Source organism: bacterium Scap17 (assembly GCA_013376735.1).
Lineage (GTDB): Bacteria > Pseudomonadota > Gammaproteobacteria > Pseudomonadales > Halomonadaceae > Cobetia.
Genome location: VINJ01000001.1, coordinates 1,263,327 through 1,378,669 on the forward strand (window position 1 = coordinate 1,263,327; position 115,343 = coordinate 1,378,669).

The 115,343-nt window shown below is 62.9% G+C and carries 98 protein-coding genes and 6 pseudogenes (2 of these 104 cut by a window edge); 61 read left to right on the forward strand and 43 right to left on the reverse strand.

Annotated features, from left to right (window positions below; all coding sequences use genetic code 11):
- The 4 genes and pseudogenes from FLM52_05495 to FLM52_05510 all read right to left on the reverse strand — a co-directional run.
- Positions 1 to 433 carry the 5' portion of an IS30 family transposase gene (locus FLM52_05495; GenBank protein NVN55252.1) on the reverse strand. It extends 560 nt beyond the left edge of the window, so 433 of the gene's 993 nt are visible here — the first part of the coding sequence; its start codon is at positions 431 to 433; the stop codon falls past the left edge of the window.
- Between the two features lie 218 nt (positions 434 to 651).
- A pseudogene (locus FLM52_05500) lies at positions 652 to 935 on the reverse strand (transposase).
- Positions 936 to 951: 16 nt separating this feature from the next.
- Positions 952 to 2,031 carry an IS110 family transposase gene (locus FLM52_05505; protein ID NVN55253.1) on the reverse strand — a complete coding sequence of 360 codons (1,080 nt, stop codon included), beginning with the start codon at positions 2,029 to 2,031 and terminating at the stop codon, positions 952 to 954.
- A 294-nt stretch (positions 2,032 to 2,325) separates the two neighbouring features.
- A pseudogene (locus tag FLM52_05510) lies at positions 2,326 to 3,185 on the reverse strand (IS3 family transposase).
- Between the two features lie 68 nt (positions 3,186 to 3,253).
- Between FLM52_05510 and FLM52_05515 the strand changes: the two are divergent.
- Positions 3,254 to 3,781 carry a hypothetical protein gene (locus FLM52_05515; protein ID NVN55254.1) on the forward strand — a complete coding sequence of 176 codons (528 nt, stop codon included), beginning with the start codon at positions 3,254 to 3,256 and terminating at the stop codon, positions 3,779 to 3,781.
- Here the strand turns inward: FLM52_05515 and FLM52_05520 are convergent.
- A pseudogene (locus FLM52_05520) lies at positions 3,782 to 4,147 on the reverse strand (transposase). It lies immediately after the preceding gene.
- Positions 4,148 to 4,235: 88 nt separating this feature from the next.
- On the opposite strand from FLM52_05520, the gene FLM52_05525 reads away from it, so the two are divergent.
- Complete coding sequence (locus FLM52_05525) at positions 4,236 to 5,519, forward strand: IS110 family transposase (GenBank protein NVN55255.1); 1,284 nt, start codon at positions 4,236 to 4,238, stop codon at positions 5,517 to 5,519.
- 208 nt (positions 5,520 to 5,727) lie between these two features.
- On the opposite strand, the pseudogene FLM52_05530 reads toward FLM52_05525, so the two are convergent.
- From FLM52_05530 to FLM52_05585, 12 genes and pseudogenes are all read right to left on the reverse strand, one after another.
- Positions 5,728 to 6,354: pseudogene (locus FLM52_05530) on the reverse strand (transposase family protein).
- Positions 6,355 to 6,475: 121 nt separating this feature from the next.
- On the reverse strand, positions 6,476 to 8,794 hold the full coding sequence (locus FLM52_05535) for a heavy metal translocating P-type ATPase (protein NVN55256.1): 2,319 nt from the start codon (positions 8,792 to 8,794) through the stop codon (positions 6,476 to 6,478).
- Positions 8,791 to 10,155 (reverse strand): APC family permease, encoded by a 1,365-nt coding sequence (locus tag FLM52_05540; GenBank protein NVN55257.1) that lies wholly within the window; start codon positions 10,153 to 10,155, stop codon positions 8,791 to 8,793. The genes FLM52_05535 and FLM52_05540 overlap by 4 nt, the downstream gene beginning before the upstream one ends.
- Before the next feature lie 111 nt (positions 10,156 to 10,266).
- Entirely contained in the window at positions 10,267 to 10,752 is a 486-nt protein-coding gene (locus tag FLM52_05545) for a hypothetical protein (GenBank protein ID NVN55258.1), read from the reverse strand.
- A 36-nt stretch (positions 10,753 to 10,788) separates the two neighbouring features.
- On the reverse strand, positions 10,789 to 11,127 hold the full coding sequence (locus FLM52_05550; protein ID NVN55259.1) for a cation transporter: 339 nt from the start codon (positions 11,125 to 11,127) through the stop codon (positions 10,789 to 10,791).
- Between the two features lie 30 nt (positions 11,128 to 11,157).
- The gene (locus FLM52_05555; GenBank protein ID NVN55260.1) at positions 11,158 to 11,361 is read right to left on the reverse strand and encodes a DUF2933 domain-containing protein; all 204 of its coding nucleotides are present in this window, start codon (positions 11,359 to 11,361) and stop codon (positions 11,158 to 11,160) included.
- A gap of 45 nt (positions 11,362 to 11,406) precedes the next feature.
- The gene (locus FLM52_05560) at positions 11,407 to 12,228 is read right to left on the reverse strand and encodes a prolipoprotein diacylglyceryl transferase (GenBank protein ID NVN55261.1); all 822 of its coding nucleotides are present in this window, start codon (positions 12,226 to 12,228) and stop codon (positions 11,407 to 11,409) included.
- Positions 12,229 to 12,423: 195 nt separating this feature from the next.
- The gene (locus FLM52_05565; protein ID NVN55262.1) at positions 12,424 to 13,176 is read right to left on the reverse strand and encodes a copper resistance protein B; all 753 of its coding nucleotides are present in this window, start codon (positions 13,174 to 13,176) and stop codon (positions 12,424 to 12,426) included.
- A 27-nt stretch (positions 13,177 to 13,203) separates the two neighbouring features.
- A pseudogene (locus FLM52_05570) lies at positions 13,204 to 14,991 on the reverse strand (copper resistance system multicopper oxidase).
- A 71-nt stretch (positions 14,992 to 15,062) separates the two neighbouring features.
- On the reverse strand, positions 15,063 to 16,394 hold the full coding sequence (locus FLM52_05575) for a sensor histidine kinase (protein ID NVN55263.1): 1,332 nt from the start codon (positions 16,392 to 16,394) through the stop codon (positions 15,063 to 15,065).
- A complete protein-coding gene (locus FLM52_05580; protein ID NVN55264.1) occupies positions 16,375 to 17,040 on the reverse strand; it encodes a response regulator transcription factor in 666 nt (221 codons plus the stop codon). Before FLM52_05580 ends, FLM52_05575 begins: the two co-directional genes overlap by 20 nt.
- Before the next feature lie 8 nt (positions 17,041 to 17,048).
- Positions 17,049 to 17,549, reverse strand: coding sequence for a copper-binding protein (locus tag FLM52_05585; protein NVN55265.1), 501 nt, complete (start codon positions 17,547 to 17,549; stop codon positions 17,049 to 17,051).
- Positions 17,550 to 17,757: 208 nt separating this feature from the next.
- On the opposite strand from FLM52_05585, the gene FLM52_05590 reads away from it, so the two are divergent.
- From FLM52_05590 to FLM52_05600, 3 genes are all read left to right on the forward strand, one after another.
- Positions 17,758 to 18,060, forward strand: coding sequence for a hypothetical protein (locus FLM52_05590; GenBank protein ID NVN55266.1), 303 nt, complete (start codon positions 17,758 to 17,760; stop codon positions 18,058 to 18,060).
- A gap of 222 nt (positions 18,061 to 18,282) precedes the next feature.
- Positions 18,283 to 18,723 carry a hypothetical protein gene (locus FLM52_05595; GenBank protein NVN55267.1) on the forward strand — a complete coding sequence of 147 codons (441 nt, stop codon included), beginning with the start codon at positions 18,283 to 18,285 and terminating at the stop codon, positions 18,721 to 18,723.
- 417 nt (positions 18,724 to 19,140) lie between these two features.
- On the forward strand, positions 19,141 to 21,204 hold the full coding sequence (locus tag FLM52_05600) for a diguanylate cyclase (GenBank protein NVN55268.1): 2,064 nt from the start codon (positions 19,141 to 19,143) through the stop codon (positions 21,202 to 21,204).
- Positions 21,205 to 21,251: 47 nt separating this feature from the next.
- Here the strand turns inward: FLM52_05600 and FLM52_05605 are convergent.
- Both FLM52_05605 and FLM52_05610 read right to left on the reverse strand, forming a co-directional pair.
- A pseudogene (locus FLM52_05605) lies at positions 21,252 to 21,574 on the reverse strand (type II toxin-antitoxin system PemK/MazF family toxin).
- Positions 21,571 to 21,804 carry a DUF3018 family protein gene (locus tag FLM52_05610; protein ID NVN55269.1) on the reverse strand — a complete coding sequence of 78 codons (234 nt, stop codon included), beginning with the start codon at positions 21,802 to 21,804 and terminating at the stop codon, positions 21,571 to 21,573. The pseudogene FLM52_05605 and the gene FLM52_05610 overlap by 4 nt, the downstream one beginning before the upstream one ends.
- Before the next feature lie 179 nt (positions 21,805 to 21,983).
- Between FLM52_05610 and FLM52_05615 the strand changes: the two genes are divergently transcribed.
- Positions 21,984 to 22,571 (forward strand): recombinase family protein, encoded by a 588-nt coding sequence (locus tag FLM52_05615; GenBank protein NVN55270.1) that lies wholly within the window; start codon positions 21,984 to 21,986, stop codon positions 22,569 to 22,571.
- Positions 22,572 to 22,772: 201 nt separating this feature from the next.
- Here FLM52_05615 and FLM52_05620 read toward each other — a convergent pair whose 3' ends face one another.
- On the reverse strand, positions 22,773 to 24,755 hold the full coding sequence (locus FLM52_05620; protein NVN55271.1) for a diguanylate cyclase: 1,983 nt from the start codon (positions 24,753 to 24,755) through the stop codon (positions 22,773 to 22,775).
- Positions 24,756 to 25,042: 287 nt separating this feature from the next.
- Between FLM52_05620 and FLM52_05625 the strand changes: the two genes are divergently transcribed.
- On the forward strand, positions 25,043 to 27,598 hold the full coding sequence (locus FLM52_05625; GenBank protein ID NVN55272.1) for an EAL domain-containing protein: 2,556 nt from the start codon (positions 25,043 to 25,045) through the stop codon (positions 27,596 to 27,598).
- A gap of 406 nt (positions 27,599 to 28,004) precedes the next feature.
- The gene (locus FLM52_05630; GenBank protein NVN55273.1) at positions 28,005 to 29,258 is read left to right on the forward strand and encodes a hypothetical protein; all 1,254 of its coding nucleotides are present in this window, start codon (positions 28,005 to 28,007) and stop codon (positions 29,256 to 29,258) included.
- A gap of 39 nt (positions 29,259 to 29,297) precedes the next feature.
- On the opposite strand, the gene FLM52_05635 is transcribed toward FLM52_05630, so the two are convergent.
- Positions 29,298 to 29,549, reverse strand: a complete 252-nt coding sequence (locus tag FLM52_05635; protein ID NVN55274.1) for a hypothetical protein — start codon at positions 29,547 to 29,549, stop codon at positions 29,298 to 29,300.
- Between the two features lie 196 nt (positions 29,550 to 29,745).
- Between FLM52_05635 and FLM52_05640 the strand changes: the two genes are divergently transcribed.
- From FLM52_05640 to cysN, 6 genes are all read left to right on the forward strand, one after another.
- A complete protein-coding gene (locus FLM52_05640) occupies positions 29,746 to 30,429 on the forward strand; it encodes a hypothetical protein (protein ID NVN55275.1) in 684 nt (227 codons plus the stop codon).
- 355 nt (positions 30,430 to 30,784) lie between these two features.
- Complete coding sequence (locus FLM52_05645) at positions 30,785 to 31,423, forward strand: NUDIX domain-containing protein (GenBank protein ID NVN55276.1); 639 nt, start codon at positions 30,785 to 30,787, stop codon at positions 31,421 to 31,423.
- Between the two features lie 324 nt (positions 31,424 to 31,747).
- Positions 31,748 to 32,194 carry a DUF1249 domain-containing protein gene (locus FLM52_05650; GenBank protein NVN55277.1) on the forward strand — a complete coding sequence of 149 codons (447 nt, stop codon included), beginning with the start codon at positions 31,748 to 31,750 and terminating at the stop codon, positions 32,192 to 32,194.
- 119 nt (positions 32,195 to 32,313) lie between these two features.
- Positions 32,314 to 33,060 (forward strand): phosphodiesterase, encoded by a 747-nt coding sequence (locus FLM52_05655; protein NVN55278.1) that lies wholly within the window; start codon positions 32,314 to 32,316, stop codon positions 33,058 to 33,060.
- A gap of 314 nt (positions 33,061 to 33,374) precedes the next feature.
- On the forward strand, positions 33,375 to 34,286 hold the full coding sequence (gene cysD, locus FLM52_05660) for a sulfate adenylyltransferase subunit CysD (protein NVN55279.1): 912 nt from the start codon (positions 33,375 to 33,377) through the stop codon (positions 34,284 to 34,286).
- A 171-nt stretch (positions 34,287 to 34,457) separates the two neighbouring features.
- Positions 34,458 to 35,909 (forward strand): sulfate adenylyltransferase subunit CysN, encoded by a 1,452-nt coding sequence (cysN, locus tag FLM52_05665; GenBank protein NVN55280.1) that lies wholly within the window; start codon positions 34,458 to 34,460, stop codon positions 35,907 to 35,909.
- A 166-nt stretch (positions 35,910 to 36,075) separates the two neighbouring features.
- Here the strand turns inward: cysN and FLM52_05670 are convergent, their stop codons facing one another.
- Positions 36,076 to 37,293: a nitric oxide dioxygenase gene (locus FLM52_05670; GenBank protein NVN55281.1), complete on the reverse strand. Its 1,218-nt coding sequence runs from the start codon at positions 37,291 to 37,293 to the stop codon at positions 36,076 to 36,078.
- Positions 37,294 to 37,486: 193 nt separating this feature from the next.
- Here FLM52_05670 and norR point away from each other — a divergent pair, with 193 nt between their 5' ends.
- The gene (gene norR / locus FLM52_05675; GenBank protein NVN55282.1) at positions 37,487 to 39,259 is read left to right on the forward strand and encodes a nitric oxide reductase transcriptional regulator NorR; all 1,773 of its coding nucleotides are present in this window, start codon (positions 37,487 to 37,489) and stop codon (positions 39,257 to 39,259) included.
- A gap of 140 nt (positions 39,260 to 39,399) precedes the next feature.
- Here norR and cmoB read toward each other — a convergent pair whose 3' ends face one another.
- Both cmoB and cmoA read right to left on the reverse strand, forming a co-directional pair.
- Positions 39,400 to 40,428 carry a tRNA 5-methoxyuridine(34)/uridine 5-oxyacetic acid(34) synthase CmoB gene (cmoB, locus tag FLM52_05680; GenBank protein ID NVN55283.1) on the reverse strand — a complete coding sequence of 343 codons (1,029 nt, stop codon included), beginning with the start codon at positions 40,426 to 40,428 and terminating at the stop codon, positions 39,400 to 39,402.
- 31 nt (positions 40,429 to 40,459) lie between these two features.
- Positions 40,460 to 41,206 (reverse strand): carboxy-S-adenosyl-L-methionine synthase CmoA, encoded by a 747-nt coding sequence (gene cmoA / locus FLM52_05685; protein ID NVN55284.1) that lies wholly within the window; start codon positions 41,204 to 41,206, stop codon positions 40,460 to 40,462.
- 204 nt (positions 41,207 to 41,410) lie between these two features.
- On the opposite strand from cmoA, the gene FLM52_05690 reads away from it, so the two are divergent.
- From FLM52_05690 to FLM52_05715, 6 genes are all read left to right on the forward strand, one after another.
- A complete protein-coding gene (locus tag FLM52_05690; GenBank protein ID NVN55285.1) occupies positions 41,411 to 43,114 on the forward strand; it encodes a glucose-6-phosphate isomerase in 1,704 nt (567 codons plus the stop codon).
- A gap of 314 nt (positions 43,115 to 43,428) precedes the next feature.
- A complete protein-coding gene (locus FLM52_05695; GenBank protein ID NVN55286.1) occupies positions 43,429 to 44,145 on the forward strand; it encodes an alpha/beta fold hydrolase in 717 nt (238 codons plus the stop codon).
- A 238-nt stretch (positions 44,146 to 44,383) separates the two neighbouring features.
- Complete coding sequence (gene parE / locus FLM52_05700; GenBank protein NVN55287.1) at positions 44,384 to 46,264, forward strand: DNA topoisomerase IV subunit B; 1,881 nt, start codon at positions 44,384 to 44,386, stop codon at positions 46,262 to 46,264.
- A 143-nt stretch (positions 46,265 to 46,407) separates the two neighbouring features.
- Complete coding sequence (gene parC, locus FLM52_05705) at positions 46,408 to 48,684, forward strand: DNA topoisomerase IV subunit A (GenBank protein ID NVN55288.1); 2,277 nt, start codon at positions 46,408 to 46,410, stop codon at positions 48,682 to 48,684.
- A gap of 106 nt (positions 48,685 to 48,790) precedes the next feature.
- On the forward strand, positions 48,791 to 50,002 hold the full coding sequence (gene serB / locus FLM52_05710) for a phosphoserine phosphatase SerB (GenBank protein NVN55289.1): 1,212 nt from the start codon (positions 48,791 to 48,793) through the stop codon (positions 50,000 to 50,002).
- A 238-nt stretch (positions 50,003 to 50,240) separates the two neighbouring features.
- Positions 50,241 to 50,489: a TIGR02647 family protein gene (locus FLM52_05715; protein ID NVN55290.1), complete on the forward strand. Its 249-nt coding sequence runs from the start codon at positions 50,241 to 50,243 to the stop codon at positions 50,487 to 50,489.
- A 110-nt stretch (positions 50,490 to 50,599) separates the two neighbouring features.
- On the opposite strand, the gene FLM52_05720 is transcribed toward FLM52_05715, so the two are convergent.
- Positions 50,600 to 50,959 carry a 5-carboxymethyl-2-hydroxymuconate Delta-isomerase gene (locus FLM52_05720; protein NVN55291.1) on the reverse strand — a complete coding sequence of 120 codons (360 nt, stop codon included), beginning with the start codon at positions 50,957 to 50,959 and terminating at the stop codon, positions 50,600 to 50,602.
- Positions 50,960 to 51,084: 125 nt separating this feature from the next.
- A complete protein-coding gene (epmB, locus tag FLM52_05725; protein NVN55292.1) occupies positions 51,085 to 52,290 on the reverse strand; it encodes an EF-P beta-lysylation protein EpmB in 1,206 nt (401 codons plus the stop codon).
- Between the two features lie 91 nt (positions 52,291 to 52,381).
- On the opposite strand from epmB, the gene efp reads away from it, so the two are divergent.
- Both efp and genX read left to right on the forward strand, forming a co-directional pair.
- Positions 52,382 to 52,948, forward strand: coding sequence for an elongation factor P (gene efp / locus FLM52_05730; GenBank protein NVN55293.1), 567 nt, complete (start codon positions 52,382 to 52,384; stop codon positions 52,946 to 52,948).
- A 236-nt stretch (positions 52,949 to 53,184) separates the two neighbouring features.
- A complete protein-coding gene (gene genX / locus FLM52_05735; GenBank protein ID NVN55294.1) occupies positions 53,185 to 54,240 on the forward strand; it encodes an EF-P lysine aminoacylase GenX in 1,056 nt (351 codons plus the stop codon).
- 487 nt (positions 54,241 to 54,727) lie between these two features.
- Here the strand turns inward: genX and psd are convergent, their stop codons facing one another.
- Both psd and FLM52_05745 read right to left on the reverse strand, forming a co-directional pair.
- Positions 54,728 to 55,639: a phosphatidylserine decarboxylase gene (psd, locus tag FLM52_05740; protein ID NVN55295.1), complete on the reverse strand. Its 912-nt coding sequence runs from the start codon at positions 55,637 to 55,639 to the stop codon at positions 54,728 to 54,730.
- 252 nt (positions 55,640 to 55,891) lie between these two features.
- On the reverse strand, positions 55,892 to 56,755 hold the full coding sequence (locus tag FLM52_05745; GenBank protein ID NVN55296.1) for a sulfurtransferase: 864 nt from the start codon (positions 56,753 to 56,755) through the stop codon (positions 55,892 to 55,894).
- 572 nt (positions 56,756 to 57,327) lie between these two features.
- On the opposite strand from FLM52_05745, the gene FLM52_05750 reads away from it, so the two are divergent.
- Positions 57,328 to 58,662, forward strand: coding sequence for an NCS2 family permease (locus FLM52_05750; GenBank protein ID NVN55297.1), 1,335 nt, complete (start codon positions 57,328 to 57,330; stop codon positions 58,660 to 58,662).
- Positions 58,663 to 58,788: 126 nt separating this feature from the next.
- On the opposite strand, the gene rsgA is transcribed toward FLM52_05750, so the two are convergent.
- A complete protein-coding gene (gene rsgA / locus FLM52_05755; GenBank protein ID NVN55298.1) occupies positions 58,789 to 59,799 on the reverse strand; it encodes a small ribosomal subunit biogenesis GTPase RsgA in 1,011 nt (336 codons plus the stop codon).
- Positions 59,800 to 59,982: 183 nt separating this feature from the next.
- Between rsgA and FLM52_05760 the strand changes: the two genes are divergently transcribed.
- Positions 59,983 to 60,555, forward strand: coding sequence for an oligoribonuclease (locus FLM52_05760; protein NVN55299.1), 573 nt, complete (start codon positions 59,983 to 59,985; stop codon positions 60,553 to 60,555).
- Between the two features lie 45 nt (positions 60,556 to 60,600).
- Here the strand turns inward: FLM52_05760 and queG are convergent, their stop codons facing one another.
- Positions 60,601 to 61,746 (reverse strand): tRNA epoxyqueuosine(34) reductase QueG, encoded by a 1,146-nt coding sequence (queG, locus tag FLM52_05765; protein ID NVN55300.1) that lies wholly within the window; start codon positions 61,744 to 61,746, stop codon positions 60,601 to 60,603.
- Between the two features lie 120 nt (positions 61,747 to 61,866).
- Here queG and FLM52_05770 point away from each other — a divergent pair, with 120 nt between their 5' ends.
- The 19 genes from FLM52_05770 to FLM52_05860 all read left to right on the forward strand — a co-directional run bounded on the left by FLM52_05770 (position 61,867) and on the right by FLM52_05860 (position 85,159).
- Positions 61,867 to 63,783 (forward strand): NAD(P)H-hydrate dehydratase, encoded by a 1,917-nt coding sequence (locus FLM52_05770; protein NVN55301.1) that lies wholly within the window; start codon positions 61,867 to 61,869, stop codon positions 63,781 to 63,783.
- On the forward strand, positions 63,764 to 64,249 hold the full coding sequence (gene tsaE, locus FLM52_05775; protein NVN55302.1) for a tRNA (adenosine(37)-N6)-threonylcarbamoyltransferase complex ATPase subunit type 1 TsaE: 486 nt from the start codon (positions 63,764 to 63,766) through the stop codon (positions 64,247 to 64,249). Before FLM52_05770 ends, tsaE begins: the two co-directional genes overlap by 20 nt.
- A 121-nt stretch (positions 64,250 to 64,370) precedes the next feature.
- Positions 64,371 to 65,825: an AMIN domain-containing protein gene (locus FLM52_05780; protein NVN55303.1), complete on the forward strand. Its 1,455-nt coding sequence runs from the start codon at positions 64,371 to 64,373 to the stop codon at positions 65,823 to 65,825.
- Between the two features lie 163 nt (positions 65,826 to 65,988).
- The gene (mutL, locus tag FLM52_05785) at positions 65,989 to 68,295 is read left to right on the forward strand and encodes a DNA mismatch repair endonuclease MutL (protein NVN55304.1); all 2,307 of its coding nucleotides are present in this window, start codon (positions 65,989 to 65,991) and stop codon (positions 68,293 to 68,295) included.
- A 108-nt stretch (positions 68,296 to 68,403) separates the two neighbouring features.
- On the forward strand, positions 68,404 to 69,339 hold the full coding sequence (miaA, locus tag FLM52_05790; GenBank protein ID NVN55305.1) for a tRNA (adenosine(37)-N6)-dimethylallyltransferase MiaA: 936 nt from the start codon (positions 68,404 to 68,406) through the stop codon (positions 69,337 to 69,339).
- Between the two features lie 114 nt (positions 69,340 to 69,453).
- Positions 69,454 to 69,702 carry an RNA chaperone Hfq gene (gene hfq, locus FLM52_05795; GenBank protein ID NVN55306.1) on the forward strand — a complete coding sequence of 83 codons (249 nt, stop codon included), beginning with the start codon at positions 69,454 to 69,456 and terminating at the stop codon, positions 69,700 to 69,702.
- A 15-nt stretch (positions 69,703 to 69,717) separates the two neighbouring features.
- Entirely contained in the window at positions 69,718 to 71,088 is a 1,371-nt protein-coding gene (gene hflX / locus FLM52_05800; GenBank protein NVN55307.1) for a GTPase HflX, read from the forward strand.
- Positions 71,089 to 71,476: 388 nt separating this feature from the next.
- On the forward strand, positions 71,477 to 72,700 hold the full coding sequence (gene hflK / locus FLM52_05805; GenBank protein NVN55308.1) for an FtsH protease activity modulator HflK: 1,224 nt from the start codon (positions 71,477 to 71,479) through the stop codon (positions 72,698 to 72,700).
- Entirely contained in the window at positions 72,697 to 73,578 is an 882-nt protein-coding gene (gene hflC, locus FLM52_05810; protein NVN55309.1) for a protease modulator HflC, read from the forward strand. The genes hflK and hflC overlap by 4 nt, the downstream gene beginning before the upstream one ends.
- Positions 73,579 to 73,937: 359 nt before the next feature.
- Positions 73,938 to 75,122, forward strand: a complete 1,185-nt coding sequence (locus FLM52_05815) for an ATP phosphoribosyltransferase regulatory subunit (protein ID NVN55310.1) — start codon at positions 73,938 to 73,940, stop codon at positions 75,120 to 75,122.
- 174 nt (positions 75,123 to 75,296) lie between these two features.
- On the forward strand, positions 75,297 to 76,592 hold the full coding sequence (locus tag FLM52_05820) for an adenylosuccinate synthase (GenBank protein NVN55311.1): 1,296 nt from the start codon (positions 75,297 to 75,299) through the stop codon (positions 76,590 to 76,592).
- Positions 76,593 to 76,977: 385 nt separating this feature from the next.
- On the forward strand, positions 76,978 to 77,484 hold the full coding sequence (locus FLM52_05825; protein NVN55312.1) for an SUF system Fe-S cluster assembly regulator: 507 nt from the start codon (positions 76,978 to 76,980) through the stop codon (positions 77,482 to 77,484).
- A gap of 135 nt (positions 77,485 to 77,619) precedes the next feature.
- Positions 77,620 to 79,062 (forward strand): Fe-S cluster assembly protein SufB, encoded by a 1,443-nt coding sequence (gene sufB, locus FLM52_05830; protein ID NVN55313.1) that lies wholly within the window; start codon positions 77,620 to 77,622, stop codon positions 79,060 to 79,062.
- 75 nt (positions 79,063 to 79,137) lie between these two features.
- Complete coding sequence (gene sufC / locus FLM52_05835) at positions 79,138 to 79,887, forward strand: Fe-S cluster assembly ATPase SufC (GenBank protein ID NVN55314.1); 750 nt, start codon at positions 79,138 to 79,140, stop codon at positions 79,885 to 79,887.
- Positions 79,887 to 81,299, forward strand: a complete 1,413-nt coding sequence (gene sufD, locus FLM52_05840) for a Fe-S cluster assembly protein SufD (protein NVN55315.1) — start codon at positions 79,887 to 79,889, stop codon at positions 81,297 to 81,299. The genes sufC and sufD overlap by 1 nt, the downstream gene beginning before the upstream one ends.
- Positions 81,296 to 82,540 (forward strand): cysteine desulfurase, encoded by a 1,245-nt coding sequence (locus FLM52_05845; protein NVN55316.1) that lies wholly within the window; start codon positions 81,296 to 81,298, stop codon positions 82,538 to 82,540. The genes sufD and FLM52_05845 overlap by 4 nt, the downstream gene beginning before the upstream one ends.
- A 165-nt stretch (positions 82,541 to 82,705) precedes the next feature.
- A complete protein-coding gene (gene sufT, locus FLM52_05850) occupies positions 82,706 to 83,281 on the forward strand; it encodes a putative Fe-S cluster assembly protein SufT (GenBank protein NVN55317.1) in 576 nt (191 codons plus the stop codon).
- A 70-nt stretch (positions 83,282 to 83,351) separates the two neighbouring features.
- Complete coding sequence (locus FLM52_05855) at positions 83,352 to 84,110, forward strand: YceI family protein (protein NVN55318.1); 759 nt, start codon at positions 83,352 to 83,354, stop codon at positions 84,108 to 84,110.
- Positions 84,111 to 84,247: 137 nt separating this feature from the next.
- On the forward strand, positions 84,248 to 85,159 hold the full coding sequence (locus FLM52_05860) for a sanA-like protein (protein NVN55319.1): 912 nt from the start codon (positions 84,248 to 84,250) through the stop codon (positions 85,157 to 85,159).
- 105 nt (positions 85,160 to 85,264) lie between these two features.
- Here the strand turns inward: FLM52_05860 and FLM52_05865 are convergent, their stop codons facing one another.
- The 4 genes from FLM52_05865 to FLM52_05880 all read right to left on the reverse strand — a co-directional run bounded on the left by FLM52_05865 (position 85,265) and on the right by FLM52_05880 (position 89,253).
- A complete protein-coding gene (locus FLM52_05865; protein NVN55320.1) occupies positions 85,265 to 85,723 on the reverse strand; it encodes a hypothetical protein in 459 nt (152 codons plus the stop codon).
- 286 nt (positions 85,724 to 86,009) lie between these two features.
- Positions 86,010 to 86,918, reverse strand: a complete 909-nt coding sequence (gene rimK, locus FLM52_05870) for a 30S ribosomal protein S6--L-glutamate ligase (GenBank protein ID NVN55321.1) — start codon at positions 86,916 to 86,918, stop codon at positions 86,010 to 86,012.
- A gap of 198 nt (positions 86,919 to 87,116) precedes the next feature.
- Positions 87,117 to 87,626: an ATP-dependent zinc protease gene (locus FLM52_05875; GenBank protein NVN55322.1), complete on the reverse strand. Its 510-nt coding sequence runs from the start codon at positions 87,624 to 87,626 to the stop codon at positions 87,117 to 87,119.
- 502 nt (positions 87,627 to 88,128) lie between these two features.
- Positions 88,129 to 89,253, reverse strand: a complete 1,125-nt coding sequence (locus FLM52_05880; GenBank protein NVN55323.1) for a DUF3549 family protein — start codon at positions 89,251 to 89,253, stop codon at positions 88,129 to 88,131.
- A gap of 224 nt (positions 89,254 to 89,477) precedes the next feature.
- Between FLM52_05880 and FLM52_05885 the strand changes: the two genes are divergently transcribed.
- The 4 genes from FLM52_05885 to FLM52_05900 all read left to right on the forward strand — a co-directional run bounded on the left by FLM52_05885 (position 89,478) and on the right by FLM52_05900 (position 92,343).
- Complete coding sequence (locus tag FLM52_05885) at positions 89,478 to 89,657, forward strand: hypothetical protein (GenBank protein ID NVN55324.1); 180 nt, start codon at positions 89,478 to 89,480, stop codon at positions 89,655 to 89,657.
- A gap of 309 nt (positions 89,658 to 89,966) precedes the next feature.
- Entirely contained in the window at positions 89,967 to 90,761 is a 795-nt protein-coding gene (locus tag FLM52_05890; protein NVN55325.1) for an amino acid ABC transporter substrate-binding protein, read from the forward strand.
- Between the two features lie 146 nt (positions 90,762 to 90,907).
- Positions 90,908 to 91,582, forward strand: coding sequence for an amino acid ABC transporter permease (locus tag FLM52_05895; protein NVN55326.1), 675 nt, complete (start codon positions 90,908 to 90,910; stop codon positions 91,580 to 91,582).
- Complete coding sequence (locus FLM52_05900; GenBank protein NVN55327.1) at positions 91,579 to 92,343, forward strand: amino acid ABC transporter ATP-binding protein; 765 nt, start codon at positions 91,579 to 91,581, stop codon at positions 92,341 to 92,343. Before FLM52_05895 ends, FLM52_05900 begins: the two co-directional genes overlap by 4 nt.
- A 206-nt stretch (positions 92,344 to 92,549) precedes the next feature.
- Here FLM52_05900 and FLM52_05905 read toward each other — a convergent pair whose 3' ends face one another.
- Positions 92,550 to 92,852, reverse strand: a complete 303-nt coding sequence (locus FLM52_05905) for a competence protein ComFB (GenBank protein NVN55328.1) — start codon at positions 92,850 to 92,852, stop codon at positions 92,550 to 92,552.
- A 164-nt stretch (positions 92,853 to 93,016) separates the two neighbouring features.
- Positions 93,017 to 95,005, reverse strand: a complete 1,989-nt coding sequence (locus tag FLM52_05910; GenBank protein ID NVN55329.1) for a sodium:proton antiporter — start codon at positions 95,003 to 95,005, stop codon at positions 93,017 to 93,019.
- Positions 95,006 to 95,080: 75 nt separating this feature from the next.
- Between FLM52_05910 and FLM52_05915 the strand changes: the two genes are divergently transcribed.
- The gene (locus FLM52_05915) at positions 95,081 to 95,446 is read left to right on the forward strand and encodes a YqcC family protein (GenBank protein ID NVN55330.1); all 366 of its coding nucleotides are present in this window, start codon (positions 95,081 to 95,083) and stop codon (positions 95,444 to 95,446) included.
- A 115-nt stretch (positions 95,447 to 95,561) separates the two neighbouring features.
- Complete coding sequence (locus tag FLM52_05920) at positions 95,562 to 96,062, forward strand: gamma-glutamylcyclotransferase (GenBank protein ID NVN55331.1); 501 nt, start codon at positions 95,562 to 95,564, stop codon at positions 96,060 to 96,062.
- A gap of 103 nt (positions 96,063 to 96,165) precedes the next feature.
- Here the strand turns inward: FLM52_05920 and brnQ are convergent, their stop codons facing one another.
- Together brnQ and FLM52_05930 are read right to left on the reverse strand one after the other, a co-directional pair.
- The gene (gene brnQ / locus FLM52_05925; GenBank protein NVN55332.1) at positions 96,166 to 97,461 is read right to left on the reverse strand and encodes a branched-chain amino acid transport system II carrier protein; all 1,296 of its coding nucleotides are present in this window, start codon (positions 97,459 to 97,461) and stop codon (positions 96,166 to 96,168) included.
- Positions 97,462 to 97,775: 314 nt separating this feature from the next.
- Positions 97,776 to 99,059 carry a DUF1853 family protein gene (locus tag FLM52_05930; GenBank protein ID NVN55333.1) on the reverse strand — a complete coding sequence of 428 codons (1,284 nt, stop codon included), beginning with the start codon at positions 99,057 to 99,059 and terminating at the stop codon, positions 97,776 to 97,778.
- 1,284 nt (positions 99,060 to 100,343) lie between these two features.
- Between FLM52_05930 and FLM52_05935 the strand changes: the two genes are divergently transcribed.
- The 7 genes from FLM52_05935 to FLM52_05965 all read left to right on the forward strand — a co-directional run bounded on the left by FLM52_05935 (position 100,344) and on the right by FLM52_05965 (position 105,007).
- On the forward strand, positions 100,344 to 100,685 hold the full coding sequence (locus FLM52_05935; protein ID NVN55334.1) for a hypothetical protein: 342 nt from the start codon (positions 100,344 to 100,346) through the stop codon (positions 100,683 to 100,685).
- Positions 100,686 to 100,770: 85 nt separating this feature from the next.
- A complete protein-coding gene (locus FLM52_05940) occupies positions 100,771 to 101,103 on the forward strand; it encodes a hypothetical protein (protein NVN55335.1) in 333 nt (110 codons plus the stop codon).
- A gap of 90 nt (positions 101,104 to 101,193) precedes the next feature.
- Positions 101,194 to 101,526, forward strand: a complete 333-nt coding sequence (locus tag FLM52_05945; GenBank protein ID NVN55336.1) for a hypothetical protein — start codon at positions 101,194 to 101,196, stop codon at positions 101,524 to 101,526.
- Between the two features lie 124 nt (positions 101,527 to 101,650).
- Positions 101,651 to 101,983: a hypothetical protein gene (locus FLM52_05950; protein ID NVN55337.1), complete on the forward strand. Its 333-nt coding sequence runs from the start codon at positions 101,651 to 101,653 to the stop codon at positions 101,981 to 101,983.
- Between the two features lie 514 nt (positions 101,984 to 102,497).
- Positions 102,498 to 102,764, forward strand: a complete 267-nt coding sequence (locus FLM52_05955; protein NVN55338.1) for a hypothetical protein — start codon at positions 102,498 to 102,500, stop codon at positions 102,762 to 102,764.
- A gap of 586 nt (positions 102,765 to 103,350) precedes the next feature.
- The gene (locus FLM52_05960) at positions 103,351 to 104,112 is read left to right on the forward strand and encodes a haloacid dehalogenase type II (GenBank protein NVN55339.1); all 762 of its coding nucleotides are present in this window, start codon (positions 103,351 to 103,353) and stop codon (positions 104,110 to 104,112) included.
- Between the two features lie 211 nt (positions 104,113 to 104,323).
- The gene (locus tag FLM52_05965) at positions 104,324 to 105,007 is read left to right on the forward strand and encodes a carboxylesterase (protein NVN55340.1); all 684 of its coding nucleotides are present in this window, start codon (positions 104,324 to 104,326) and stop codon (positions 105,005 to 105,007) included.
- Positions 105,008 to 105,146: 139 nt separating this feature from the next.
- Here the strand turns inward: FLM52_05965 and FLM52_05970 are convergent, their stop codons facing one another.
- On the reverse strand, positions 105,147 to 105,713 hold the full coding sequence (locus FLM52_05970) for a hypothetical protein (protein ID NVN55341.1): 567 nt from the start codon (positions 105,711 to 105,713) through the stop codon (positions 105,147 to 105,149).
- On the opposite strand from FLM52_05970, the gene FLM52_05975 reads away from it, so the two are divergent.
- Complete coding sequence (locus tag FLM52_05975) at positions 105,712 to 106,587, forward strand: DMT family transporter (GenBank protein ID NVN55342.1); 876 nt, start codon at positions 105,712 to 105,714, stop codon at positions 106,585 to 106,587. The genes FLM52_05970 and FLM52_05975 overlap by 2 nt on opposite strands.
- A gap of 39 nt (positions 106,588 to 106,626) precedes the next feature.
- On the opposite strand, the gene FLM52_05980 is transcribed toward FLM52_05975, so the two are convergent.
- A complete protein-coding gene (locus FLM52_05980) occupies positions 106,627 to 108,333 on the reverse strand; it encodes a PLP-dependent aminotransferase family protein (protein ID NVN55343.1) in 1,707 nt (568 codons plus the stop codon).
- A gap of 114 nt (positions 108,334 to 108,447) precedes the next feature.
- On the opposite strand from FLM52_05980, the gene FLM52_05985 reads away from it, so the two are divergent.
- Positions 108,448 to 109,485 (forward strand): DMT family transporter, encoded by a 1,038-nt coding sequence (locus FLM52_05985; GenBank protein ID NVN55344.1) that lies wholly within the window; start codon positions 108,448 to 108,450, stop codon positions 109,483 to 109,485.
- 131 nt (positions 109,486 to 109,616) lie between these two features.
- Here the strand turns inward: FLM52_05985 and FLM52_05990 are convergent, their stop codons facing one another.
- The 3 genes from FLM52_05990 to FLM52_06000 all read right to left on the reverse strand — a co-directional run bounded on the left by FLM52_05990 (position 109,617) and on the right by FLM52_06000 (position 112,536).
- Positions 109,617 to 110,237, reverse strand: a complete 621-nt coding sequence (locus FLM52_05990; GenBank protein NVN55345.1) for an outer membrane beta-barrel protein — start codon at positions 110,235 to 110,237, stop codon at positions 109,617 to 109,619.
- 481 nt (positions 110,238 to 110,718) lie between these two features.
- Positions 110,719 to 111,312, reverse strand: a complete 594-nt coding sequence (locus tag FLM52_05995; GenBank protein ID NVN55346.1) for an outer membrane beta-barrel protein — start codon at positions 111,310 to 111,312, stop codon at positions 110,719 to 110,721.
- Between the two features lie 360 nt (positions 111,313 to 111,672).
- Entirely contained in the window at positions 111,673 to 112,536 is an 864-nt protein-coding gene (locus tag FLM52_06000; GenBank protein ID NVN55347.1) for a lipopolysaccharide kinase, read from the reverse strand.
- Positions 112,537 to 113,120: 584 nt separating this feature from the next.
- On the opposite strand from FLM52_06000, the gene FLM52_06005 reads away from it, so the two are divergent.
- Both FLM52_06005 and cydB read left to right on the forward strand, forming a co-directional pair.
- Complete coding sequence (locus FLM52_06005; protein ID NVN55348.1) at positions 113,121 to 114,737, forward strand: cytochrome bd-I ubiquinol oxidase subunit CydA; 1,617 nt, start codon at positions 113,121 to 113,123, stop codon at positions 114,735 to 114,737.
- A 3-nt stretch (positions 114,738 to 114,740) separates the two neighbouring features.
- Positions 114,741 to 115,343, forward strand: partial view of a cytochrome d ubiquinol oxidase subunit II gene (gene cydB, locus FLM52_06010; GenBank protein NVN55349.1) — the 5' portion only. Its footprint extends 534 nt past the window's final position; the window shows 603 of its 1,137 coding nt (coding positions 1-603); its start codon is at positions 114,741 to 114,743; its stop codon lies off the right edge, out of view.

The following is a 115,343-nucleotide window of genomic DNA, read 5'->3' on the forward strand; positions in this document are numbered from 1 at the left end:
CGCTCTTGGCGTGCGTGCGGTGCTTATTGCGGCGTTTAGGCTGACGGAGATGCCGCCAAAGGTCACCACCCCGTGCCTTGTCGTCCCAGATCAAGGAGTAGATCCATTGATGACTGACACTAACGCCAGCCAAGGGCGCCATGAAGCCACTGATTTGCTGTGGGCTCCACTCCTCACGTAGCCGACCGGCAACGGCGGCCATCATGCCTGGAAGGCGCTTTGTCCACTTGTTAGCAGTGCGGCGCCGATGATCACTGAGTATCTGAGCCTGCTCGGGATCATAGCCATTAGCGGTGGCGTTACGGCGAATTTCACGGCTGATCGTGCTGCTGTGGAGGTTCAGCTCCCTGCCGATCTGGCGCTGGCTCATGCCCAAGTCATAACGGGCGTGGATCTGATATCGTTGGGTCTGGGTCAGCTGTCGGTATTCCATACTCTGCTTCACTTTGGTCGGTGAGCCGAGAAGGGTACCGGCGCTGGCCCTCCTGCCTCTACCGTGCGGTCCAAAGTGCTGCGGTTATTCTATGAATCCAGGGAATACTGACACCTATGACTTCCACTACGACTCCGACCTCATCGGCGGCTCGCTGATGGTCCGCGAAAGCCGCATCGTGGCGGAGTGTTCTGGTCAAGTCGTAGCGGACACTTTTATTAAGCTGCTTCCGCGATTTTCTCGATCTCCCTCGGCGCGTGGTAGCCAAGGGTCGAGTGGAGCCGGCAGCTGTTGTACTCCATCTCGATATAGGTCACGACGTCGCGCCTCGCTGACAGGCGGGTCCAGTACCGTTGCCCCTCCAGCCATTCGCTTTTAGAGAGCCGAAGAAGCGCTCCATGATCGCATTGTCCCAACAGTTCCCCTTGCGGCTCATGGAGGTCAGGAACCCGTGCTTAACCAGTCGTTCACGATACGCACGGGAGGCGTACTGGCTGCCGCGGACGCCCTTCTAAGTGTCAAGTAGCGATTTGCGTCTGATTGATCTCGCGGTAACGGTGGCGCAGCACGTAGTACAGCTCTCGGGCGATGTAGCGTTTCAGACAGCGAATAGCTTCCAGCTTGGAGTGCCCCTCCGTCACTCGCCGGGAGACATACGCCTGGGTTGTCGCATCCAGGCGCAGCCGCCCGATGACGATGATATGCAGAGCACTATTGGCGGCTCTGTCGCCGCCCCGATTAAGGCGGTGGCGCTGTGTCTTGCCTGAAGAAGCGGGTATCGGGCTAACACCACATAGCGCCGCAAAACTGGCTTCTGAACCAATACGATCCGGATTGTCGCCCGCCGTGATCAACAACTGTGCAGCTGATTCATAGCCTACCGCCGTTCGCGACACCAGCTCTGGTGCCAGCTCATCGACGATGGCCTTGATCATGACATTCAGATCGGCCACCTCGTCATGCAGCTCCAGGTAGCGCCGGGCAAGAGATTTCAAAGCGATGCGGTAGGCCACTGTGACGTCCCGATAGCCACTTAAGTCGGGGCGCCATGCGGCCAACGTCCGAATCAACTGCATCCGCGTCATATTCCTCAACTGATCGCGCAGCTCCTCTGGCGCGGAGATCACCTGGGTCTGGATCATCTGAAGCGCCACACGGCGAGCTGCCACGGCGGTCTTCCGGCAGACCTTCAGCACACGCAAGGCCTCGATCATGCCATCACGGGTCTTTGGGGTGACCGTACGAATGCCCGCGTAAGCCGCATGGGCAGCGTTCTCCGCATCGATGGTATCGTTTTTGCCCCGTTTGCGACGCACGGTCTTGTCGGGCGTGGTGACCTCCAGGGTAGCGATGCCGGTGCGCTGCAAGTAACGCAGCAGACCAGCCCCATAGGTCCCGGTGCACTCGATGCCTACTCGGCTCACTTCACCGAAGCCACGCATCCAGGCGAGCATGGCCTTGTAGCCATGCCGGGTGGTCGGAAAGCTGGCGGTACCAAGCACGCGATCGTGTTTATCCACGACAGCGGCCATATGCAGATCCTTGTGGGTGTCGACGCCACCGACAATGTCAGGGCGATCACGGTGATGCTGAGTCATGACGTCTCTCCAGGCTATCAGGTCAAGGTGGCTTCACCGAGTGCGATAGCCTGGACACGACAGTAACGAGACAGGCGTCAGGCCCTTCTTGAGTCACATGCATCGACGAGGTGAGCCCTCGCCGTCAGGTATTCCCGGATCACCGACAGGTCCGTGGAAAGACACACTACCCGGGTCGATCAGAGTGGGAGTCAGGAGATCCGAGAACCCTTACGGCACCGGGTCTTTCAGCATAGGTCGATCGCTGTGTGAGTCAGGTCAACCCCGGAACACCTGGCATCTCCCAGTATTACTATCCGAGTGGTGGAGCACGCCTCGGGGAGGTCGCCGGCGGCCAATTGCCATCTCCAGGGCGTCCAGGGTGAGTGATGTCTTCATGTGGTCGGCCATGGCCCAGCCGATGACCTGTCGGTCGTAGAGGTCCAGCACGGCCGCCAGGTACAACCAGCCTTCCAGGGTCCAGATGGCGGTGATGTCGGCCACCCACGCCTGATTGGGCTCAGGCACCGTGAACTGCCGCTTGAGCAGGTTGGGAGCCACTGGCAGCCCGTGGTCACTGTCCGTCGTATGCCGGTAGCGGCGACGCTGTCGGCAGGCAACACCGGCTTCCTGCATCAGGCTACGCGCCTGATAACGACCGACCGTATGACCTCTGCGACGGAGTTCCTTGGCCATTCGCCGGCTCCCATAGCTACCACGTTTCTGATCGTGGATGTCCTTGACCTCCCGGTGCAGGCACTGGCGCTGCTCATCGGGTTCACGCTGACGCCAGGCATAGAAGCCACTGCGGCTGACGTCCATGACACGGCACAGCACCGCCACTGGGAAGTAGGCCTTCTCCGACTCGATGAACTGGTATCTCAGCTCGACTCTCTCGCGAAGAAGGCCGTGGCCTTTTTTAAAACCTCCTTTTCAATCCGCAACTTACGAACTTCTTCGCGAAGTTTCATGATCTCGGCATCCCGCTCATCTGCCTGGTCGTCAGTCACACCATCCTCCCGGTCACGTTGCTGGCGACACCAGCGATCCAGCAGGCTGCGATCGATATCCAGCCGCCTGGCAGCCTCGGAGATGGCATAACCCTCTCCTCGCACCATGTTGACCGCCTCAGCCTTGAATTCGTCGGAGTACCGACGTCGCGTTTTCTTGGTCATGAACACCTCCAATGCCTCCAGTATGAGGCTTACCGGGGTGTCCGCTCCAATTAGACCAGTTCAGGGAAATGCTTATCTGGGAGATATCTGGCTTACAGGGTTTGGATGCGGGCACCAACGAGCAAGACATTTACTTCCACCACCCGAGCCTGAAGTTGCCGGTCAGAGGGACTGGTGAAGGTCGAGGAGGCTCTGGAGCACAAGGTGCCGACGACATAGAGGTGGATACGGAGCAGGAACCGGATGAGGCCAAAGACAGGCAATCGATAGAACTACCGGTGGAGGATATCGTCTTCTCTAACTCCGCTACTACGAAGCTTGCTTACAATGGCAAAAAGGCTGGCATTCTAGGGCAGGAAGATCAGGGTGAACTAGAAGGCTACAATAACCCCAAGGTTTTGGGCATCGGCGATGACGTCATCGGTGGCAGCATCGCTCCGGGGGAATATCAGCAACTCGAAGCGGAAGAGAGGCAGTACTCAAACACGTTTTGTGATGCTCAAACAGATCATAAGACAGATAGCCGGGGAATCAGATGGAAAGCTGAGTCTTCTGGAGCTAAAAGTACAGCCGTTACCTCAGCTTCCGCGTTGTAGCTACCTGTCGGGTCCCGTGTGATTGACTACCCGCTTGGTAAATAACTCAGGACGCTTGGTCTGCCATTCCTTCATCATCGCAATCGGTGATTGATGGTGCAGCGCCTTCTGCGGGATGTGGTGATTGTACAGCCAGGTGTAGCGTTTGAGCGTCTGCTCCAGGTCCTCGCCTGAGGTATAGCGCCGAGTCGCCAGCACATCGCTGATACGGCCGTTGAAGCGCTCCACCATGCCGTTTGTCTGCGGTCTTCCCGGCTTGATCAGACGGTGCTCGATACCAAGGGCCTGGCACTCTTGGTCAAACGGGTGATTCCCGCTGGGCTTGCGCTCCCCCGCCCGCGTGAAGCGATCGGTGAATGACTTGCCGTAGTACCTACGGAAAAACCTGGTTAGCGGCAGCCATCGTGGCCTAAGAGATCCTTGTGTGACCCACATCATCACAAGGAGACCGACGATGGCTGCCTCCACTCAGCTTATGCCAGACACCGTGTGTGTCGCGATCGATATTGCCAAGCGTTACCACGATGTACTGGTTCGCTGGCCCGATGGTCGTGAAAGGGTGCATAAAATGCCCAATACACGCGCTGGGCACGACGACCTGATTCGATTCTTACAGCAGCAGGAAGCCCCTGTACTCGCCGTTATGGAGCCTACAGCGGACTTTCATCGGCCTCTTGCCTACCGGCTGGCTCATGCAGGAATACCGGTGCATCTCGCCTCATCCTTGGCGGGCGCTCGGGTTCGAGAGGCCTTGTATACCTCCTGGGACAAGCATGATCGAAAAGATGCGCGTGTTCTGATGTATCTGCTGACCCAAGGCATGACGCACCCTTTCCACGATCCCCTTCGTGAAGGGTACTTCGACCTCCAGGAGATCTCGAATACCTATCAGCAGATCGTTCGAGCCCGAACACGCTGCCAGCATAGCCTGGTCAATCACTACTTGGCGCTCTACTTCCCGGAGATGGAACGCTACCTCAGTGCGTCCCGAGCCCACTGGTTCTGTCATTTCCTGCTGGCGTTTCCCACACCAGCCAGTATCACCGAGTTGACCCGCGAGGCGTTTGTCGAAGCCGCCTGGGAGAGCGTGGGGCGAAAGGTAGCCAAGCAGCAGTTTCTCGAAGGCATCTACGAAGCAGCTCAGACCAGCATGGGCCTGCCGGTCGTGCCAGACTCTCCCGCGGTGCAGACTTTCCAGCTTCAGGTGAAGCAGTACCTCTCACTGACAGAGCAACGTCAGGCCTTGGAGGCGATGGCAACGACATGCATGAGAGATAACAAGGACTTCGCTCGCCTTCAGACCATTCCGGGCGTGGGGCCAATCATTGCCTTGATGATTCTGGCGGAGAGCGGGGATCTGCGGCGTTTCTCGCACCATCGCCAATACTTGAAGTTTTGTGGTTTCAACCTCGCCGCGTCACAGAGCGGTAACACGTGCAGCCGCTATCGATTGGCCAAGCGGGGTAATGCCCGGCTGCGCTATGCCTACTGGCTCGCAGCCACGGTTGCCGTGCGGATGCGAGACAACAGCTTTCGCACCAAATTTGATCGCTACATCGGAAAAGACCCGACCGATGGCGATCTTAAGAGGAAAGCGCTAACGGCCGTGGCGGTCAAGCTGGCACGGGTGGCACATTCCTTGATCAAGCATGGAGCCGACTATCGCGGCTATCATGAGTATTGCATTCTTGGCGGCGGGACTTCTTTACAAAGCCGTAGGGCCGCAAGGACCTCGTAGATAATGGTTGAGCCCGCCCGCCAGGATGTTATGAGCCTCTGTTAAGCCTAGTCGAGCCGACCTCCATGGTTCGGACTCCTGTCACTATGGTAAGCCGCTGAATCCGGATATGGCGGGCTGCCAGGAATGATTTTCCTTGCTGATGTCTGAGCTATGCTGACATCGGCAGGGATCTTTTTGTCCACGATGCCACTTCAACCGCAGGTAGCCCGTTGTCGGTCAGTACCGTCTGGACCTGGAAGGGAGCCTTCTCCTCCACCCGCTTCATGAACGCCCGCGCATCCTTCGCGGACTGGCTGCGTCTCACCTCCAGATGGACCCAGCGCGTGGCGCGATCGATGGCGACGTACAGGTAGCGTTTTTGCTCCTCATCGGGCATCCGGGGCAGGTGCTTGATGTCGATGTGCACGTAGCCCGGCTCATAATCTTTGAAGGGCTTGTGCCGGGGTTTCTCATCGTCGCCCGCGTCCCGTCTAGACAGCTCTGCCAGTGTCGGCACCTCGCGCCGCTTGAGCATGCGATGCAGACCAGAACGCGACAAGCCAGGATTGAGGAACTCACGCGCCACGACGAGCAGATCATCCAGGCCGAGGCGCAGGAATTCGCGCGCCGCGATCAGCACCTCTTCCTGTTCGGAAGTGAGCGTGGCCAGCAGGTTGTGACGCGTGTGCGGTCGGTCCTGGACATCGTCACGGTACCGCCAGCGCCGGATGGTCGAGACGGCGACGCCGTACTGGCGTGCTAGCTCGCTGTCGCTGATGCTGGAAGGCGCTGCCTGGATCTCGGCCCGGATCTTCGGAGTGGTGGTCGCCTGTTTATGTAGCTTGATGTCCATATCCTTGCTCCCGGATGAACTCGTGAAGAAGCTCCTTGGCGGCCAGCAAAGGATAACTTCTATAGCTCATCTGATCATCCGGGACCCTACAAGTAGATGACTCTGCACCTCTCTCGCTTAGTCAGTCAGCGGACTTCAGCTTCACAAGCCTCAGCCGCAGCGCATTGGCGATCACGCTCACCGAGGAGAGCGACATCGCCGCGGCGGCGATGATCGGTGACAGCAGCAGGCCGGTGAAGGGGTAGAGGATGCCGGCGGCGATCGGTACCCCCGCGGCGTTGTAGACGAAGGCGAAGAAGAGGTTCTGGCGGATGTTGCGCATGGTGGCTCGCGACAACCGGTGCGCCTCGACGATCCCGGTCAAATCCCCGCGCAGCAGGGTCACGCCGGCGCTCTCGATGGCCACGTCGGTGCCGGTGCCCATGGCGATGCCCACGTCGGCGGTGGCCAGGGCAGGGGCGTCGTTGACGCCGTCGCCGGCCATCACCACCACGCGACCCTCGTCACGCAGGTGCTGCACCACGCGCCCCTTGTCTTCGGGGAGCACCTCGGCTTCCACCTCGTCGATGCCCAGGCGGCGCGCCACCGCCTCGGCGGAGGTGCGGTTGTCGCCGGTGAGCATGACCACCCGAATGCCGTCGGCCTGAAGGGCCCGGATGGCCGCCTCGGTGGTCTCCTTGACCGGGTCGGCGATGGCCAGCAGGCCCGCCAGGCGGCCGTCCACCGCGGCGAAGATCACCGTGGCGCCGTCGCCACGCAGCCGTTCGGCCTCGTCTTCCTGCTCGGCCAGGGCCACGCTCTCGCTCTCCATCAGCAGGCGGTTGCCCAGGGCGACGCGACGGCCGTCGACGTTGCCCACCACGCCCTTGCCATTGGGCGAATCGAACTCCGTGGCCTCCGTCGGCTCGACGCCATCCTCCTTGGCCCGCTCGACGATTGCCTGGGCCAGGGGGTGTTCGCTGCCGCGCTCCACCCCCGCGGCCAGCCGCAGCAGCTCCTGCTTATCGAAGCCCTCGGCCGGGCGCAGTTCGGTGACCCGCGGCTTGCCTTCGGTGAGGGTGCCGGTCTTGTCGACCACCACGGTGTCGACCTTCTCCAGGCGCTCCAGCGCCTCGGCGTCGCGGATCAGTACCCCCGCCTGGGCCCCTCGACCCACGCCGACCATGATCGACATGGGAGTGGCCAGCCCCAGGGCACAGGGGCAGGCGATGATCAGCACGCTGACCGCGGCGATCAGCCCGAAGGCCATGGGCGGTGCCGGCCCCCACAGCGACCAGGCGATGAAGGCCACCACCGCGACCAGGATCACCGCCGGCACGAAGACGCCGGCGACCCTGTCGGCCAGCCCCTGGATGGGCGCCCGGCTGCGCTGGGCGCTGGCCACCATCTGCACGATCTGCGACAGCATGGTGTCGCGGCCCACCTTGTCGGCGCGCATGATGAACGAGCCCTGGCCGTTGATGCTGCCACCGATCACGCCGTCGCCGGCCTCCTTGCGCACCGCCAGTGGCTCGCCGGTGACCATCGACTCGTCGATGTTGGAGCGCCCCTCCAAGACCTCGCCGTCCAGCGGCACCTTGTCGCCGGGGCGCACGCGCAGGCGATCACCCACCTGGACCTTGTCCAGCGAGATCTCCTCCTCCTGGCCGTCGTCGTCGATGCGGCGTGCGGTGGCCGGCGCCAGGTCGAGCAGGGCGCGGATCGCCCCGGAGGTCTTCTCCCGGGCACGCAGCTCCAGCACCTGTCCGAGCAGCACCAGCACCACGATCACCGCCGCCGCCTCGAAGTAGACCGCCACCGAGCCATCGGCCTGGCGGAAGGTCGCGGGGAAGATGCCCGGCACGATCGTCGCCAGCAGGCTGTAGATCAGCGCCGCCCCGGTGCCGATGGCGATCAGGGTGAACATGTTGAGGCTGCGCCGCACGATGGAACGCCAGCCGCGCACGAAGAAGGGCGCGCCTGCCCAGATCACCACGGGGGTGGCCAGCAGCAGCTGGATCCAGTTCGAGACCTGGGGGGCGATCAGGTGGTCGAGGCCGAACACATGGCCACCCATCTCCAGTACCAGCACCGGCAGCGCCAGGACCAGCCCGATCCAGAAGCGCCGGGTCATGTCCTTGAGTTCCTCGGAAGGCCCACTATCGGCGGTGACCGTCTCGGGCTCCAGGGCCATGCCGCAGATCGGGCAGTCCCCCGGCCCCTCCTGGCGGATCTCGGGGTGCATCGGGCAGGTGTAGATCGTGCCGGGCGGCGCTGGCTCGGCCGGTGTGTCGTCGCACTGCAGGTAGGCGTCAGGGTCCCGCTTGAACTTCTGCTGGCACCTGGCTGAGCAGAAGTACCAGGTCTTTCCAGCGTGTGAGGCGCGGTGGTCGGTATGGTGAGGATCGACCGTCATCCCGCAGACGGGGTCCGTGACCTCATGGGTGTGGTCCTGTGTCATGCTCCATCCTCCCTGCTGTGGCTGCCACTCGCGTCATGCGAATGAGCATGGTGGTCGGCGTCCTGCTCGGATCGCCGGGAAAGAAAGGCGTATTCCGCCACCAGGATGACGGCCATCGCGGCGGCGGCAACGTAGAGCACCAGCGGGTCGGTGGTGGCCTTGACCCAGAGGAAGCCTGCCAGCACCACCAGGTCGAGGGCGATCGCGGTCAGCAGGATGGCCGGGCGGGCCGCCACCGCATCGCGTAGATGCCGCAACACCCCCCAGTGAATGGCGATATCCATCACCAGATAGAAGATGATGCCGAGTGCCGCGATGCGGCTCAGGTCGAAGAACGCCGTCAGCAGCAGGCCGAGCACGATGGTATAGACCAAGGTGTGCTTCTGGATGCTGCCGGGCATATGGAAATGGCGATGGGGCACCAGCTTCATCTCGGTCAGCATCGCCAGCATCCGCGATACCGCGAAGACGCTGGCGATGATGCCACCTGCCGTGGCCAGCATGGCGAGCAGGACGGTGAACCAGACGGCGGCCTCCCCCAGCGCAGGGCGTGCAGCCGCGGCCAGCGAGTAGTCCTTGGTCGCGATGATCTCCGTCAGCGACAGGTTGCTGGCGACGGCGAGGCCCACCAGCGCATAGATCACCACGCACAGGGCGATCGAGACGATGATGGCCCGGCCGACGTTACGGTGGGGATCGCGGATCTCGGCCCCGCTGTTGGTGATGGTGGTGAACCCCTTGAAGGCCAGGATGCCGAGCGCGGTGGCCCCCAGGAACCCGGAGACGCCGGGCGCCGGCGCCTCGGCCGTGGCCCGGATACCGATGGTGTCGGCCACCAGCACGCCCACCACGCCGAACAGGATGATGCCACCGATCTTGATGACCCCCAGCACCGACGCCACGCCCTGGATCAGCTTGTTGGCGGAGAGGTTGATGAGGAAGGCGGCGATCAGCAGGCCGACACCCAGCGCCGGCACCAGCAGCGACCGGTTACCCCCATCGAACAGCTCCAGGGTATAGGAGCCGAAGGTCCTCGCCAGGAAGCTCTGGGCGATCACCATGGAGAAGTACATCAGCAGCGCATGGAAGGCCGTGGGCAGGGTGGGCCCATAGGCCTTGTGAAGGTACATGCCGATGCCGCCGGCCGACGGGTAGGCATTGGACATCTTGACGTAGGAGTAGGCGCTGAAACTGACGATCATGGCCGCCGAGAGGAAGGCCAGGGGAAACAGCTCGCCGGTCATCTCGGCCATCTGTCCGGTCAGCGCGAAGATCCCGGCACCGATCATCACGCCGGTTCCCAGGGCGATGGCCCCGACGAGGGAGAGGCTGTTCTTCTGGTACTGAGGCGACCTGTCCATGCATCTCCTTGCGTGTCGATATGGGCGAGTGAGGCATCGAACTGCCAGGCGTGCTGTGCCAGGGGCAGCAGGCTCTGTCTTCCATCCTAGAACCCTTGTGTTACCCAAAGGTCAATTTCCACGTGTCTGTAGGGCCGCAGTACCGGCGAGGTGGCGTGAAGCGATCCACAGGAAGAGCGGCGGGAGCAGCAGCCACTGCAGCAGTGGGGTGAGGCCGGTACCCAGCCATGGCAGGGTGGGCATCACCGGCGCGTAGCTCCAGCGCTGGGCGATGGCGGTGGCGTACCACTCCAAGCCTACCGTGATGACCAGTCCTGCCAGTACGAAGGCGGCGCACTCCTTGAGCCCATAGCGCCACAGCCAGCCACGGCGACGTCGCCATAGAGCCACTACCCAGTAGGCGACCAGACCTATCAGCGCATCACCGGCCGCTGCCTGCATGCAGGCTTTCACCGCAGTCCAGTGAGGCATCGAGGGCATGTCCTGGTATAGGGGCACCTGCAGGAACTCCCAGGGCACGTTGAGCAGGAACGTGAACAGTGCCACATGCCATTCTGGCCACAGGAGCCATCGTCCAGGCGGTCGGTCAGCCTTCATGCCGCGCTCTGTGGCAATGACTCGCCAGCCCCGAGCTCAATGACAGCTCCAGGGTTTCTGCTTGGCATTGTCCTTCACGTTCTGGTCGATGAAGCGGTAGTAGTCCTCCTTGATCCGGTTCCAACGTCCGGCGCCGATGTCCACGCCATGCCGTGCCAATACCGCCTCGATATCGTCGATACACAGCCGCTTGGCATCGTAGGCCAGGTGGAGCTTGTGGTGCTGCGGATCGTAGGTCACGCCGTCGAGGCCGGACAGCGCGTCGATCTCGGTCACTGCCGCCGCGATATACCTTGACGCCTCGGACGTTACCTTCAGCGAGCGAGTGACCAGGGACGCTTGTGAAACGCCAGGGCGATGGTCGTGATGTGACATGGTCAACCTCCCTTCTCTGCTAGCGAATAGTCAGTCATCGTCGCCATGATCCTGCTGGCCACCGTGGTGGCGATGGAGGAAGAGATGCATCAGCGGGCAGGCGAGCAGCAGCAGCGGCAACGCCTGGTAAGGATGTAATCGCTGGCCGGTCACCAGCAGGTAGCCGCCCACGGCGAGGATGCCCCCCAGCGGCAGCCAGACCATCATCAGGCGGCGTTGTGCTCTCTTCTCCATGGCGTTCTCACGGTGGCTTGGGTTGTGAAAGGAATCGAAGCGACGCTACGTCGATGGCCGGCCGGTGCTGGCGACGGCATCGATCGGGCCTCGACGCTGGGGCGCGATCAACAGGAGCAGTCCCGCCACCATCATGGGCAGGGAGAGCAGCTGCCCCATGGTGAGCCAGTCGAAGGCGATGAAGCCCAGTTGGGGGTCGGGCAGGCGTGCGAACTCGACCGCGAAGCGAAAGACGCCGTAGAGCACCAGGAAGAGTCCCGAGACGGTGCCGCGCCGGCGTGGTCGGGCGGAGACCCACCACAGCACGACGAACAGCACCACGCCCTCCAGGGCAAACTCGTAGAGGGCCGATGGGTGGCGTGGCTGCGAACCGAGCCCCATCATGGAGGGGAAGACCATCGCCCAGGGAACGTCGCTCACGCGTCCTGGCAACTCATGGTTGATGAAGTTGCCCAGCCGCCCGGCGCCCAGGCCAATCGGCACCAGCGGTGCGATGAAGTCGGTCAGCTGGAGGAAGGCCAGGCGATGGCGGCGAGCGAACCACCAGGCGGCGACCAGCACGCCGGCAAGGCCACCGTGAAAGCTCATCCCGCCTTCCCAGAGCCTGAACAGCCAGAGCGGATCGGCCGCCAGCTGATCGAGGCCGTAGAAGAGCACATACCCCAGTCGACCGCCGAGGATGATCCCCACCGCGCCATAGAAGATCAGGTCGCCGATATCGTCATGGGTGAGGCCGAGCCGGTGGGCACGTCGTCTGCCCAGCCACCAGGCTGCGGCCAGCCCCACCACGTACATCAGCCCATACCAGTGGATGCTCAGTGGGCCCATCGACAGTGCCACCGGATCGATCTGGGGGTAGGGGATCATGCGTCGCTCCTGTGATGTGTCTGACCATCGCCGGTGGCCCGGCAACGGTTCCTGTTACCGCCAGTGTGGCGACGCTGTCTGAATCCAGGCTGAACGCCATGGCCGAGACGATTGACACGGATCAACCCAGGCTCGGATCGCCAAAGACGACGACGCCACCAGGCGGTGGCGTCGGTCGCGAGACCGATTCGTGGCTCAGAACATCAGCCTGGCCCCGGCGACGATGCCGGTATCTTCGGTGGGATCGCCATGGTGGCGGGCGATGTCGGCGGTATCGCCGTACTGCTTCTGCCAGTAGGCACCGACATAGGGCGCAAGGCGGCGCGTCACCTCGTAGCCCAGGCGCATGCCGACGCGTACCGAGTTGAGCCCCTCGCCGACGCCGAATGCCTCGGCCTCGCTGGCGGCCACGGCGATCTCGGTACGCGGCTGCAGGTAAAGCCGCTGGGTCAGGCGCAGGTCGTACTCGCCCTCGAAACTGGCCGAGACGTCGCCTTCGTCGCTGACCTGAAACGCCAGGTCGGTCTCGATGCCGTAGGGCATCACGCCCTGCAGGCCGATCACCCCATAGCCACGTTCGGCGTGATCATCGGAGAAGACCCCACCCTGGTAACCGATACCGCCCTGCAGCTCCCAGAAATCGGCGATCAGCCGGCTGTAGAGCAGCTCCAGGGATTCGAACTCGGCATCCTCGCCATCGCCCTGGACGTTCTCGCCCTCGGACTTCACATAGACCCGGTTGATGTCCCCGCCGTACCAGGCCTGGAAGTCCCAGACCAATTCCTCATGACCCTTGTCGGGCACGGCATATTCAAGACGGTCGAACAGCGCCATGGCCATGTTGTGCTTGGCCATGGGGGCGGGCCAGTCCGCCGGCGCATCATAGCCATCCTCTGCCAGGGCGACGGAGAGCGGGAGCGTGGCCAGCAGGGCACCGGCCGCGATCATCGGGATTCTGGTATTCATGGCGTCTCCTTACGCGACCTTGACGACCCGGAACATGCCGGCGTCCATGTGATAGAGCAGGTGGCAGTGGAAGGCCCAGCTGCCCTCGGCATCAGCGGTGATCAACGCCGAGACGCGCTCGCCGGGCTTGATGTTCAGGGTGTGCTTGCGCGGGATCAGCTCGCCCTGGCCGTTCTCCAGCTCCATCCACATGCCGTGAAGGTGGATGGGGTGTTCCATCATGGTGTCGTTGACCAGGATCAGGCGCAGCCGCTCGTCCTTCTCGAAGTGAATGGGGCCCGTTACCTCGCTGAACGTCTTGCCGTCGAAGGACCACATGTAACGTTCCATGTTGCCGGTGAGGTGTAGCTCCAGCTCGCGGCCGGGTTCACGGCGGTCGGGCCAGGGGGTGAAGGCCTTGAGGTCGCGGTAGACCAGGGTGCGGCGTGCGTTGGGATCGATGCCGATGCCGGCCTGGTCATAGCGCGAGCCCGGCTGGGCCTCTCCCGCCGCCAGCATGCCGTTCCCGCGGGTCTTGGCGGATTCCCTCGCCATGCTGCCGCCATGGTCCATCTCGGAATGATCCATGCCCTCCCTGTCATCGCCGGACATGTTGGAATGATCCATGCCCTCCATGTCACTGTCGGACATGCTGGAGTGGTCCATGCCATGGGCACCCATGGCCTCCATGCCGCGGTCGGCGATCCTGCGACGCTCGGGGATCTCCGCGGCCATGCCCTCCCGCGGTGCCAGGGTCGCGCGGGCATAGCCGCTGCGATCCATCGATTCGGCGAAGATCGTATAGGCGGTGTCGTCCTCGGGGGCGACCAGCACGTCGTAGGTCTCGGCCACCCCGATGCGGAACTCGTCCACCGGGACCGGCTGCACCGGCTGACCGTCGGCGGCCACCACGGTCATCTTGAGCCCTGGGATGCGTACGTCGAAGTAGGACATTGCCGAGCCATTGATGACCCGAAGGCGGATCCGTTCGCCGGCCTTGAACAGCGCCGTCCAGTTCTCCTAGGGAGAGTGGCCATTGAGCAGGTAGGTGTAGGTGCTGCCGGTGACGTCGGCGATGTCGCGTGAGCTCATGCGCATCTTGGCCCACATGCCGCGCATCTCCGCCGTCGCCGCAAAGCCCTTCTCGCGCACGTCGGCGAAGAAGTCGCCGATAGTGCGTTCCTGGAAGTTGTAGTACCCCTCGGCGGTCTTGAGGTTGCGGAACACCGCCATGGGATCCTCGAAGGTCCAGTCGGTGAGCAGCAGCACGTGCTCGCGATCATAGCGGAAGGGTTCGCGCTCGGCGGCGTCGATGATCAGTGGCCCGGCATGGCCGAGCTGCTCCTGAAGGCCGGAGTGACTGTGGTACCAGTAGGTACCGTTCTGGCGTACCGGGAAGCGGTAGGTGAAGGTCTCACCGGGGGCGATGCCGGCGAAGCTGACGCCGGGAACGCCATCCTGGTCGGGCGGCAGGATCAGGCCATGCCAGTGGATGGACGTCGGCTCATCGAGCAGGTTGGTCACCCTGAGTACGGCATCTTGGCCCTCCTTGAGGCGGATCATCGGCCCGGGGCTCTCGCCGTTGATGGTGTAGGGCCGCGCCGCCTGACCATCGATCTCAAGCGACTCGCGACGGATGGCCAGCGCCACCTCCGGGCCTTCCTCGATCCCCTTGGCGTAGGTATTGGTCTGCCCCCATGGATTGGCCCAGGCAGGGCGTAGGCCAAGGGCGGCTGCCGAGCCGATGCCTAGGGCGGCACCCCCCTTGAGCAGCCGTCGGCGCGACAGCGGGGGCGTGATTACGCTGGAACGTGCCATCTGTGACTCCCGTCGATGTCAGAAGGCGACATCATGACGGGGCAAGCTGAATCACGCCTGAAAATGCCAGGTTACGGCGCATCCTTTGCAAAGGGCACGTGAATTTCCACGCTCAGACCGCCCAGGGGACTGTGTCCGAACTGGACATTCCCGCCATAGCGTTTCAAGAGCTGGTTCAGGATCGACAGGCCCAGCCCATAGCCGGGGTGTGACTCGTCCAGGCGCCACCCGCGTTCCCCCAGGCAGGCCACGTCGTCGTCCGGCACGCCGGGCCCATCATCCTCGACACGCAGGACGAGACCCTCCTCCATCACTATCTCGCAGTGAACCTCTTGGTTGGCCCATTTGCCGGCGTTGTCCAGCACGATACCGATCATCTCTGACAGGTCCTGAGACTCGATGGGAATGCGCTGTCCGGTGCCTTCGGCTACCTCCAGGGTGAAGCGCTTGGCCGGGTAAAGGGTCCGGAACATCTCGATCAGTCTGCTGGCGTCGCGGTATGGATCGGCAAGGCGCCCGACATTGGGCCCCGCGATGCGCGAGCGTCGAAGTTCAACATCGAGCTGGGCGTGAATCTCCTCCAGGCGTTCCACCAGGCGTTGGCGACGCGTGGCATCGATGGGGCGCGAGCCCCGCAGCACCTGAATGACCGCGGCCAGGGGTGTCTTCAGCGCGTGGGAGAGGTTGGCGACCGACTCACGGGAGCGCTGCAGGCGAGCATCGATCTCGTCCATGAAGCGGTTAAGCTGCCCGACCAGACTGTCGAGTTCGGAGGGGACGTCCAGAGAGAGACGATCGCGCCTGCCGGCCTGCAGCTCGCCGAGCTGGTCGCGCAGCCGCGACAGCGGCACCATTCCTCGGCTGACGGCTAGCAGGTTGAGCACCCCCAGCAGGAGCAGCAGGCTGGCGGCGATGCCGCCGACCCACCAGTGCAGGCGGTGCAGTCCCGCCTCCACTCGGGAGAAATCCTCCCCTATCAGCAGCACCCCGGGTTGATTGTCGAGGGTGAAGGGCTGGCGAAAGACCAGCAGGTGCTGACCCGCCTCACGCACCTCGGCCAGCGACTCGCCACTGTCCAGCAGTGGTCGCAGTGCCTCCTGCCAACGCGGATGGGAGGCCGAGACCTCATCGCCCAGGCGCAACACATAGAGGTGGTGGAAAATCGCGAAGCCGCGACTGGCGGAGTCCAGGACCCGCGCGGTGGCCAGATGATCGCGGCGCAGCTGCTCGATGGCGTGATCGGCCTCGCGTTCGAGCCGTTCCCCCAGGAAGTCCCGCGCCAGGTCGTTGAGCAGGATCCCGTGCAGCAGCCAGGTCAGCCCGGTGACCAGCAGGGCGATACCCGACAGCCAGGCCAGCAAGCGGAGACGCAGGCTGCGTCGGTCAATCCGCAACGAAGACATAGCCCTGGCCGCGACGGGTCTGGATGCTTGATTTGCCCAGGTAGCGGCGTAGCCGCGCGATATAGACCTCGATGAGGTTGGGGGCCGCGGCGTCCTGCTCCAGGGCGTAGAGCTGGTTGAGCAGGTGCTCCTTGGAGAGCACCCGTCCCGGATGGTGCATGAAGTAGCGCAGCAGCACGAACTCGGTGCCTGTCAGGGGGTGCCAGGTACCATCGGCCACTCGGACGCACTGGTTGGCCTCGTCCAGGGCAACGCCACCCAGCGTCAACTGATGGGAGAGTCGCCCCGACTGGCGGCGTAACAGCGCCTTGACCCGGGCGACAAGCTCGGCTTCGTGGAAGGGTTTGGTCAAGTAGTCATCCGCGCCGCCTTCGAGCCCGACGACCTTGTCTTCCCAGGTGTCCCGAGCCGTCAGGATCAGCACCGGCAGGTCCCGGCCCGACTGGCGCCACCGCCTGAGCAGGTCGAGACCCGAGCCATCGGGAAGGCCCAGGTCCATGATCGCCAGCGCGTACGTCTCGGTGGTCGAGAGCGCCTCGGCGTCTCTCAGGGACGCGGCCAAATCGACCCGGTAACCGTTGTCCTTGAGGGATTCGGCGAGGCTCTCGGCCAGCAAGTCGTCATCTTCGAGTAGCAAGAGCTTCATGCGTCGGCTCACTTGCCTAGCTGGATCTCCCCGGCCATGCCGGATTCGTAGTGCCCAGGGATATTACAGGCATAGACGAGCGACTCCACGTCAGCGGGGGCGGTCCACACCAGCTCTGCGGTGTCGCCGGGGGCGATGGTCACCGCCGGCATAGCGCCGCCATGGGCACCTTCCGCCATGTCATGGCCGCCATGGCCGTCGTGGCCGTCACCATGACCACTGTCTCCCATAGCCTGCATCATCTCGCGGTGCGCTTCCTGGGCTGCGGCATCGCCGATCACGAATTCGTGCTTCAGGTTGCCGGTGTTGACTACCTTGAAGCGCACAGTCTCTCCAGCGGTGATGCCGAGTGTCTCGGGATCAAACCACATGTCACCGGCCTCGACCTGGATGGTGCGGTCGATCTCGGCATCAGGCGTGGAGGAATGGGAGCCACCATGTTCACCGGCAGCAAGGGCGGAAGTGGCGGCCAGGCCAAGGGTGATGGCCAGCAGAGACTTACGCATCATGTAACCTCTTTGATCGTATCAGTGGAGCCTTGGTTATACTGCAGCAACCTGAAATGAGACTGAACTCGAAACCCCTTGACTCTTGTGTTACACGTAGGTTGTAGCATCCAAGGCTCTGATAAAGACCATGCCGAATCCCTTGTCCTGGATCATGTTGGACGACACGGCCACCGAGGCAGAATGGGGACTCGACCATGAGGATGACCGAATGACCTGCAATGTTCGCTGCCTGCTGCACCTCCGAGGAGTACGCCTGTTGGCGCTGCTGCTCGCGGCTCTGCTGCTGGTCGCCAGCCTGCCCGGTCATGCGTCTATGGATGACTGCGCCGTCGACTGCGGTACCTCCCAGGTCGAGATGCTCGATCACGCCAACGCCGATTGCGGCGCCTGTGCGGCATTGACCGCCACGCCGACTGTCCCCCGCGTCCCTCCAGACGCTCTTGCCGACCTGGCCGACCCGGCCGTGGTTGAGTTCATCGCTGCACCACCCCGAGAACCTCCCAGATCCTGACGTCGCTCGACTTCCCGGTAACGACATATTGGCTCGTTATCGGTGCTCCCTAACTTTCGTCAGGAGTCACATCATGTACGCCAACGATTGCTTTGCCCTGATGGGTTCAATGGGCTGGATGGGCTGGCTGATGCCTCTGAGTGTCATGCTTCTGCTCGGCCTCGGCATCGCTACTCTCGTCAAGTATCTCTTCACGTCTCGTCGTTCCCGGGAGGATCGCTCATGAAACGCCTTGTCCCCACTCTGCTTGCCTCCTCTGCACTGCTGATCGGTGCCGGCACCGCCCAGGCGGCCTTGCCCAATGCGGCGACGCTCTACAAGAACCCCCAGTGTGGCTGCTGCGATGAGTATGCCCGCCAGCTTGAGGCGCTCGGCGTCGAGGTCGCCATCGTCGACGACGTCCCGATCGGTCAGGTCAAGGAGCGAGTCGGACTGCCCTACGGACTGGGCTCCTGCCATACCATCGAGATGGGTGAGTATGTCATCGAGGGACACGTGCCCTTCGCGGCGGTGGAAAGGCTCTTCGAAGAGCAGCCCGATACCGATGGCATCGGCCTTGCGGGCATGCCCATCGGCACACCGGGTATGCCGGGACCGAAGCAGGATGACTGGAATGTCTACCAGTTTCGCGCCGGAGAAGCCCAGCCATACATGACGCTGTAACGTCGCAAGGTGATAGCGACTGCCCGGGTGCTGACTCGCCCGGGCATGATGTCCGCTTTTGGCCGATAGCGGCTGTATGCAATATGGTCGTTTTCTTTACGCACGCCGACCGCCCCTCCAGGAGGCCCTGGCGGGGCGGTTTTGCGTAAAGAAATTGCGTAATTTTTTCTATTTCAAGAAAAGGGGCGTTTTTGTCTGTTATTTGGCCTACGGGTGGGAGGCCTTGAGGCAGCGATCAGGGCATCATTTGAGGCTGCTAATGTTAAGCAGCCTTGCATCTGCATAGGCATTGGCACTGCGCCTCTGGCCAGAGGCGCTTCCCTGATTATTTTGCCCCTGGTGCCTCCCCGTCACCAGGGGCTTTTTGTCTGAGGAGGGTGGGGGCTCTGGCGGCTAGAGATATTCTGGTGCAGCATAATGCTGATGACATCAAGTTCTAATGCAAAGAGACCTGGTGCTGACACCGAAATTTTGGGTCTCCTGAAACTCCCTCTCAAGCTCCCTCTGATGACTCTGCGTGGACGCTTGCTGGTTGGCGCCGCGATGCTGTGGGGGGTGTTGTGCGTGACGCTTCTGACCCTCGGCTGGCAAGCGGGTCGTATCTTGGTGGACGAGACCAACCACCAGCACCTGCGTTATGAAGCTGAGCTGATCAGCAATTCCATCACCTATCAGGTCGATGAGCGTCTGGATGAGTTGGAGCAGTTAGCGAAGCAGATTCCTGAACCAGTCCGTGGTGCCCTTGATGCCCAGCATGGACACTCCTTGTCTCCCCTCTTCGAAGGTCTCACTCTTTTCGATCGCGACACACGAGTTGTAGACGCTTGGCCTATCGGTGACGGCCGGGTGGGGGCCAGCTTCCCCGATCGAGAGTATGCGCGTTTCATGCATGCTTTCCGGCGCCCGTACGTCAGCGAGCCTTTCGTGGGGCGCATCACCGGATCTCCTTTGGTGATGATGCTGGTCCCGTTGCGAGACGGCGCGGGACGCTACACCGGCTTTTTGGGAGGCCTGGTCAACATCAATGAGAGCCGACTCTTCAAGAGCTTCGAGCGGCTGCGCCTGGGCGACGGTGGGTATGTCACCATTACCACCGCGTCCGGCAAGCGGCTATTTCACCCTGATCAGGAGCAGCCTATCGTTGCCCTTCCAGAGCAGCTTTCTCCGGTGCTCGAACGAGCACTGTACGGCTGGGAGGGGGAAAGCGCCGGCAAGGCAGTCACCGGTGAAGCCCAGCTGGTAGCGTATCGTCAGATCTGGCCAGCCGGCTGGATCGTGGGCGTGCACCTGCCACAGTCGCAGGCCGAGGCGCCGCTGGTGGCCGGTATGCAACGCATCTCCTTCCATGCTTGGGGGGCGCTGGTATTGGTTCTACCCTTGGTCGGGGGGCTGATCTGGTTGACGCTTCGTCCACTGACACGCCTGGCAGAGCAGGTCCGTGAGCTTCAGAATGAACGGCGTTATCTGCTGGAAATTCCTACGCACATGCCTGAGCTGCGCCGGGTCATTGATGTGATCAACGAGACCGAGCGCGAGCGACGGGGCAACTTGCAGGATCTGGCGGAGCGTGAGGCCTTGTTGCGAGGCACCTTGGCCGCTTCGCCTCAAGGGATGTTCGTCACGGACTCGAGAGGGCAGGTGACCTTCATCAATGCTGCCCTCGAGGAGCTTCTGGGAGGTGATGAATCGCTCGATATGGATACCTGGGGTAAACGGATCCATGCTGAGGACCGTCCAGCCGTGATAGAGGCCTGGCATCAAAGCCTGGCCGGCCGCTGCGACTTCATGCGCCAGTTCCGCCTCCTGGGTGCTGAAGGTATCCCGCGCTGGCTGGACGTACATGCTGGAGCGATTCATGTCGAAGGTGAGTTCATCGGTATCGTCGGGATGGTGCGCGATATCACCCAGGACCGCCATGAAAACGCTCTGCGCCGCTGGGAGACCGAGCACGATCCGCTGACCGGACTACTCAACCGACGTGGCCTGACACGCTATCTTGAAGAAGCCCTGGTGGAGTGGCAGAAGACTGGCACGCCGACAGCGGTACTGCTCTTCGACCTCGATCACTTCAAGCCGGTCAATGACCAGGGGGGGCATGCACTAGGCGACCGCATGCTGCAGCAGGTGGCGGACGCAGTGCGCAGCGTGGTGCGAAGCAGTGATCATGCCGCTCGCCAGGGCGGGGATGAGTTTGCCGTGCTACTGAGTGGTTGTAGCCCCGATCAGGCGCTGGTTCTCGCCGAGGCACTGCGAGAGCAGATTGGGTCTTGCCCCGTGGAACAAGGGGATAAGCGCTGGTACGTGACTGCCAGCATCGGCGTGAGCCACTTCCAATCAGGTGAGGAGTCAATCAAGGCTGTTCTCGACCGCGCCGATGCTGCCAGTTACCGGGCCAAACGTGGTGGTCGTGACAGGGTGATACTTGATAGCGAAGAGCCTGCTATGACTGACCTCGACGAGTCAACGGGCAAAGTGGGCTGAAAAGTGTGTCCAGCGACGTAAATAAACCAAGCGGTACACCCTCTCCCTCACGCGAAGCCCAGGAAGACGGCCAGCGCTCTGTTGATGGCGACCATGGTGCTGTCGTCGAGGTGGCCGAAGGCCTCTCCTACCCTCTCTCGCTTCACTGTCATGGGCTGTCCACCATGATCTGGGAGCGTCGCTGCAAGCCATTGTCGGGGGTGGGCTCCACATCGAGACGGATCAGCGGGGCATCGACTCGGGTGCTGGAGAGCAGCAACACCGTCACACTGCCGGTTCCAGCAAACTGATCCGACTGGATGATGAGGGCGGGAAGCGGCTTCCCGAAGTCACCTGACAGGGCAATGGTCACCAGGTCGCCACGCCTCATGCGTCACACTCGTCGTCGTCCAGGTCCAGGAGGGCGGCATCCATGAAGTCCTGCAGATCCTGATCCCGGGCGTCGGCAGCCGCAACGGCAGCGCACTGACGGCGGGCTTCTTCGGCGAAGCCGGGTTGGCGGGTATCCGGTACCCAGATCTGGATCGGGCGCAGGCCGGCCGCTCGCAAAGCAGCACGGTGCCTTTTCACCCGGTTGTTCACGTTGTCGGTTGCCACCATGGCGAATCCTCCTTTCGTTTCATGTAACAGGGTGGCGCTCCCTTCCGTTACATGCAACGAAGGGTGTCCAGAAAACGATCGTTAGGCGGCCAAGCCGGACAGTGTCCGAGAATAAGCTTGTAGGATGGGTTTGCGGACAATAAGATAGACGGACGGATAAGCGGACAAAAGGGCGGTCCATGGCACTGATCGGCTATGCGCGGGTCTCGACGGCGGAGCAGGACTCCGCTTTGCAGACCGATGCGCTTCTCAAGGCAGGGTGCGAGCGAATCTTCGATGACACCGTCTCCGGGGCCCAGGCGGAACGCCCCGGCCTGACGGCGGCCCTGGAGTTCCTACGCGAGGGGGATGTGCTGGTCGTATGGCGACTGGATCGGCTGGGACGCTCGCTGCCGCATCTGATCGAGGTGGTCAGCACCCTGGAGGCGCGTGGTGTCGGCTTCCGGTCGCTGACCGAAGCCATCGATACCACCACGCCGGGTGGGCGGCTAATCTTCCATGTGTTCGGCGCCCTGGGGCAGTTCGAGCGCGACCTGATCCGTGATCGCACCAAGGCGGGACTGGCCGCTGCCGCCGCTCGTGGGCGCAAAGGAGGACGCAAGCCCGTCGTCACCGACGACAAGCTGAAGCGGGCGAGGGAGCACCTGGCGAATGGGCTGAACGTCCGTGAGGCCGCCGCCCGGATCAAGGTCAGCAAGACAGCCCTCTATGCCGCCTTGAAGGCCAGTCACTCCGAAGCCTCGGAGCGCCGAGCAGCCGACTCCTGACACGCTGTGTGGTGGAGGGCCTCGGGCCTGGGGTGGGAATGAAGCGACACTCGGGGCATCATGTGAGGGTGCTAATGTTCAGCAAGCTTGCCCCTGCGTAGGCATTGGCACTGCGCCTCTGGCCAGAGGCGCTTCCCTGATTATTTTCCCTTGTTTGCCCCTGGTGTCGGTCCCGTCACCAGGGGCATTTTTCGTCAGGGGTCAGGCCTCTTCCCATTCCACACGGTTGCGCCCTGTCTCCTTGGCGGCGTAGAGCCCTTGGTCGGCACGCTTGATGGCCGGTTTCAGGGTGGTCTCCCCGGCACACACCAGCGTCACGCCCAGTGAGGCGGTGTAGGCCAGTGTGCCGTCTTCCGTGGCGTCCTGGCCGACCTGGGCGGGGGTGGTGGCAACCGCCTCGCGGAGGCGCTCGGCGACCTGTAGGGCCTGCTCGCGGTGGGTATCGGGCAGCAGCACGGCAAACTCTTCACCGCCCATGCGGCACAGCACATCACCATCACGCAGCACCTGGCGGGCCAGCTTGGCGAAGGCCTGCAGCACCATATCGCCCACGTCGTGGCCATAGGTATCGTTGATGCGCTTGAAGTGGTCGAGGTCGACGGCGATCAGCGACAGCGGCGCCCCGCTGCGCTCGGCGCGGGCGATCTCCATGGCGGCTTGGTCCTCCAGGGCGCGGCGGTTGCCGAGGCCGGTGAGCGGGTCGGCGAGCGCCTGTCGTTCCAATCGCTCTTCCAGCGCTTTGCGCTCGCTGAGGTCGAACACCATGGCACGGGAATACTGGAAGCCGTCGTCGGTGACCTGGGCGGTGGCCTGAATCGCCACCGGCAGACGAGTGCCATCGCGACACTGCAGCTCGCACTCGGCACTGCCCTCCTGGCCTTCCCCCAGCACTTGGCGGAAGGCGGCATCGAAGGCCGCGCGGGTCTCCGGGGTCACGAAGTCCCGGTAGCGGCGTTTCTCGATCACCTCGTCAGCGCGATAGCCCAACCACTCCAGCTCGGTGCGGTTGATCTTGATGACCCGGCCATCGCTGTCCAGGGAGTGATAGCCACAGGGGGCGTGCTCGTAGAGGTCCTGTACCTCGTTGGCATACTGGCGGGCCTCGCGAGAGAACAGCAATGCACGCTGCCGTAGCCCGCGGAGCCGGTGGTTGCTGAGGACCCAGAACAGCCCGAAGGCCACTGACAACAGGTAGACCAAGGTGATGGCCAGCGGCTGCACCGGGTTCTCCTTGAGTAGCCCCCAGAGCGTCGGGCGCAGCATCAGGATGCCGAGTCGCCAGGGTTGGGTACCCGGGTCGCTGATGATGGTGCCGGCCTGGCTGCGATAGTGCTGGGTGCGCAGATCGTGGCTGCGAAAGGCGAGCAGGTGGTTCTCCAGGGTGACGGTACCCTGGTTGCGGTCGGACATCGCGCTCCAGGCCGCTGGCCAGTGTGTGGCCACGGGCTGGCCGAAGCGCGCCTCCTGGCCGTCGGTATCGGGCAAGAGCCATCGCCCCTGGGCTCCCGCCAACAGGGCCTCGCCGCGGCTCTCGCGGGCATGCGGCAATGAGGCGGTGAGGCGTGACCAGTCGAGGGTGAACAGCAGCACGCCCAGGCGCTCGCCCTGATCACCGACGATCGGCGTGGCGATATCGATGACGGTGGTCACCGGCGTTTGCTCTGCACCGGAGGCGCCGAGGTGAGGGGAAGAGACATACAGGTCCCGCGCCTGCAGGGCCATGGCCTGAAGGAAGGCGGTCGAGGTGCCATGGTCGACCACCGGTGGCCGTGGTAGCAGCGGGACCGTAGAGGTGGCCACCCACTCACGCCCCTCAGTGTCGACCACCGCCAGGCGCGTATAGCGGCCGAAGTGCGTCAGCAGGGTATCGAACAGGGCCTCCAGCTGCTCCCAGTCGCTTTGCGCCGCCAGGCCCCATGTCGGTGTTTCGGCAGCGTCCTGACGGGACAGGAAACGTCTGAGCAGCGGGTACTCGGCGGTGGCCAGCACCTGGTTGAAGCTTTCATTCATGCCGCGCAGGAGCAGGTCGTATTCAGACGCGAGCAGGGCTTCTGCCGACCGGCGCGTACCGTCGACTCGCTCTTCCAGGTGCGAGACGACGATCGGCGTCAGGGTCAGGGTGACCAGGGATACAGGGAGCAGGACCGCCACCGTCAGGCGGGCCCAGAACGCTTTAATGATCAATGGCGGAGCCTCGAAGCAGGTCAGCCGCAATCCGTGCAGGCGAAGAGTTCACGACGTCAGGAGCAAGGCGAGGCATGCCTGCTCGCCGAGCGCGCGCAAGTATCCAGCAAAAGCCTCGTAGCGTCATCTTCGGTAGACGATATGGCTCGTGAGGCGCGTGTACCTTGCCCGTCAGGACCGGCTCGGCCACTATCCTTCCCATGGAGGGTGGTAAGTGAACCAGAGCGCACGTACCCCCAGGAGAAAGGCGGCATGGAGGCACGGTAGTGCTTAACGAATTAGCGCTGATGGAGGCGCAGCAGGACGTTCATGAACGGATCGCGAAGCAGGTGCCGCTCGAGGAGACTTTGGATGCCATTGCCCGCTGGATCGAGATCCTGTTGCCAGATGGCATCGTGGCCTTCATGCGCTTCGATTCCCGCCGTCAGACCCTGAGCCTCATCCCCAGCCAGCGCTTCTCCAGGGCCTACGAAGAGTGCCTTCAAGCGGTGCCCATCGGGCCCGATGCGGCTTCCTTCGGCAGCGCGGCCTTCTGCCGCGAGCCAGTGGTCACCGAGGACATTCGCAACGACCCGCGCTGGACGCCGTTTCGCGATGCTGCCGATCGAGAAGGGCTAAGAGCCTGCTGGTCCAATCCTGTGCTGACCGCCGAAGGTGAGTTGCTGGGCACCTTCGGCATCTACTTCCGCGAGCCAAAGCAGCCTACCGATACTGGTCGTCGGCGCATGAAGCAGGCCGCGGCGCTGGTGGCACTGGCGATCCTGCGTGACCGCGATGCCTCCAGCCACCGAGCCCTCTCCGAATGGCACCGCTCGTTGTTCGTGAACCACCCCGACGGGGTCTACGAGTTCGACCTGGAGGGTCACTTCCAGCGGGGTAATGCCGCGCTGACACGGATCACGGGGTATCCCGAAGACGCCTTGATTGGCCGGCACTTCAACGAGTTCATTGAGCCTGAGTATCGCGAGCTGACCCTGGCCGGGTTCGATATTGCCCGACAGGGCGGGTCGCACCAGTACGAAACCATGGGCACCCACCGCGATGGGCACCCCTATCGGCTGGAGATCCTCAACTTCCCGGTCTCGGTGGATGGCGAGGTGGTGGGGGTATACGGCGTCTGCCGTGACATCACCGCCCGCAAGCAGGAGGAAGAGGATCGCCTTCTACTGGAGCGAGGCATCCAGGCCACCCCCAACGGCGTGGTCATGGCCGACGCGACCCAGCCCGACATGCCCCTGGTGTATGCCAACGAGGCCTTCTATCGCCTCACTGGATACACGCCTCTGGAGGTGCTGGGCCGCAACTGCCGCTTCCTGCAGGGGCCAGACACTGACCCCGAGGCGCTTGCTGTCATTCGCCGGGCGATCATCGAGCGACAGTCCACCGAGACTACCCTGCGCAACTATCACAAGGACGGCACGCCCTTCTGGAACCACCTCTCGCTGAGCCCGGTGTTCTATGCCGACGGTGCCTGCACGCACTACATCGGCATCCAGCAGGACATCACCCGGCAGCGCGAACAGGAAGCGCAGATCGCCCACCAGGCAACCCATGACCTGCTCACCGGCCTGCCCAACCGCACCGCCTTCGATGAACACCTTCAGGCGGCCTTCGAGCGGGTTCAGGAGGATCAGGGGCTGCTGGTGGTGATGCATCTCGACCTGGACGGCTTCAAGGCTGTCAACGACGGCCTGGGCTATCACATCGGCAACCAGTTGTTGGTGGCGGTCAGCGAGCGTCTGCGTCAGGTGGTGGACGGTGACGCGAGCCTGGCTCGTATGACCGGCGACGAGTTTGCTTTGCTACTGCCTGGCCTCGACAGCCGCCAGGCCGGGGTCGAGATGGCCGAGGACGTGCTGAGTGCTCTGGCGCAGCCGTTCTTGATCGAGGACCGTGCCCTGCACATCAGTGCCAGCATCGGCATCGCCTGCAACTGTGAGAGCGTGGCGTATGCCTATGAGCTGATGCAGCGTGCCGATCTGGCGGTCGGCGATGCCAAGCAGCAGGGGCGTAATACCTGGTACTGGTATCAGGGCGACCAACATCGCGGTACCGAAGAGGCGGTGCTGTTGCGACACGATCTGCACACGGCACTGCGCCAAGATCAATTCGAGCTCTACTATCAGCCGATCGTGGAGGCGGTGAACGGACGTATCCGCGGCATGGAGGCCCTGATCCGTTGGCACCACCCCGAGCGTGGGATGATCTCGCCTGGGGTGTTCATCCCGCTGGCCGAGCAGACCGGCCAGATCATTCCCCTGGGGCGCTGGATCCTACGACGTGCCTGCCAGGACGCCGCGGCGATGCGTGCCGCAGGCGGGCTCGGGGGGCCGGTTGCCGTGAACATCTCCTCACTGCAGTTTCGCCGTGACGGCTTCCTGGCCGACGTGAAGGCGGCTTTGGACGATGCCGACTTGCCGCCCGAGCTACTGGAACTGGAGGTCACCGAGAGTGTGCTGCTTGACGGCGCCGAGCAGGCCATCACGCTGATCAACGAGCTCAAGGCGCTGGGGATCCGGGTCGCGCTGGACGACTTCGGTACCGGCTTCTCCAGCCTCAGCTACCTGCGCGACCTGCCGATCCACAAGGTCAAGCTCGATAGGGCCTTCATCCAGGACATTGCCACCAGCCGCAGCAACGCCGCCATCGTGCAAGGCATCATCACCATGGCCCATCACCTGGACCTGACGGTGGTGGCCGAAGGCATCGAGGAGCGGGAGCAGCAGCAGGACCTGATCCGCCGCAACTGCGACTTGCTGCAGGGGTTCTACTTCGCCAGGCCGATGCCGCGGGAGGCCATCATAGAGCTTACCGGGCAGCTTCCGGTACCTGTGGGGCTATGAGGTAGGTCGCGGGGCCTCTTCAGCAGTGTCCTATGGCCCTCTCTCTGGCCATCATGTAAAGAAAACCAAGGTTTTCTTGTGGTGGAATGCAACCATTCAGATGGGGGAAAGGTTTAATCCAACTATAATAGCCCCCGAGGGTTAGTCCGCTTTTGGCCGATAGCGGACCTCTTTATTCTATCATATATACAATAGTAAATGCCCCAGCCTGTTAGAAACCTCCTAGTCCTAAAGTATATGATTCTTCGATCGGCTCCCTCCGTCCCTCTCTCTGATCCTCTGCCTCTCTGGCTCTCCCTCTCGCCATTCATCATTCATTTCTTAACAGGCGCATGGTCTATGTGCTGTTTGACCTAGCATATGGCTGCGCCTATATTGTCATTTCCATGGTGTGTTTGAGTTGAACGTGATGAAGAATGATAATGAAGTTGGGTTCATTTGCTATTTCGGCGACTTGTCATCTGAAGAGGTTGAGGTAATAAATGACTATTGGTTGGTGACGGATGATGGCGGTGTAAACGGTGGCTTTGCCTACTCAGTTTCTAGAGTTTCAGAGAGGCATGGTCTGCGTGAGGGAGATATTAGAGTTATAATTAAAAAAGGTTCTGGGTTTTGTGCGCCAGGAGGTGTGGGGCTATGTGGTTCTTGTGGGGATGTGGTTTTGTTGTCAAGCAGGATGAAGTATAAAGAGGCTCTCAAGGGGAAGAGGGGGACCTGTAAAAATTGTTTGCAAGAGCAGAGAGAGAAGTTTGACGAGGAATGTGAGAAGAAGCTTGTTGAGTACTTGGAGTCATCTTTGTCAGTAGAGGGCTATGAGTATTCAGATCTTAAGTATCTGGATAAAGTGTTTCTTCTGGCAATTCTCACTATGAATTATGATGGCGATGGACCTTTGAAGCTCGGGGCTGGTGGGTTTGGCTGGTCTGGCTTTAAGAGTATAGATGCTGAAGCTCTCAACTCTTTGGTTGCTAGGAAGGCCGTCAGGCGCGTCGAGCCAATGGGAGACGAGGCTGTAACGGCATATGCTCGCTTAAGAGGCGGGAGTGCCGAAAAGAAATCTTTGCTCTCCAATGCAGGGCTCAGGGGTATTCCTCAGCCAGGTTTCTATATTAACTTGCCTGATGGTTTATATGATATCAGTGACTTTATGCAGGCAGTAAACGGTGATGTGGTCGAAGGATGTGTAACAATTGATGATATTGAAGATATTAGGCGTCTAGTAAATGATGTTCGGGTTGAGAAGCTTTATGCTGTTGTTGGGTATCTGGGGATGAGCTATAGGTTGAAAATAAATCATAACATCAAACTGGATGCTGTTCTTAGACATATTGCTGTTACATATCCGCTGGATAAAGCTTACTATACTATGATCAGGATGGTGAAAGATGTAATTGAATATATGCATGTAGAGTATGTCAATAGCTTTGCTGCTGAGCATTTGTTCACCAGGTTTCTTGAGAGCTACCTGTCTAAAGTTAAAACCAGAGGTTGGGAGCTAAAAATTGCCAGATCCTTGCCTCAAGAAGTTACGAGTTCAAACTTGGAGGCTATGGTTACTGCCATATTTCTAGAGGGGGCTTTGAGCTGGGATGAGCTGTCGGCAACAGAGGTCGCAGAGCGGTGGGTATCGAAGCTGCACGTTGCGGAGGCGCATGGGTAAATAGTACCTCTAATTAGTATTGATACTATTTTTTAATCATTAAAAAACAAAGGCTTGAAGTTTATAGTATGTCATTTGAGGTTCTTTCTGGCAATCCGCATTCTCGCTGCGATCCCCCATGGCGGCAGCCTCGCCCGTCTTGCGCGAAAGCTCCGGGCGCCTCACGCGCCTCAGATGGTCGGCCAGCCCCTTCATCTTCGCGTGGCCCTGCGGGGTAATCACGTTGCTCTTCTTTTCTTGGCGCGGGTCCGTCTTGGGGTCGCGCCAGCGTGTCATGTTGCGACCTTGCATGGTCTGCTCCGCTGGTTCTGTGGGTAAGGCTCAAGGCGTCGTGTGCGATGTTCGCTAGCGTTGAGACCTGCGACCAAGGGTGATTGGCGGCCGATTCAAACGTTCGTTACAGTCAGTGTGTGCTCGCCGGAGCGCCTGCGCGTCACCCATGCCGAATCTGCCAACAATAACGAAAATCAGGGAGCTGTCCATGCCCATGCTGCCATCTTCACACCCGTCTTGCCGTGTCATATCCCGTTGCTGTCGCGTATTGCTCTCCGGGGGCATGGCGCTGGGCATCACGCTGGCCGGCATGACCGGAGTCCATGCTGCCCCTGGCGATGATGACGTCTTCCCGCTCTCCAAGCGCTGGGCGCAGATCAATTATCAGGTCTCCGGTGATGCTCAGGAAAAGGGCATGGAAGCCCTGGGCAAGGAGGTACGCGCGCTGGCGGATCAGTATCCGGACAATGCCCATGTGCTGACCTGGGAAGGCATTATCCTGGCCTCATGGGCCAAGGCGCGCGGTGGTCTGGGAGCACTGGATCTGGCCAAGGAAGCCAAGGCCACGCTCGAGAAGGCGATCTCGCTCGATCCCAAGGGCGACAATGCCTCTGCCTATGTGACGCTTGGCGCGCTCTATGACAAGGCGCCCGGCTGGCCAGTGGGCTTCGGGGATGATGAGAAGGCGGGAGAAGTGCTGCGCAAGGGGCTTGAGGTCAACCCGACGGGCATGGATACCAATTATTATTACGCCGATTATCTGGCCTCCGAAGGCCGTGATGAGGAAGCGCTCAAGCATGCGCGTCTCGCTCAGGACGGGCCGCCACGACCCAATCGTGAGCTGGCCGATCAGGAATTGCAGAAAGAGATCGCCGCACTGATCAAGCGCCTGCAGTGAGTCTCCGTCGTCCGTATCGCTTGCTTGGCTGTTGGAGGTGGAGACTGGCTGGAGCGACATCAGTGAGCCCTGCAAGTGAACGGCAGCGCTGGGCCAGGCGCTGTTCTAACAGCCTCGGAGGAATCCCCGATTTCCTGAATGACTGAGTCCTTGAGCCCCACGGCCCGAGCGGAGATTCCGCTCGGGCCGTGTCGTTTATCGCTCTGTGGATGAGAAGTCGTCCAGGTGCCTTCAGATAGCGCCTTGAATGGCGCTGATGACTGACTCGGTACGACGCGCCAAGCAAGTTTGCAGGTGACGGGCTGGCCAGTCTCGCGGCAGGACAGGATAATGCCTGCTCAGCCAAGGAGGATGCATGAGCGAGCAACAAGAGCACGTGGCCGGACAGCAGGTCTTCTCGCAGAACGATGTCGAGCGGGTCGAGACCAGAGTGTTGCAGGACGGCTTCTTTCGCCTCGAGCAGCGCGAATTCCGCCACCAGCGTTTCAACGGTGGCTGGAGCGATGTGATCCATCGCGAGGTGCATGTCCGTCACGATGCGGTAGGCGTATTGCCCTATGACCCGGTCAACGACCGCGTGGTCTTCGTCGAACAGATTCGTGCCGGCATGCTGGAAGACGCACGCACGCCCTGGAGTCTGGAGCCGATTGCAGGGCTGGTGGACAAGGACGAACAGGCCCATGAGGTCGCGCGCCGTGAGGCGGTCGAGGAGGCGGGGTGCGAGCTGACCGACCTGATCGAACTCTACCGCTACTACCCGAGCCCCGGCGCCTGTACCGAGGAGGTCACGCTGTTCATCGCTCTGTGTGACAGCAGTGGGCTGGGCGGCGTGCATGGTCTGGCCGAGGAGAATGAAGATATCCGTGTGCATGTGCTCGACTTCCAGGCGGCCCTCACGCTGCTGGAACAAGGGCGGTTGGGCAACGCGATGGCCATCATGGCCATGCAATGGCTGCTGCGTGAGCGTGCCTCGTTGCGCGTCATGCATGCCTGAGGCAGTGAAGGCGAAGCTTGGCAATCCCTCGTGTCTCACGCAGGCTTCCTCAACCTGCGCGTCAGAGCTGCTATTCTAGAGGCTTGCTGAAAACCGGCAGCCAGCAACGATCACTGTCTGCGCCAGTGTCCGTATCGGTCTCGGTTTTCGTCTCAGCTTCAGTCTTGAGAGCTGGACTCGATAGCCGAGAGCTGATCGCCGACAGCCTGAGTGCTGGCACAGCGCTTGATTTATCGCACGTCGCCCGCATCTTGCCACGCACGATAGCGGGCGTGCTTTGACAGACAACATGCCAATGTTCTGAGATTCGCAAGGAGATCGCCCATGCAGGTCAAGAAAGCCTATGTGGCTGACCTAAAAGCACTCCATGCCGAGTGCGGGTCCAATTATCTGCGCCTCACGCGCATCCTCGGCAAGGCCGAGGCCGGTGACAGCTTCGCCTTCCCGCTGGCGGGCAATCAGGGCCACTTCGGCACGCTGCTGCTCGAGGTGGTCGAATGCGCGCCCTATACCACCATGGTCACGGTCGCCCAGACCGGCGTGCTGGACCACATCATCGATTCGCCGCGCATGAGCGTGCATCTGTACCACGACGTGCGCATGGCGGAGGTCACCGACTTTCAGCGCCAGCGTCACTTCTCAGGGCGCAATCGTTACCCGAATCCGCGCATGCACCAGCCGGATGAAAAGCTTCAGCTCAATCGCTTTCTCGGCGAATGGCTGACCCATGCCCGCGCCTTCGGGCAGGCGGATGTGCCGGAGTTGCCGTGACGTTTGGGGCTGGCGTGGCGCACAGGCGCTGACACCCGGTGGATTACCCGTCTTGATTGACAGAACCGCGATGGCCCGGCCTCGCGGTTCTGTTCATTTCCCTGCTGCTCGAGAGACCGATGCGACTGATTCAGATAAGTGATTGCCATCTACGCGCCGACCCTGATGCGCGTTCACGGCTGGGCTTCCCCTGGCGTCAGCTGGAGGCGGTGATGGCGCATGCCTCGCGCCTGCGGCCCGATATCCTGCTGGTGACCGGGGATGTCAGCCAGGACGAGAGCCCTGCCTCCTATCGCATGGCGGCAGAGCTGTTCGATGGCCTGGGCTGCCCTTGGTTCTGGCTCGCGGGCAACCACGATCATCCTGAATTCATGCAGGAGCTGCGTCCCTTCCATCACGAGCTGGATCTGGGCGACTGGCGACTGCTGTGTCTGGATTCGCGCGTCACCGGGCAGGCGGGAGGAGAGCTTGGCGAGGAGCAGTTGAGCGAGCTTGCACAGTCACTGGCGCTGTCCGTCGAGCTGGACCCGCGTCCGGTCCTGCTGGCCATGCATCATCATCCGCTGCCGATCGGCTCGGACTGGATGGATGCGCTGGGCCTTGCCGACCGCGATGCGCTGTGGGAAACGCTGCGCCCATACCCGCAGGTGCGGGCCGTGCTGTGTGGGCATATCCATCAGGCCTTCACGCAACTCATGCCGTGTGGGCAGGGCAGTGTGGCCGTCTATGGCGTTCCCTCCACCTCCGATCAGTTCGCTCCGCTGAGCCATGATTTCGCCGTGGATGAGGCGGCGCGCCCCGGCCTGCGCGTGGTGGATCTCGATGGCGAGCATCTCGAGACCTGGGTGGAGCGGGTCACGCTCTAGCCAGGCTCGCAAGTAAGGGCGGGCAAGCTCGCCCCATGCGCTGCCACAGCCATAGCGTCAGCGTGAATGCCCTGGGCGCCAGCATGAATGGCCCGGTGTCATCAGTGTGGCGCAAGACCCACAGGTGTCAGGTATGTCATTTCGGTCTTAAAAGATAGTTTCTGATTCTTTGACGTTATCAAGGCAGGGCGAGTACCGTGTAACCATTCGGCGTGCTTCCTCGGGGCATCCATCTGTCGCTGACAGAGCGCGCCACTGACTTCACGGGCCGCCTCTCGGGGCGTGTCCCAACGCTCATGAGGTTGCCGCACGCGATGCTTACCCCCGAACGTCAGACCCACCTCAAGCAGCTTGAGGCCGAATCCATTCACATCATCCGTGAAGTGGCAGCGGAATTTGCCAATCCGGTCATGCTGTACTCCATCGGCAAGGATTCCGCCGTCATGCTGCACTTGGCGCGCAAGGCCTTTGCGCCGGGCGTCCCGCCGTTCCCGCTGATGCATGTCAATACCACCTGGAAATTCCAGGAAATGATCAAGTTCCGCGATGAGATGGCGGCGGAAGTCGGCATGGAACTGATCGAGCACATCAATCAGGAAGGCGTCGAGGCGGGCATCAACCCGTTCGACCACGGCAGCGCCAAGTACACCGACATCATGAAGACCCAGTCGCTGAAGCAGGCACTCGACAAGCACGGCTTCGATGCCGCCTTCGGTGGCGCACGTCGTGACGAGGAAGCCTCGCGGGCCAAGGAGCGCGTCTACTCCTTCCGCGATCAGTACCACCGCTGGGACCCCAAGAATCAGCGTCCGGAGCTGTGGAACATCTACAACTCCAAGATCAACAAGGGCGAGTCCATCCGCGTCTTCCCGCTCTCCAACTGGACCGAGCTGGACATCTGGCAGTACATCTATCTTGAGTCCATCAAGATCGTGCCGCTGTACTACTCCGCAGTGCGTCCGGTGGTGAGACGTGACGGCCTCGACATCATGGTCGATGACGACCGTCTGCCGCTCAAGGAAGGCGAAGTGCCGGAAATGAAGTCCGTGCGTTTCCGTACCCTGGGCTGCTACCCGCTGACTGGCGCCGTGGAATCCACCGCCGCGACCCTGCCGGAAATCATCCAGGAAATGCTGCTGACGCGTACCAGTGAGCGCTCCGGGCGTGCCATCGATCACGACCAGGCAGGCTCGATGGAGAAGAAGAAGCGCGAAGGGTATTTCTAAGGTCGCCCTAGCATTTTGCCTGCAGGCGCCGTTACACGGCGCTTGATGACCCGAACGAACAATTAGCATGATGAGTCGGCTCGCAGCCTCACGAGATACTGGCTCGCGACACTGGCTCGCGACACTGGCTCGCCACCTCATCAGGCCCATGACAGCGGCAAGGAGAAGAGTGTGTCCCACGCGTCAGACAAGATTTCCGCGGATATCGAAGCCTACCTGCAAGAACACGAGCGCAAGGACCTGCTGCGCTTCATCACCTGCGGTAGCGTTGATGACGGCAAGTCGACCCTGATCGGTCGTCTGCTGTTCGATTCCAAGCTGATCTATGAAGATCAGCTGGCCTCCATCACCCAGGCCTCCAAGACCAGCGGCACCACCGGTGACGAGGTCGATCTGGCCCTGCTGGTCGATGGCCTGCAGTCCGAGCGTGAGCAGGGCATCACCATCGATGTCGCCTATCGCTTCTTCTCGACCGACAAGCGCAAGTTCATCATCGCCGACACGCCGGGGCACGAGCAGTACACCCGCAACATGGCCACCGGCGCCTCGTCGGCAAGTCTGGCGATCATCCTGATCGACGCGCGCTACGGCGTGCAGACCCAGACCCGTCGTCACAGCTTCATCGCCGACCTGCTGGGCATCCAGCACCTGGTGATCGCGGTCAACAAGATGGACCTGGTCGATTACTCCGAGACCCGCTTCAACGAGATCGTCGCCGAGTATCAGGAGTTCGCCAACAAGCTGAATGCACCGGACATCCGCTTCGTGCCGATGTCCGCTCTCAAGGGCGACAACGTCGTCAATCGCAGTCCGTCACTGGACTGGTACACCGTCGATGGCGTAGGGGGCCCGTCACTGCTCGAGGTGCTGGAAACCGTCGAACTGACCCACGACCAAAATCTCAGCGATCTCCGCTTCCCGGTACAGTACGTCAATCGTCCCAACCTCGATTTCCGTGGCTACTGCGGCACCCTGGCGGCCGGTGTCGTGCGTCCGGGCGACAGCGTCAAGGTGCTGCCGTCCGGCAAGACCTCGACCATCGAGCGCATCGTCACCTTCGATGGTGATCTCGAGATCGCCTATCCGGGGCAGGCCATCACCTTGACGCTTGATGATGAGATCGATATCTCGCGTGGCGACTGGCTGGTGGCGGCGGATGCCGAACTGCCACTTTCCAATGCGCTGGAAGCGGATATCGTCTGGATGCACGAGAAGCCGCTGCAGCCGGGCCGTCAGTACGATATCAAGCTGGCGACCCGCGACCTGACTGGCCAGGTCAGCGCCATCGACTATCTCTACGACGTCAACACGCTGGAGCATCACGAGGGCGACAGCCTGGCGCTGAACGCCATTGGCCGAGTCCAGCTCGAGTTGACCCAGGCGGTGCCGGTGGATGACTACCGCTCAAGCCCGGGTACCGGCAGCTTCATCGTGATCGATCGTCTGAGTAACGTGACCGTCGGCGCGGGCATGATTCGCGGCGTGGGTCGCTCCGGCACCCAGGCCACGACCCGGCAGACCGACTGGGCCGCGTTTGAAGCCGACCTCAACGCGCTGGTGCGCAAGCACTTCCCGCACTGGGAAGCCCGTGACGTGCGCGAGTTGCTCGGCCGCACCAACTGATTCCATCCTGTCGCGAAAGCAGCATGGAAGTCAGCGAGATACCAACAACAACGCTGGACACGCAATAACAACACGGCCTGCTGGAATGAAGCCGGAGAACGCAAAAGCCCCCATGGCCGCAAGGCGATGGGGGCTTTTTTGCATGGCGCGGCTCACCTCTGGCGCATCAGGCGACAGCCGTGTCGATGGCGAGCGGGGCGGAGGGGCCGAAGTGCTCGTGGTGACACTGGCTGAGCGGGACGCCGATACGGCTGAGGTGCTGGATCATGCTCTGCATGAAACCATGCGGGCCGATCACGAAGGCCTGCAACGACTCGGCGCTGGCACCGGTCGTGGCGATCTGCCGCGCCAGCCAGTCGCGCTCGATGATGCCCAGCTGCGCATGGGACGGCAGCGTCTCGGCCTGTTCGTAGCAGACTTGATAATGCAGCTGCTCGGGATATTGCACGACGAGCGTTTGCAGTGTGGCGTCGAAGGCATGCACCTCGGGATTGCGTGCCGCATGCAGGTAGATCACCTGGCGGCCCGCCGCCAGCGCCGCCGTCAGCAGCGGCAGCATCGGTGTCTGGCCGACACCGGCTGACAGCAATAGCACCGGGGCATCGGCGCTCTGCGGGGCAGCATGTTCGAAGGTCAGCTCGCCGGCCGGCGGCAGCAGCTCGATCTCGTCACCTGCCTTCAGCGCATGCAGGTACTGGCTGGACTGGCCGTAGGCCTCGCGCTTGACCGAGATGCGGCAGAAGCGCTCGTCCGGCGCATGGGACAGGCTGTAATGACGATGGATCACGCCCTGCGGTATCGTCAGGCGCATGCCGATGTACTGGCCCGGCAGGAAGGAGAACATCGGGCCTTCCACCGGCACCAGGTACAGCGAGCGAATCTCGCGGCTCTCGTCCTGTGTACGCACGATGCGAAAACGGCGCAGCCCCTGCCAGCCGCCGCGGGTAGCGGCGAAGCTGTCGTAGCGGCCCTGCTCGGCGGCGATCAGCACAGCGGCCAGTTCCCCGTAGAGGGCGCCCCAGGCATCGGCGATCTCTGGCGTGACGGTATCCCCCAGCACCTCACCGATGGCAGCCATCAGGCACTCGCCGACGATAGGGTAGTGCTCCGGCAGGATGTTGAGCGAGACATGCTTGCTGACCACGGGCGCCAGCAGGCGGTCCACCGCCTCACGTGAGTGGCGCGCGCCGACATAGGCGAGTACGGCGCCGGCCAGCGCACGGGCCTGGCCGCCGCTGGCCTGGTGGGTCTGGTTGAACAGCGGCTTCACCTCGGGATAGCGCTCGAACATCAGCGGATAGAAGCGCGCCGTGATGGCATTGAGATGCTCGGCGACGACGGGAGCGGTGGCGGCGATCAGGTCTTCCTGGGCGTTGGTCAGCATGACGATACCTCTGATTGATGTCCCTCCCTCTATGGCAAGGGGCGTGCCAACTCTCCAGGGCAGTCGTCATGCGCTCTGTAGGTCCATGATGTCAAAATGACATGGTCATGTGGCGTGTCTTAATGACATCGAACGTGTCATGATGACATCAATCTTGAGCCCTCTCACACCCGATCCCCGCAAGGAGGACCGCATGCCCGATGCCCACTTGCCCCTGAACGATACGCCGGTCGCGGCCGTGAATGCCTGGCTTGCCGCCTGGTTGTCCCGCGAGGAGGGCGGCGAGCGGCGAGCGCTGCCATGGACGCGTCTGCTGGCCGCGATCATGCAGCAGCTGCCCGGTGAGGCGGCGACCCTGATGCGCTACCTGCCCGAGCGTGACGAGCTGTTGCCACTGGCCACCTACGGCCTGCCTGCCGAGGTGCGCGGGCGACGCTTCGCGCTGGCGGAGCACCCGCGGCTTAAGGCGATCGCCGAGCACACGGGAGTGCATCGTTTCGCGCTGGACAGCGACCTGCCAGACCCCTTCGATGGCCTGCTGGGGGACGTGCATGGGCCGGATCTGCTGGTGCATGACTGTGCCGGTATCGCGCTGCGCGAGGGCGACACCCTGCTGGGAGTGATGACCTTCGACGCGCTGACGCCGGGGGTGCTCGCCCCGCTGGAATCGCTGTGTGCCTCTGCGAGCACGGACGAGCTGGCACTTCCCCTTCAGGAGTTGCAGGCCTGGTTGTCACTCTCCGCACATTGTCTGTCGCTGTCCCTGCGACAGGAGTGGGCCGCGGACGGCAGGTCAGCGCTTTCGGCACCGATGGTGGTCTCACCGACAGGCATGGCGTCACAGAGCGCCATGGCCTGTCCGCAGCGGGGGCCGGCGATGGCCAGGCTCGAGGCGCAGCTGGAGGCGGTCGCCGATACCGAGATGACGGTGCTGGTGCAGGGCGAGACCGGTGTGGGCAAGGAGGGCGTGGTCCAGCGCCTACACGACGCATCCCGGCGGGCTGCGCGGCCGCTGGTACGCATCAACTGCGCCGCCTTGTCGCCGGACCTGGTCGAAAGCGCGCTGTTCGGTCATCGGCGTGGCGCCTTCTCGGGCGCGACCCATGATCACCGTGGCCACTTCGTGATGGCGGATGGTGGCACCCTGCTGCTGGATGAGATCGGCGAGCTGCCGCTGGCGCTGCAGCCCAAGCTGCTGCGGGTACTGCAGGAAGGCGAGCTGCAGCCGCTGGGCAGCGATCGCGTGGTCAAGGTCGATGTGCGCGTCATCGCGGCCACCAATCGCGATCTCGAGGCGGAGGTCGCCGCCGGGCATTTCCGTGAAGACCTCTATCACCGTCTGAGCGTCTATCCGCTCAGGGTGCCGCCGCTGCGCGAGCGCGGACGTGCAGACCTGCTGGCGTTGGCCGGCACCTTTCTGGAACACAACCGCACGCGCCTCGGACTGGGCAATCTGCGCCTGACGCCGGCGGCGGAGCGCCTGCTGTGCGACTACCCCTGGCCCGGCAACGTGCGTGAGCTGGAGCACTGCCTGAGTCGCGCGGCCCTGCATGCCCGGCTCGCGCATGGTGCCCACCTGACTCGCCTGCGCGCCGATGGGCGCCAGCTGGTGGTGATCACGCCGGAACTGCTGGGACTGGAGGTCAACGCCGAGGTGTCACTTGAACGGGCCGCCAGCGTAGCGCAGGAGATTCAGGGCGCGCAGATGGGGAGGGTGGATCAGGCGGGAAGAGCGAGTCATGCGGCGGAAGCGAGTCAGACCCCAGGAGCAAGCTCTGCACAGCGCGCCTGCCGACACGCCAGCGACGAGACGCTGGGGCTGCGCGATGCCACCGAGGCGTTTCAGCGCGAGCACATCTCGCGGGTCTGGCAGGCCAGTGATCGCAACTGGGCGGAGGCGGCGCGCAGGCTCAAGGTCGATCGCGGCAACCTGTACCGGCAGGCGCAGCGTCTGGGAATTGTCTGAGGCGCGAGGCAGTGTCTGGGGCGAGATGAAGTGTCTGATATGAGAAAAGAAGACGGCGATGCTCATGGAGCATCGCCGTTCTTGTATTTCTGCTGCTGTCGGCTCTGGTGCGACGAGACGTCCGTGTCTCGCACGCCAATTCAGGCGCGAGTGGCGATCAGCACCGCACGCCGAGGCGCCGGGTGGCCTTCGCGGGTCAGGCTCGGGTCAGTGGGATCGAGGAAGTCGCTCAGCGAGTGGTAGGTCATCCAGTCGGTGGCACGCTGCTCGTCCAGGGTGGTCACGGCTTCATCGACGATGCGCACGTCCTTGAAGCCGGCGCGCTCACACCAGTGGGCCAGCGCCTGCGAGGAGGGCAGGAAATAGACATTGGGCATCGCGGCGTAGCGCTCGCCGGGCATCAGCACCGTCGTCACGTCACCTTCCACCACCAGGGTTTCCAGCACCAGCTCGCCGCCGGGACGCAGGGTGTCACGCAGCTGGAAGAGGTGGTCCATCGGCGAGGGGCGATGATAGAGCACGCCCATCGAGAACACGGTATCGAAGGCACCCATCTTCGCCGGCACATCCTCGATGCCTACCGGCAGGAAGTGCAGGTTGCGGCCCTGGGGGTGGTCCGCGCCAATGAAGTGGCGTACGGCATGGAACTGGCAGTAGAAGCGCGGCGAAGGGTCGATCACCAGCGTGAAGGCCGCGCCTGCACCGACCATGCGCCAGCCGTGGTAGCCATTGCCGCCGCCGACATCCAGCACGCGGCGATGGGTGAGATTCGACAGGTGCGGCGCGAGACGCTGCCACTTCCAGTCGGAGCGCCATTCGGTGTCGATATGGATTTCGTCGAGCTGATAGGGGCCCTTGCGCCACGGCATCATCGCACGCAGCAGGTTCTCGCTCTGGCGCAGCTGGCCGCTAGTCAAGCCAGTCGGAAAGCGTGCACCGACCCGATCGGCTTCCAGCTGTACTTCGCGTGCGTCGGGCAGGGCGGGCAGCTTTTCCAGCGCCCCATGCCAAGCCTTCAGGTCAGCATGGCGCTTGCGGTCCAGGCCATTGGCCAGCTGTTCAGGCAGGGCGCCCAGCCAGCGGGCGAAGCCATCGCCGACGGCGCCTGGCTCACAGGCCAGCGCGGTGAAGGCGCGGTAAAGGTCGCGGTCATACGGGGAAATGCTCATGCGCTGGGTCGGGTCCGTGCAGGCGTAGCGGTCATTCGGCGGCTTTGAAGGCGACCATCGAGGCGAAATTCAGGTATTGCAGCCAGGTATGGCTGCGCTGGAAGCCGGCGCGCGCCAGGCGCTCGTGATGCGTGTTCAGGCTGTCGGGCTTCATGACGTCCTCGAGGGCCTCGCGTTTCTGGGAGATTTCCAGATCGGAGTAGCCGTTGGCGCGCTTGAAGTCATGATAGCGTTCGATCAGCCAGGCATTCTCGACCGGATCATCGCTGATGATCTTCTCGGAGAGGATCAGCACGCCGCCGGGTTCCAGCGCCGCGAACAGCTTGTCGATCACGGCGTCGCGGTCTTCCGGCGGCAGGAACTGCAGCGTCAGATTGACCACGATCATGCCGGCCGGCTGATAGTCGAGGGTGCGAATGTCGGCTTCGGTGACGTTGATGCGGTGGTCGGGGAAGGCCTCGGCGAGTTCGCGGCTGGCGCGCTCGACCATCGGTCTGGACAGGTCGACGGCTTCGATCTCGATATCCTCGGCGGCCATCTCGCGGGCCAGCGCCATGCTGGCAGCACCCAGTGAGCAGCCCAGATCATAGACCCGAGCGCCGGGGCGCAGGTGGGCGCGGGCCATCAGGCCCAGCATGGCGATGATCTGACCGTACCCCGGCACCGAGCGGCGCAGCATGTCCGGAAAGCAGCTGACGACCTGCTCGTCGAAGGAGAAGCTGGCGACACGGTCAAGGGGTGTCGTAAATATCGCGTCACGGTAAGATGCATCACTCATGGATCAAGGCTTCATCGGGCAGTGGGCCAGGGCGACATGCCTGTGGCCGAGGACCGGCCGGGCAGAGCGCCCCGTCGGGCCCGCCATTCTACGCATTCGGCGCCCGTGACGCACCCGTCACGGCTGGCGGGTGATGCCTCCATCAATCGATTTCAGGCCGGGCCATGCAGGGCCGGTCATTACACTTCAAGGAGAGAGGTGGCCATGTCCACTCAATCAGCGGCACGTTCTGCGCGTCGTAATACCCAGGCCTGGCAGGCTCTCGCGCGCCATCATCAAGAGCAGATGGCCGATGTGCATCTGAAGGACCTGTTCGCCGAGGATGCGGCGCAAGGGCGTGACCGAGTGGCGACCTTCACGCGCTCTGCCGCGGGGCTGCGTCTGGATCTCTCCAAGCAGCGCCTCAAGGGCGAGACCCTGGAGCTGCTGCTGGAGCTGGCGCGCGAAACCGGCGTCGAGCAGGGCATCAAGCGCCTGCTGGCCGGTGAACATGTCAATCGCTCCGAAGACCGTCCGGCGCTGCACGCCGCGCTGCGTCTGCCGCGCTCCGCCAGCCTCCTGGTGGATGGCGAGGATATCGTGCCGGCCATCCACGAGAGCCTCGAGCACCTGGCCGAGATGGTCGATACCTTCCACAGCGGGCAGTGGCGTGGCGCCACCGGCAAGCCGATCACCGATGTGGTCAACCTCGGAGTCGGTGGCTCGGACCTCGGCCCATTGATGGTCTCCAGCGCCCTGAGCGATTGCCGCCCCAAGGACATCCACGAGATCGGCGTGCACTTCGCCTCGACCATGGATGGCTCCCAGCTGGCGGACTATCTGGAATCCTTCAGCCCGGAAACCACGCTGTTCATCCTGTCCTCCAAGTCATTCTCGACCATCGACACGCTATCCAATGCCCGCACCGCGCGCGACTGGCTGAAATCACGTCTCGACCCGGAAGGACGCCTGGAAGCGCTGATCAACCGTCAGCACTTCATCGGCGCTTCCGCCAAGCCGGAGAAGATGACCGAGTGGGGCATCGCACCGGAACATCAGCTGCTGTTCTGGGATTGGGTCGGCGGCCGCTATTCGCTGTGGGGCACCATCGGTCTGCCCATCGCGCTCAACGTCGGCATGGACAACTTCCGTCGTCTGCTGGCCGGGGCGCATGAGCTGGATGAGCACTTCCGCACCGCGCCGCTGGAAGACAATCTGCCGGTGCTGCTGGCGCTGGCCGGGATCTGGAACAACAACTTCCTCGATATCCGCGCCCACTCCATCCTGCCCTACGACGGTCGTCTGGAGTACTTCGCCAGCTACCTCGAGCAGCTGGAGATGGAATCCAACGGCAAGTCAGTGACCAACGATGGCGAGATGATCGACTACTCGACCTGTCCGGTGCTGTGGGGCCAGCTGGGGCCGAATGCTCAGCACGCCTTCTATCAGCTGCTGCACCAGGGCACCCAGGCGGTCGAGTGTGACTTCATCGCACCGATGTGCCGTTATGACCATGTCGAGGACGCCGAGACACGCGCCCACCTCAAGGCACAGCACCGCCTGACGCTGGCCAACTGCTTTGCCCAGTCACGTGTACTGATGCTGGGCGATGACGCCATCCCCGGTGATGAGGCGCAGCCGAACCACAAGCGCTACCGTGGCAATCAGCCGTCGACCACGCTGCTGCTGGAAGCGCTGACACCGGAAACGCTGGGTGCGTTGATTGCGCTCTACGAGCAGAAGGTCTTCGTGCAGGCCACCATCTGGGACATCAATCCGTTCGATCAGTGGGGCGTGGAGCTGGGCAAGCAGATCGCCACCGCCACCGAAGCGACCATGACCACCGGCGAAGGCTTCGAGACGCTGGATGCCTCCAGCCGCGCGCTGATCGAAGCGGTGTGGGCCGCACAGGACCAGGACCCGCGCTGAACCCGCGGCGGAGGTGAGTGAGGGGGGGGAGCGAGTGAGAGAGTGTGTGAGGGCATGCTGCCATGCCGTGCAAGACGAGCGGCGGCGCCAGTCGTCGCCCTCTGTTGATTTATACAGTATTCTCGCTATCCTATAAGCGAATCAATCGTTTACACTAGACAGCACGACGCGGACCGTCGAAAACCCTGCTTCCAGCGTATGAACGCTCGAGAGATGCCCAGCCATCTTGAAGCGTGGGAGGGGCGGTGTCGCGGTCTGGCGTGCTGTTGGGAGTGCTGATGGCCAATTCCCTCTTTCCGTCAGATACGGCAGCGATGCACACCACCGCGCCCGTCAAGGGGCTGCTGTACCTGCACGGCTTCAATTCGGCCAGTTGTTCGCCCAAGGCGCGCTTGATGCAGCGCGCGGCAGAGCAGTTCGGCCTGCCGTGCGTGATGCCGGATATCCCCCCGGCGCCCGATGCGGGTCAGGCGGCGGTCAACGCAGCCTATCTCACGCTGTGTGAGCGCCTTGCGCTGGACCCCGCAGACCCCGCCTGTGATGACGCCATCATGGTGATCGGCAGTTCCATGGGCGGCTTTCTGGCCACCTGGCTGGTCGCGCGTGAGGCCGCACGTCTCGAGGGGCCGGCAGGCCCTTCCCAGAGCGTCTGGCGTCAGGGGCCACGCAGTGTGCTGATCAATCCGGCCGTGCGTCCCGCGCGACTGGTCAGCGAATGGCTCGGCTCGGTGCATGCCAATCCCTATACCGGCGTGACGTTCACCGTCACCGAGGATTTCGGCCCCGGGCTGCTTGCATTGGAAGCGGAGCCTGTCACGGCGCAGCGCACCCTGGTGCTGTTGGCGACGGCCGATGAGACATTGGATGTCAATGATGCCGCAGGGCTCTATCAGGGAAGCCGCTTGATCATCACGCCGGGTGGCGATCACGGCTTTGCGCAGCTGGCGGAATATCTGCCGGCGATCATGGCGCATGGCGGACACCGGCTGGCCCCCGCCACCGCAGCGGCGATGCATGTCGCGCCGGACTAGCAGGTCACGTGTGTGGTGCTTTGTGCCAGGCCTGCCGCCACCCGCCACGACCTGGCTGGATACGGCATATCCTGGCATGACATGGATCGCCACGATACGGATTGGCACGACATGGCAGGGCGTTCGATGCTGAACGCCAGGCGCCGGTCTCTCATTTTTCAGGAATCCGTTGTTCGTCTCGCGCACGTGAAATGTCGAGTCGGATGGCGGACGTCAACACCAAGGACACAAGGCTGCGATGAGTCAGTACAGCGCCAGTTCCATTGAGGTCCTCTCCGGCCTCGAACCGGTCCGCAAGCGGCCCGGCATGTATACCGACACTTCTCGGCCCAACCACCTGGCGCAGGAGGTCATCGACAACTCCGTCGATGAGGCGCTGGCGGGGCACGCGAAGGAAATCCGCGTGCGCCTGCTCGAGAATGGCGGTATCGAGGTCGGCGATGACGGTCGTGGCATGCCCACCGACATCCACCCCGAGCATGGCGTGACCGGCATCGAGCTTATCCTCACCAAGCTGCACGCGGGGGGCAAGTTCTCCCAGGACAGCTATCGCTTCTCCGGCGGCCTGCACGGCGTGGGCGTCTCGGTGGTCAATGCGCTGTCGACGCGTCTGGAAGTGGAAGTGTGCCGCGATGGCCTGCGTCAGCGCATCGCCTTCGAGAATGGCGAGAAGGTCGAGGAGCTGACCCGTATCGGCACCGTCGGCAAGCGCAATACCGGCACTCTGGTGCGCTTCTGGCCCGACGAGAACTACTTCGACAGCCCGCGCCTGGCGATGCCGCGTCTGCGCCACCTGCTGCGTGCCAAGGCCGTGCTGTGTCCGGGCCTCAAGGTCGTGCTCATCGAGACCGATGGCAGCGAGACGACCTGGCACTACGAGGATGGCCTGCGCGATTACCTGCTCGGCGCCACCGATGGCTTCGAACGCCTGCCGGAATCGCCCTTCGTCGGCCATTTCGAGGACGAGGAGCACGGGGTCGACTGGGCGATCCAGTGGCTGCCGGAAGGCGGCGAGCTGGTGCAGGAACCCTACGTCAACCTGATCCCCACGCCGCTGGGCGGCACCCACGTCAATGGCCTGCGCTCCGGTCTGCTCGAGGCGCTCAAGGAATTCTGCGACTACCGTAGCCTGCTGCCGCGTGGCGTCAAGCTGAGCGCGGATGACCTGTGGGAGCGCGCCGCCTTCGTGCTGTCGGTGAAGATGCTCGATCCGCAGTTCGCCGGCCAGACCAAGGAGCGCCTATCCTCGCGCAGCGTCGCGGCCTTCGTCTCCGGCGTGGTCAAGGACGCCTTCTCACTGTGGCTCAACCACCATGTCGATCAGGCCGAAGCGCTGGCGGAACTGGTGATCTCGGCGGCCCAGCGCCGCCTGAAGAGTGCCAAGAAGGTCGCGCGCAAGAAGGTCACTTCCGGGCCTGCACTGCCGGGCAAACTCTCGGACTGCTCAAGCTCCGACCCTGCCGAGAGCGAGCTTTTTCTGGTCGAGGGGGACTCCGCCGGCGGCAGCGCCAAGCAGGGGCGCAACCGCGAGACCCAGGCGATCCTGCCGCTGCGCGGCAAGATCCTCAATACCTGGGAAGTCGAGTCGCATGACATCTACTCTTCCCAGGAGGTTCACGACATCGCGGTCGCCATCGGCCTGGACCCGGGCTCGGATGACCTCACCAAGCTGCGCTATCACAAGGTCTGCATCCTGGCGGATGCCGACTCCGATGGTCTGCACATCGCCACGCTGCTGTGCGCGCTATTCGTGCGTCACTTCCCGGCGCTGGTGGATGCCGGGCGCGTCTTCGTCGCCATGCCGCCGCTGTACCGCATCGACCTGGGCAAGGAAGTGCATTATGCCCTGGACGAGAGTGAGAAGGCGCACATCCTCAAGCAGCTCGAAAGCAAGCGTGGCACGCCCAATGTGCAGCGCTTCAAGGGCCTGGGTGAGATGAATCCGCTGCAGCTGCGGGAAACCACCATGGCGCCGGACACCCGCCGTCTGGTGCAGCTGACGCGCAGTATGGATGACGGCACCCACGAGATGCTCGACATGCTGCTGGCCAAGAAGCGCGCCAGCGATCGCAAGAGCTGGCTCGAGGACTACGGCAACATGGCCGATATCGAGGTCTGATCATCGGTCCAGCTTTCACGGCCAGTTGAACTTCGAAAGCAGCTGAACTTCGAAAGCCAGACAAGCTGCGCGACAGCATTCTTTCGGGAGCGCCACAGTCAGACGCTCCCCGGTTTTACGCTCGTAATCAAGGTCAAGCGCCCATGAGCATGGATATCCAGGTCGCGGAGGGTGACGTCGAACGTCTGGCCCTGCGCGACTACACCGAAAAGGCGTACCTCGACTACTCGATGTACGTGATTCTCGACCGCGCCCTGCCGCATGTCGGCGATGGCATGAAGCCGGTGCAGCGCCGCATCGTCTACGCCATGCGCGAACTGTCCCTGACGGCCAACGCCAAGTACAAGAAGTCGGCGCGTACCGTCGGCGACGTGCTGGGCAAGTTCCACCCCCATGGTGACAGCGCCTGTTACGAGGCGATGGTGCTGATGGCGCAGCCGTTCAGCTATCGCTATCCGCTGGTGGATGGCCAAGGCAACTGGGGTAGTCAGGATGACCCCAAGTCCTTCGCGGCGATGCGTTACACCGAATCGCGGCTGTCGAAGTACTCCGAGGTGCTGCTGTCCGAGCTTTCCCAGGGCACCGTCGACTGGGTGCCCAACTTCGATGGCACCATGCGCGAACCCAAGGTGCTGCCGGCGCGTCTGCCCAATGTGCTGCTCAACGGTACTACCGGCATCGCGGTGGGCATGGCGACCGACATCCCGCCGCACAATGTGCATGAAGTCGTGGCCGCCACCCGGCATCTGCTGCGCCATCCGGACGCTGACAGCGATCAGCTGATGGAGCACCTGCCGGCACCGGACTTCCCCACCGAGGCGGAGATCATCACGCCGCGCACCGACCTCGCCAAGATCTACCGCACCGGTCGTGGCAGCGTGAAGATGCGTGCCCGCTACGTGCTGGAAGAGGGCGATATCGTGATCACGGCGCTGCCGTATCAGGTCTCCGGCGCCAAGGTGATCGAGCAGATCGCCGCCCAGATGCAGGCCAAGAAGCTGCCGATGGTCGCGGATCTGCGTGATGAGTCCGATCACGAGAACCCGACGCGCCTGCTGATTCAACCGCGCTCCAATCGTGTCGATATCGAAGGCCTGATGGCGCACCTGTTCGCCACCACCGATCTCGAGAAGAATGCGCGCGTCAACATGAACGTCATCGACCTCAAGGGGCGCCCACGGGTGATGGCGCTGCACGAGATGCTGGCCGAGTGGCTGCGCTATCGTCGTGCCACCGTGCGTCGCCGCCTCGAGCATCGTCTGGCCAAGGTCGAGGACCGTCTGCATATCCTCGAGGGTCTGCTGACGGCTTACCTGAATCTCGACGAGGTCATTCGCATCATCCGCGAGGAGGAGGACCCCAAGGCCAGCCTGATCGAGACCTTCCAGCTCTCCGAGCGTCAGGCCGAGGCGATCCTCGAGCTGCGTCTGCGTCACCTGGCACGTCTTGAAGAGATGAAGCTGCGTGGCGAGCAGGACGAGCTCAAGCGTGAGCGCAAGCACCTCAAGCATCTGCTGGGCAATGACGAGGCACTGACGGACCTGATCGACAGTGAGCTTGAGCAGGCCGCCACTGACTTCGGCGATGCACGTCGCTCACCGCTGGTCGAGCGTGGCGAAGCCAAGGCACTGTCGGAAGTCGAGCTGATGGGCGCCGACCCGATTACCGTCGCGCTGTCCGAGAAGGGCTGGATCCGTGCTGCCAAGGGGCATGATATCGACCCCGAGGGTCTGTCCTACAAGGCCGGCGACCGCTTCCATCTGGCGGCGCGCGGCAAGACCAATCAGCCGCTGGTGCTGCTGGATGACACCGGGCGTGCCTACACCCTGGCCGCCCACAATCTGCCCAGTGCACGCGGACAGGGCGAGCCGATCACTGGGCGCATGAATCCGGCGGCGGGGGCGGCGATGGTCGGGCTGCTGCTCGATGCGCCTTCTGCGCGCTATCTGCTGGCTTCCGATGGCGGCTATGGCTTCGTGACCACGCTCGAGCAGCTGACCGGCAAGAACAAGTCCGGCAAGGCGGCACTGACTCTACCGCGCGGCTGTGCGGTGCTGCCGCCGGTGGCGATTCCCGAAGTGCCTGAGTCAGCGCAGGGCGATGGGGCTGCGCTGGAAGTGGCGGTGGTGTCCAATGAAGGGCGCCTGCTGGTCTTCCCGCTCTCCGAGCTGCCTGAGATGTCCAAGGGCAAGGGCAACAAGATGCTGTCGATCCCGGGCGAACGCGCCGCCAACCGCGAGGAGTTCGTGCGCTCGCTGGTGGTCTTGCCCGCCGGCACGACCCTGGTGGTGCATGCCGGCAAGCGCAAGACTCTGCTCAAGGGGGCGGATCTCGATTATTATCGTGGCGAGCGTGGCCGCCGCGGCAGCAAGCTGCCCAAGGGCTTCCAGAAGGTCGACCGTCTGGCCGTCGATAGTTGAATCCGGGCCAGATGGCCTGGCTTGTTAGCAGAGGTGCGTCGGCATTGACGCCGACATGCCCCGTGGGCGACACCTTGATGATTCATTGCTCAGGAATGATTTTCCAATGACACAACGTATCTTGATCCGTGCCACCGGTACGGCTCGTCCAGGACAGCTGGCAGGGCTTGGTCAGGCGCTGGCGCGCAGCGGCGCACGACTGCTGGACATCAATCAGAGCGTGACCTTCGGGCTGGTGTCGCTGGAAGCGCTGGTGGCTCTCGGTGCGGAGTCCGATCTGGAGGCCGCGCTGGCCGCCGCCGGTGAACAGCTGGGGCTGGATGTGCAGGCCGTGCAGGTCGGTGCTGAGGAATACGCGCGCTGGAGCCATCAGGCGGAGCGCCCGCGCTGGATTCTGACGCTGCTGGCACCACGCCTGCCCGCCGGCATTCTGGCCGAGGTCGGTGGCCTGACAGCCGAATTCGGGATCACCGTCGAGCTGATGCATCGTCTGTCGGGGCGTGAGCCGCTGGATGGCGAGTCACCAGCCGAAGGTGCCTGTGTCGAGTGCTGGCTGCGCCTGCCGGAGAGTGACACCGACATCAACGCCCTGCGCGAGAAGGCGCTGGCGCTGGGCGCGCTGCACGGTGTCGATATCGCGATCCAGGAAGATGATATATGGCGTCGTCATCGCCGCCTGATCTGCTTCGACATGGATTCGACGCTGATTCAGACCGAGGTGATCGACGAGCTGGCGCGTCGTCACGGTGTCGGCGAGGAAGTCTCGGAAGTCACTGAACGGGCCATGCGGGGCGAGCTGGACTTCAAGCAAAGCTTCCGCGAACGCATGAGCAAGCTGGAAGGCCTGGATGAGTCGGTGCTGGCCGATATCGCCGCCAATCTGCCGCTGATGGATGGGGTCGAGCGCCTGATGGCCAACCTCAAGGCGCTGGGCTATCGCACCGCGATCCTGTCCGGCGGCTTCACCTACTTCGCGCGTCATCTTCAGCAGCTGCTGGGCTTCGATGAGATCCACGCCAATGAGCTGGTGATCGTCAATGGCAAGGTCACCGGTGAAGTGCGTGAACCGATCGTCGATGCCGAGCGCAAGGCATTGCTGCTGCGCGAGATCGCCGAGCGTCATGGCCTGCGCATGGAGCAGACCATCGCCGTCGGTGACGGTGCCAATGACCTCAAGATGCTGGCCGAGGCGGGGCTGGGCATCGCCTTCCGTGCCAAGCCGCTGGTGCGTGAACAGGCGCGTCAGTCGATCTCGACCCTGGGTCTGGACGCCGTGCTCTACCTGATGGGCTATCGCCAGCAGGACCTCGAGCACTGATCCGTGATTCAGCCGCTGAACACCCGCGCTGAGTGACAAGCCAGTGTGTGAGTGATACCGCCCTCATCGCCGCCGCGATGGGGCGGTGTCGTCTGGTCGTCAGGTCGCAGAATAGTCCCAAAGCAGCAATGCGCTTTCGGGTGTTGGGGCTAGACTGGAGGTGAAGCGCCGACGACTCGTCGCTCGTCAGTTGACGCCATACTGAAACGCCACTCGCCACGCCGTCAGGAGTTTGCCCATGCCGTCACCCTATGACGATGAACTGCACCTGCTGTGCCTGTTTCCGCACGATGCCGCTCTCAAGGGGTTGAAGATTCGCCACGATGCCAGCCCCGACATGGTGGCCGCCGCCGAGCGTCTGCATGCCAAGGGATTGACCACGCTGCCGGATGGCGGCTATCTGACGTCGGTGGGCCGTGAGGCCGCCGAGCACGCCCATCGTCTCAATGACCTGCTTCACGTCCCGATGGCCATGACGGGCACCTGAGTTCGCCCGTTGGCTTGAATCGCTGATCGCGAGAAGGAAAAACGCCTCGTGGCTTTCGGCCACGGGGCGTTTTCGTATATGGCCTCAGGAGCAGTGAGGTATCCGTGCGCTCAGGCCTTGTGCTTGCGATAGGTCGCCCGGGTGATCTCGACGATCTCCACGCTGACTTCGCGGGCTGCCTCGCAGTGAGGTTTGAGGGCTTCCATCAGGATATCCGCCAGACGTGACTTGTCGTCATCGCTGCGGCCTTCCAGCTGATGGCAGTGCAGATTGACGAAGCCGTGCTTGTGCGCCAGCGGTGCCTGATTGCCGGCCAGACGCCAGTGTCGCCAGCTTTCCGCGCGCACCTTGATGTCGGTTTCCTTGAACAGGCCACTTTGCATGGCAGCGGCATGCAGGTCATCCATGATCGCGTCCATGTCGAGGCTGGGGGCCAGACTGTCGGCATAATCAATGACGAGATGAGGCATGTGATGGGCTCCTTGAGCGTGGCCACGCCTCTCGGGGCGTGTGCCGATGATGAAATTGGCCAGCGATAGTAGCAAATTTTGTGCGGCACGCCGCCTGTTGTTGCCTCACGCTGCCAGTGCGCCAATCACGCACTGGCGATGGTACCCGTCAGGTTGAGCGAAGATGGCTCGCGCTCGTCGTCCGCAGGAGAAGGCGCCGAAGGGGCAGTGGCGGTGGCGTCGACTCCCTGATGTGTCCTGGACACTATGGGCTTGGACAGAGGTGTCTTGGAGCGTCGGCCGGGCACTTCACGTACCAGGCGCGGCATCAGGAAGCCGGGCAGGTGCTCAAGCAGCGCTTCCATCAGGTTGCAGGCCTCGTCATCGCTGACCGCGAAGTGGGCGGCGCCCTGCACCGGATCAAAGGCATGCAGGTAGTAGGGCAGTACGCCGCACTCGAAGAGGCGCTCGGCGAGGGCTGTCTGCACTCCCACGCTGTCATTGACGCCACGCAGGATGACGCCCTGGTTGAGCAGGGTGACGCCGGCGCTCTTGAGGCGAGTCATGGCGGCAGCGACGGCATCATCCAGCTCGTTGGCATGGTTGGTGTGAATGACCAGCACCTTCTGCAGGCGTGTGGTGCCCAGCCAGCCGAGCAGCTCGTCATTGACGCGGTCCGGAATCACCACCGGCAGGCGTGTGTGGATGCGCAGACGCTTGAGATGTGGAATCTCGCCCAGCGACTCCACCAGCCATGCCAGGCGCTTGTCGGGCGAGACCAGCGGGTCGCCGCCGGACAGGATCACCTCGTGGATGCGCTCGTCGGCGCGCAGGTAGTCGAGGATATCCTGCCATTGCGCGCGGCTGGGCTGATGGTCGTCATAGGGGAAGTGACGGCGAAAGCAGTAGCGGCAGTTGATCGCGCAGCCACCGCTGGCCATCAGCAGCACCCGATTGGTGTATTTGTGGATCAGCCCCGGCAGCGGTGTATGTTCGGCCTCTTCCAGCGGATCGGTGACGTAGCCGTCGAGCACGTCGGTCTCGGCGTCCAGCGGCAGCACTTGGCGCAGCAGCGGGTCGTCGGGGTCATTGGCGCGGATGCGGCTGGCATAGGCCTCGGGCACGCGGATCGAGAATAGCTCATGGCCGTCGCGAGCGCCCGGCAGCCACTCGCGCTCCAGCCCCAGGCGCTCCAGCAGAGCCTGTGGAGAGCGGATCACGTCGCGTAGCTGTGCACGCCAGTCATTCGGGGCAGACGGGGGTTCAGCGGCAGTCGAGAAGGCCTCTGAGGCACGACTTTCGTGGCTGTTGTGCGGGATGGTATGCAAGGATGCAGGGGTTCGGGTTATCATGCGCATCACTTCTAGTCATGATTGCAGCCGATTGACTGCAATCTGGAATTCATGGCGGGCAAGACCCGTTAACGAGTCGAGAGCGAGCAAGATGGCCAACTATTCTACCAACGAATTCAAGTCCGGTCTGAAAGTGATGCTGGACAATGATCCCTGTGCCATCGTCGATAACGAACTGGTCAAGCCGGGCAAGGGGCAGGCCTTCAACCGCGTCAAGCTGCGCAACCTGAAGACCGGTCGTGTATGGGAGCGTACTTTCAAGTCCGGCGAGAGCATCGAAGCCGCCGATGTCATGGAAGTCGACATGGAATACCTCTACACCGACGGTGAGATGTGGCACTTCATGCGTACCGATGGCTCCTTCGAGCAGTACGCCGTCGATGGCAAGGCGCTGGGCGACAACGTCAAGTGGCTGAAGGAGCAGGTCGTCTACACCATCACGCTGTGGAACGACAACGCGATTGCCGTGACGCCGCCGAACTTCATCGAACTGGAAGTCGTCGAGACGGACCCTGGCCTCAAGGGGGATACCGCCAATGGTGGCTCCAAGCCGGCGACCCTGTCTTCCGGTGCCGTAGTGCGTGTGCCGCTGTTCATCAACCAGGGCGAAGTCCTCAAGGTTGATACCCGCAGCGCCGAGTACGTGTCTCGCGCCTGAGTCCTTTCGCTCACGTCGTGAACACCCTGATGCCTCGCCTCGTGCGGGGCATCATCGTTTGTGCTGCTCATCCGTGCTCCTCATTCGTGCTCCTCATTCGTGCTGGTCAGTCGTGCAGGGTGATCGTGTCGATCAGCCCTCGCGGTTGGCCAACGTTTCCCGCTGATACCTCCCTTGAGCTTCCCATGTCTGATGCCGATTCTTCCGCCGCTGCTTCACCTCTTTCAGCCGCTGTCCTGGTAGAGGACTGGGCGCCCACTGTCACGCGCGAGCGACTCGTCCAGCGTGCGCGTCTGATCAGCGAGGTGCGCACCTTCTTCGCCGAGCGTGGAGTGCTGGAGGTGGAAACGCCGGTGCTGGGGCGGGCCGGTTCGACGGATGTCGGTCTCGCGTCATTGTCCTTGGCCGCGCAGCTGCCGGGTGAGCGTGAGCGCGTGCCGCTGTGGCTGCAGACCTCGCCGGAATTTCACATGAAGCGCCTGCTGGCGGCCGGTAGTGGACCGATCTTCCAGATCGCGCGTGCCTTCCGTGATGGCGAGGTCAGCCGTCGCCATAATCCCGAGTTCTGCATGCTGGAGTGGTACCGCCCCGGCATGAATCTTGAGGCGCTGATGACGGAGACTTGCGAGCTGATCCGGCGCGTGATGACGCTCGGGGCACAGCTGACCGGCCAGCCGTCGCTGCTCAGTGAGTCTCAGGATGCCCAGGCCAGGCCTGCTATCACGCCTTACCGTGCACTGTTTCGCCGTGTGCTGTCGCTGGACCCCTTCACGGCCACGCTCGAGGAGCTGCGAGCCGCCTGTGCGCGCGAATGTGAGGTCGCGGCTGATGACTGGTCGCATGAGACCTGCCTGGATGCGCTGATGAGCCTGGTGATCGAGCCGACTCTTGGCTCAGGGTCACAGGGCGCAGAAGCGCAGGGACAAGCTATCGTGGAGCTGGTCACCGAGTATCCGGCTGCGCAGGCTGCCTTGGCGCGCAAGCACCAGGACAGTGAGGGTGATTGGGTGGCATCGCGCTTCGAGGCCTACGTGGCGGGCATCGAGCTGGCCAACGGCTATGACGAGCTGACTGATGCCAGTGAGCAGGCGGTGCGCTTTGCCGAAGACAATGCCGCGCGAATTGCCCAGGGGCTGCCTGAGGTAGCGGCGGACCAGCGCCTGTTGGCGGCCCTGCAGGCGGGAATGCCCACGGGGAGCGGGGTGGCGTTGGGGCTGGATCGTCTGATCATGCTGGCGCTGGGAGAGCGCGATATCTCGGCGGTCATCGCTTTCCCGGCATCACGTGCTTGAGAGCCGACATGAGAGGCAGCTTTCGATGTGAATTGCGTGAATCCCAGCGTTTATTGCCAACACGCTTGCCGAGCGTGCGTCGACTAGACTGGAGAGGTCAGCGTGGAGGGTTGGCGCTTGCCGGCGAAGCCCGCAGGCAAGGTGATGGCAGGACCAGGGCAATGGTCGCAGCGGGTCTTCTTTTATCGGGCATGGTGAAAGAAGGCGACAGATGATGACTCGAACCCTCGGAGCCTTCGAGGCATCATCCGGCAGTCGCGTCGTGAGAGCGTGACGCCCGTCATGGAGGACTCTGATCTGTTTGGGCACTGAAGGTAGTGATCACCCCGATGGCAGCGTTCATCGCGGGGCAAGGCAAGAAGGCGAGGAGCGCGGTCAGGCTCCTGTCGTTAAAAAGGGAAGCCAGGGGCTTCCCTTTTTTTATGCTCGGGTTTCATGTGCAGGCTTTATGCGCGAGTGTCGTGCTCGCGCTGCGCCAGGCCTGACCTTATTTCTCGTCTGTGGTCGGCGTGCCCTGCGCCGTCTCTGCCGCATGCGCTTCTGACTCGGCTGGTGCTGTCGCAGACGGACGCATGCCGAGTGACTGTCCCATGCTGACCTTCTGGCCCGGCGTCAGGGCGTCATCGAACTCGACGCTGTCCGGGAAGCACATCACTACGGTGGAACCGAGCTGGAAGCGACCCATCTCGGCGCCGCGCGCCAGCTCGATGAGTTGATCGAAACGGGTCGTCTCGACATCACCGGAAAGCGGCGTGATCTGACCACTCCAGACGGTCTTGATCGCCGCGACGATCATCGCGCCCACCAGCACCATGGCCATCGGGCCATGCTCGGTCTCGAAGATGCAGACCAGGCGTTCGTTGCGCGCGAAGAGGCCCGGTACGTGCTTGGCAGTGGCTTCGTTGACCGAGAACAGGCGCCCCGGAACGTAGGCCATCTCGATCAGACGCCCGGCCACCGGCATATGAACGCGATGGTAGTCCTTCGGTGACAGGTAGACGGTGGCGAAGCGACCGTTGCGGAAGGGCGCGGCACGCGCTTCACTGCCACCCAGCAGCTGGGTCAGCGAGAACGCCTGACCCTTGGCCTGTACCAGGGTGCCGTGGTCGATGTTGCCGAACTGGGACAGTACGCCATCGGCCGGTGACACCAGGCCTTCACCGATGGGGCGGGCGTCCGCCTTGAGGGCACGGGTGAAGAAGTCATTGAAGCAGGCGTAGGCACGCGGATTCTCCTCGAGCGCCTCGTTCATGTTGACGCCGTAGGCCTTGATGAAACGCTCGATGAAGGTGTTCTTGACCCACGGATTGGTGCAGGCGGCGACACGGCCGATGAGGCGTGAGATCAGGTGCTGGGGCAGTGGGTACTGGCTCAGGGAAAACAGCTTGGCGCGATCCACGATGGCGATCCTTGCAGGCTCTTTCAGGAATGAAAAGCCCGCTCCTCGAGAGGGCGGGCGTTGGCCGGCTCAAGCGGCGGCCAGCAGTTGGGCTGCACCTTAGCCCATCGTCAATAACGGCTCAAGCCTGCGGATCGCCGCAGTCGTGGGCCTGGCGACAGTTGCTAGGCAGGCCATGCGCGTCATCTCGACATGGCCTGCCCTGGCGTGCTGGCGATCGAAAGGGGCATTCCAGTCTGCGATCGAGCGCCTTCAGCGCTCGATGGGCGTATCGTCACGGTTGCCCCATTCCTTCCAGGAGCCCGGATAGGCGCGCACATCGCTGAAGCCAAGCGCCTGACCCACCAGCCAGGTCAGGCCGGAGCGGTGATGGCTCTGGCAGTGTGTCACGATGTGCTGTTCGGGGTTGAGGCCGCGAGCGCCCAGTTCGGTCATCAGCTCCGCATAGTCGCGGATGCGCAGGTTGCGCTCACGGTCCATGGCCTCGGTCCACTCGAAATGCACGGCGCCCGGAATATGGCCGAGGCGGGCGTTCTGGCCCTTCTCGCCGCGATATTCCTCCGCCGAGCGTGCATCCCAGATCACGACGCTGTTCTGCGGATCCTCGGCCGCCAGCCGATCGAGAATGTCCTCCCGCGTCGCCATCACGCTGGCGTCCATGTAGGCGGCGTGATACTCGCTGGGACTCCAGTCGCTGGTGGCGTCACTCAGCGGCAGGCCATCGCCTTGCCATGCGTGCAGGCCACCATTGAGGTAGCTGTAACGGGTATGGCCGAGCAGCGCCAGGGTCCACAGCAGGCGTCCGGCCCAGCCGCCTCCTTCATCGTCATAGGCCACCACATGGCTGTCACGGGTGATGCCAAGGGCTGACATCACCTCAGACAGCGCCTCGGGGCTCGGCACGCCGGGAATGTCATCGTCATTGCTGCCGACCAGCTGCTTGAAGTCGAGCAGGCGAGCGCCGGGCACGTGACGCGCATGGCTCTCGGCTTTCAGCGGCACATCGACGATCACGATATCAGGATGGTCGAGCATTTCCGCGAGCTGCTGCGGTTCGACGATCAAGGGCAGCAGGTCGGCTTCCGAGGGGGAAGGATGTGAAGAATCGTGAGACATGGCGTAATCCTTGCTTCTACGAAGAGAGTGGTCCTTCCGGCATCATGGCACGTCGGCTGGCGCTGTGGTCAAGTCACTGTGATCAAGAGATGCAATCAAGTGACTGCGGCGAGGCGAAGTGTCACCGCGCCAGATTCCTTGCCATCTTGTCCCCTGAAACGACATGTTTTCAGTATAATGCCGCGCGTCACATTCTGGGGCGAACGTGTGAAAGCCCAGTGCGCGCCACGACCTGACCTCCTGGACAGCCTTCCGGATTCCGGCCAGTTTCAAGGGCGGGGTTCTGGTCAGCTGGCGAGACCAGCCAGTAGCCCCAGCCGCCAGTAGATCCAGTCGGTCTTGTCGAGAGAAGCGCGTGTTTCAGCCCAGCGCCCTGTGGCGAATGCAACATTGGCCCTCGAGGCATCCTCTTCGCGGCCTCAGGCAATACACTGTCTGTCACCAGTGGCGCTGCTGCACTTTTCGGGTGCGGCGCTGGCGCTCAATGTGTGTCATTTTGGTGCAGCGTGTCGGCGCCCCGTCGATGCTGAGCTGCTACTCAAATCGCTTCATCCTGAACGGGAGTCATCATCTTGCTCGAGCGCCTATTCTCACTGCGTGCCGAAGGCACCACGACGCGCACGGAAGTGCTGGCGGGCATCGCCACCTTCATGGCGTCGATGTACATCATCGTGGTCAATCCCGGCATCCTGTCAGCCGCCGGCGTGCCATTCAGTGCGGCCCTCACGGCGACCGTGCTGGTCAGCTTCTTCGGCAGCCTGATGATGGGCCTGTACGCGCGCAACCCGATCCTGGTCGCGCCGGGCATGGGCATCAATGCCCTGTTCGCCTACACCATGGTGCTGGGCGGCGGCATGAGCTGGGAGGTCGCGCTGGGCTGCGTCTTCTGGGCCGGTGTCATCTTCGCGGTACTGGCCATGTTCAACGTTCGCCGCCTGGTGATCGATGCGATTCCCGCTCAGCTCCGCTACGCCATCGCCTGTGGTATCGGCCTGTTCATCACCTTGATCGGCCTGGTGAATGCCAAGCTGATCGTCTCCAACCCGGTCACCGTGGTCAGTGTCGCGCCGATGACGCCCTCGCTGGTGGTCTTCCTGCTGGGGCTGGCGCTGACCGCCATCCTGGTCGCGAAGCGCATTCACGGCGCACTGATCATCGGCATCATCGTCACGACCCTGATGGCGACCACCATCGGGCGTCTGTGGGGGGATGGCAGCGCCTACTTCCCGCCGGAGATCGCCCAACCGACGCTGGTCAACTTCACCGGTATCTTCGCTGCGCCTGATTTCAGCGGCCTGCTGGCGCTGGACCTGCTCGGTTCGCTCAAGGTGGCCTATGCGCCGTTCATCTTCGTCATCCTGTTCACGGTGTTCTTCGATGCGCTCTCGACCTTCATGGCGGTGGCCGAGGCGGGCAACCTGAAGGACGAGAATGGTGACCCGCGCAATATCCGACGCTCGATGATGGTCGATGCCTTCTCGGCGCTGGTGTCCGCGCCACTCGGCACCAGTCCGGCGAACGCCTACATTGAATCTGCGGCCGGTATCAGTCAGGGCGGACGCACCGGGCTGGTCGCGGTGGTGGTGGCGCTCTGCTTCCTGCCGTTCCTGTTCCTGGCGCCGCTGCTGTCGCTGGTGCCGTCCATCGCGACTGCCCCGGCGCTGATCCTGGTCGGCGTGTTCATGATGGAGCCGATCGGCAAGATCCACTGGCACCAGTTCGATGATGCGATCCCGGCCTTCATCGCCATGGTGATGATTCCGCTGACCTACTCCATCACCCACGGTATCGTGTACGGTTTCCTGAGCTTCGTGGTCATTAAGCTCGGTGTCGGCAAGGCGCGCGAGATTCGCCCGACCATGTGGGTGCTGTTCGCGCTGTCACTGCTGCTGTTGCTGGAAGGCTAGGCTTCGAAAGCGGCAGTGATATGTCTCGAGGCTGTGATGTATCTCGATAGTTTCGAGCATGAAAAAGCCCCGTCAGGCAGTGACTGCCTGGCGGGGCTTTTTTGACGACTTCTGGATCGCGCCTGATCAGCTCTCGGTCAGCGAGAGCAGAATCTTCTTGTAGCTCTCGAAGCGCACGCGGCCGATCTCACCATTGTCCACGGCCTGCAGCAGGGCGCAGCCCGGTTCCTTCTCGTGCTTGCAGTCGCGGAAGCGGCAATAGCCGAGATAATCGTGGAACTCGCGGAAGCCGTCGGTGACCTGCTCGGGAGTCAGGTGCACCAGGCCGAATTCACGGATACCGGGCGAGTCGATCAGGTCACCGCCATCCGGCATGTGATAGAGCCAGGCGGTGGTGGTGGTGTGCGTGCCCTGGCGTGATTCGGTCGACAGCGGGCCGACGCGAACCTCTTCCCTGGGCAGCAGCATGCCGATCAGGGACGACTTGCCGACGCCACTCTGGCCGACGAAGACTGAGGTGCGGTCGCTGAGCTGGGCCTTGAGGGCATCGAGCCCCGATTCGCCACGCGTGGTACAGGCGACGACTTCGTAGCCGAGTGCCTCATAGCGCGCCAGCAGGTCGCGCAGCTCACCGCCGCTTTCCGGCAGCAGGTCGACCTTGTTGAGCACCAGCACCGGCGTGATGCCGGTGGCTTCCGCGGCGATCAGATAGCGATCGATCAGGTTGGGCTGCGGGGCGGGTTCGGCGGCGAACACGATCAGGATCTGGTCGATGTTGGCCGCCACCGGCTTGAGCACGCCACGCATGTCGGGGCGTTCAAGCTCGGTGGTGCGTGCGCCACGCGCGACGACGACGCCGCTGGCATCGCTGGCCTCGCGCCAGATGACCCGGTCTCCGGTGACCAACGTCTCGAGGTTGGCGCGCAGGTGGCAGCGATGCAGGCTGCCGGATTCGCTCTCGACTTCCAGGCTGCGCCCGTAGTGGGCGATGACACGGCCATGCTGCTCCGGGCCATATTCGCCGGCGTCGAGCTTGTCGCGGTCCTGCGTCTCGCGCTTTTCGGCGCGCTTGGTACGCTCGGCCTGCACCTTCTCGATTCGCCATTGCTGCTGGCGGCTTAGCTTGCGTTTACTCATGCTTGGCTGGTGACTCCGGTCGCCGTTCGTTCGCCAGGGATGGGAGAGTCTTCCCCCGTCTGCGGCGCGATTGTACCCTTTGCGCCCTCGGGTGTCGTGCGACGCCCCGGGATGGCGTGTGATACTGCGGCCACTGGCTGGCGTCTTGCGCCATTCCATCCTCAGTTCAGCAAGGAGTGACCCATGGCAAACCCCACCGAGCAGGCCGACCGCCTCATCTGGATCGACCTGGAAATGACCGGTCTCGACCCGGCGCATGAGCGCATCATCGAGGTGGCCACGCTGGTCACCGACGGCGACCTCAACCTGATCGCCGAAGGCCCGGTGCTGGCCGTGCATCAGCCGGACAGCCTGCTGGAGGCGATGGATGAGTGGAATACGCGCACCCATGGTGAATCCGGGCTGGTGAAGCGCGTCAAGGAAAGTCAGGTGGATACCGCCGAAGCCGAACGCCAGACTCTCGAGTTCCTGGCCCGGCACGTGGCGGCAGGCGCCTCGCCGATGTGTGGCAACAGCGTGCATCAGGACCGCCGCTTCCTGCAGCACGAGATGCCGCTGCTGGAAGCATTCTTCCACTACCGCAACATCGATGTCTCGACCCTGAAAGAGCTGGCCAAGCGCTGGAATCCGGCCGCGCTCGACGGCTTCAAGAAGCGTGCGACTCACCAGGCGATGGACGATATCCGCGAATCCCTGGCGGAGCTTGCGCATTACCGCAAGACCTTCCTCAAGCTGACCCAGCAGGGCATCGTCTGAACATCGTGCCTCAACTGAAAGCGATAGCGCTGGAGGCAACGCCTCTCACAGCGCGGTGGCCAGGCGGGCGCCGCGCTTGATGGCCTGCTCCTTCAGCGCCCAGCGCACATGCTCGCGCAGTGGCTCGCTGGGGTAGGCCAGACGGGCGCGCAGCACATGCTCGACCTGCTCCGACCAGGGCGCGTTGCCCAGCCCGATGGCGATGTTGGAGAGCCACTTCTCGTAGCCGATGCGTCGGATCGGGCTGCCTTCCGTCTTGCTGAGGAATTCCTGCTTCCCCCAGCAGAACAGGCGGATCAGCTCGATGCGATCCAGATCATGACGCGGCGAGAAGTCAGTCTCCTGAGTCGCCTTGGCGAAGCGTGTGAAGGGGCAGAACAGCTGACAGTCATCGCAGCCGTAGATGCGGTTGCCCATCGGGCGGCGGAATTCCTCGGGGATGGCGCCATCGAGCTCGATGGTCAGGTAGGAGATGCAGCGCCGCGCATCGACGACCTTGTCCTCGATGATGGCATCCGTCGGGCAGGCGACCTTGCAGGCGTTGCAGCTGCCGCAGTGTTCCTTTTCAAAAGGGGCATCCACCGGCAGGAGCAGGTCGGTGTAGAGTTCGCCCAGGAAGAACAGGCAGCCGGCCTGCTGATTCATCAGCATGGCGTTCTTGCCGAACCAGCCGATGCCGGCCTTCTGTGCCAGGGCGCGCTCCATCACCGGCGCGGAGTCGACGAAGGCGCGATAGCCGAACTTGCCGACTTCCTTCTCGATCTGCTTGGCCAGATTGGCCAGTCGCTTGCGCATCAGCTTGTGGTAATCACGCCCCAGCGCGTAGCGTGACACATAGGCGCGCTCGGGTTGGCTGAGTACCTGAGTGGTCTCGACCTCAGGCGGCAGGTAATCGAGGCGCACGCTGATCACGCGCAGTGTCCCGGGCACCAGCTCCTCAGGGCGAGTGCGCTTGGTGCCGTGCTTGGCCATGAAGTTCATCTCGCCGTGATGGCCGTTGGCCAGCCAGCGCTCCAGATAGGCCTCGTGGGCCGAGAGGTCGACATCGGTGATGCCGACCTGCTGAAAACCCAGCTCGCGCCCCCATGTCTTGATGCGCGTCGCCAGCTCCGCCATGGCCTGTTCATCGGCGGCGGGGCTCCCTGTGTCGTCAGGTGTTACGGCAGCAGTGGAGGAGTGCGGAGCAGACATGGGGTTTCCAGCGAGATCGAGGGCAGAGGCGCGCCACCTTAGCGCAACTTGCCGGTCAGCCCAAGCGTGCTGCCTGTCGGGGCGTGCACGGCAGGTAAAGGTGGTAGAAAGGAAGGCGGCATGCAACGCCATGCCTCACGACAGGCAACGCACATCCAGGCAGGCAATGAGCGTCCAGACAGGCAACGAACATTCAGCCAGGCAACGAATACCCAGACAAGGAGTGTAGGCATGGCAGCGCACGAATCGACCTCTGAGCAGACCTGCCCGCCGGCATCTTCGGCGACCATGACGCTGTGGCGTTCGGTCAACTGCCTGTGGCCGTTGGCGGCGCTGCGCGATCTGGAGCATTGGATGCTCGCGGAGGAGACCGTCGCCGCTGACAGTGGCCAGAGCGAGGCGCCGGTGGAGAAGCGCCTGATGGGGCGCGCCGCGCAATCGGCGTTCGACCTGCTGCGTCAGCGTTGGCCGGAGACGCGCAGGCTGTGCGTGCTGTGTGGCGGCGGCAACAATGGCGGCGATGGCTATCTGCTGGCGCGCCTGGCATTGCTGGCGGGCTTCGAGGTGCGAGTCATCGCCTTGACGCCGGAGGATGCCTTGACCGGTGATGCGCAGCTGGCCGCGATTGCGGCGCGCGAGGCTGGCGTCGAGACGCTGGCATGGCCCGCGGGCGACGAGGCCGCGGCGGATGCGCTGCTCAAGGGCTGGCCCTTGCTGGTGGATGCGCTGACCGGCATCGGCCTGCGCGATGCACCGCGCGGCAGCGTGGTTGAAGCCATCGAGCGCATCAATCACGCTCATCGGCAGGGCGTGCATGTCATGGCGCTGGATGTGCCCTCAGGCTTGAACGCCGCGACGGGCGCGGTCGCCGGTGTCGCCGTGGAAGCGGATGTGACGCTGACATTTCTGGTCGACAAGCCGGGCCTGCACACCGGACGCGCCGAGCTGCATGCCGGCCAGGTCAGCCTGGCGCGACTGGGTGCGGCACGCGTCCTGCCGGAGGTGGTGGCGCAAACGCGCACGGCGGCCTTGCTGGCCCAGGACGCCGTGCAGCGTCTGACACCGCGCTGGCTGGAGTCGGAGCTGGTACCGCGCTCACCTCTGGCTCACAAGGGGGATGCCGGCAGCGTGCTGGTCTTCGGTGGCGGGCCCGGGCTGGGTGGCTCGGTGCTGCTGGCCAGCGAGGCAGCGGCGCGGGCCGGTGCCGGCAAGGTCGCGCTGCTGACGGCGCCCGCGCATATCAGCGCCAGCCTGACGCGCTGCCCAGAGGTCATGGCGCGCGGTCTCAAGAGTGGCCCGGAGGGCAGCAGCCACGATGGCTTCGCCGTGCTGGAATCACAGTTGGCTCAGGCCAGCGTGACGCTGGTCGGGCCCGGCATGGGTACCGAGAGTCTCGAGAGCATGCTGTGGGGGTGGGGCGGCATGTCGCGGGTGCTGGCGGCGGGTCAGCCACTGGTCGTGGATGCCGATGGCCTGAGCCTGCTGGCCTGGCGCGCAAGCGAAGGCGAGATCATTCACCGCGATGACTGGGTGTTGACGCCGCATCCCGGCGAGGCCGCGCGTTTGCTCGATTGCAGTGTGGTGGATGTCGAACATGACCGGATCGCAGCCGCAAGAGCACTCCAGCAGCGTTTCGGCGGCAGCGTGGTGCTCAAGGGCGCGGGCAGTCTGGTGGCGAGCCCTGCGGGAGTGCTCGAGGGGCCGGCGGTGGCGCTCTGCCCCTACGGCAACCCGGGCATGGCCAGTGGCGGCATGGGCGATGTGCTGGGGGGCATCATCGCGGGTCTGGCGGCGCAGGCACTCAACGGCGGCTTTGATGCACGCCAGCCGCGTTCCACCCGGGATGAGGCGGTGCAGGCCCGGCGAGTCACGCGTGCCATGGCGCAGGCGGCACGGCTTGGGGTGCTGGTGCATGCCCTGGCGGCCGATCAGGCGGTACAGGAGCGTGGTGAACGTGGCCTGCTTGCAGGTGATCTGGCATCCTATATGCATTTATTGCTCAATCCACGGGCCCGAGATGCGCATACTTCTGTCTAATGAAAACGCCCAGGTTGCCTTCGGCACTCAATTGGGGAATATCCTTGCCGGCCGCGGGCTGGTGTTCCTGGAGGGCGAGCTGGGGGCGGGCAAGACGACCCTGACCCGCGGCGTGCTGCGCGCCTATGGTCACCAGGGCGCGGTCAAGAGCCCGACCTACACCTTGGTGGAGCCCTACGTGCTGCCACGGGCCGAGGGTGGAGAATGGCACATCAACCACTTCGATCTCTACCGCCTCGCCGACCCTGAAGAGCTCGAGTTCATCGGGGGGCGCGATCTGCTCGCCGCCGACAGCCTGGCGCTGATCGAGTGGCCGAGCTGTGGTCAGGGCTTTCTGCCCACGCCGGATCTGCGCATCACGCTGTTCGTCGCCGACGAAGGACGTGAGGCCGAATTGACTGCCCTGACACCGCGAGGTGAGGGTTGGTTGGCAACACTGGCCGAGCGCCGAACCTCTCAGGCATGATGACGCTGATCCGCTTGCGATGCTTGGCGGCGAAGTGTCTGGTCATTCGTTAACTTCATTCATGTTCTTTCTGTCTGGGTCATCCTGTCTGATGCCTGAAATAGCGTCCAAAATCCCCCGTATGCGTCTGGCGCGCAGCTTCCGTCGCTGGCTGGTGGGTGGCGTCGTCTGCTCGCTTGCCAGTCTGGTGCTGGCGCCGCAGGCGCTGGCCGCCAAGGTCGAGAACCTGCGCCTGTGGACCGCACCGGACCACACGCGGCTGGTGTTCGATCTCGACAGTGCCGCCAAGGCCAAGGTCTTCGGCCTCGACAATCCGCGCCGTCTGGTGATCGACCTTGCCGGCAGCGAAGTGGCCAGTGCCGCGGTCGAGCGCAAGTTCGCCGCGCTGAATCTCGAAGGCAGCGCCATCAAGTCGATCCGCAGCGGACGCCAGGGGGATGCCCTGCGTGTGGTGCTCGACCTGACGCGGCCGGTCAATCCCAAGGACTTCACGCTGGCGCCGAATGCCAAGTACGGCAATCGCCTGGTGGTGGATCTCGAGTTCCCCGGCGAATCGGCGGTCGAGAATCCCATCGATCCCATCGAAGCCCGTATCCGCGAGCAGGAACAGGCCGCGGCCAAGCGCAAGCTGAAGGGCGAGCCGGTGGAACCTGTGGTCAATACCCAGGCGGCGGCACACCCCAAACGTGACATCATCATCGCGATCGACCCTGGCCACGGTGGGGAAGACCCCGGCGCCAGTGGCCCCGGCGGGACTCGGGAGAAGGATGTGGTGCTCAAGATCGGCAAGCGCCTCAAGCGCATGTTCGATGCCCAGCCCGGCTTCAAGGCCATCCTGACCCGCAACAGTGATTACTACATTCCGCTGCGCAAGCGCACCGAGATCGCGCGTGAGCAGAAGGCGGACTTCTTCGTCTCGATTCACGCCGATGCCTTCAACAGCCCGCGCCCGCACGGCAGTTCGGTCTTTGCGCTCTCAAGCCGCGGGGCGACGTCCGAGACCGCACGCTGGCTGGCCGCCACCGAAAACCGTGCTGACTTGATCGGGGGCGTGGATGGCAATCTCAGCCTGAATGACAAGGATGAGATGCTGCGTGGCGTCTTGCTCGACCTGACCATGACCGCGACGCTCAACGATTCGCTGGCGGCGGGTAGCGGCGTGCTGGCCAACCTCGGGCGCATGAATTCCCTGCACAAGCGTCAGGTGGAGCAGGCGGGCTTCGTGGTGCTCAAGTCGCCGGATATCCCCTCGCTGCTGGTGGAGACGGGCTTCATCTCCAACCCCCAGGAAGAGCGCAACCTCAACAGCGGCCCCTATCAGGAAAAGCTGGCGCGCTCGATCTTCTCGGGAATCCAGAGCCACTTCGAGCGCAATCCGCCGCCCGCAAGTCTGCTGGCATGGCAGCGCAGCCAGGCACGCGGTGGCAACGGCGGTGAGTATCGCGTCAAGAGTGGCGATACGCTGTCGGAAGTGGCCCAGCGCCACAACGTGAGCATGGCGGCCATCAAGCAGGCCAACAACATGAGTGGCGACACGGTGCGCGTGGGCCAGCTGCTCAAGATTCCGCGCAGCTGAGCCTGACGCCATCAAGTCGTCCTGACAGCGCCTTGCGTTGGCGGGGCGCAGACACTGTCCGCTGATGCAGTTCCGGCATGCGTTGCTTGCCGTGGCTGGGTCGGCGGACAGTATCGTTTTCAGAGACGCGGCGTTTTTCGCTCGTGTATCCAGGAGTTTATCGATGTCTGACGAGCTGACCGACATGCAACCCGCTCGCCCTGGCGAGCGACGGATCCGCATTCTCAATCCACGCCTTGCCAACCAGATCGCGGCGGGTGAGGTCGTGGAGCGGCCGGCTTCCGTGGTCAAGGAGCTGGTCGAGAACGCCATCGATGCCGGCAGCACCCGCATCGAGCTGGAGCTGGAAGGCGGCGGTGCGCGGCTGATTCGCGTGCGCGACAACGGCAGCGGCATCACCGAGGAAGACCTGCCGCTGGCGCTGTCACGGCATGCGACCAGCAAGATCGAGAGCCTGGATGATCTCGAGGGCGTGGCGAGCCTCGGTTTCCGGGGCGAGGCTCTGGCCTCGATCAGTTCGGTCTCGCGGCTGGAGCTGTTCTCGAATGTCTCGGATGAGCCGGCCAACGGCTGGCGCGTGGTGGCGGAAGGGCGCGAGATGGCGCCGCGCGTCTCCCCGGCGCCGCATCCGCGTGGCACCAGCGTCGCGGTGCGTGATCTGTTCTTCAATACGCCGGCGCGCCGCAAGTTCATGCGCACCGAGAAGACCGAGTTCGGTCATGTCGAGGAAAGCTTCCGGCGGCTGGCATTGTCACGCCACGACATCGGCTGGACGCTGCGTCACAACCAGAAGGTGGTGCATCAGCTGCGTGCCGGTGAAGACACCCTGACGGTGGAGCGGCGCATCGGTGCGCTGCTGGGGCGCAACTTCCTCGAGCACGCGCTGCATCTGGATATCGAGGCCTCCGGGCTGCGTCTGTCCGGTTGGGTGGGCTTGCCGACGCATTCGCGTGCCCAGGCCGATCAGCAGTACTTCTTCGTCAATGGCCGCGTGGTGCGTGACCGACTGGTCGCGCACGCCGTGCGTCAGGCCTATCGCGATGTGCTGTTCCATGGTCGGCATCCGGTGTTCGTGCTCTATCTGGAGCTCGACCCGACGGTGGTGGATGTCAACGTTCACCCGACCAAGCACGAAGTGCGCTTCCGGGACGGGCGACTGGTACATGACTTCCTGTTCTCCAGTCTGCACAAGGCGCTGGCCGAGGTGCGTCCCGGTGACAACAGCGCCGCGCCTACCGGCATCGAGGGGCAGGAGAAGGAAGAGGACCCCGGTTGGCAGCAGCAGGGCATGCGTCTCGGGCGTCAGGAACAGGATACCCAGCAGAATATCGCCTCCGGGCAGCAATCTTCATCGGCCGGTCCGCAGTCCGGGGGCGACTCGCCGGCTTCGCCAAGCGCACCTGCAGGCGCTGCGGCTCCCTGGAAACCTTCCTCGCAGCTGCCGCCTGCCGGTGATGGGCGCTCCAGCGAACGCCTTAGCGCCGAGCGTGTGCGTCAATTCATGGCCGGTTATCGGGCACTGCACCCCAGCGAAGATCATCTGCTCACGCCAGGCGGTGGGGCAGGCGGCGCGGGCATGGCCAATGATCCGGCGGCGATCGCCAATGCCGAACGTGAGGCGCGGCGTGCGCCACGAGTCACGCTGGGCGAAGGTGGCCGCGAGGGTGATGGGGAAGGCGCACGTCAGGGGAGTTCGCAGGAGAATGCGCAGACCGGTGTCCGAGAAGCGGCGCCCGGTTGGCAGGTCGACTCGCCTCAGGTGGGGGGGGCGTCCGGCGGCGCGCCTTCCAGCGACGCCGTGTCTGGCATGTCGGCGCCGTCGGTCTCAGGTGGTGCGGCAGTGGTGATGCGTGGTCTGCCGGCGCAGAGTGACGACGATGACACCCCGCCGCTGGGCTATGCCGTGGCGCAGCTGCATGGGGTCTACATCCTGTCGCAGACCTCGCGCGGGCTGGTGATGGTCGACATGCATGCCGCTCACGAGCGCATTACCTATGAACGCATGAAGCAGCACGTCCACGGCGGCGGCCATCTGGAGGCCCAGCCGCTGCTGGTACCGGTGTCACTGGCGGTCAGTGCGCGCGAGATGGGCACCTTCGAGCGCGAGTCCGAGGCGTTCACGCGTCTGGGCGTCGAGCTGGACGCTGCCGGGCCGGAAACGCTGCTGGTGCGTCAGGTGCCGGTCGTGCTCGGCAATGCCGATGTGGAGCCTCTGGTGCGCGGCATGCTGGAAGACCTCGAGCGCTATGGGCGCAGTGACCGCATGGAGGCGCACATGAATGAACTGCTCGCCGACATGGCGTGTCGCGGCAGCGTGCGCGCCAACCGCCGACTGACGATTCCGGAAATGAATGCCCTGCTGCGTGACATGGAGCGCACCGAGCGCTCCGGGCAATGCAATCACGGCCGGCCGACCTGGACCGAGCTTTCGATGCATGAGCTCGACAAGCTGTTCCTGCGCGGCCAGTAGATGACGCCCCGTGTCGTCGCGGTTCACCCCTGATTCACCTCCCAGCCCAGACAATAGGCCATGACCCAGATTCAACCCCCTGAAGATTCCCGACATCACGCGCCTGAGGTGGCTGACAAGCCGCCTGTCGTGTTGTTGATGGGGCCGACGGCCTCCGGCAAGACCGACCTCGCCATTCGCTGGCACGAGGAGCAGGGCGCGGAGTTGGTCAGTGTCGATTCGGCGCTGATCTATCGCGGCATGGATATCGGCACGGCCAAGCCGAGCGCGGCAGAGCTGGCCCGAGCGCCACACCGCCTGATCGACTTTCTCGACCCGCTGGAGAGCTATTCCGCCGCCGAGTTTCGTCGCGATGCGCTGGCGCATATCGCCGAGATCCAGTCCCGCGGCAAGATGCCGCTGCTGGTCGGGGGCACCATGATGTATTTCAAGCGTCTGCTGGAAGGCGTGGCGGAGCTGCCGGCAGCGGATGCCGAGCTGCGCGCGGAGCTTGAGGCGCGTATCCAGTCCGAGGGTCTGCCGGCGCTGCATGCGCAGCTGGCGCGGCTTGATCCGGCCACGGCACAGCGCATTCGGGCCACTGACCCCCAGCGGCTGACACGCGCGCTGGAGGTCTGTCTGATCAGCGGGCGCCCGATGAGCGAGCTGCTCGCGGAGCAGCCGAAGGCGGAACTTCCGTTCCGGCCGATAGCGATCGCACTGGCGCCCCACGATAGAGCCGTGTTACATGAACGTATCGAGACGCGTTTTGATCAGATGTTGGAACAGGGCTTCATTGCCGAGGTCGAAGCGCTGAAGGCACGTCCGGAACTGCATGCGGGCCTGCCCTCGATCCGTTGTGTCGGCTACCGTCAGGTGTGGGATTTTCTCGATGGCCATCTGAGCCGGGACGAGATGCGTGAGCGCGGCATCATCGCGACGCGTCAACTCGCCAAGCGACAGTTGACCTGGCTGCGGAGCTGGCAGGGGATTCACCCGGTGGATTCCATGGGTGTAGATCCTTACAGTGAAACCTTGAAAATCGTGCGCCAGACCTGCACTTAGCGTAACATGAGCGGTCACGACCCGCGCCCGTGAAGCCCCCTCAAGAGGGCAACCCGGAGCGCTGGCGAACATAACCATACTTACCTCGAACGAGACATTTTTACGGAGAGTCACATGTCCAAAGGTCAATCACTCCAGGACCCGTACCTGAACATCCTGCGCAAGGAACGTATCCCGGTCTCGATCTTCCTGGTCAACGGCATCAAACTGCAGGGCCAGATCGAATCCTTCGATCAGTTCGTGATCCTGCTGCGCAATACTGTCTCCCAGATGGTTTACAAGCATGCTATCTCGACCGTGGTGCCGTCGCGCAATGTGCGCCTGCCGGCCCAGGATTCGAGCGTGCCGTCCACAGAAAGCTGAAGTCAGAGGCGCTGATTGTTCTTCGAACGACCTGAAGCCGGTGAAACGGCCGTCCTGGTGCATGTCAATTTCCGGGACGAAAAAGAACGCGAGGATGCCGGTGAGCTCCTCGAACTCGTACGTTCGGCAGGCGCCGTGCCGGCGACCCTCATCGAGGGTAGCCGGCCCCGCCCCGACTCCCGTACGTTCATCGGAGAAGGCAAGCTTGAGGAAGTGCAAGAGGCCCTGGCCGTGCACGAAGCCGAGCTGGTCATTTTCAACCATTCATTGAGTCCTTCCCAGCAGCGCAACCTCGAAGCCACGCTCAAATGTCGCGTCATCGACCGTACCGGTCTGATTCTCGACATCTTTGCCCAGCGTGCGCGGACCCATGAGGGCAAGCTGCAGGTGGAACTCGCACAGCTCGAGTACATGTCTACCCGCCTGGTGCGGGGTTGGACTCACCTTGAGCGTCAGAAAGGCGGTATCGGTCTGCGAGGCCCGGGGGAAACCCAGCTCGAGACTGACCGTCGCCTGTTGCGCGCCCGCATCAAGTCGATCCACAAACGACTCGAGAAGGTGCACAAGCAGCGCGATCAGAACCGCCGTGCCCGTGCGCGTGCCGAGATCCCGAGCCTGTCGCTGGTCGGCTATACCAACGCCGGCAAGTCGACGCTGTTCAACGCGCTGACCACCTCCGAGGTGTACGCCGCCGATCAGCTGTTCGCGACGCTGGACCCGACGCTGCGTCGTCTGGAGCTCGAGGATGTCGGTTCGGCAGTCCTGGCCGATACCGTCGGCTTCATTCGTCATCTGCCGCACAAGCTGGTGGAAGCCTTCCAGGCGACCCTGCAGGAAGCGGCGGAAGCGGATCTGCTGGTACATGTCATCGACGCCGCAGACCCGGAGAATGACCGCAATACCGAGCAGGTCAACGAGGTGCTCAACGAGATCGACGCCGGTGATGTGCCGCGTCTGTTGGTCATGAACAAGATCGATCGACTCGACATGGCGCCGCGCATCGAGCGTGATGGCTTCGGTCGTCCGCTGGCGGTGTGGCTGTCGGCACGCGATGGCAAGGGGCTGGATCTGTTGATGCAGGCCTTCGCCGAGCTGCTGTCCGACAACGTCATCTCCATGCAGCTGACGCTTGGGCCTGAGAAGTCCCGTCTACGGGCAGGTCTGCATGAGCTGGACGCGGTCAAGGACGAGCAATATGACGAGCAGGGCAATGCGCTGCTGGACATTCGTCTCGAGAAACGCGACTTTCTGCAGTTGTTGTCTCATCTTGGTGAATCGCCTGAAGATTATCTCGGCGGTGAACATGATGACCGTGAAGCCTGGCAGCGTGAGCTGTCTGCCGAACGCGCGGAAAAGCATCGCGTGTCGGTCACGCACAAGTCCTGATACCGTCTGGTAACGAGACTTGCGCTGGTGCGCTGCGCAGCAGCTCGATGAGAAGTGGCGCACGAGGCAATAGCGCACTGTTGTCACATTGCAATGGCAAGTACTACCCGGCATCCATCGCGGCGCACGAATGACGATGGATGCCCTCGCGCAGGGCATGCCCTGCGCGTCAGAGCAGCGGGCATTCAGCAGGATTGGCTGGATGCCGTCCGGCGGACGATGGCCGTCGGGCAGGGCCATGGCCTTCTCCCGCAAGGGACGCGTCGCCATGCCGTAAGAGAGAATCGGTCGCCGGAGGCCATCAGGCTCAAGGCACGGAACCGGTCGCAGCTGGCAGGGCGGCGTCATCATAATGACGAGCGGAACATCGACTGAGTGGAGACGACGTATGGCTTGGAATGAGCCGGGTGGCGGCAACCAGCATGACCCGTGGAGCGGCGGTGGTCGCAACGGGGACAAGAAGGGGGGCGGGGGTAACGGCGGTGGCAATGGTGGGCCGCCCGACCTCGACGAAGCGCTGAAGAAATTCCAGGACAAGCTCAACGGCATGCTCGGCAATGGCCGCAAGCGTCGTGGCGGTGCCGGTGGCAATGGCGGCAACGGTGGCAGCACCAATGCCTTCGCGCTGCCGGGTATCATCGGTGTCATCCTGGTCGCCATCTGGGCGGCTTCCGGCTTCTATCTGGTCGATCAGTCAGAGCGTGGCGTCGTGCTGCGTTTCGGCAAGTACAACGACATCGTCGGTCCGGGTCTGCACTGGAATCCGCCGATCATCGATGATGTGCGTGAGGTCAACGTCACCAAGGTGCGTTCGCTCTCCCAGACCAAGTCGATGCTGACCCGGGACGAGAACATCGTCGAAGTCCAGATGTCCGTGCAGTATCAGGTGTCCAACCCGCGTGATTTCCTGCTCAACGTCCGTGCGCCCGAGATCAGTCTCGAGAACGCCATGGACTCCGCGCTGCGTCACGAAGTCGGCAGTGCCGACATGAACGACATCCTGACCTCCGGTCGTGAGCTGCTGGCCAGCAACGTCAAGTCGCGCCTGCAGTCCTATCTGGACAACTATGGTGTCGGCCTGACGCTGCAGACCATCAACGTCGAGTCCACCTCTGCGCCGGCAGCGGTCCAGGATTCCTTCGATGACGTCATCAAGGCGCGCGAGGATCGTCAGCGCACGATCAACCAGGCGCTGGCCTACGAGAACTCGATTCTTCCGGAAGCCCAGGGTCAGGCGCAGCGCATCATCGAGGAAGCCGAGGGTTACAAGGAGTCCGTGGTCGCGAAGTCCCAGGGTGAAGCCAACCGCTTCACGTCCCTGCTGACCGAGTACCAGAAGGCGCCGGAAATCATCCGCGAGCGCATGTACTTGGAAACCATGGGCGAAGTGCTCGGCAAGACCAACAAGGTGCTGGTGGATGTCGAGAACGGCAATTCCCTCATGTACCTGCCGTTGGACAAGCTGGCCAACAAGTCCAGTGCTGCCGCCGAAGACAGCAGTGGCATGAGTCGTAGCGAGCTGGACCGTGTGTCCCGACAGGCGAGTGATGCCCTGAGCCGCAGCCAGAGCAATGATAGCAGCAACAGCATCCGTCGGGAGGGTCGTCAATGATCAACAATCGCTCACTGATGGCCGTCGCCGGTCTGGCCGTAGTGGCCTGGCTTGGCAGTAACAGCCTCTACACGGTTGATGAGACCCAGCGCGCCATCAAGCTCAAGTTTGGTGAAGTGGTGGAAGACAACATCCAGCCCGGTCTGCATTTCAAGCTGCCGGTCTACAACACGATCCGTACCTTCGATACGCGCGTGTTGACGCTGGATGCCCAGGCAAGTCGTTATCTGACCCGCGAGAAGAAGGCCGTCATCGTCGACTCCTTCGTCAAGTGGAAGATCGTCGATCCGAAGCGCTACTACGAAGCGACCTCCGGCGAAGAGCAGATGGCCGAGCGCCTGATCGCGCCGCGTGTCGACGAGAGTCTGCGTAACGAGTTCGGCAAGCTCGAACTGGTGCAGATCATCTCCGAGCAGCGTGACGCGCTGATGAAGAAGCCCACCGAAGAGCTCGACGAGGTGATGCGCAAGGAACTGGGGGTGTCGATTCTCGATATCCGCGTCAAGCGTATCGACCTGCCGGACGAAGTCTCCCAGGCGGTCTACGAGCGTATGAAGACCGAGCGTCAGCGTGAGGCACGTGAGTATCGTGCCCAGGGTCAGGAGCAGGCCGAGAAGATCCAGGCCAATGCCGATCGTCGCCGTTCCGTCCTGCTCGCGCAGGCCGAAGAGCAGGCGCAGACCCTGCGCGGTGAAGGCGATGCCTCCGCCGCTGCCATCTATGCCGGTGCCTACGGGGCGGATACCGAGTTCTTCCGCTTCTACCGCTCTCTGCAGGCCTATCGCGACAGCTTCAAGGGCGATGGCAACATGATGGTCATGCAGCCGGACAGCGAGTTCTTCCGCTTCTTCAAGGACCCGCAGGGCAGCAACCAGTAAGCAGCATCATCAAGCCCGAAGGCTTGCTTTCGGGGGTGTTGCGCGCGGCCTCTGGCAGCATCAGAGGCCGCGCAGTGGATGAACGTCGCTCGAGAGGTTCGCGGGGTTCATCCCACAAGGATTCATGCTAGACTCCTGCAACCGGGCACCGCCCGGTTTTTTTGTGGCCGCTTTTCATGCCCGGGTTTCATATTCGGGCGCAAGGCCGACAGGAAAGCGTTGAGCAGGACCTTGCTTCACGGGTCTCGGTCAGCTGACGTGAAATCCCCACGGGCGTCATTATCGATATGTGCGTTACCGAGTGGATTTCCGCGCGTCACGAGCCACCCCTTGTCATAAATCTCTCGCAGGATAGCGCAATGACCATCGCAGATCGCTGGCTCCTCCCGGATGGCATGGATGAGGTATTGCCCCCTCAGGCAACCCGTATGGAGGCGCTGCGCCGCGCGCTGCTCGACCTCTATCATCGCTTCGGCTATGACCTGGTGCTGCCGCCGCCCGTCGAATTTCTTGATTCGCTGCTGACCGGCACCGGTACCGAGCTTGATCTGCAGACCTTCAAGCTGACCGACCAGATGACCGGTCGCATGATGGGCGCCAGCGCCGACGTCACCCCGCAGGTGGCGCGCATGGACGCTCACTCTCTGCACCGCGAAGGCCCGGTACGTCTGTGCTACTGCGCCAACGTGCTGCGTACCAAGGCGGACAAGCACCAGGGCGGTCGCAGTCCGGTGCAGGTCGGTGCCGAGCTCTTCGGTCACGCCGGCCTCGAGGCCGACCACGAGATTCTGCATCTGGCCCTGACCAGTCTCGAGCAGGCCGGCGCGGGTGAATTGCACCTGGCACTGGGTCATATCGGCATCTACCGTGCCTTGATCGCCGAAGCCGGCATGAATGACGAGCACGAGCGTGAGCTGTTCGCTGCCATCGAGCGTAAACAGTATTCCGCTCTCGATGCATTGATCGATCGCGTGGTGGGTGACAAGGTAGTGGCGGGCATGCTCAAGGCGCTGCCGCACCTGCACGGTGATGACGAGATTCTGGCCCAGGCGCGTACCGCCTTCGCCGGCGCACCGGCGGCGGTCGCCAGCGCTCTGGATCAGTTGACGGCGCTGAGCTGCGCGGTCCGCGAGCGTCATCCGCAGGTCACGCTCTATTTCGATCTCGCCGAACTGCGCGGTTACGAGTACCACACCGGCATGGTGTTCGCGGCCTACGTCCCGGGTTACGGTCAGGCGCTGGCCAAGGGGGGGCGCTACGACGATACTGGACGAGCCTTCGGTCGTGCGCGTCCTGCCACCGGCTTCTCGATGGACCTCAAGCAGCTGGCCTCGCTGGCCGTGCAGGCTCCGGCCTGCGACGGCATCTGGGCGCCGGCACTCAACGACAGCGCGCTGCGTGAGTGTGTCGATCAGCTGCGTGCCGCTGGCGAGCGTGTCATCGAGGCCCTGCCGGGCCAGACCACCGGCGCGGATGCACACCGTTGCAATCGTGAGCTGGTCAATGGCGACGGCGGTTGGCAGGTCGTCACGCTCGATGCCTGAGCCTGGATGACTGAGCTTGAATGGGTGAGCTTCGGTGACCCGAGAGCGATGGCAGCGAGTGACAGATAGCAGAACAGCTGGGGCCACTGGGCCCCGAGGTGCAGCTGCCGACAGGGCAGCTGCACTTGTGAGTGGGTTTTCACCGACGGTTATTCACCGAAAGAGATAGGAACCATGGGCAAGAATGTAGTCGTGCTCGGCACCCAATGGGGTGATGAAGGCAAGGGCAAGGTCGTCGACCTGCTGACCGAATCCGCCAGCGCCGTCGTGCGTTTCCAGGGTGGCCACAACGCAGGTCATACCCTGGTGCTGGACGGCAAGAAGACCGTCCTCCACCTGATCCCGTCCGGCATCCTCCACCCAGGCAAGACCTGCGTCATCGGCAACGGTGTCGTGCTGTCTCCGGAAGCGCTGATCAAGGAAATCCGTGAGCTTGAAGCCAACGACGTGCCGGTGCGTGATCGCCTGCGTCTGTCGCCGGCCTGCCCGCTGATCCTGTCCTACCATGTGCGTCTGGACCAGGCGCGCGAGAAGGCCCGTGGCGTCGCCAAGATCGGGACTACCGGTCGCGGCATCGGTCCGGCCTATGAAGACAAGGTCGCGCGTCGTGGCCTGCGTCTGGGTGACATGCTCCACCGTGAGCGTTTCGCCTCCAAGCTGGGCGAAGTGCTGGATTACCACAACTTCGTGCTGCAGCACTATCACGGTGAAGCGCCGGTCGACTTCCAGCAGGTGCTGGACGAAGCCATGGAAATGGCCGAAGAACTGCGTCCGATGGTCTGCGACACCGTGGATCTGGTCCACTCCGTGCGCAAGGCCAACGAGAACATCCTCTTCGAAGGTGCTCAGGGCTCACTGCTCGACATCGACCACGGTACCTACCCGTACGTCACCAGCTCCAACACCACTGCCGGCGGCACCGCCACCGGTTCCGGCGTCGGCCCGCTGTATCTCGACTACGTACTGGGCATCACCAAGGCCTACACCACCCGTGTCGGCTCCGGCCCGTTCCCGACCGAGCTGTTCGATGAGTTCGGCCGTCACCTGGCCGAGCGTGGCCACGAATTCGGTGCCACCACCGGCCGTGCGCGTCGTTGCGGTTGGTTCGATGCCGTCGCCCTGCGCCACGCCGTGCAGATCAACTCGGTCAGCGGCATCTGCCTGACCAAGCTTGACGTGCTGGATGGTCTCGAGAATATCCGTGTCTGTATCGGCTATCGTGGCAAGGATGGGGACGTGCTGGACAATCCGGTGGATTCCGAAGGCTACGAAGCCATCGAGCCGCTGTACCAGGACCTGCCGGGCTGGAGCGATTCCACCATCGGCGTGCGCGAAGTCGACAAGCTGCCGGCCAACGCCCGCGCTTACATCAGCTTCCTGGAAGAACAGGTCGGTGTGCCGATCGACATCATCTCCACTGGCCCGGACCGCAACGAGACCATCGTGCTGCGCAATCCGTTCCACGGCTGATCATCACGCATGGCTCCGATGAGCCTTGCATGATGGCGTGACCAAGACACCCCGTCGGGATTTCCCCGGCGGGGTGTCTTGCGTTGTGGAGTTGTGGAGGGGCCTTGTAGAGAGAGCGTGCGTTTTAGAGAGGCGTAGCGGGGCTGCCGTCATCGATCACCTGGCGTGCACGGGATTGTTGTACAGGGCGCTTGGGCTATCGGGCAGGGCTGGTAGATATTCTAAATGGGAATGATTGTTATTTTTGTTGTGATCGGCGGCTATCTTGTCGGCAAACTGGTTGCCCAGGTCGCAATTCGACGTTTTCGGTGGGGTCCCCGCTTCACATCGTTCTGATACAGGACTAAAATGGTCCCCAATTAATCTTCCCGTGGTGGAGGCCAGCATGCTGAAGCTTTCCAAGATGACCGATTATGCCGCTGTCGTGATGGCGCGCATCGCCCGCGAGCCGGACTCGGCCCACGCGGCGATCGATCTGGCCGAAAGCGTGCAGCTGCCGCATCCCACCGTGAGCAAGACGCTCAAGGCGCTGGTGCGGGCAGGGCTGCTTGAGTCGCGTCGCGGCGCGCTGGGCGGTTATCGCTTGGCGCGCCCAGCCAGCCAGATCACGGCCAGCGACATCATCAGCGCCATCGAAGGCCCGGTGGCCGTGACCGAATGCAGTCATGCCGATGGCGATTGCGAGCTGGTCAACACCTGCGGGGTGGCCGACAACTGGCAGCGCGTCTCGTACGCCATCAGTGAGCTGCTGGGCAGCGTGACGCTGGCGCATCTGGCGTCATCCGCGCCACTGCGCATGCCGGTGCAACTGCCGATTCAGGCCATCAGTCTGTATGGGGATGACGAGCCACTCCCCAGGGCCAAGGCATCCAACAGCACTGGCAAACGCTAGAGCCGGCAAACGCTGAATCCGTTGCCGCGCGACAAACATCGCCGTGGCAACACGAACATTCGAACTTCGCTGCGATTCGGGCGGGGTGATCAGGCATCTGAACAGACCCGGAGCTCTCCGGGAGAGGAGACCAGCATGGCGAGCCAGGAGATGGAGCAGCTTGTACAGCGCGAGTACAAGCAGGGCTTCGTGACCGATATCGAGAGCGACACCATTCCGCCGGGACTGGATGAAAGCGTGATTCGCTTCATCTCGGCCAAGAAGGGTGAGCCGGAGTGGATGCTGGAGTGGCGCCTGGATGCGTATCAGCAGTGGCTGAAGATGAAGGCGCCGTCCTGGGCTCACCTGGATTATCCGGAGATCGACTACCAGGCGATTTCCTACTTCAGCGCCCCGAAGAAGCCGGAAGACCGCCCGCAGAGTCTGGATGAGGTCGACCCCAAGCTGCTCGAGACTTACGAGAAGCTGGGTATCCCGTTGCACGAGCGTGCCGCACTGGCCGGTGTCGCGGTCGACGCGGTCTTCGACTCCGTGTCCGTGACCACGACCTTCAAGAAGGAGCTGTCCGAGGCGGGCGTCATCTTCTGCTCCATCTCGGAAGCCATCCAGGACTACCCGGAGCTGATCAAGCAGTATCTCGGTACCGTGGTACCCAAGGCGGACAACTTCTTCACCGCGCTGAATGCGGCCGTCTTCACCGATGGCTCCTTCGTGTTCGTGCCGGAAGGCGTCACCTGTCCGATGGAGCTTTCCACCTACTTCCGCATCAACGCCGCCAACACCGGCCAGTTCGAGCGCACTCTGATCATCTGCGAGAAGCAGGCTCAGGTCTCGTATCTGGAAGGCTGTACCGCGCCGCAGCGTGATGACAACCAGCTGCACGCCGCCGTGGTCGAGCTGGTGGCGCTGGAAGACGCCTACATCAAGTATTCCACCGTCCAGAACTGGTATCCGGGTGATGAAGACGGCAAGGGCGGCATCTACAACTTCGTCACCAAGCGTGCCGACTGCCGTGGTGACCGCTCCAAGGTCTCCTGGACCCAGGTCGAGACCGGCTCCGCGATCACCTGGAAGTACCCGTCGTGCATCCTGCGCGGCAAGGACAGTGTCGGGGAGTTCTACTCCGTCGCCGTCACCAATGGTCGTCAGCAGGCGGACACCGGCACCAAGATGATCCACATCGGTGAGGGCACCAAGTCCACCATCGTCTCCAAGGGTATCTCGGCCGGTAATTCCGAGCAGTCCTATCGTGGTCTGGTCAAGATCGGCCCGCGGGCCAAGGGCGCGCGCAACTTCACCCAGTGTGACTCGCTGTTGATCGGCGACCGCTGCGGTGCGCATACCTTCCCCTATCAGGAAATCGGCAACGCGACAGCCACCGTCGAGCACGAGGCCACGACCTCCAAGATCGGCGAAGATCAGCTGTTCTACTGCCGTCAGCGCGGCATCAGCGAGGAAGATGCGGTCAACATGATCGTCAATGGCTTCTGCAAGGACGTCTTCCAGGAGCTGCCGATGGAGTTCGCCGTCGAGGCCGAGGCGCTGCTCAACGTCACCCTTGAAGGCGCCGTCGGCTGATATCGCCGCGTCTTTCGCATTCACCCCCATTCTTGAGGGCCGCTCGCGGGCGGCCTGTCAGCAAAAGGTATCAACATGCTCGTAGTCAAAGATCTGCACGTTTCGGTGGAAGGCAAGGAAATCCTCAAGGGTCTCGATCTGACCATCAACAAGGGTGAAGTCCACGCCATCATGGGCCCGAACGGCGCAGGCAAGTCCACGCTGTCTTCCGTGATCGCCGGCAAGGACGGCTATGAAGTGACCTCGGGCACCATTACCTATGAAGGTGAGGATGTACTGGAGATGGAAATCGAGGAGCGCGCCCGTGCCGGCCTGCTGCTGGGCTTCCAGTACCCGGTGGAAATCCCGGGGGTCAAGAACGTCTACCTGCTCAAGGCGGCGCTGAACGCCAAGCGTGAAGCCCAAGGCCTGGGCGAGATTCCGGCCCCTGAGTTCATGAAGCTGATCCGCGAGAAACTGGCCTTCATGCAGATGGACGCCAGCTTCCTGCAGCGCGCCGTCAACGAAGGCTTCTCGGGCGGTGAGAAGAAGCGCAACGAGATCCTGCAGATGCTGGTGCTGGAACCGAAGCTGGCCATGCTCGACGAGATCGACTCCGGCCTCGACATCGACGCGCTGAAGATCGTCGCCAAGGGCGTCAACTCGCTGCGCAGTGAAGAGCGTGCCGTGCTGATGGTCACCCACTACCAGCGTCTGCTCGAGCACATCGTGCCGGACCAGATCCATGTGTTGATGGATGGCCGCATCGTCAAGTCCGGCGACAAGTCGCTGGCCCTCGAACTCGAAGCCCAGGGCTATGACTGGCTGCAGGAGGAAACCGCGTAATGACAGCACTTGCTACCGCGTCCGTCCCCGGCAGCGAAGCCTTCGCCAGCGAATTCGCTGCCCGCAAGGCTCGCTTTGCGGCCGACCCGAGCTGGATGGCCGCCCGCCGTCAGGCCGGCATCGCCCGCTTTGAAGCCCTCGGCCTGCCGACCCGCAAGGTCGAGGCCTGGAAGTACACCGACACCCAGGCACTGGGTCGTCAGCAATATCGTCTCGCCGATGAGGCAAGCCTCGCGCCGTCCGTGAAGGATGAGCTGGCACTCGACGTCGACGCCTATCGTCTGGTGTTCGTCGATGGTCTCTACAATGCCGAGCTCTCCGATGTGGCAGGCCTGCCCGATACCGTGCGTGTCGTGCCACTGTCTGACGCCATCGTCAATCAGCCGGAAGTCATCGGGGGTTCGCTGAATCGCCTGACCGGCATCGACTTCACGCCGTTCGTGGCGCTGAACTCCGCCTTCACCGAAGAGGGTGCGGTGATCCAGGTCGGCCCGCGTACGGTGCTGGACAAGCCGGTCTACGTGCTGTTCCTCTCGCGTGCCGCCGTCGAAGGCCAGCCGGTGACCATGAGCCACCCGCGTCTGCTGGTGCAGCTGGGTAGTCGCGCCGAAGCCAGCGTGATCGAACACCACATCGGTGAGACCGGTGCGACCAACTTCACCAACATGGTCAGCGAAGTGATGCTGGAGCGCGGCGCCGTGCTCAATCACTACAAGCTGGGGGAAGCCGCCACCGGCGAGACGCATATCGCCTCGCTGCAGGTCGAGCAGCCGCGCGATAGCCAGTATCGCTCCATCAACCTGAACACCGGTGGTGGTCTGGTGCGCAACGACATCGTTTGCGACCTGAACGGCAACAACGCCCATGCACGCCTCGACGGCCTGTTCTTCGGTCGTGATCGTCAGCACGTGGATACCCACTCGCTGGTCAATCACAACGAGGCGCTGACGTTCTCCGACGAGAACTACAAGGGCATCCTGGCCGACCGCGCCCGCGGCGTCTTCAATGGCCGCGTACTGGTCAAGCGCGACAGCCAGCAGATCGAGGCGCATCAGAACAACGCCAACCTGCTGCTGTCGGACCGCGCCGAGATCAACACCAAGCCGGAACTCGAGATCTATGCCGACGACGTCAAGTGCTCCCACGGCACCACGACCGGTCAGCTCGACGAGAGTGCCGTGTTCGCGCTGCGTGCGCGTGGCATCGACGAGCAGACCGCCCGCGGTCTGCTGACGCTGGCCTTCGCCAACGAAGTCATGGCAGGGCTGGGCATCGACGCCATCGCCGAGCGTATCGAGCGCAGCGTCGCGGGTCGTCTGCCGTCTCGCTTCCACCTCGATGAGCTGGTCGATCTCAGTGTCGAGCTGGGCGGCGGGGCAGTGGCGGTGGCACGTGACGAGGACTTTGCATGAGTGCCATCGACAACCTGATGCTTGATGTCGTGCGAGTGCGCGAGGACTTTCCGATCCTCGAGCGCCGTGTGCATGGTGATGTGCCGCTGATCTATCTGGACAGCGCGGCCACCAGCCAGACGCCGACCGCCGTCATCGACGCGATGAGCGACTATTACCGCAGCACCAATGCCAACATCCACCGCGGTCTGCACAGCCTGGCGGATGAGGCGACGGCCGCTTATGAGGGGGCGCGCGAGAAGGTGCGCGCCTTCATCAATGCGCGTCTGACGCGCGAGGTCATCTTCACGCGCGGCACCACCGAGGCGATCAATCTGGTCGCCAACAGCTGGGGAGCCAACTGGCTCCACGCCGGTGATGAAGTCTTGATCTCGGTGATGGAGCACCACGCCAACATCGTGCCGTGGCAGCTTCTGGCCGAGCGCCTCGACATCGTCATCAAGGTCATCCCGTGTGACGTCGATGGCGTGCTCGACATGCAGGCCTACCGTGGCCTGCTGGGCGAGAAGACCCGTCTGGTGTGCGTCAATCAGGTCTCCAACGCCCTGGGCAGCATCAACCCGGTGACCGAGATGGCGAAGCTGGCGCATGCTCACGACGCGCTGATCCTGGTCGATGGCGCCCAGGCGGTGCCGCACCAGCAGGTCGATGTGCGCGAGATCGATGCCGACTTCTATGTCTTCTCGGGGCACAAGATGTATGGCCCGACCGGCATCGGGGTGCTCTATGGCAAGGAGGCGCTGCTGGAGGCGATGCCGCCGTGGCAGGGGGGCGGTGAGATGATCCGCACCGTGTCGTTCGAGAATGGCACCCTGTTCGCGGACCTGCCGCACAAGTTCGAGGCCGGCACGCCACCCATCGCCGAGGTCATCGGACTGGGCAAGGCCATCGACTGGCTGGACTGCACCCACATGGGGCTGATCACGCGCTGGGAACAGCAGCTGATGACGCATGCCACTCAGCGCATGGGAGAGGTGGATGGCCTGCGCATCATCGGCAACTCACCGCACAAGGCGGGCGCGATCTCCTTCGTGGTCGATGGTGCCCACGCGCAGGACATCGGGTTGCTGATCGACCAGCTTGGGGTGGCCATCCGTACCGGCCACCATTGCGCTCAGCCGGTGCTGCGCCGCTTCGGTGTCGATGCCACCTGTCGGGCCTCCTTCGCGGCCTACAACACGCCGGAAGAGATCGACATGTTCGTCGATGCCCTGCAGCGTGTGCTGACCATGGTGCGCTGAGCACCCCCTGCGGTGCCCCTGACGGGCGCTGATCGATGAGGCTCGCGCATGGCGGGCCTCATTGGTATCGGCCCTTGCCAGGGGATGTCGTCACCCGTACGACTCGAGTGAACCACCAGAATTCACGATCCGCATGCCGGTCATGCGGATCGGCAAGGAGAGGGCATGAGCCACACCGAAGACCAGCTGGCCAGCCTCGGCAAGGGCCAGAAGATGCCGTTGCAGCGGGACGTGGAGGGTATCTCGGTACCGTTCGGCAAGTCGGTGACATTGAAGGAAGACGCCGTTGTCGAGGTCATGCAGGCCAAGGGCGGGACGGTCAGCGTAGCCTTCGAGGGTCGCATGTACCTGATCGAGAGTTTCAGTCTCGATGCGCTGGGGCTGGACGCCGTGCCGCGTCCGCATCTGCCGGCCGGCCAGAGCGATGCCGATATCGAGGCCTTCGTCTGGGCCCAGCTGCGCACCTGCTTCGACCCCGAGATCCCGGTCGACATCGTCGAGCTGGGGCTGGTCTATGGCTGTCGTATCGACACCCTGATCAGTGGCGAGAAGATGGTCAATCTCAAGATGACCTTGACCGCGCCGGGCTGCGGCATGGGCAACGTGATTGCCGAAGATGCCAAGCGCAAGATTCTCGGCGCCGAGGATGTCTCCAAGGTCCACGTCGAGATCGTGTTCTCGCCGCCCTGGTCGCGCGAGATGATGAGTGAAGAGGCGCGCCTGGAGCTGGGCATGTTCTGAGCCCCGGGCGCGCCTTGCTGCCTGTCCTCCATGATGTGACCGTTACCGGTCGCATCGATACTCGGGGGAGATGCAGCAAACGAAACTGGATGGGCGGGAACCTCTCGTCCATCCGGCTATCCAATTCACGTTGCTGAGCGTCCGGGCAAGTTACTGCCTCGGGTCGCGGCGGCACGTCCGTTTGACGGTTTCCCGTATCACCTGCCTCAAGGAAGACTCCCCAATGCGATTCCAGACTGCGCTGCGCACCCTGACCGCCACCCTGATTCTGAGTAGCGCTGCCAGCGCGCAGGCCGCCTGGAAGCTGGATGGTGATGTGTCACAGCTGAGCTTCCAGACCACCAAGATGGCCAAGTCGGGCGCCAGCACCGTCGAGACGAATGCTTTCACCTCCTGGCGGGCGCGCGTCAATGACGCCGGTCAGCTGTCGGTGGAGATCGACCTCGACTCGGCCAGTACCGGCATCGACATTCGTGACCAGCGCGTCAGCGAGAAGCTGTTCGAGTCCGGCACCTATCCGTTGGCCGTGATGACCGCCAGTCTCGACATGCCGACCCTCAAGGTGATGGAGTCGGGCGACACTCAGAAGGTGGATGTCGAAGGTCAGCTGACGCTGCACGACAATACCCAGAACCTGCCGATGAGCCTGCAGGTGACGCGCCTGCGCGGCGACCGCTGGCTGGTGCAGACCCTCACGCCTGTAATGGTCGATGCTGAGCAGTTCGCGCTGGTCGATGGCATTCGCACCCTGCGTGACCTGGCCGGGCTTGGCAACATCGCGACCCAGGTGCCAGTCAGCGTCAAGGCAGTAATGGTGCAGGAAGACTGAGCGGAGTCACCCGCATGCGTGGCCGGGAGCAGTCAGTGCTGGCAGAGCCTCGGCCGCTTGGGTAGGCTGATCGCTCATGCCTGCATGATGTGACGCTACTGGCAGGAAAGACAGGCAGGGATGGGCGTGGGGAAGAGATGCAGCGAGTGATCATGCGGGCTGGCTGGACCATCGTCGGTCTACTGGCCGCCGGTGCAATGGCGGTGGTCGGGCTCAACCTCTGGGTCGTGATGGCAACGCACGATCGCATTGCCACGTCACCGCTGACCTGCCAGAGCCGTGAGGTGGGGATCGTGTTCGGCACCTCACACGGCCTGGTGGGCGGGGGCAGCAATCCACACTATCAGGCACGTCTCGATACCGCCGCCCAGCTCTACCGCCTGCGCCGCGTCTCCAACCTGCTGCTCTCGGGGGACAACCGCACGCGTTACTACAATGAGCCGATGACCATGTGGCGTGACCTGCGAGCACGCAACGTGCCGCAGGAGTTCATGACGCTCGATTACGCGGGCTTCTCCACCTTCGATACCCTCGTGCGAGCGCACAAGGTCTTCGGTGTCGATGAGGCGGTGCTGGTCACCCAGCCGTGGCATTTGCCGCGTGCACTGTTCATCGCCGATGCACTGGGCCTGGAGGCAGTGGGTTGCCCGGCCATCTCCGAACGCCAGCCGCCGGGGCTCAAGCTGATGCTGCGCGAGTGGCTGGCCCGTGCGGCGACAGTGGGAGACCTTTACCTGTGGGGGCGCAAGCCGCGCTTTCTCGGGCCGCAGGAGACGCTGCCGACGCCGGTCTTGTCATCGCACTCATCATCGCAGCCCTCATCATCTCACTCCTTGGACAAGCCCGTGTCACCGGCGGCGGACTCGGTGGCTGCCGGAGTAGGGCAGCAGGCCACTGCCAGTCGTGATGTGGCGGATGCAGAGAATGCTGCCGACACGCCGGACCCGCATGCCCTCGCGTGTCAGGCACAGGCAAGCCTGCTGGCCAGTCTGCCCGAGGTGAAGCAGGCACTGCTCCAGTGGCTGCCTGTCAGATCTGATGCGAACTAGCCGCGTGTCGGCTTCGCCAGACGCACAGGGTCAACACGAAGACGCCCCGCACTTCCTTTGGAAGGCGGGGCGTCTTGCGTTCACGGCCTGGCGGCGGATATATGGCTAGCCGGCGCGGCGGCGGGCGGCCTGACCTGTCTGGTGACGGTACAGCTCGCGGATCAGATGGCGGCAGTTGTGGAAGATGCCTTCCAGTACCTTCTCCATGCTGTCAGGCAGCGGATGCGTGAAGGCGGTCGAGCAGGCCTGCATCAGGACGCGTTCCTGTTCGAGCAGCTCGTTGATCAGCACCTGATTGTCATTGCCGACGATGCTCTTCAGGCGACTCCACAGCCACATGTAGTCATCGCGCTCGACATCGGCGTCGCGCGGCATCAGGCTCAGATGCTTGCGTGTCTCGACTTCCAGGGCCTGTTTGAGCTCGACACGGCTCGCATAGAAGGGCTCGAAGGCCTCCAGGAGCGCGGGACGCAGCCGTTCGGCGTTATCCTCGAAATAATCAAGACTGTCTGCCAGGGCTTCCTGGACGCTATCCATCGCCACCTGGCGATTGTCGAGAAACATGGGCGGTCACCTCCTCCGTCAGAAGAGATTGTGCGGGTGAAAACAGTGTTTTTCTACCCCTGAAGGGCAGAAAGTCAGGATATTTATTCCCGCACTGTCAATCCCTGCAGTTTACGACAATACAATGACGTTCTGGTGACGATCATCGTTGCCTTCAGACGCTGTCCTTGCCCTGTTTCCATCGCTCCCGCTTGTCCACACGCGGCCATCAGACCCAGAGACGCCAGGTGTGCCGTCATGACGACCTGCCCCCTTGGTCGAGCGTTGCGCGTTAAGTCCTCAGCCCTCAGCCCTTGGGCTTGGGCGGAATCTTCTTGGCCGGCGCGGCGGACTTGGCGATGTGATCGATGATCAGACCGGCGATGTCCTTGCCGGTGGCCGTCTCGATACCCTGCAGGCCCGGCGAGGAGTTCACTTCCATGATCACCGGGCCATGATTGGCGCGCAGCAGGTCGACACCGGCGACGGACAGGCCCATGGCCTTGGCGGCGCGAATGGCGGTGGAGCGCTCTTCCGGCGTGATGCGGATCTCGCTCGCGGTGCCGCCACGGTGCAGGTTGGAGCGGAACTCGCCATCGGCCGCCTGACGCTTCATTGACGCCACCACCTTGTCACCCACCACCAGGCAGCGGATGTCGGCGCCACGCGCTTCCTTGATGTATTCCTGCACCATGATGTTGGCTTTCATGCCCATGAAGGCCTGGATCACGCTCTCGGCGGCCTGGTTGGTCTCGGCGAGTACCACGCCGATGCCCTGGGTGCCTTCCAGCAGCTTGATGACCAGCGGCGCACCCTTGACCATGGTGATCAGGTCGGGGATGTCATCCGGCGAATGCGCGAAGCCGGTGACCGGCAGGCCCAGCCCCTTGCGCGACAGCAGCTGCAGGGAGCGCAGCTTGTCGCGTGAGCGGGAGATGGCCACGGAATCATTGACCACGTAGGTGCCCATCATCTCGAACTGGCGCAGCACGGCGCAGCCATAGAAGGTGACGGAGGCACCGATGCGCGGCACGACGGCATCGAAGTGCTCGATCTCGGCGCCCTTGTAATGGATGGACGGGCGGTGCGAGGCGATATTCATGTAGCAACGCAGCGTGTCCACCACGCGCGCGGTGTGGCCACGTGCCTCGGCGGCCTCGATCAGGCGACGGGTGGAGTAGAGGCGTGAGTTACGCGACAGGATACCGATATGCATGAAATCCTCCGGAGCCGAATGGGCCAGACAGAGATGGGAATGAATCAGAAGACGACTGACGTGAAGCCCGTCAGGAGGCGTGGTGTTCGTCGGTGAGGCCTTTACTGTCTCGAGGCGTTACGCGATAGCAGGTGGCACCGGCGCCAGCGTCTTGAGGCGAGATGCCGCAGCATGCCGCCGCGCGCACGGCCGATACCGTCAGGGTTCGCCGTGCAGATAGGCGGCGCCCGGTGCGACCAGCAGGCGACGCAGGGCACGGCGCCCCAGCAGAATGGGGTGACGCATCTGGGAGCGGTCCACCAGCGTCATGTCGATATCGTAGTCGAGCCCGGCCAGCTTCATGCGCGAGCGGATCGCGTAGCGCCACTCGGCCTGACCATTGGATGAGCGCACGCGGCGGCGATCATGCACCGGCGTCTCGATCGTATGCGGCGGGGAGTCGCTACCGCCGGTCCGGGTGATGAAGCGAACCCACAGATCATCGTGCTGCTCGAAGACCTCGATACTCTCGGCATGCAGCGCACTGGAATGCGCACCGGTGTCGATCTTGGCATTGAGGTGCAGCTTGAGCTCCGGCAGCTCGATCAACTCACGCCGACCCACCACGCCACGCGGGCGAAAGCCCAGCAGGTCATGATTCAGTGTCTTGAGATCGAGGGGCGGTGCCTTGTCGATGTGATGACGCGAAATGTGCTTGTGATGCGACATGTTTCTTCCTTAATCAGAGGGCGTGAGCGAAGCGGGCAGCGGCTCACGGCATGAAGACACCGGGCAGGCGCGGCACAGCGTAATGTGCGTTGCCGGCCTGGCGGGGTAATGGCCAGGCGGGCGCGCAGCATAGTCACTTGACGCACTGACAGCAATCCTTGCTGAAGCCTCTTTTTTCGCGTCACGCAGCGGGATATGACGGTGGCGCTGACTGCACCCGGCAAAACCGCCCAGGGCACGCGGTCATGGCACGCGGTCATGGCACGCGGTGATGGCGCGCTTTCATCGCCGCCAGACGCCTCTCTTGCGGGCGTCGGGCAAGTCCCCCACGGTCACAGGCGCGGGTGACGTCGTGCCGGTGGCGCGTTGCCGCGCGCCCTGTTCACCGGTGCTGATCAGCCCCGATGCCATGCCTTGAGCAAGTGTCCGATCAAGTGTCTGTTCGAGTGTCGTGGGTTAAGCGCATGATCTCAAGCACTGTCACCTGCGGGCATGCCCGGCGTCAATGACGCGGGGCAGGATTGCCGGTATCGGCTTGGCGGGTCAGGGCGGCAAGCGCCTGACCCAGCGGGCTGTCCGCGCTTGCATTGCGCAGCGTCATCAGCACCGGCAGGCGCAGACGCGGAATCAGGGCGAGGTCGCGTGCCAAGGCGGCGAAGTTGGCCTGCGGGCAACTGGCCAGGCGGGTCAGGAAGGCCGGCAGACGTTTGGCATCTTCCAGATGGGCGTAGCCGCGCGCAGCGATCGCGACCAGCACGTCGACATTGACGGCCTCGTCGTCGGCCAGCAGGGCATCGATCCACTCCGCCGCCGCAGGCCGTGGGCTGGCGCCGGCGGCCCGCAGGCAGGCGCACAGCGTCTCCAGATCCCCCAGGTCACGTGCAGCCTGGCCACGTGCGATCAGGGCGGAGAGCAGCTCGGTCTCGTATTCCTCCGGCAGTGGGGCGGCCAGCTGGGAATGGGCGGGCGGTGCCTGCTCCAGACACAGCGCGATGGCGCGCAGCGGTGTATCCGGCAGGTCAGCCAGACGCTGCACGAAGGCGGCCGCAAGCTCGCTGGACAGCTCGCCGCGCCGTGTCAGCACGTCGGCGATGCCCTGCAGACCGAGTGACGGCCAGTCATCCAGCGGTAGCTGGGCGGTGAGATACTGCTCGGAGAGCTCGTAGTACTGGCTGGCAGGGCGGTCGCAATCGAGGCTGGCGCGGGCGTGCAGCATGGCGCGCAGGCTGTCGTCCGGCGTGAAGGCCAGCGGATTGTCCTGCATCAGGTTGTCGATCTTGCCGGCCTCGGCCTGCTGGAGATCAGGCCGGCCGACGGTCAGTGCCGTCTGACCCAGCGTCGTGATCAAGCGCTCGAGGAAGGCGTCGCGTTGCGCGGGAGACAGACGACCTTCCTCATCCAGTGGCAGGGCCAGAAACCACACCAGCGGATCGTCGAGTCCGGCCGGACGGAACACGCATGCCAAGCGTGCCTGGCCCTTGAAGGGCTGCTCCCACGGCTGCTGTTCGGTCTCGAAGGCTTCCAGTTGCTCAAGGCTGAGCGGGGCCAGGGTGCGACCCAGGTGATAAAGGTGCAGCTCGGCGCCGGTGCGTGTGAAGAAGTTGCTCAAGGAAGAGAGAGGAGTCATGAGGCTCACCACGGCTGTGTCTCCGCCACGCCTTGGCGTGGTGGAGAACGGAAAAAGGAGTCTTGTCGAGCACCATTGCCAGGCGCGGCACGTGTCGTTGAGTGACAGCTGCCGGCGCGTGACATGTGCCTGAGCATGTCTGGAATGGCAGCGACTTTAGCGATTCACCGGCTGTCATGCCACCCGCTGGCGTGTGATGATGGCCAGAGGGAAGAGAGCGACCTATGTCTATTATGGCCGCTCTTTCGGCCCGTGATGGCTTGACAGATGACGCGGTACCTCAAGCGCCGCTGCGCGTTTTGCAGGTTGATGATTTTTTGATCAATTTTCGTCATCCCACGGCTGGCGCGGCTTGCAGCGTGACCAAGACGGGTTATCCACAGCATCGTCCACGGATGGCGTGAATAACTGTCATCCGCTTGTCGTCAGGCTGACATCCAGCGCTGCAGCTAGCCCAGACGGCATCACTGGCCCGCCAAGACAGGCGTGCTAGAATCGCGACCATTGACAGAATTGCTGTCTTATTCCTTATGGTTATGTACTTAAGGGATGAAATGATTGGGAATGCGGGTCAGCCCCGTTATCCTATACAACCAAATCACATATAAAAGGCTGTGCTTATACCTGTTCTGTCGCCTCGCTATCCATTACCCATGGGATATCGGCGCCAGTCCGGCGGTAAAGGCCCAGTCTTGCGATCCACGAGGAATCCCATGCGCCAATCACGTTCGCTCGCAGCTGTCTTCTCTTCTACCGCTCTCAAGGGCGCCGTGATGGCTGCCGCGCTGGGCGCGACCACTCTGGGCAGCCTGGCGGCACAGGCTGACACCCTCAAGGTCGGCATGTCGGGCGGCTATTTCCCGTTTACCTTCGTCAAGCAGGACAAGCTGCAGGGCTTTGAGGTGGATGTCCTCAACGCCGTCGGCGAGATCACCGGCGATGATGTCGAATTCGTGACCATGAGCTTCTCCGGCCTGATCGGCGCACTGGAAGCCGGCCGCATCGATACCGTGGCCAACCAGATCACCATCACCGACGCACGCAAGGCCAAGTTCGCCTTCACTCAGCCTTACGTCTACGACGGGGCTCAGGTGGTCAAGCGTCGCGGCAATGACGAGATCACCGGTGTCGAGTCCCTCAAGGGTCACAGCGTGGCGGTCAATCTGGGCTCCAACTACGAAGCGCTGATGAAAGAGCTGCCCTACGCCGACCAGATCGACATCAAGACCTATGAGTCCAACATCGAGCAGGACACCGCTCTGGGGCGTGTCGATGCCTTCGTGATGGACCGCGTCAGCGCAAGTCAGGTGATCCAGAAGACCCCGCTGCCGCTGGAGCTGGCGGGCAAGCCGTTCTCGCGTCTCGAGAATGCACTGCCGTTCCGCAAGGACGCCGAAGGCGAGGCCAAGCGTGACCAGGTGGATGCCGCTCTGACCGAGCTCAAGGAAAATGGCCGTCTGGCCGAGATTTCCAACAAGTGGTTCGGCAACGACATCACCACGCCTTGAACAATGCCCGCTGCGCCCTGATACAAGGCGCATGCAAGGAAGTCAGGTGACAACGGGGTGACGGCTTGACCGTCGCCCCGTTGTCGTCATGTCGATGGGTGTCTTTCCAGACTCTCAGCCAAGCCCTCAGTCTGTCCGGATGACGAATGGATATTCTCAATATCGATTACATGCTTGGCCTGTTGCCGGTCATGCTCAAATACCTGCCACTGACACTCAAGATGGCCTGTATCGGCATGCTGGCCGCGCTGGTGCTGGCCTCGCTGTTGGCGGTGGTGCGGGTGCTCAAGGTGCCGGTGCTGAATGCGCTGACCATCGTGTTCATCTCCTTCTTCCGTGGCACACCGCTGCTGGTGCAGTTGTTCCTGTTCTATTACGGCCTGCCGCAGGTGATGGCGTTCCTGACCCAGATCGATGGCGTCACCGCGACGATTCTCGGCCTGACGCTGCATTTCGCGGCTTACATGGCCGAGTCCATCCGCGCCGCCATCGTCGGAGTCGATCGCAGCCAGACCGAAGCGGCGCTGTCGATCGGCATGACCAATGTCCAGCTGATGCGGCGCATCGTGCTGCCTCAGGCGGCCCGGGTGGCGGCTCCCACGCTGATGAACTACTTCGTGGACATGATCAAGTCCACGTCGCTGGCCTTCACGCTGGGGGTGACCGAGTTGATGGGCGCGACTCAGAAGGAAGCCGCCAGCAGCTTCCTGTATTTTGAATCCTTCATCATGGTGGCCATCGTCTACTGGGTGATGGTGGAAGGGCTGTCCTTCGTGCAGCGCTGGATGGAGAAACGTCTCAACAAGGCCTATCAGCGATGATTGCAGTCAGAAACCTGATCAAGAAATTCGGCGGGCAGGCGGTGCTCGATGGCATCACTCTGGAAGTGAAGCAGGGTGAGATCATCGTCGTCATCGGCCCTTCAGGCACCGGCAAGTCGACACTGCTGCGTTGCATCAACTTCCTCGAGCAGCCCGATGCCGGCGAGATCCAGATCGGTGAGCGCAAGGTCGAGGCCACGCATGCCAGCCGTCAGGACATACTGGGCCTGCGTCGCAGCAGTGCCTTCGTGTTCCAGAACTATGCGCTGTTCGCCAACAAGACGGCGCTGGAGAACATTGCCGAGGGCCTGATCGTCGTCAACGGCTGGCCCAAGGCCAAGGCGCATCAGCGAGCGCGCGAGATTCTCGAGCGTATCGGAATGAGCGAGAAGGCGGACGCCTTCCCGGCGGCTCTGTCCGGCGGTCAGCAACAGCGTATCGGCATCGGGCGCGCCATGGCCGCCCAGGCCGAGGTGATCCTGTTCGATGAGCCGACCTCGGCGCTGGACCCGGAATGGGTCGATGAGGTGCTGGAGCTGATGAAGCAGCTGGCGGTCGAGCGCCAGACCATGATCGTGGTCACCCACGAGATGCAGTTCGCGCGGGAAGTCGCCGACCGCGTCATCTTCATGGAAGGTGGGCGTATCGTCGAGCAGGGGCCGCCGAGCCAGCTGTTCAGTGCGCCGAAGGATGACCGCACGCGCGCCTTCCTGCGCAAGGTGCTGGATGAGGTGCCGCCACAGTGCGCCGAGGGCATCTGATATTGCTCGGTTGAGGTCATGACCCTCAGGTCACGTGAGATAACGCCTCGGGCAGCACCTGCGACAGACACAACGGCCACCGTGATATCCATCGCGGTGGCCGTTGTCGTTTCTCTGGCGGTGATCATTGATCCGCTTCTGATGTTGCCGGGCGCGTTCAGGGCGACCTTTCATAGGGTCTAGGATCATAGGGGCGCAAGTGGTGGCTAGCCGTGGCGGGGCATCGAACGCACCTTGTCGAAGGCTTCCTGAAGCGCCATCGAGACGCGCTCTTCCAGCAGCTCCTGCTCGGCGGGCGCCATGTAGAACGCCATGTCGACGTCATGGCGGATATAGCGGGGCGCCAGCTGATTGAGCGCGATGCAGGCCACGTCTTCGCGGCTGTCGACATCCATGGTGTGGCTATCGGGGTGCAAGCGCAGCTGGTCGAGCACCAGCTGCTCCATGTAGTTGTGTACGCCTGCGCTTTCCATGTGTATTGCCTCCTGGTGATGGGGGCTATCTCCCATGCAGGGCCGTGCCCCCTGACATGTCGATCCCTTCAGTATGCTCATCAGTCTATTCATCCGAGCTGACTCTCTGTGACGCTCTCCCTCCCGCACGCCAGCACGGTTGCTGGCGGCGGTACAGCAGGCGGCGGAGTCTTTGGATGTCGCCTGCCGCTCAAGGCCTGTCAGCCGGTCAGCAGGCGGGTTTCCGCCTCTTCAATATGATCAGCCAATCCCGATAATACCAGTGTATCGCCACACGCCAGCATCAGGTCGCCGGTGGGTTCTTCCAGGTTCTCGCCACTGGCGCGCACCACGCGTGAGACGAGAATGCCACACACTTCCGGCAAGGCGATGTCGTCCAGCCGTCGGCCACAGGCCCAGGCATCGGCGGTCAGCGTCAGCGGATGACGCCGCAGCAGCGGGTTGCCGCGTTTGTCGGTCAGCTGGGACTGCTGTCCATGGAAATAGCCATGCAGCATGCTGTAGCGCGCCTCACGTGCATTCTGGATCGAGCGCGCCACGCGTCGGAAGGGCACCTCGAGATTGACCAGCACATGCGAGACCAGCATCAGCGAGCCCTCGAGCACCTCGGGAATCACCTCGGTGGCCCCGGCAGCCTTGTAGGTCTCGAGGTCCGCGTCATCCTGGGTGCGCACCAGCACCTTGAGGTTCTCGAGTTCCAGCGGCTGGATGGAACGCAGTATGGCCAGCGCATGCGAGAGCTGATTGACGGTGATCACCACCTGACGGGCGCGCTCGATACCGAGTGCGCGCAGGATTTCCAGACGCTGCGCATCGCCGAACACCACCGGCTCACCGGCGCTGGCGGCCTCGTGGACGCGGATGGGGTCGGCATCGATGGCGATCCACTCAAGCTTCTCCTGCGTGAGAAATCTCCCCACCGTCTGGCCGACACGCCCGAAGCCGCACACGATGACATGGCCGCTGAGCGGGGCGGTGGCGGCGCTCAGCTCCGCGGTGGTGTGCGGGTTCTCCTGGGTGGGCGTGGTGGAGCGGCACAGGCGACGCGTCAGTTGCTGGTTGTGGCGAATCAGGCTCGGCGTGACCACCAGCGAGCCGATGATGATCGCCACCACCAGGCCCACGGTCTCGTTGTCCATCAGGCGTTGCTGACTGGCCAGTGCCAGCAGCGCGAAGCCGAATTCGCCGCCCTGGGACAGCACCAGACCAGTGCGCAGCGCGCTGTCCAGCGGGCGGCCGGAGAGGCGCGCCAGTCCGGTGATCAGCAGTGCCTTGGTCGCCAGCAGGCAGGCCACGCCGATGACGACCCAATACCACTGGGCCAGCAACACCTGCGGGTCCAGCAACATGCCCACCGAGACGAAGAACAGCCCCAGCAGGATGTCGCGGAAGGGCCGGATGTCGGCCTCGATCTGATGGCGGAAGTGGCTCTCGCCCAGCATCATCCCGGCCAGGAAGGCGCCCAGCGCCATCGACAGGTGCAGGCTGTGGGTCAGCCAGGCGGAAAACAGCGCCACCAGCAGCACGGTGAGCACGAACAGCTCTTCCGAGCGCGCGCGCGAGATTTCCTGGAACACCAACGGCAGCACCCACTTGCCGATCATCAGCATCACCGCCACCAGCCCCAGCCCCTTGATGAGCATCAGGCCCAGGTCACTGAGCAGCCGGCTGCCATCACCGGCCATGGCCGGAATCAGGATCAGGAACAGCAGGGCGGCGAGATCCTGGAACAGCAGCACGCCCACGGCGGCGTGGCCGTGGGGGCTGTCCAGCTCATTCCAGCGCGCCAGTTCCCGCGTGACGATGGCGGTGGAGGAAAGCCCCAGCGCGCCGGCCGCGACCAGCGCCGCCGCTGGTGACAGGCCAAGCGCCGAGCCCAGCGCCCAGAACAGGCCACTGCATACCGCCACCTGACAGGCACCCAGCCCGAACACCGTGGTCTTGAGCGCGCGCATGCGCGGCACCGAGAATTCGAGGCCGAGCGAGAAGAGCAGAAATACCAGCCCGAATTCCGACAGGAAGGCGAGTTCTTCCGGGCGACCGATCCAGCCCGCCAGATGAGGGCCGACCAGAAAGCCGACCGCCAGATAGGCCAGTACCGGCGGCAGATGCAGGCGGCGGAACAGCGCCGCGGCCACTACCGAGGCTCCCAGCAGTATCATCACATCATTGAACAGCGTGTCTGCCATGCGGCCTCCTGGCCTTCGGTGAGCATCATCGGGATAATAGCGTGAATGAACCCTGCATGATTTGACGGAGGTCGCATGAATCCGACTGAACAACCCCGGGACGGCGAGATCGCCGGCAATCCCTACGACGAACTGCGCGCGCTGCTGGCACGTCTGGAAGCGACCATGAAGGCTGCCGACCTGTGGCGCATGGACACGCCATCCCCGCAGGCCTTCATGAGTGCGGAGCCATTCTGTGTCGATCGCATGGACATGGGCCAGTGGCTGCGCTTCGTGTTCATCGCCCGCCTGGATGCGCTGTGCGACGCCCGTGCGCCGTTCCCCGTCAAGTGTGAAGTGGCACCTGCCATCGAGGCCTGGCTGAAGGATGCCCGCCCCGAGCGCCGCGTGGCGATGACGGAAGTGGTTCGCGAGATCGACACGCTGGTCACGACTCACTGATTGTCTGGTAGGGAGGCTCATCTCGCACTGAGCCTCCTCTGCCCGACACTTTCCACTGAGCCTTTCGCGCGTGATGCTCTCGCATTGCGCCTCGAGACAACTGTCAGGAGCTTGCATGGCCTATTACTTCGCCTACGGCAGCAACATGAATCCGGCGCGTGTCGTGGCACGCATCGGCGAGACGCGACGGGCCGTGCATGGTTGGCTGGAAGCGCATCGCCTGAGTTTCGACAAGGCCTCCCGGGTCGAGGGTATCGCGCATGCCAACGTGCAGCCTGCGTCGGGCGAGCGCGTCGAAGGCGTGCTGTACGAGCTGCTCGAGGCCGAGCAGATCACGCTGATGGACCCCTTCGAAGGCCGCCCGCATGAATATGAGCGTTTCCTTCATCCCATCGTCACCCGCGAAGGCGTGATCGACGCCTGGGTGTATGTGGCGCTGCCCGAGCGCACCGCCGAGGGCCTCAAGCCGGCACGCGAATACCTGGAGCACCTGCTGGGCGGGCGTGACTTCCTGACGCCGGACTACTTCACGACGCTGAGCGGCGTCGAGGCCGTGCAGGGGCTGGATGACGCCACCCTGGCTCAGCTGGGCCTGTCGCGCACCACGCCGCGCTGACGGTCGCCTGCCACCTGCCGTGTGGCAACAAAAAGCCCGCCTCTCTTTGGAGAGGCGGGCTTTCGCGTTTCTGGCAACGCTAGGTGACGGATTGGCGTGAGCCTCAGTCCTCGGCGGCCAGTACCGGGTCCAGGTTCGTTTGATCACGACGGCTGGCCAGCATGCCGATGATCAGCCCCGCCAGCGCCGGCGCCAGCCAGCCCAGATTCATCGAGGCCAGCGGGAGCAGCGGCTCGATGCGGTGCGAGATGGCCATCAGCGAGTCGATGCCACTGGCTTCGAAGCCATCCAGCAGGCTGACCAGCAGCGTCAGGCCCAGAGTCCAGGCGAACACGCGCGGCGCATCGTGCAGGCGCGGACGCAGGTAGGACAGCAGCGTCAGCACCAGCACCAGCGGATAGAGCGTCACCAGTACCGGAATCGAGACGTTGATCAGGGTCGAGAGGCCAAGATTGGCGATCAACGCCGAGGCCACGGCCATCACGATCACCAGCAGGCGGTAGGGCACGCTCGGCAGCAGGCGGTGGAAGAACTCGCCGCAGGAGGTCAACAGGCCCACCGCGGTGGTCAGACACGCCAGGGTGATGACCAGCGCCAGGATCAGCTTGCCGGCATCGCCGAACAGTGCCTCGACGTAGACCGGGATCAGCTCGCCCTTGGCGGCTTCGCTGACCAGTGCATGGCTGGTGGCGCCCATGTAGGTCAGCGGCAGATAGACGGCGGCCAGACAGATGGCGGCGATGGCGCCGGCCCACAGGGTGTAGCGGGTCACGTCAGCGGTCGCGGTGATGCCGCGTGCCTTGATCGCCGAGACGATCAGGATGCCGAACACCATCGAGGCCAGCGCATCCATGGTCAGGTAGCCCTGCTGGAAGCCGGTCATGAACGGCGCCTCGGCCCACTCGGGGCTCACCGGCCCCAGCGGCCCCTGCGGGTCGATGATGGTGAACAGCGCGATCAGCGCCAGCAGCGCGATCAACAGCGGCGTCAGCCACTTGCCGACCACATCCATCAACTTGCCCGGGCTCAGCGCGATCAGCGTGGCGATGCCGAAGAACAGCACCGAATGCAGGGCCAGACCGCTCTGTGCCGACATGTCGATGAAGGGACGCATGCCCATCTCGAAGGCCACGGTGCCGGTGCGCGGAATCGCGAACATCGGCCCGATGGACAGGTAGATGGCGACGCCGAAGGCCGCGGCCGCCCACTTGGGCAACGGCGAGGTGATCTTGTCGAGGCCGCCGCCGATCACGGCCACCGCGACGATACCGGCCAGCGGCATGCCGACACCGGTGGCCAGAAAGCCCAGTGCCGCCGGCCAGAATTCGGCACCCGCGCCCTGGCCCACCTGAGGCGGGAAGATGATATTGCCTGCGCCCAGAAAGAGGGCAAAGGTCATGAAGCCCAGCGCCACGATATCGAGGCTGGAAAGTCGTGTTTTCACTATGACGTCCTACGGATTCAGCAGATGCGTTGCAGCAGGCGTCATCAGGTGACCGATGAGGTGGTCGGTCAGGCAAGAAGACGTGCCGAGAAGCCGTTGGCTAGCGACAGGGGTGGGTCACCAGCAGACCCGGGAGCAGCGGGGTAGTGTTGCGCGCGGGCCGAATGGCGAGATCAGGTTGACGGATTGTCGCCACCCTGATCTGACGCGGCGCATTATCGTTGATTTCACGTAGCAAGACAAAGCCACCAGCAAGCTATGCGGCAGTCTCACTGCGCGGCAGACGCTGGGGGTGGTAGTGGAATGAAGCTCGGCCAGTCGTCCGACACCACGAAGATGCGCCATTGCTGGCGGGGTGAGCTGGTGGTGGTCGGCTCGCCGGCAGGCGCCGCCACGCTGCGCTCCAACCACAGCTGGCGGGGGTGTTGATGCGTGCGCTGGCGGCTGTGCCGCTGAGCCGCCTCGTCTTGCTGAACCGGTTCGTCCGGCCTGAGGTCGTCAGCGGCGGCAGGTAGTACGAAGTGATCGCGCAGCCAGCGGTCCAGTTCATGCCATGGTTGTAGCGACGCCACGGGCGGGGCGGCCAGCCAGGCAGGTTTTTCCCTGACGCAGCCCAGCAGCGGGCCACCATGCATCGGGGAGGCCTCGAGGGTCTGACAGAAGGCAGCAAACTGGCTGACGCTTATCCACCAGCCGGCCTGGCGCGCACTCTCGGGATGGCAATGGCGGGGCGGGGGCAGCCAGTCGGCAGGCGCCTGGTCTGGCTGCCAGGGGCGAAACAGGCAACCGGGCAATGCCAGTTGCTGGCCTGCAAGCAGCGGGGCAGGTGGATCTTCTGCCAGCGGTGAGTTCGTCTCGCTCGCGCCTGCCTGTCTGGTCAGTGCTTGTCTGGCCAGTGCCTGGCTTATCGTCTGCTGTCCGCGCTCGGTATAGGCGAGGGGCAATTGATGCTTAAGGCTGCGCTGATACTTGATGGCGAGGCTGTCGGCGCCGCCGGGGCCTATCCAGCGTGCCGGACTGTCGGCCGCTTCAGGGCCTTCGGGCAGGCCGAGATAGAACTTGATCGCGACCTCCAGGTGCGTGGGCGCCGTGTCTCGCGCCGCCAGATAGAGCATGTCCAGCTCGCCCAGCGTGATCTTGCCCTGGGAAATCCTGAGGTTGTTGGCCAGCAGGCGACTGCCGGGTGCGTGTGCCAGCACGAATTGCCAGAGCAGCTCGTGGTAGTGGCCCAGGCGGTAGTGGCGGCGCTCATTCACGGCGGCCTCGAGCGCGTGGGGTGCCTGCTCCAGTGTCATCAGCCAGCGGTGGCGGACGCGATCATCCTCCAGCCCGAGTGCCGCCAGGGACGGGCGCGGATAACGCGCAAGCTGCAAGAGGTCCGGGGCACTCAGAAGCCAGGCGATATCCCTGACGCGCGGGTGACTGTAGTGCGTGCAGTCGCGGCGCAGGTCGCAGCCGGTCGCACAGGGGGAGTCCCCCCATTGGGCAAAAGGGGGCGATGACTCGGCTGCACCTGGCGATGCATGGGGCGGGGCTTCGGGCTCGATAGGCATGACATAAGTGTATCCCACGTCCGATGACGGTCGATAATGCGTGGTACTGTTAGAGCCTGGCTCTGTGTGAACCGAGCCGAGTGCTGCTTGCCGGCCGTGGTGTCACGCAGGCGCTTTTTCTCTCCCTCTATCTACTCCCTTCAATATTCCCTTCTCTACTCCCATTCTTTACTCCTCTGTCTTCTCGCTCCTTTTCCTCACTTGCCACTCTTTACGCCAGTTATTACGCCACCCTTTGCGCCAGCCTTGCGCTGCTCACACGACACTTTCTCGCCGCCTCGCCGCTTTCTCGACGGTCTTCCTACACGTTCTGCTGTCCGTCGCCGGTAATGCGACGGCTGTCTCCGAGCTGTCATCATTTTGACATCGTTGCGTGGGTCGCCTAAGCGATTGAAAACGTTGGGATTACTTCGCGTGGGGGAGTGAGGCGGCTTCAGTCCGGGTTGGAAGAGCGCTGAATTGATTCTATGAGAGAATCAATCCTGTTCCGGTGCGGGGATATATCCCACGGCTCCTGAGGTTCACAATGCCTTCCATCAACGTTGCAGCAAATATGCAGGGCCGATGAGGCGGTATTGACCTAGAGCTCTTGGTTGTCGAGCGACATGAATCTACTCGACATCAGTGGGCAAGGCGTCATCGACTGACAGTGTGAGGGGCAAGATCCACACCCTGAACAATCGGTCAATAAATATTCGTAAAGGTTGATGTGCACAATTTCTTGCTGCTGGACGCTGTTTTCAGGCGTCTCAGCCAAATCAAAAAGAAAAATACGCATTTTACTGTTTTTGTGGCATCCAGTTCTGCTGTGGCGACGTATAACTCATCAGCACAGCAAGACACACCCTGCAGCGTGCAGCATGTTCGACCAAGGTGGTGGGTGAGTCACTGTCTTCCTCAACCAACGTCGATAGTGATCTGCCAGGCCGAAGCGCCGCGCAAGGGGATGGCCAGCACGCAAACAAGAAATTCTTGCACTCTCCATGTTGTACAAGTCTTTCACAGAACCGCTGCAATAGCTTTATTGGTGATGAGAGGGGCAGGAGGGTCAGGCGCTGCGGAAGGAAATTCGTTTTCAGTAGCGTTGCTCAAAGAGAAACAGTGAGCTTCCAGTTGCACGGCTAGTTTGAACGCAGCATAAACATTAGTCTGTTAATCATCGAAGCGCAGCACGCAACACAGTCAGTGAAAGCCAGGGCCCGGACAGGGGTCAGCAAACCACTCCATCACTGACTGACAACGACTCAAAGCGGAAGCATCCGCACCAGGACCAGGAGATACACCATGAAAAACATTTCCCTCAAGACTCTGATCGCTACCGTCGCCATCGCCACTGCCAGCACCTCCGTATTCGCAGCCGACGATAGCCCTGCTGCCGTGCGCGTCCAGAACGCCATCAGCAGCCAGCAGATCATGGGCCAGACTCAGCCGGCTGCCACCAGCCAGCAGAGCTTCTCCGAAACGGGCATGAGCGTTGCTGCCGGTCGCGTTGAGCAGGCGCTCAATGCTGACCACATCCGCGGTGTCGATACCGCTGCCGTGTCCCAGGCCAACGCCACCGTCAATGATCAAGGCAAGAGCGTCGCCGCCAGTCGCGTTCAGCAGCACATCAGCGACAACGCCTGAAGCAGAGTGGTCACGCTGACAACTCAGTGACCCCCGAACAGCGCCTCACCTGACATTCGACCTTGCCCATTTCTGGAGAATCATCATGAAAACCCTGACTTCCCTGATCGCCGCCGCTGCCATTTCCATTGCTGCCACCGGCGTTGCCACCGCTGATGAAAGTGTTGCCGATGCCCAGGTGCGTGCCGCACTGAGCGAACAGGTCATCCACGGCCAGGCGCAGCCTGCCGCGACGCAGCTGAATGCTGCCGAGTCCGGCATGAGTGCCGCTGCCAACCGTGTCGAGCAGTCCCTGAACGCCGATACCATCAAGGGTGAACAGACGCACGCCGTCTCCCGCGGCCAGAGCCTGAGCAACGACAATGGCAAGAGTGTCGCGGCATCACGCTTTGAAGATGCGCTGAACGACAACGCCTGAGTCTGAAGGTCCTGATTCATGACCCCAGGACCACAGCAGTACTGATCTCCTTTTTATCTATTCGCTATTCACTTTTTCTGGAGTCATCTCATGAAAACCCTCAATGCCCTTATCGCCGCCGTTGCCCTGTCCGTGACCGCCACTGGCGTCGCCAATGCCGATAGCGTTGCCGACCAGCAGGTTCGCGCCAACCTCAGTGAATCCGTGATCCACGGTCAGGCCCAGCAGTCAGCCACTCAGCAGCAGGCCATCACCGATGCAGGCAAGAGCGTTGCAGCCAGCCGTGTCGAGCAGGCGCTGAACAGCCAGACCATCAAGGGCCAGCAGGCGCAGGTCACTCGCGACACCCAGCAGTTCGTCAATGATTCCGGCAAGAGCGTTGCCGCGTCACGTGTCGAGCATGCCCTGAACGACAACGCCTGATGCGTCGCGCCGTCACGCTGACGGCACCCAAGACAGACCCTGCTTGCGACCTGGCTGACCTGGTGGATGTTGTTGATCCGGTTGGCCCAGTTGACCCGACAAAAGATTTCACTGGAGATATCTCATGAAACTGCTCAATACCCTCATCGCCGCCACCGCGCTTTCCGTTGCTGCCACCGGTGCTGCCTTTGCAGACAGCGTCGCTGACCTTCAGGTGCGCTCTGCGCTCAGCGAATCCAGCATCCACGGCCAGGCTCAGTCCGCCGCCGCCGAGCAAGCCACCTTTGCCGATACCGGCATGAGCGTTGCTGCGGGCCGTGTCGAAAGCTCCTTGAACGATGTTGTGATCGAAGGTCAGCGCGAGACCTTGGCGTCCGACGCCCAGCAATTCGTCAACGATGCTGGCAAGAGCGTTTCCGCGACTCGCGTTCAGCATGCGCTGAGCGAAAGCGTCTGAGCCAGGTTGTCTAATTCAGATTGTCTGAGCCCCGCTCTGATTCGTGACTATGCATGGCAGCAATTGACTCTAGCGTCTCCGCGACAGGTGCCGTCATGAGCAGCAGCCGGAACGGAAGTAGTAATAGTAAGAGCTCGAAGACCCAGAACGTGAAAAAGCTAGTCGCTTAGCAGTGTCACTGAGAGTCTGGAGACATCTCGTCGCGAAGTGAAACGACAGTCAGATCCTTCCTGAAATGGCCGGTATCTGTCGGGAGTCATACCGCGCAGCGACGCCCCGTGGCTCATACGATGACGTAGAAGGGCCACGCCATGGGAAAACCTGAATAGCGTGCCATCGTAAGCCGCATCCTTGTGGGTAGTGCTTGTTGATGGTCTTTGATAATTGTTCACGTGGGTAATTTCAGTTATCAACTCTGATAGATATCCCGCCTGGATATACGCAGTACATGAAGTGATCAATGATGTGTCACTCCATGGCAACTCGATAGTGAAAATGAACGGAGGATAGAAAGATGATCAAGTCATTCATGACTCACGGTCTGGCAGCGTTTGCCCTCGCCATCAGCGGTCTGGCCAGTGCCGATATCAGCACTGATGACAGCAGTAACGTGCGATTCAATAGTGCTCAATCTCACGGCATTCACAGCGAAGTGCGTGATTACCAGAAGAGCGAAAAGCGCTACGCCGCAAATCCTGACATTCTGATCACCAGCCGTGGCAATGTGTTTGCCGATAGTGATGTGCATGGTGCAGTCGATATCGACGCTGACCATCGCTGAGCTTTCGATGCTGACGGTTCACACGACTCGGTTCACACGACTTCATGCCGCAAGTTGTCATTGCGTAACAATCGAAGCGCTGTGATTTGATTGCCGCTGATTGAATTACTATACACCGACGATCGAAGGCGTAGGCACTGATGCGCAAGCCAGTGACTACCGAAATTCAGGGAGAGCGAAAGGGAATATCCCAGACGTAGAGACACTTGGATAGTGAGCAGAACGCTTGAGCAAGGGCTTTGGGCCCCTCCACCATCCCTTTTAGAACGACCTGGTGGCAAAACCCTTTCTCAAACGCTTTCCTGTCCTGGGTGTCGCTGTCCCGACATTCATTGCCCGCCACCATGGCGGGTTTTTTATGCCCGGATTCCAGAAAGGCACAGCAAGTGGCTGGTCGACTCTGTGCATGTCGTCTTGCTTGGTGACCGCAATATGCTGAGGGTTTTCCAGATGATTCGTAAAGATTCATCGGCAGTTCACAGTATGGATGTCATGATGTATCACGGTTATTAAACGTTGTTGATTGCTGGCCTGCATGTCGGATATTTCGAGTCAGGATGCCATGATATCAATCAAGTGGAGGCCCATGATGGTGCGCGGAAAACTCAAGAAAGTGGCAGGTTCATTGATGTTGGGTGTTGGTTTGATGTCAGGGAGTGTGATGGCGGGTGATGTCGTCGAAAAGCCCAAGGTGCTGATCTTCGATGTCAATGAAACGCTGCTGGATCTTGCCTCGATGCGCAGTTCCGTCGGTGAGGCACTGGGGGGAAGAGAAGACCTGCTGCCTCTGTGGTTCTCGACCATGCTGCATTATTCTCTGGTGTCTACCGTGACCCGGGATTACCACGACTTCAGCCAGATCGGTGTCGCATCGTTGCGGGTGGTCGCGGAGAACAACGGTGTCGAACTGACGGATGAGCAGGCGAAGAAGGCCATCATCACCCCGTTGCTGACACTCCCGCCTCACCCTGATGTCAAGGAAGGTCTGGCCAGGCTGAAGGCTGAAGGCTACAAGATCGTCAGTCTGACCAACTCGTCCAACAAGGGCGTCCAGGCGCAATTCGAAAATGCGGGATTGCTGCCGTATTTCGATGCGCGCTACAGCATTGAAGATATCCAGATCTACAAGCCGGACCTGCGTTCCTATGAATGGGTGCTGGACAAGCTGGATGTCGAACCCGAGGAAGCCATGATGGTCGCGGCACATGGCTGGGATGTCGCCGGCGCCAAGGAGGCGGGCTTGCAGACCACGTTCATCGCCCGCCCGGGCAAGGCCCTGTTCCCGCTGTCAAAGCGGCCGGATCACGTCGTGAAGGATGTGAACGAACTGGCCGACATTCTGCAATAGCATCAGAACCCTTGATTGACAGACCCCTTGATTGACGGGTGCTGAAGATATTCTGTCATCATGGCGTTTATGGCATTGGTGAGGCTGGCGGGCGTCGAGTGACAGGGCAATTTGCCTGTTCAGGCTGAGATTGCCAGTCTCACCGCATGGCAGATGACGGCGTCAATGGTAGGCTGGGCGGCAATCCCCTTTTTACCAACCGGAGCTGAATATGAGTGACGCATCACAGCAGCATGGCCACCGTGCCCCTCAGATCATCGAGCCGAGCGCCCAGGCGGATGCCTGCGTGATCTGGCTGCATGGTCTGGGGGCTGACGGCAGTGATTTCGTGCCCGTGGTGCCTGCGTTGGGTCTGCCCGAGAATCACGGCGTGCGTTTCGTCTTCCCGCATGCGCGCGAACTGGCCGTGACCGTCAATGGCGGCATGCGCATGCCAGCCTGGTACGACATTCTCGAGATGAATCTCGGGCGGCGTGTCGATGAGGTGCAGCTGCGTGAATCCGCGGCCTACGTGCATGCCTTGATCGAGGAGCAGATCGCCCAGGGCATCGCCAGTGAGCGTATCATTCTGGCCGGCTTTTCCCAGGGTGGTGCGGTGGTCTATGAGGCGGCGTTGAGCTGCGAGCGCCCGCTGGGCGGCCTGCTGGCGCTCTCGACCTATTTCGCGACCAGCGCGACCATTGCGCCGAGCGCCGCCAATCAGGGCCTGGCCATCAGTGTCCATCACGGTACCCACGACGATATCGTGCCGCTGGCACTGGGCGAGGCGGGCGCCGAGAGTGCGCGTGCGCTGGGTCATCCGCTGGAATGGCAGACCTGGCCGATGGCGCACGCCGTGTGTCTCGAGGAAATCGAGGCGATCGGTGAGTGGTTCAAGGCGCGTCTGCTGGCCTGATCGACTGTCAGGAACGACTGTCAGTATCGACTGCCAGAGCAAAAACGCCGCTGACGAAGTGATTCGTCAGCGGCGTTTACGTGTGCTGCCAGCGGCCCCGTCATGCGCCGAAAGCGCTCATGTCAGATGCTGGTCGCGCTCAGCAGCGATAGCGGTAGGCGAGGTGTTCATCCTTGCGCGGGCCGGTGATGCGCCAGTCGAGATCAAAGCCCAGGGCATTGCCCGCCTCATCGCGCACGATGACCAGCGTGGCGGCGTAGAGATCATCGATGCACAGATGCGCTTCACGACTGACGAAGTGGTCTTCGCCTCGAGCGCTGTCGGCCACCAGGTCGAACAGGAAGACGGCGGCATCGCGGCCACGACGCTCATGACTGAGCGACAGCGCCTCGCCATCCGCAGCCAGCTGCCAGCGATAGCGGTTGTGGAAGTTGACGCTGGATGACTGGCCCTTGAGCTGGAACTGGCCCTGCTCGAGAAATACCACGCTCTCCGCCTCTTGCTGAGCCGCTTGCCGTGCCCCGTCGTGGGGGGAATCTGGGGCTTCGTGGGTGACCGTCACCTCGCCGCTTCCCTGGCCAGACCAGGCATTGCGCGAGGCCGGGCCGGAGCGTGACGAAAAATCCAGCCGGTGGATCTGCGCGAGCAGCGCATAGAGGGTTACAATTGGTGTCAACTTCTTCTGGCTACCGGGTTTACTCGTCATGTCCTACCTGATTGGTGTCACGGCCCTCTGGGCCTTCTCGTTTTCCCTGATCGGCGTCTATCTGTCTGGTCAGGTCGATAGCTATCTGGCCGTACTGACGCGTATCGCGCTGGCGTGCCTGATCTTCGCGCCGTTCATGCGCCCGCGGGCGATCAGCGGTCGTCTGCGCTTCCAGTTGATGGCCATCGGCGCGATCCAGCTAGGCCTGATGTACATCTTCTTCTATCGCTCCTTCCTGCTGCTGCCCGTGCCGGAAGTGCTGCTGTTCACCATCTTCACGCCTATCTACATCACCTTGCTCGATGACCTGATGAACAAGCGCCTGTCGCCATTCTACCTGCTGACCGCCGCGATTGCGGTGCTGGGTGCGGCGATCATTCGCTACGACGGGGTCAGTGACGGCTTCTGGCTCGGCTTTGCGGTCGTGCAGGGCGCCAATCTGTGCTTTGCCATCGGGCAGGTGGCCTACCGTCAGGTCGCTCCGCAGCTGCCGGCGGATGTCGCCCATCGCCATGTGTTCGGCTGGTTCTATCTCGGCGCGCTGGCGCTGGTGATCGTGATGTTCCTGCTGTTCGGCAGTACCGACAAGCTGCCGTCGCAGCCGGTGCACTTCGTGGTGCTGGGCTGGCTGGGCATCGTGGCCTCGGGGCTGGGCTATTTCCTGTGGAACAAGGGCGCGACGCGAGTCGATGCCGGCACGCTGGCGATCATGAACAACGCGCTGATACCGGCGGGCCTGCTGGTCAATCTGCTGATCTGGAACCGCGACGCCGACCTGGCGCGTCTGGCGCTGGGTGGGGCGGTCATCGTGGCGGCACTGGTGATCAACCAGATGTGGGCGCGTCGCCGCGAGCAGGCGCTGCGCATGGCCTGAAAGTCTGCGCCATAAGGAAATCCAGACATCGCATCACAATCAGCCCTCGCCCTGTGCGAGGGCTTTTTGCAGGTGAGTGGTGAGGCGCGCCAGTATGTCCTGCTGGCGGGGAATCTCGTCAGAGGACCGTGCAGCGTTCTGAGTCGCTTCCTCGCCGAGCTGGGCTGCATTCAGACGCAGGCCCGATTGTTCGACATTGAACAGGCTGCCGGGCAGGGTGGCGATGCCTGCGTTCAGCAGGTCCTGATGCAACTGCTCCAGCTGGCGCGCCTCAAGGCTTGGCAGGCCACACCATTGCAGATAGCCGCCACTTGGTGGTGGCAGCCAGACGCTGTCGCCCAACGCTGCGCTCAGGTGCGCGCGCAGACGCTCCAGGCGCTTGGCATAGCAGCGTCGCATGCGCTGCACGTGGCGGCCGTAATCCCCGCTGGTGATCAGTTCGCTCAGGGCGGCATGCATCCACGGCATGTCGCCCATGCCATTGGCCCAGCGTGCCCGAATCATCGCCTGCAGCCCCAGTGGTGACTCCTGCTCGGGTCGTGACAGCCACAGCCAGCCGCAGCGGGTGCGGGGGTCCAGCGTCTTGGAAAATGATCCGAGACTGATCAGCGCAGGCATCGGCCTGTCGGCATGGCGGTGGGCGAGGTCGGCCAGCCACGGCTGGCGGGTATCGAAGCTCAGCTCGGCAAAGGTGGTGTTCTCGACCAGCAGGATGGCGTGGCGTGCCGCCAGTGCCAGCAGGCGGTGGCGATCTGGCGTGCTCAGCTGTCCGCCCAGGGGATTATGGCCATCCGCGGTCACGATCAGCGCATCCAGCGTCAGGGCGGGCGTCTTGTCATCATGACGTTCGAGCAGACGCTCGAGCGCCGCGACATCAAGTCCCTGGTGCGCGCGGGCAGGAATGGCGATCGCCTGATGACCCTGGGCTTCGATGGCGGCCACGATACCGAAATAGCCCGGCGCTTCGACGCCGACCCGACAGCGGCCCTTAGTGGCACGCAGCTGGCCGAGCAGCAGTGACATGCCATGCTGCGCCCCCTGGCTGATCAACAGGGCATCGCTGTCACAGGGATGGCCGTGGTGGCTGAGGTGCTGGGCGATGGCAGTGCGCAGCGCGCTCGAGCCCGGCGGCAGGGCATAGGCGCTGGGGTGCTGGGCATGCGCCCCGAGCTGAGTGCGCGCCAGACGATACAGGCGGCGCACGGCGGGGGCGTCCAGCTCCGGATGAGCGGCGCCCAACGGCGCCAGGCGCGGATCACTGGCATTCGCCATCGCCTGCCAGGCCGGGTCACTGATGGTGAGTGTGGTGATGGCGCGCGGCCTGTGATGTGACTCCCGCTGCCCGTGCTGCGACTCCCTAGGGTGGCGTGATGAAGTCGGGCTGTTCTGTGAGCCGGTATTCAGGTCATCCGTGTCGTGAGCAGCCTGCGTCGATGGCGCGACCCGATAGCCGGCACGCGGTTCGGCGATGATCAGGCCCGCCGCCTCCAGCTCGCCATAGGCACGGATCACGCTGTTGAGGCCGAGCCCCGCCTGCGCCGCCTGCCGCCTGAGCGAAGGCAGGCGCTGTCCCGCGCTCAGTTTGCCCGTCGCCATCTGGGCCTTGAGTCGCTCGACCAGCTGTTGATAGCGCGGCAGCGTCGCGGCTGTGGCGCCTGAGCTGGCGGTTGAGCTGGTGGTTGAGTTGATGGCGTCGCCGGCAAGCGAAGGGCGGCTGGCGGACGAAGCGTGCTCGGCGGATGACATGCCTGTCTGTACCCCTTGAATTGGTGATTATCTGTATCTTGTGCCCCCTTGAGGGGTCGCGGCAAGCTGAAGGCTCATGTCGTGGTCCCGTCGGTGCACGTCCTGCACCTGCCTATGGGCCGCCCGCTTGTCATTTCTCTCGCTGGAGTCTGCGTGATGTGGATGCCACTTTGCTTCGTGTTTCTGTTCGCCAGCGGCTTCATCGCCGCGCGCTTCGGTACCCTGGACGCTGAACCCTTCACCTTGCTGCTGGTGCGCAGCCTGCTGGTGCTGCCGGTGCTGGGGTTGATTCTGTGGCTGCGCCGCAAGCCGCGTCAGTGGGGCCGGCGCAATGACCGTCTGGCGCAGATGGGCATCGGCATGCTGTTGCATGGCGCCTACCTGGGCGGCGTGTTCGCAGCGGTCAAGGCGGGGCTGCCGGCGGGCCTGACGGCGCTGCTGGTCAGCCTGCATCCACTGGTGACGGCGGCGTTGTCGCTGCCGTTGTTCGGCGTGCGTCTCGGGGTCAGGCAGTGGGCGGGGCTTGGCTGTGGCGCCATCGGCGTCAGTCTGGTGCTGGGGGCAGGGCTGGCCAGGGACGGTGCGGGCACCCTGGAGTGGCCGCTGATCGGGCTTGTCTGGTGCCTGGTGGCGCTGATCGGCGTGTCCAGCTCGACGCTGTGGCAGAAGCGGGTCTCCGGGCGCATGGGGCTGGTCGAGGGGCTGATGTTCCAGTATCTCGGTGCGGGCGCGGTATTCGTCGTCGCCGCGACCAGTGTCGGCAGCTTTGCCTTTGACCCCACGCCGCGTCTGCTGCTGACCATGGCCTGGCTGGTGATCGCCATCTCGGTCGGTGCCATCTGGCTGCTGATGCTGATGCTGGAGCGGGGCGAGGCCCATCAGGTCGCGCGCACCTTCTTCCTGGTGCCGCCGTGTGCCGCGCTGATGGCATGGTGGCTGTTCGACGAGCAGTGGACCGCGCTGATGGTCACGGGCGCGGCACTGGTGGTGCTGGGGCTGGTGCTGGACCGCCCGCGTCCGGGCATGGCGAGCAAGGCGCCGGCGGAGGACGCCACGCCGTCAGCGCCTTCAGCCTCGATGCCCCCAGGCTCAACAGCTTCAGCAACTTCTGAAGCTTCGGCAACGAACAGCGGGCAAGCCGCGTCGCGCTGATGCGTGCCGAGCGCACTACTCACCACGCACAGCGTATAGATAAAAAAGGACAACGCCCCGCCGGCCCGAGATGGGCTGGCGGGGCGTTGTCGTCTCTGGCCAGTCAGAAGTGCTAGCCAGGAAGTGGCTGATCAGAAGCGATAGCTGATCCCGGCCATGGTCACGATGGGGTCGATCTCGACCTTGTCGTTGACGCTGCCTGCCACGGTGACATCGGAATCGATATCCAGATACCAGGCAGCGACGTTGGCCGCCCAGTGCTCGTTAATCACCAGATCGACGCCGATCTGTGCGGCCGCGCCCCAGCTGTCATCCATCTCGAGCTTGGTGCCATCGTCGAGGGTTTCATCGGAGAAGTGGGTGTAATTGACCCCCGCGCCGATGTACGGCTGGATGCGCGATTCACGTCCGCCAAGCGGATAGTACTGCAGTGTCAGAGTCGGCGGCAGGTGATCGACGGAGCCGGCCTTCTGGCCATTGAGCGAGATGTCGTGGTCGAAATCCTGCGCCGCCAGCAGTTCGATACCGAAGGTATCGGTGAAGCGATAGCCGAGAGTGAAGGCAAAGGCGCTGTCATCATCGACATCCACGCCGGCACCGATGGCATCGATGCGGCCGTTGTCACTCTTCGGCGAGACCTTGGCGACACCCGCACGCGTCCAGAACTGACCGGCGCCGTAGTTCAGAGAGCTGAGAGAGTTGTGAGAGCTGTGAGAGCCGTGGGAGCTGGCATTCAGCGAGTCGGCGGCCATGGTCGGTGCGGCGCCGAGAGTCGCGAGGCTGGTGAGGCCTGCCAGTGCCAGAAGCTGCCACGGGCGTGCTGCAGAGCGTGGGCTACGCGAAGTCAAGCGCGCGGGGAGGGAGGCTGAGCGAGTGGCGACGTCGGACATGATGGCTCCTGAAGGGTGGCGGGAAGCAATGCCTTCATTCTAGGTAGCCGAGTTTCGAGAAATTTGATCTGGGGCAAGAGTTTACGGGCGTTCTTGCCCGGTCAGGGGCGTGGTTGATCCAGGTCAATTTATGCGCCGCGCCGGCGAAGATCGGCCATGTAGCCGTTGGCTTTCCACAACGAAAACGCCGCAGACCCAAAGGTCTGCGGCGTTTGTGTGTGATGCCCATCTGGCGCCTGGACGGCTCGGCGTTGCCGAGCTCCATCGCTGACGTTTTCATGACGTGGCATCACATGGCTTGCCAGGTACTCGCTGGAGGCATGTTCACGCCTCGCGCAAGGACTTAGAAGCGGTAGGTGACACCGGCACCGACAGTGACCGGGTCCAGCTCGGTGTCGTTCACGTCCTGACCGGCGATCTTGGTATCGGCCTTGACGTCGGCGTAACGAGCAAAGCCGTTGACGGCCCAGGCTTCGGTGATCTTGAGGTCCACACCCAGCTCGGCAGCGGCGCCGTAGCTGTCATCGATGTCCATGCTCTGGCCACCGGCAGACTCACCGGAGAAGTGGGTGTAGTTCAGGCCGACACCAGCGTACGGCTGGACGCGGGCTTCAGTACCGCCCAGCGGGTAATACTGCAGCATCAGGTTGATCGGCATCTGATCGAAACCACCGGCGCTGTTTTCCCAGTCGGTGCTGAATTCTTCAGTGGACTGCAGGGCGATGGCCAGATTGTCGTGGAACATGTAGCCCACGGAACCGGCGAAGCCAGATTCGTCCTTGGCGATCAGACCGTTGCCGTTGTTGCTCTTGCCGTCGACCTTGGCAACGCCACCGCGCAGGAAGATATCACCCTTGCCATAGGCCATGGCGGATTGTGCGCCCATTGCCATGGTGCCGGCGATAACAGTAGCGGTCAGGATCTTGATAGCTTTCATGTGTAGTTCTCCTTGAAGCTTGGCTTCGTAAGCTGCCTGTCGGCAGTGCCTCGCTACCCTACGGCGTGGGCCGTGTGCTCTGCGTGGCTGCGTCGATCAGGGGACGCAGCAAACTATAAAAAACAGTGTTCTGTTTGGCAAGCATTTTTTAGAACGTTGTTTGAGAACTTTTTAGGCGTCCTGTTGGCGGATGTTACTGATTATTTCAGGGAAGTTTAATGTCTCACGAATGAGACTTGTGGTGACGCATTCGAGCGACATCCTCATTCATCCTCGTGCAAGGTGACCAGGACCTTGGTCGCATGCCGTGCGCGAGGTCAGTACTCACTGCGCCAATGATCGTCACCGGCATCTGCAGGCTCAGCGCCGCTTGCGTGCGGCGCGTGCTTCCAGCTCTTTCAGCCACTGACTGACCTCGGCGCTCTGCGCATCCGCATCGCGATAGACAGCAAGAAATTGTCGCCATTCATCGTGCTGCCAGCCCTTCAGGCGGCGCCACAGCACGTAGAGATCGCGCAGGCACTCGTGGCGGCGCAGCACGAAGCGGCGCGTCTTCTCGAGGTCGATGATGACGGCGTCCATCTGCCAGGTGCTGTCCGGCGACTCACTCGGCGGGCGACTGAGGAAGATGTGCTTGGGGAACAGACAGCCATGCATCAGGCCAGCCTGATGGATCTCGCGAACCAGGCGAGCGCTGGCGGTGATGATCTGGGAGCGCATGCCGGTATCGAGTTCCGCCCAGCGTTGATGCCAGTGATCCAGATCATCGCGCCCGGCGAGACCGAAGGTGATCAGGATGGCGCGCCATTCCCGGCCTGCGCGCCGCTCGCCGTACCAGCCTGCGTCCACTGCCGGTATCCCCAGCGCGTGATAGTGACGGATGGCACGCCATTCGCGAGAGAAGGTCGGTTCGCCCAGCGGTCGCGCCAGGCTGCGGCCCAGGTGGTTGGTCTGGCGCTTGAGATAGAGGCGATGACTGTTGCCGTCCTCATCCTCGAGTGTCAGCAGCGAAACCGTCGAGACGCCGCCGCGTTCACGATTCGGCGCGTCGACGTCGTGGGCTGCCACTTGCCACAGGGCATCGAAGCTATTGAGGTCGTGCTGCTCCAGCAGGCGGGCAAGCCCGGCTTCGCAGTAATCGCCGTGGCCGCGCGGCGCCGTGGCGCTGGGGCTGGTGGTGGCGGTATGACCAGCAGAAGGATGAACGGGGGAGCGATGCGTCATGTCAGGTAGGAATCACGGTCTCGGGTGATGGGCGGTAAGCGTCCACTGGCAATCCTTGTCGGTGAGCGCTGCGATGAGTGGCCATGATAGTTAGCCTGCTGGGGAAGTGACAGGCCTGCGGCACAAAACTCTCCTTCCCACTGCGGCAATGGCGTGAAGGCGTGATGGTTTTGAGCGTGGCGCTGGCGCCGCTTGGGTGCGCCAGTCGGTCGCAGCGTGGTTGAACGTCGCAGTGTGGTCGATGGTCGCAGCGCGCGCAGGGGGGCGAGGAGTCAGCGTTGAGTTGGCGCCATGCCAGCGAGGTCCGTCGCTCCAGCATCCATGCGGCTTGCAGCGGAGTTGTCCTGTGACGACAGGCACTTGGCGGAGGTGGAGGGTGCGACATTCGCTCGGTGAGTGCGACAACCTGACATCTGGAGGCTGGCGCGGGAGGGTAGACAATGCCGACCAAGGTCTTGGTGCCACGGTGCCATTGCCTGTGTGCTTGCCGGCGAGAGTCGGCCTGATGTGTCCTTTCGGCGTCGGTGGCAAGCGCATGCAGGGACGGCGCCTGACCGTCCGCCTTATCGTAAAGGGGTTAAGACATGATCTCCGATACCGTCGTGGAGCTGTCGCGGTTCCAGTTCGGCATGACCGCGCTCTACCACTTCCTGTTCGTACCATTGACCATCGGCATGGCCTTTCTGCTGGCCATCATGGAATCCCTGTATGTCATGACCGGCAAGCAGGTCTACCAGGACATGACCAAGTTCTGGGGCAAGCTGTTCGGTATCAACTTCGCTCTTGGCGTGGCCACGGGCCTGACGATGGAATTCCAGTTCGGCACCAACTGGGCCTACTACTCGCATTACGTCGGCGACATCTTCGGTGCGCCGCTGGCCATCGAGGGCCTGGTGGCCTTCTTCCTCGAGTCCACCTTCGTCGGCCTGTTCTTCTTCGGCTGGGACCGCCTGAGCAAGCGTCAGCACCTGATGGTGACCTGGCTTGTCGCCTTCGGCTCCAACTTCTCGGCACTGTGGATCCTGATCGCCAACGGCTGGATGCAGAATCCGGTCGGTGCGGCCTTCAACTTCGAGACCATGCGCATGGAGCTGACCAGCTTCGCGGATGTCATCTTCAACCCGGTCGCCCAAGCCAAGTTCGTGCATACCGTGTCGGCAGGCTATGTCACCGGCGCCATGTTCGTGCTCGGCATCAGCGCCTTCTATCTGCTCAAGGGGCGTGACCTGGGCTTTGCCAAGCGCAGCTTCGCCATCGCCGCCGCCTTCGGCCTGTTCTCGGTAGCCTCGGTGATCGTGCTGGGCGATGAGTCCGGCTACGAGGTCGGAGATGTCCAGAAGGCCAAGATGGCCGCCATCGAGGCGATGTGGGAAACCGAGCCGGCACCGGCGTCCTTCACGCTGATCGGCCTGCCCAACGAGGAGACCCAGCACACCGATTACGGCATCCATATTCCCTATGTGATGGGCCTGATCGGTACGCGCTCGCTGGATACCGAGATCCCCGGCATCAAGGAGCTGACCGAGGAGCACCGCGGGCGCATCCTCAATGGCATGCAGGCCTATGACCTGCTCCAGCAGCTGCGTGATGGCCAGGATGACATCGCGACCCGCAAGGCCTTCGATGCGGTCAAGGATGATCTCGGCTACGGCATGCTGCTCAAGCGCTACGTCGAGACTCCGTCTGATGCCACGCCGGAGATGATCGACAAGGCCGCCGCCGACTCGATTCCGCCGGTCGCGCCGATGTTCTTCTCGTTTCGCATCATGGTCGCCTGCGGCATGGCGATGCTGGTGATCTTCATCGCGGCGGTGTGGATGACCGCCAGGCATCGCTTCGACGTGCGTCCCTTCCTGTGGATCTGCCTGCTGTCGATCCCGCTGCCGTTCATCGCCGTGGAGACTGGCTGGTTCGTGGCCGAATTCGGGCGTCAGCCGTGGGCGGTGGGGGAGATCCTGCCGACCTTCATGGCGGCCTCGAGTCTGGATGAGTCCGACCTGTGGTGGTCCATCGGTGGTTTCCTGGCCTTCTACAGCCTGTTCTTCGTCATCGAGATGTGGCTGATGTTCCACTTCGCACGCAAGGGGCCGTCTTCCCTGCACACCGGTCGCTATCACTTCGAGCGTGGCGGCATCCACCATGGCGCCATGTCCGAAAATGACGGCATGTCACTCAATCCTTCGCTGTCATTCAAGGAGTAACGGATCATGTGGGATTACGAGATCCTCAAGCTGTTCTGGTGGGTGGCGGTGGGGCTGCTGCTGATCGGCTTCGTCATCACCGATGGCATGGACATGGGCGCGGCAATGCTGATGCCGCTGGTCAGCCGCAATGACAGCGAGCGCCGTGTGGTGATCAATACCCTGGCCCCGCACTGGGACGGCAATCAGGTATGGCTGGTCACGGCCATCGGCGCGGTGTTCGCGGTGTGGCCGGTGGTCTACGGCGCCGTGTTCTCCAGCTTCTATTTCGCGATGCTGACCATCCTGTTCTCACTGTTCTTCCGTCCGCTGGGCTTTGACTACCGCTCCAAGCTCGAGAATACCCAGTGGCGTGGCTGGTGGGACCGCGGCATCGTCTCCGGCAGTCTGATTCCCACCGCCTTCTTCGGGCTGATCTTCGGCAACCTGCTGCAGGGCGTGCCGCTGGAAGTCGATCAGTTCATGCGTGCCAGCTACGCCGGCAGCTACCTGGGCCTGTTCAACCCCTTCGCTCTGCTGTGCGCCGCGCTGTCCGTGGTGATGGTGATGCTGCATGGCGGCACCTGGCTGGTGGCACGTGCCGATGAGGCCGTCGCCGCACGCAGC

Coding starts and splice junctions, on each gene's coding strand:
- FLM52_05505 (NVN55253.1), bottom strand. CDS start 2,031: ATGACTCAGCATCACCGTGATCGCCCTGACATTGTCGGTGGCGTCGAC.
- FLM52_05515 (NVN55254.1), top strand. CDS start 3,254: ATGCTTATCTGGGAGATATCTGGCTTACAGGGTTTGGATGCGGGCACC.
- FLM52_05525 (NVN55255.1), top strand. CDS start 4,236: ATGGCTGCCTCCACTCAGCTTATGCCAGACACCGTGTGTGTCGCGATC.
- FLM52_05535 (NVN55256.1), bottom strand. CDS start 8,794: ATGACACAGGACCACACCCATGAGGTCACGGACCCCGTCTGCGGGATG.
- FLM52_05540 (NVN55257.1), bottom strand. CDS start 10,155: ATGGACAGGTCGCCTCAGTACCAGAAGAACAGCCTCTCCCTCGTCGGG.
- FLM52_05545 (NVN55258.1), bottom strand. CDS start 10,752: ATGAAGGCTGACCGACCGCCTGGACGATGGCTCCTGTGGCCAGAATGG.
- FLM52_05550 (NVN55259.1), bottom strand. CDS start 11,127: ATGTCACATCACGACCATCGCCCTGGCGTTTCACAAGCGTCCCTGGTC.
- FLM52_05555 (NVN55260.1), bottom strand. CDS start 11,361: ATGGAGAAGAGAGCACAACGCCGCCTGATGATGGTCTGGCTGCCGCTG.
- FLM52_05560 (NVN55261.1), bottom strand. CDS start 12,228: ATGATCCCCTACCCCCAGATCGATCCGGTGGCACTGTCGATGGGCCCA.
- FLM52_05565 (NVN55262.1), bottom strand. CDS start 13,176: ATGATCGCGGCCGGTGCCCTGCTGGCCACGCTCCCGCTCTCCGTCGCC.
- FLM52_05575 (NVN55263.1), bottom strand. CDS start 16,394: ATGTCTTCGTTGCGGATTGACCGACGCAGCCTGCGTCTCCGCTTGCTG.
- FLM52_05580 (NVN55264.1), bottom strand. CDS start 17,040: ATGAAGCTCTTGCTACTCGAAGATGACGACTTGCTGGCCGAGAGCCTC.
- FLM52_05585 (NVN55265.1), bottom strand. CDS start 17,549: ATGATGCGTAAGTCTCTGCTGGCCATCACCCTTGGCCTGGCCGCCACT.
- FLM52_05590 (NVN55266.1), top strand. CDS start 17,758: ATGACCTGCAATGTTCGCTGCCTGCTGCACCTCCGAGGAGTACGCCTG.
- FLM52_05595 (NVN55267.1), top strand. CDS start 18,283: ATGAAACGCCTTGTCCCCACTCTGCTTGCCTCCTCTGCACTGCTGATC.
- FLM52_05600 (NVN55268.1), top strand. CDS start 19,141: ATGCTGATGACATCAAGTTCTAATGCAAAGAGACCTGGTGCTGACACC.
- FLM52_05610 (NVN55269.1), bottom strand. CDS start 21,804: ATGGTGGCAACCGACAACGTGAACAACCGGGTGAAAAGGCACCGTGCT.
- FLM52_05615 (NVN55270.1), top strand. CDS start 21,984: ATGGCACTGATCGGCTATGCGCGGGTCTCGACGGCGGAGCAGGACTCC.
- FLM52_05625 (NVN55272.1), top strand. CDS start 25,043: ATGGAGGCGCAGCAGGACGTTCATGAACGGATCGCGAAGCAGGTGCCG.
- FLM52_05635 (NVN55274.1), bottom strand. CDS start 29,549: ATGCAAGGTCGCAACATGACACGCTGGCGCGACCCCAAGACGGACCCG.
- FLM52_05640 (NVN55275.1), top strand. CDS start 29,746: ATGCTGCCATCTTCACACCCGTCTTGCCGTGTCATATCCCGTTGCTGT.
- FLM52_05645 (NVN55276.1), top strand. CDS start 30,785: ATGAGCGAGCAACAAGAGCACGTGGCCGGACAGCAGGTCTTCTCGCAG.
- FLM52_05650 (NVN55277.1), top strand. CDS start 31,748: ATGCAGGTCAAGAAAGCCTATGTGGCTGACCTAAAAGCACTCCATGCC.
- FLM52_05655 (NVN55278.1), top strand. CDS start 32,314: ATGCGACTGATTCAGATAAGTGATTGCCATCTACGCGCCGACCCTGAT.
- cysD (NVN55279.1), top strand. CDS start 33,375: ATGCTTACCCCCGAACGTCAGACCCACCTCAAGCAGCTTGAGGCCGAA.
- FLM52_05670 (NVN55281.1), bottom strand. CDS start 37,293: ATGCTGACCAACGCCCAGGAAGACCTGATCGCCGCCACCGCTCCCGTC.
- norR (NVN55282.1), top strand. CDS start 37,487: ATGCCCGATGCCCACTTGCCCCTGAACGATACGCCGGTCGCGGCCGTG.
- cmoB (NVN55283.1), bottom strand. CDS start 40,428: ATGAGCATTTCCCCGTATGACCGCGACCTTTACCGCGCCTTCACCGCG.
- cmoA (NVN55284.1), bottom strand. CDS start 41,206: ATGAGTGATGCATCTTACCGTGACGCGATATTTACGACACCCCTTGAC.
- FLM52_05690 (NVN55285.1), top strand. CDS start 41,411: ATGTCCACTCAATCAGCGGCACGTTCTGCGCGTCGTAATACCCAGGCC.
- FLM52_05695 (NVN55286.1), top strand. CDS start 43,429: ATGCACACCACCGCGCCCGTCAAGGGGCTGCTGTACCTGCACGGCTTC.
- parE (NVN55287.1), top strand. CDS start 44,384: ATGAGTCAGTACAGCGCCAGTTCCATTGAGGTCCTCTCCGGCCTCGAA.
- parC (NVN55288.1), top strand. CDS start 46,408: ATGAGCATGGATATCCAGGTCGCGGAGGGTGACGTCGAACGTCTGGCC.
- serB (NVN55289.1), top strand. CDS start 48,791: ATGACACAACGTATCTTGATCCGTGCCACCGGTACGGCTCGTCCAGGA.
- FLM52_05715 (NVN55290.1), top strand. CDS start 50,241: ATGCCGTCACCCTATGACGATGAACTGCACCTGCTGTGCCTGTTTCCG.
- FLM52_05720 (NVN55291.1), bottom strand. CDS start 50,959: ATGCCTCATCTCGTCATTGATTATGCCGACAGTCTGGCCCCCAGCCTC.
- epmB (NVN55292.1), bottom strand. CDS start 52,290: ATGATAACCCGAACCCCTGCATCCTTGCATACCATCCCGCACAACAGC.
- efp (NVN55293.1), top strand. CDS start 52,382: ATGGCCAACTATTCTACCAACGAATTCAAGTCCGGTCTGAAAGTGATG.
- FLM52_05745 (NVN55296.1), bottom strand. CDS start 56,755: ATGTCTCACGATTCTTCACATCCTTCCCCCTCGGAAGCCGACCTGCTG.
- rsgA (NVN55298.1), bottom strand. CDS start 59,799: ATGAGTAAACGCAAGCTAAGCCGCCAGCAGCAATGGCGAATCGAGAAG.
- FLM52_05760 (NVN55299.1), top strand. CDS start 59,983: ATGGCAAACCCCACCGAGCAGGCCGACCGCCTCATCTGGATCGACCTG.
- queG (NVN55300.1), bottom strand. CDS start 61,746: ATGTCTGCTCCGCACTCCTCCACTGCTGCCGTAACACCTGACGACACA.
- FLM52_05770 (NVN55301.1), top strand. CDS start 61,867: ATGCAACGCCATGCCTCACGACAGGCAACGCACATCCAGGCAGGCAAT.
- tsaE (NVN55302.1), top strand. CDS start 63,764: ATGCGCATACTTCTGTCTAATGAAAACGCCCAGGTTGCCTTCGGCACT.
- FLM52_05780 (NVN55303.1), top strand. CDS start 64,371: ATGCGTCTGGCGCGCAGCTTCCGTCGCTGGCTGGTGGGTGGCGTCGTC.
- mutL (NVN55304.1), top strand. CDS start 65,989: ATGTCTGACGAGCTGACCGACATGCAACCCGCTCGCCCTGGCGAGCGA.
- hfq (NVN55306.1), top strand. CDS start 69,454: ATGTCCAAAGGTCAATCACTCCAGGACCCGTACCTGAACATCCTGCGC.
- hflK (NVN55308.1), top strand. CDS start 71,477: ATGGCTTGGAATGAGCCGGGTGGCGGCAACCAGCATGACCCGTGGAGC.
- hflC (NVN55309.1), top strand. CDS start 72,697: ATGATCAACAATCGCTCACTGATGGCCGTCGCCGGTCTGGCCGTAGTG.
- FLM52_05815 (NVN55310.1), top strand. CDS start 73,938: ATGACCATCGCAGATCGCTGGCTCCTCCCGGATGGCATGGATGAGGTA.
- FLM52_05820 (NVN55311.1), top strand. CDS start 75,297: ATGGGCAAGAATGTAGTCGTGCTCGGCACCCAATGGGGTGATGAAGGC.
- FLM52_05825 (NVN55312.1), top strand. CDS start 76,978: ATGCTGAAGCTTTCCAAGATGACCGATTATGCCGCTGTCGTGATGGCG.
- sufB (NVN55313.1), top strand. CDS start 77,620: ATGGCGAGCCAGGAGATGGAGCAGCTTGTACAGCGCGAGTACAAGCAG.
- sufC (NVN55314.1), top strand. CDS start 79,138: ATGCTCGTAGTCAAAGATCTGCACGTTTCGGTGGAAGGCAAGGAAATC.
- sufD (NVN55315.1), top strand. CDS start 79,887: ATGACAGCACTTGCTACCGCGTCCGTCCCCGGCAGCGAAGCCTTCGCC.
- FLM52_05845 (NVN55316.1), top strand. CDS start 81,296: ATGAGTGCCATCGACAACCTGATGCTTGATGTCGTGCGAGTGCGCGAG.
- sufT (NVN55317.1), top strand. CDS start 82,706: ATGAGCCACACCGAAGACCAGCTGGCCAGCCTCGGCAAGGGCCAGAAG.
- FLM52_05855 (NVN55318.1), top strand. CDS start 83,352: ATGCAGCAAACGAAACTGGATGGGCGGGAACCTCTCGTCCATCCGGCT.
- FLM52_05860 (NVN55319.1), top strand. CDS start 84,248: ATGCAGCGAGTGATCATGCGGGCTGGCTGGACCATCGTCGGTCTACTG.
- FLM52_05865 (NVN55320.1), bottom strand. CDS start 85,723: ATGTTTCTCGACAATCGCCAGGTGGCGATGGATAGCGTCCAGGAAGCC.
- rimK (NVN55321.1), bottom strand. CDS start 86,918: ATGCATATCGGTATCCTGTCGCGTAACTCACGCCTCTACTCCACCCGT.
- FLM52_05875 (NVN55322.1), bottom strand. CDS start 87,626: ATGTCGCATCACAAGCACATTTCGCGTCATCACATCGACAAGGCACCG.
- FLM52_05880 (NVN55323.1), bottom strand. CDS start 89,253: ATGACTCCTCTCTCTTCCTTGAGCAACTTCTTCACACGCACCGGCGCC.
- FLM52_05885 (NVN55324.1), top strand. CDS start 89,478: ATGTCTATTATGGCCGCTCTTTCGGCCCGTGATGGCTTGACAGATGAC.
- FLM52_05890 (NVN55325.1), top strand. CDS start 89,967: ATGCGCCAATCACGTTCGCTCGCAGCTGTCTTCTCTTCTACCGCTCTC.
- FLM52_05895 (NVN55326.1), top strand. CDS start 90,908: ATGGATATTCTCAATATCGATTACATGCTTGGCCTGTTGCCGGTCATG.
- FLM52_05900 (NVN55327.1), top strand. CDS start 91,579: ATGATTGCAGTCAGAAACCTGATCAAGAAATTCGGCGGGCAGGCGGTG.
- FLM52_05905 (NVN55328.1), bottom strand. CDS start 92,852: ATGGGAGATAGCCCCCATCACCAGGAGGCAATACACATGGAAAGCGCA.
- FLM52_05910 (NVN55329.1), bottom strand. CDS start 95,005: ATGGCAGACACGCTGTTCAATGATGTGATGATACTGCTGGGAGCCTCG.
- FLM52_05915 (NVN55330.1), top strand. CDS start 95,081: ATGAATCCGACTGAACAACCCCGGGACGGCGAGATCGCCGGCAATCCC.
- FLM52_05920 (NVN55331.1), top strand. CDS start 95,562: ATGGCCTATTACTTCGCCTACGGCAGCAACATGAATCCGGCGCGTGTC.
- brnQ (NVN55332.1), bottom strand. CDS start 97,461: ATGACCTTTGCCCTCTTTCTGGGCGCAGGCAATATCATCTTCCCGCCT.
- FLM52_05930 (NVN55333.1), bottom strand. CDS start 99,059: ATGCCTATCGAGCCCGAAGCCCCGCCCCATGCATCGCCAGGTGCAGCC.
- FLM52_05935 (NVN55334.1), top strand. CDS start 100,344: ATGAAAAACATTTCCCTCAAGACTCTGATCGCTACCGTCGCCATCGCC.
- FLM52_05940 (NVN55335.1), top strand. CDS start 100,771: ATGAAAACCCTGACTTCCCTGATCGCCGCCGCTGCCATTTCCATTGCT.
- FLM52_05945 (NVN55336.1), top strand. CDS start 101,194: ATGAAAACCCTCAATGCCCTTATCGCCGCCGTTGCCCTGTCCGTGACC.
- FLM52_05950 (NVN55337.1), top strand. CDS start 101,651: ATGAAACTGCTCAATACCCTCATCGCCGCCACCGCGCTTTCCGTTGCT.
- FLM52_05955 (NVN55338.1), top strand. CDS start 102,498: ATGATCAAGTCATTCATGACTCACGGTCTGGCAGCGTTTGCCCTCGCC.
- FLM52_05960 (NVN55339.1), top strand. CDS start 103,351: ATGATGGTGCGCGGAAAACTCAAGAAAGTGGCAGGTTCATTGATGTTG.
- FLM52_05965 (NVN55340.1), top strand. CDS start 104,324: ATGAGTGACGCATCACAGCAGCATGGCCACCGTGCCCCTCAGATCATC.
- FLM52_05975 (NVN55342.1), top strand. CDS start 105,712: ATGTCCTACCTGATTGGTGTCACGGCCCTCTGGGCCTTCTCGTTTTCC.
- FLM52_05970 (NVN55341.1), bottom strand. CDS start 105,713: ATGACGAGTAAACCCGGTAGCCAGAAGAAGTTGACACCAATTGTAACC.
- FLM52_05980 (NVN55343.1), bottom strand. CDS start 108,333: ATGTCATCCGCCGAGCACGCTTCGTCCGCCAGCCGCCCTTCGCTTGCC.
- FLM52_05985 (NVN55344.1), top strand. CDS start 108,448: ATGGGCCGCCCGCTTGTCATTTCTCTCGCTGGAGTCTGCGTGATGTGG.
- FLM52_05990 (NVN55345.1), bottom strand. CDS start 110,237: ATGGCCGCCGACTCGCTGAATGCCAGCTCCCACGGCTCTCACAGCTCT.
- FLM52_05995 (NVN55346.1), bottom strand. CDS start 111,312: ATGAAAGCTATCAAGATCCTGACCGCTACTGTTATCGCCGGCACCATG.
- FLM52_06000 (NVN55347.1), bottom strand. CDS start 112,536: ATGACGCATCGCTCCCCCGTTCATCCTTCTGCTGGTCATACCGCCACC.
- FLM52_06005 (NVN55348.1), top strand. CDS start 113,121: ATGATCTCCGATACCGTCGTGGAGCTGTCGCGGTTCCAGTTCGGCATG.